Source organism: Kordiimonas gwangyangensis DSM 19435 = JCM 12864 (assembly GCF_000375545.1).
GTDB lineage: Bacteria > Pseudomonadota > Alphaproteobacteria > Sphingomonadales > Kordiimonadaceae > Kordiimonas > Kordiimonas gwangyangensis.
Genome location: NZ_AQXF01000004.1, coordinates 402603 through 517945 on the forward strand (window position 1 = coordinate 402603; position 115343 = coordinate 517945).

The window sequence follows — 115343 nt, forward strand, 5'->3', positions numbered from 1 at the left end:
TTGTGCCATGATCGGCCAAAGCATGATCAATATCGAATCCGGTGGTCGTACGCGTATTGCGGGCACGGCGGCTGCACTTCTGCTGTTGTGTTTCATCCTGTTTGCTTCAAGCGCGATTGAACAGATCCCGCTCGCGGCCCTTGTGGGTGTGATGTTCATGGTGGTGATCGCCACCTTCGCCTGGTCCAGCTTCCGCATTATGCACAAGATTCCGCGCTCGGATGCCTTTGTGCTGGTGCTTGTCTCCGCTGTCACAGTGATCAGCGACCTTGCGGTTGCGGTGATTGTGGGCGTGATTGTCTCGGCCCTTGTGTTTGCATGGAAAGCCTCGCGCCGCATCTCCGCCAAGACCGAGATGGACGGCGCCGCGCGCAAAATCTATATCCTTAATGGCCCGCTTTTCTTCGGCTCGATCGAGAGCTTCAACGCGCTCTTTGACCCCAAAAGCGACCCCGAGGAAGTGATTGTGGATTTTGCCGGCTCCCGCGTGCTGGACCATTCCGGCCTTCAAGCCATCGACAGCCTGGCCGAGAAATACGAGCGCGCAGGCAAGAGTGTGCAGCTCCGTCACCTCAGTGCGGATTGCCGTAAGCTGCTCAAGAAAGCGGGTACGATGGTTCGCGCATCCGAGGTCGAGGATCCGAAATACGGTGTTGCGGTTGACTACGGCCACACCTTCGACGACGAGATGCCAAAGGGCGCGTAAGACTCAATAACTTGAACGGCTGGCAGCCCGGCGTAGTGGGAAGCGGGTGAGGCGCAAAGCGTCGCCCCCCGCTTCAAGGTTGCGCTGTGCGTCATAATAGGCTGGCATCAACTTGAGGGCTGCCTGCCATGCGGCCCTTGCATCGTCCTGGTCTCCCATCTGCCATTTGGCAACACCAAGATTATTGAGAATATCGGTAGAGCGGTTGTCGTTCAGCAGTTCGAGGTGATGCATTGCCGAGCGAGGCTGACCTCGATCGAGCGCTGCGGTGGCGCTGAGGAAGCCGGCGAGCCAGGCGCCTGTGCGCCCATAGGGCGGCAGGGTGCCGTCATCACGGGCGAGCGCTGTAACTTGCTCATCAAATGTCGGCCAGTTCTGTTGCCGAAGCGCAAACGCGGCAAGCGTATAATGCCTTGCAGTGGCAGGCATGCTGCTCTCTTCAAGTCGGTCAATGACCTGCGCGAGGGTATGTTTCATCAGCGCCTGTTCGGTGAAGGCGACCGAGACATCAAGGTTGCGCGACAGTGATGCGGGGGAGTGTGCGTAGCGGTAGCCGCAGTCATCAAGGATGTGCATCCGTGCGCCAGCCATCAGGGCGCGTAGCAGGAAGTCATAGTCCTCCGCCGCGCGGAACCTGCGGTCGATGCCGACGCGTGAGGCCAAGTCGGTGCGAAAGCCACCCGCCAGCATGGGAATCCAGTTGCGTTCAAACGAGCGCCAGATGCCACCCGGCGCCCGGATGAAGTCGGGAATATTGAGCAAGCCCATATCCTTGCCGCTTGCGCTATCGAACAGCATGACAGGGTCAACCACCAGGTCCGCCCCTGCCTTAAGCGCATCAAGCATGGTGTGGCCGCGGTGGGGCAGCAGTTCGTCGTCCGCATCCAGCCACATGCCAAAAGGTGTATCGATATGCTCCAGCGCCGTCTGGCGGGCATTGCCGACACCAAGCGCTTCGGTTGTGCGCACGACCGTTAGTCGCCCGCACAGTATATCTTGCGCAAGGTTAACTGTTTCGTCCCCGGAATGATCGTCAACCAGTAGGACAGGATAGTCGCCACAGGCAAGTGCAGAGCGTGCCGCACGCTCAATGGTGCTGGCCGCATCCTTGGCGACAATGGCAATGGTTAGCTCACGTGACACGGCCCGTCTGTCCTCCCCTTTGTTGGATTGTTAGCATCATCTGCAAGTCGGGCCTATATGCATTTGTCCGATCATGATAAAAGCGGCGCGAAACCAATAAGGACAAAGGAAGGGCAACATGGCAATCGGTGTTGGCGGCTCGACAGCTGAACAGGAACTCGCAAAACTCAAGGACATGACGGCGGATGTGAAGCCGATCACGGAGGCGGAGTTTGCGGCCCGTATCAAGCGCGCGCAGGAACGCATGGCAGAGGAGGGTGTGGCTGCAACCTATGTGAACGCGGGCACGAGTCTCTATTATTTCACCGGCACCCGCTGGTGGCCAAGCGAACGCATGGTGGGCGCGCTGATCCCCGCGGAAGGGGACATCCACTATATCGCGCCGGCGTTCGAGATCAGCACACTCCGGGACTTCATGTGCATTGAAGGCACCGTCCACGGCTGGGAAGAGCACGAGAGCCCCTATGCGCTGTTCGCCAGCCTGCTTACGGAGCTTGGCCTTGAGGGCAAGGTCGCGCTTGATGAAGCTTGCCCGTTTTTCCTCTCAAACGGTGTGGCGAAGGCATCGCCCAGTACCGAATTTGTTGACGCGAAAGACATTGTTGCTGCCTGCCGCATGCGCAAGTCCGCGGCGGAACTTGCCATCATGCAGCGCGCCAAGGATATGACCCTTGAAGTACACAAGGCCGCGGCCGCCATGCTGCATGAAGGGGTGACGACGACGGAAGTCACCGCGTTTATTCATGAAGCGCACAAGCGCGTGGGCGCAAGCGGGTCTTATTTCTGTATCGTTCTGTTCGGTGAAGCGACAGCCTACCCGCACGGGGTGAAGAACCCGCAAACCCTGAAATCGGGCGACATGGTGCTGATTGATACCGGCTGTGACCTTCTTGGCTACAAGTCGGATATCACCCGGTCTTATGTATTTGGTGAGGCGAGCGCGAAACAGCGTGAAGTCTGGAACCATGAGAAGGCGGCGCAGGCCCGCGCGTTTGAAGCAGCCAAACTTGGCACCCGCTGCGGCGATGTGGATATCGCGGCGCGCAGTCTGCTGGAAGAGTTCGGTTATGGCCCCGGCTATAATGTGCCCGGCCTGCCGCACCGTACCGGCCACGGCATTGGCCTTGATATCCACGAATGGCCTTACCTCGTAGCGTCAGACGATACGCCACTTGCGCCCGGCATGTGTTTCTCGAACGAGCCGATGCTCTGCCTTTACGGTGAATTTGGTGTGCGGCTTGAGGACCATTTTTACATGACCGAAGACGGCCCCAAATGGTTCACCGAACCAAGCCACAGCATTGATGACCCATTTGGGCTGGCGGCCTAGTCGCACGCTTCAGGGTTAAGGCCTGCGGTCGCGACCGACCATACGTCGGGTGTGACCGCATTTGGCCTATAGAGCGCGGCGCAGCTTTCAAGAAGCGGCGCCGCTGCTTTGAGGGCGGTCAGGAATTCAGCGGTAAGGTCGTTGATCAGCGGCCTGATCTCGCCGGCGAGGTCAGGTGCTTGACCCTCAGGCACGTCCTCGCCCTGTTCCCATGCGGCAATCAATTTGCGCTGCACCGCTTTTGCGGCCTCCATCTGTGCGGTCACCGCGCGCGTGGCGAGCTGTTCATCAAGCCCAAGCTCGGTTGCCCGCGTAACGGTGGCCTTGATGACTGCTGCCTCGCGCTCCGGCGCTTCAACGGGAATATGATGTTCCCACTTATAGTGCGCCACGCCGCGCATGACTTTGAGCCGCGCTTCAATGCTGTGTGCAAGTGCGTCCAGCCGCGCGTCGGCGGCAAATGCGCCGGGCGCGCTGAAGACGAGGACAAAAATAAGAGCAGCGTGGCGGAACATTTGGGTTATTCGCCCTCCGGCAGCGCGGTGCGTGGTTCGCTATAATCGACACGCAGGCTGTAGCCGCCTTTGCCGGGTGTCAGCACGTAAATGTGGTCATAGACGCGCTCATCCAGCTCTTCCATCGGGTCCTTGAGCAGGATACCGGCGAGGACCGGTGTGGTGTTGCTGTGGCCCAGCACCAGCACGGGCCCTTCAAGGCCCTTGAGCTGTTTGGCGAGCTCGTTCAGGTCGCTCGGGTCATAGCTTTCTACCTCAAGCCCGAAGCCTGCGGCAGTCGGGGCGGCGGTCTGCTGCGTGCGTTTATAGTCGGTCGACAGGACGGTTTTGATGTCCTTGTCCTCAAAATAGCCCGCCAGCCATTCAGCGCGCTTGAGGCCTTCTGGTGTCAGCGCAGGGTCACGGCTACCGTCGGCTACCTTTTCGGCATGACGCACGAGGTAAAGCACCGGCTCTGCTGATGCAGGCAGCGCGAGGAAGATGAAAGACAACAGGGCAAGGGTCAGTTTGCGCATCGAGGGCATCCTTATTGGCAGTTTTTCTGCATCCAGTTGGTGACTTTCTCCATAAAGGCGATACGACCCCAGGAGAAGCTGTGGTCAGCGTCCATCACCACATGGGAGAAGGGTTTGGCGTCGGCCATCTGTGCGGCTTCGGCAAGCGGGATCTGAATATCCAGCGGCACGACGGTGTCGAGCCCGCCGGAGACAATCATCAGCGCCCGGCCTTCAAACGCCGCCATTTTGCCCTTGAGGGAATAGTCATCCACATTGGCTTTGGTCTCGGTCACCAGATCAGCGAAGGAATAGCCGTCAAGGCCCGGCACGGGCGCTTGCGCTGCTGTGCTCACAACTGCTTCGCTGCTGGCCGCGCCAACAAAAGGCGCGAGGTCTGCGGGGGCTGCGGCGACGGTGCAGAGCACACCCTTATCCGCAGCACCAGTATAAATGGCGTTGAAGCCGCCAAGGCTGTGGCCAAACAGGCTGACGCGTGTGGGGTCAATGCGCATCTCGCCCGCCTTGCCTTTTTCGCGCACATAAGCGAGCGCCGCTGCAGCATCCTCCGTCACGTGGCGCACGCTATAGTCTCCGCCGCTGCCCCATGCGCCGCGATAATGGAAATAGAGCGTGTTGAAGCCCGCGCGCCTCAGCGACTGCGCGAGATCAAGGTTCTTCTCATTGCCCGGAAAGCCGTGCAGCATCACCACGGTCGGGTGCGGGCCGGGGCCGTTCGCGGTATACATGTGGCCAACCATCTCGGTGCCGCCGCTTGGTACCGTCAGCTCAATCAGGCCGGGCGGGAAATCGCGGTTCACGTCCGCTGGGTCCTCAAGCACCGGATTCGCGGCATGCGCTGCGACGCTGATGGTGGTTGCAAGCAAGGCAATGAGTGTATGTTTCATGATATCCCCCAAGGCTGGTTTCGTCCCTGAGCTTGAGCATATTGGCGCGACTGTCAATCCCGCTTGAGCCAGTGCAGCATGCCATTGGCTGCTTGCCGTCCTTCGGCCATGCAGGCGGTTAGCAGGTAACCGCCGGTGGGGGCTTCCCAGTCCAGCATTTCACCAGCCACAAACTGGCCGGGCACGGCTTTGAGCATCAGGTGTTCATCAACCGCGTCAAAACACACACCGCCCGCAACGCTGATTGCCTCAGCAACCGGGCGGGTGGTGGTAAGCTCAAGCGGCAGGGTCTTGATGCCCGCGGCGACTTTTTCGGGCACATCGAAGGTGGCGGGTGGCAACAGCTCCCGCAGCAGCGCGGCTTTGATGCCTGTCAGGCCGGTCGCGCGCTTGAGGTGGGTCGCGAATGATTTTTTACCACGTGGGCGCGCGAGCGCGTCCGACAACTGCTTGACTGTGCGGTCCGGTGTCAGGTCGATCGTCAGAACAGCTTTGCCCTCGGCCTCGATCGTGTCCCTGAGGCTTGCGGAAAGCGCATAGACCGAACTGCCCTCGATGCCGTGGTGGGTGACGATAAAATCGCCCTGTACCGTTTGCCCCTTGTGGCCAAGCAGCACATTCTTGACCGGCTCACCCGCGAAACGCCCGGAGAGGAATTCGCTCCAGCCATGGTTGAAGCCGCAGTTGGCGGGCCTGAAGGGGGCAAGCGGAATGCCCGCAGCTTCAAAAGCGCTTGTCCAGTTACCGTTGCCACCAAGCCGCGGCCAGCTTGTGCCGCCGAAGGCGAATAGGGTCGTGCGAGCCTTTACCGTGCGGGGGCCGCCCGGGGTTTCAAACAGGTGCGCATCGTCCTGCCAGCCCACCCAGCGGTGGCGGGTGTGAAGGGTTGCATCACCTTCCCCCAGTTGCGCCAGCCACGCGCGGAGGAGCGGAGAGCCCTTGAATACTTCTGGGAACACACGGCCCGAACTGCCGACAAAAGTGGGGGTGCCAAGGCCATCCGCCCAAGCGCGGATATCGTCCGGTGTGAAATGACGAACGGCTGCGCTGACCCTGTCTGTTGCCGCGCCATAGCGGGTGAGGAACTGCTCCAGCGGTTCCGAGTGGGTGATGTTGAGGCCCGATTTTCCCGCCATCAGGAACTTGCGCGCCGGTGTCGGCATGGCCTCGAAGATATGAACAGCATGCCCGGCACGTGTTAGCACTTCGGCCGCCATCAGCCCAGCCGGGCCGCCACCCATGATGGCAATATCCACCTCTAATATAGGCTGTGTCACTGGCGCTGATGCTCCGTCCTCATGTTGCGCGCACCGTAGCTTTTTCACGCATCAGCGGCAAGTATGACCCACACGGTGCTGGTGATTTTGGGCAGAATCTGCACGGCAAAACCGCCGATTTGGAACGCCGGTTCCAGATTTTCGCTTTAGATATATATTATTAACACTTGGCATATAGCATGCATGGTGGCATGCACTGTTTGGGTGCAGCCGGGGCTTGGGGAACAAATGGGTTCCTGTCCCGATACGGTTGGGAGAGTACTTTGACGCGGGCGTCAATCATCATTGAATGTGGCAGGAAGTCGGGTCTAGGGCGCGTCAGGCGTACGCTTACGCTCGCACGGGCCCTCAAGGCGCAAGGTTTTGCCTGCGACGTCTATGTCACGAGCGGCGAAGGCAGCGACCTGATAGAAGCCATGGGCTTCTCGGCATTGCCGGTCGCAAACCTGCCAAAACAGTTTGATTTCCTCGTTATGGACACCTGCAGCCAGACGGCTGATGAGGTGACGGCGCTTTGTGCCCGTGCGCGGCTCAGCTGTGTGATTGATGACCTGGCGGAACGCCCGGTCACCTGTGATTTTGTCATCAACCCCAATCTTTATGCGCCGGGCCTTGATTACTCCGCCTACAAGGCGCAGGAAATCTTCCGTGGGCCATCCTGCGCGCTGGTGGATGATGTGTTTTTCTCGAACGCGCAGCCTTACGCGGCACGTACTGGTTTTGTGGTCAGCTTTGGTGGCACCGATGATGGCAGCCTTGCCGCACCTGTCGCGGCAGAACTCCATGCCCGCACGGGTGAGCCGGTTTACGTGCCCATCCCATCCTATCAGGAACCATGTGCCGCGCTCCTCGCACTTGACGGGGACCAGATCACCATCCTGCGTGGCGCTGATATGCCTGCGCTTCTGGGCCGCGCGCGCACCTATGTGGGGGCGGCGGGGGCAACGGTGCTTGAAGCGCTCGCTGCAGGCTGCAAGGTTTGCGCAACTGCGACACAGGCGGACCAGCACAAAAATGTGGGTTTCCTGCCCGAGATTGGCGTGGCCACGCTTGATGCTTACGACCCGCATAATGTCTCTGTTCTCGCGCTATTGCAGCACCGGGAACCGGCGGGCGAGGCAGCTATTCGCGCTGGCGCGGCGGACAATATTGCGGCCAAAATGGCTGAGGTTGCCTTCGCCTGAGGGTGCGCAAATCCCGCTCACATGTTGCACAGGTGTCCGCACACACGATCAAGGCTTGCATTTACCAATATTTCCAATGAATTATGGTGCTGACGGGTCGGTCGTCGTGCATTTTGAAACAGGGTCTTATGTTCAACCGCACCTTCGACATTGAAGGCAGAAAAATTGGTGACGGCGCACCGCCCCTTGTGGTGGCGGAAATCTCCGGCAACCATGGCGGAACCCTTGAGGGCGCACTTGAGCTGATCACTGCCTGCGCCGAGGCGGGCGCCGAAGCGGTGAAGTTCCAGACCTACACCCCTGATACCATTACACTAAAAAGCGATGCCCCGGCCTTCCGTGTGGAAGGTCAGCTCTGGGCAGGACGAACACTCCATGATCTTTATCAGGAAGCGCACACGCCGTTCGAGTGGCACGAGGCCATGTTCAAGCATGCCCGTAAACTGGGATTGATTGCGTTCAGTGCGCCCTTCGACCCGAGCGCGGTTGATCTTCTGAGCAAGCTCGACGCGCCAGCCTACAAGATCGCGTCCTGCGAGCTGGTGGATATCGGGCTTATTGAGAAGGTGGCTGCCACAGGGAAACCCGTGATGGTCTCCACCGGTGCTGCGACAGATGAAGAACTGGCGGAAGCACTTTCGGTTCTCAAGGCCCACAATGTGGACGAGGTGTGCGTGCTGCACTGTATCAGCGCCTATCCCACAGATATGGCAGATGCGAACCTCGCCTCCATTCCTCACATCAGTGGTAAGTACGGTGTCACAACCGGCTTTTCTGACCATACACTGGGCCTGAACGCGGCGCTGGCAGCGGTGGCGCTCGGTGCTTCCGTGATTGAGAAACACGTGTGCCTCACGCGCGATGACGGTGCGATCGACAGCGCCTTTTCGCTGGAGCCGCAGGAACTTAAGGCACTCATTGAACAGTCGAACGCTGTTCATGCCGCCATCGGTAGCCCAAAGACAGCGCCGCTTGAGGTGGAAAAAGAGAGCCTTCGATTCCGGCGCTCGCTTTATGTTACGAAAGACCTTAAGAAGGGGGAGAGGCTGGACAGCGGATGTGTTCGCAGCGTGCGGCCAAGTGGGGGATTGCACACAAGGCACCTGCCTGATGTATTGGGGCGGACCCTCAACCGGGATGTGCCACAAGGTAGCCCGTTAAGCTGGGATATGCTGGAAGAATGACAGGGACGGACACCATAAACTGCCTGATCACGAGCGCGTCTGCGAAGGTGTTGCTTGTTGAGGCATTTGGTGCTGTCCTGCATCCCATGGGCGGGAAGGTTGTGGCGTCGGACATGGACAAGGACTGCTGCGCCGGGCAGTTTGCCGACGCTTTTGAGGTTCTGCCAAAGGACGGTGATACTTCCTATGAGGCACAGGTCCTCGATATCTGCGCGCGGCATGATATCTCCCTCCTGATCCCGACGCGGGACGGTGAACTGCAGCAGCTCGCACGCATGAAGCCGAAACTTGAGGCCATGGGTGTTGCCGTGCCACTACCGGATGCTGATGTGCTGGCGCTGGCGCAGGACAAAAAAGACTTTCAGAAATACTGTGCGGACCGTGGTTTCCCCGTGCTGCCCATCGCAGATGTGCATGAGGAAAACGCTTTCCCCATTTTCATGCGCCACCGGAACGGCACGTTTACGGGCGGCGGCGTTATGGTGGAAAGCCTTTCTGCCTTCCAGCGCCTCGGTGTTGATGTAAATGACTATGTCATGCAGCCCTATGTGACCGACCGGGAGCTGAGCTGCGATATCCTGATGGATTTTGACGGCAAGCCCATCCAGGCCGCGGTGCGGGAACGCCTGAAGCTGGTGAATGGGGAGAGCTGGCGGTCCCGGATTGTGGACCTGCCTGCGGTGAGCGAGCTGGCACTCAAGATCGCGGCTGACCTTGGCCTCAGGGGCCATAATCTCGCGCAGTTTTTCTATAATGAGGAAGACGGCCCGCGGGTGATTGAAGTGAACGCGCGCTTTGGCGGCTGTTCGAACCTCAGCATCCAAGGTGGCCTTGCCTCGCCCGAGCGTATCGTCGGCTTGATGCGGGGCGACGAGACCGTGCGCGACCCGCGCGACATTAAAACCGGCCTGATGTCCATGCGCTATGCCACCGACCGGCTGGTGATGCCTGGCGAATGACTGTCTATGGCTGATCTCAACTGCATATGTGTGATACAGGCGCGGCGCACCTCCAGCCGCCTGCCTGACAAGGTTCTCAAGACCCTTGGCGGGGTGCCGGTGCTTCAGCGTGTGGTGGACCGGGCAACGGCAATTGAAGGTGTGGATAAGGTCATCGTCGCGATCCCGGAAGGGGATTATAACCTACCACTCAAGGAAGCTGCGGAAGCCGTTGGCGCCGCTGTTGTTACGGGTAGCGAGACTGACGTCCTAGCCCGTTATCTTTCAGCGCTTGAGGCGCATCCGGCGAAATATGTGATGCGCATTACGTCTGATTGCCCGTTCCTTGATCCGGAAGTTTCGGGAGGCATGCTGGCCGGTATGATTGAAAGCGGAGCGGATTATGCCGTCACCTCACTTTGGCCTCATGGCCTTGATAGTGAAAGCATGACGGCAGAGGCTCTGAGGCTGGCAGGCGTCCAGGCCAAAAATCCGCTCGACCGGGAACACGTAACCTTGTGGTTGAAACGGTCAGAGCAGATATCCCGCTACAACCACCGGGCAGAATATAACTACTCAGGTGAGCAGCGATGGGTGCTGGATTACCCTGAAGACTATGCTTTCCTTGAAGCGCTATGCGCAGTGCTGCCGCCATACCCGGCCATGCCGGGCTGGCGCGAGGTGCTGAAGGCCTGTGAAGACAATCCCGAAATCGGCAGCATCAACCGTGGCCGCGCGGAAGAGTGGGCGGCACTTACCCGGCAGATATACAAGGATGCGGCCAGCTAGCCGCACCCGCGTTATTTACCCGTAACAGCGACCATCGTTTCCGAATAGAAGCCGTTGAAACGCGCTTGCATGGAAATGCCGTAAGCGCCGAGGTGTTCGAACACCACCCAGTCGCCTTCGCGAACGTCAGCGGGCAGCGGGAACGGGCCAGCCATCTTGTCACAGCTGTCACACGTCGGGCCGTAGGCACGGTAGCCAATCACCTCTTGGCTCATTGCGCGGTCATCCGATGCGATAAGGTCAAGCGGGAAGGGCCACTCAGGTACGCCAGCGTCAAAGAGGGCACCGTAGGTACCGTCATTGAGGTACAGCTCTTCGCCTTTACGGAGTTCAATGCGTGCAGCCACAGCACCGGCTTCAGCCACGAGGGCGCGGCCGGGTTCACAGAGCGTTGCAGTGTCCGCAAAACCGTTCGCATCGAGTGCTGCGTGGATCACACGGAAATATTCCTCAAGCGCCGGCGGCTCCATGCCCGGGTAGGCAACCGGGAAACCACCACCAACATCGATCACGTCAAGCGTCACGCCAGCCGCTTTCGCAGCCGCAGCGGCCTGGCCGATGGCATCAGCAAAAGCTTCCGGGCGCATGCACTGCGAACCCACGTGGAAGCACACACCAAGGCGCTGCGCGGACAGGCGCGCGCGCTGCAGCATCAGGGGCGCGAGGTCAAGCGGTGCACCAAATTTACCGGTCAGCTCGTAGGCTGCACCCTTCACGGACACGCCAAGACGCAGGAACAGCTTGAGGTCAGTCGCGTAGCTCGTTTCTTCCTCGATCTTGATCAGCTCATCAAGGCTATCGAAGGAGAAAGCGCGCACGCCCATGGCGTAAGCATAACGAATGGCCTGACGGCTTTTCACCGGGTGCATGAAATAGAGGTTCGCGCCCGGCAGCGTGTTCGCGACCAGTTCCACTTCACGAAGGGAAGCCACGTCAAAGTCGCGCACGCCAGCGTTCCACAGGCTCTTGAGGATCACAGGGTGCGGGTTTGCTTTCACAGCATAAAGGTTCGTGCCGCGGAAACCGTTGAGGAACCGCGCAGCTTTGTCCGCCAGTTTCTCGGGATAGAAAACATGGACGCTGTCGTTGCACTCTTCCGCGTGCACGGCATCAGCCACGCTTGCGTAGATGTTGAGGCCGTCGAGAGCCCAGTCGTTACCGGTTGTACCGTGGCGGAGAAGTTCAAATACCTGCATTGCCCTAAATCCTGTCATAAGAGGATGAAGTGGTGCGCCCGGACCCCCATGGTCAGAGCGTTTGGGCCGTCAGCAAAACGCTGGCGTTTGGCGCATCAAGCCTGATGCGCGGCGGTATAGGTAAGTTCGATCACGCTTGAGAAATAATCATAGATCTCAGGCGGGAGAAATTGCCGGTTGGCTTCGAATTCGTGGGAGGCCGCAAGCAGCGAAAGCGCCCCATATTTGGTCGTACGGATCATCAGGCAAACCCCTTCAATCAACCTGGGTGCGGCCAAGGCCATACCCCAATCAACAAAGGACGATTTGCGTCGTTACCCGTACGTGTCTGCCGGACTGCGGTCTACGAGGACCCGGGAGTCGTGGCACGTGCGCTTTTTACGTCTGAAAGCGCATATGTGCCCATTTGACCTCCAATGCAAGCATTTTCTGACCAAAAAGATTTTTGCGTTTTAAAATGGCGGTTTAGCGCCAGCAAAAGTTAAAATTCGCGTGGCCGATCAGTCCCTTAAAAGGGCACTGGCGCCGTAAATGTGAGTGACTCACCACTCTCCGGGTGTGTCACCGTCAGCTCACGCGCATGCAAGCACAGGCGGTCGGCGAGTGTGAAGGCTTCGCCCTCGGCATAGAGGTTATCACCAATGATGGCGTGGCCGAGGGAGAGCATATGGACCCTGAGCTGATGTGAGCGCCCGGTGACGGGGTAGAGCGCGACACGGGTGGTCTTCTCTGTGCGCTCAATCACCTTGTAGCGGGTGAAAGCCGGTTTGCCGTTCTCAAAATCCACCCTGTGTTTGGGTCGGTTGGGCCAGTCCACGAGCAGCGGCAGGTCTACCTCACCCTCATCGCGGGCGAGATTGCCATAGATAAGCGCTTCATAGACCTTGTCGGTCTTCCTGTCCTCGAACTGGCGGCCAAGGTGCCTGAGCGCATCCATATGCCGCGCCATGATGATCACGCCCGAGGTTTCCATATCCAGCCGATGCACAATGCGCACGCCGGTGAACTCAGCCTCGGCCCGGGTGGCGAGGCAATCGAACTTTTCTTCTGTGCGACCCGGCACGGACAAGAGCCCGTTCGGCTTATTCAGTACAAGGATATCGTCGTCGACATGAATGATGTCGAGCGGCACATTGGGCGGATCATAGTCTTTCAGGACCGGGGCAGACATTAGTCGCGGTGTTTTTCCATCTTGATCAGCGGCACGGTCACCCCGTTCGAGGTGGGTACATCTTCATGTTGTACAGGCGTGTAGCCGCAGGTGCGATAGAGCGGCTCGCCCGACAGGGTTGCCATCAGCTCATAACGCTTGAAGCCTTCTTCCGCAGCCTTTTTCTCACACAAGTTCATGATCAGGCGACCAATACCGCGCCGCGCGTGGCCGGGGTGCGTGTACATGGCGCGGATGCGGGCAGCGTCAACCGCCGGGTCCAGCAAGCGGGCATCACGGCCTTTCGTATGGTTGGCGCCGTATAAGGTCGCGCGGCGGGACCAGCCACCACAGCCGACAATCTCATCCCCGTCCATAATGGCGTAATAGGTGCCGTCTTCAATGAGCTGGGTGTCCATGCCCATCAGTTCAAAGGAAGCTTTCACCTGCTCGTCGTTCAGGAAGCCTTTTTGCAACTCTGCGATGGAGGCATGCATGATTTCCGTCAGCGCCGGGATATCGTCGCGCGTTGCAACACGGTGGGTAAAGGGGGAGGGTGTCTCAGCCATGATGGTGTCCGTATCTGTTGACTATCTCCTTGATAGCTTGGCCTGTGCTGGCGCGCAATCGATTGAGTGTTTGACTTGGGCGCATCCGCTCACCACACTGGCGCCGAAGGGACAACAGGGCGCCGCCAATGAGCGCCCGATTACCGCAGGGAGCAGGCACGATGGCAAACACATCGGCGAACCAGCACGCACAACCAAAATCCGACATTGAAATCGCACAAGCCGCCACGATGAGGCCCATCGCCGATGTGGCGCGGGACAAGCTTGGGCTCGACGCCATCGAGCTTGAACCATACGGCCACTACAAGGCCAAGCTTTCGCTTGAGGGCATAAAGGCGCGGGAAGGTAACAAGGACGGCAGGCTGATCCTCGTGACCGCCGTAACACCGACACCTGCGGGCGAAGGCAAGACCACGACGACGGTGGGCCTGGGTGACGGGCTGAACCGGATTGGCAAGAAGGCGATGATCTGCCTGCGTGAGCCAAGCCTTGGTCCCTGCTTTGGTATGAAAGGCGGCGCAGCCGGTGGTGGCTACGCGCAAGTGGTGCCGATGGAAGACATCAACCTGCATTTCACTGGTGATTTCCACGCCATTGGCGCCGCCAACAACCTGCTGGCCGCCATGATCGACAACCACGTGTACTGGCGCGAGAATGACAAGACCGGCCTTGATAACCGACGCATCACCTGGCGCCGTGCGGTGGACATGAATGACCGCTCGCTTCGCCAGATCACCACGTCGCTCGGAGGTGTGGCAAACGGCGCGCCGCGCGAAGCGGGTTTTGATATTACCGTGGCGTCCGAAGTGATGGCCATCCTGTGCCTTGCGACTGATTTCAAGGACCTTGAACGCCGCCTCGGCAACATCATCATCGGCTACACGCGGGAGCGTAAGCCCGTGTTCGCACGCGACATCAATGCACACGGTGCTATGACCGCGCTTCTGAAGGACGCGATCAAACCGAACCTTGTGCAAACGCTGGAGGGCAACCCGGCCTTCATCCACGGCGGCCCATTCGCCAACATCGCGCACGGCTGCAACACGCTGATCGCGACCAAAAGTGCGCTCAAGCTTGCGGACTATGTGGTCACAGAAGCGGGCTTTGGTGCTGATTTGGGCGCGGAGAAATTCTTCGATATCAAATGCCGCAAGGGTGGCCTCAAGCCAGACGCGGCCGTGCTCGTCGCCACCATCCGCGCGCTCAAGATGCATGGCGGGGTGGAGAAAGACAAACTCGGCGAAGAGAATTTGGACGCGCTCAAGCGCGGCTGCGTGAACCTTGAACGCCACATCAAGAACCTCAAGCGTTTCGGCATGAAGCTTGTGGTCGCCATCAACCGCTTCTCGGCAGATACCGACGCCGAACGTCAGCTCGTGAAAGACATCTGCAAGGGCCTGCATGTGGACGCGGTAGACGCTGACCACTGGGCGAACGGCGGTGCGGGGGCGGAAGAGCTCGCGCGTAAAGTTGTTGAGATTGTAGAGGCCGGCGGCAGCGACTTTGCGCCGCTCTACAAAGATGAAGAGCATCTGTGGGACAAGATCCGCACTGTTGCGACCGAGCTTTATGGTGCCAGCGATATCATTGCTGACAAGAAAGTGCGTGACCAGATCCGCGCTCTCGAGGAAGACTATGGCCACTTCCCGGTCTGTATCGCCAAAACCCAGTATAGCTTCTCGACTGACCCAAGCCTCAAGGGCGCGCCCACCGGCCATGTGGTGCCGATCCGTGAGGTTCGTTTGTCGGCAGGCGCAGAATTCATGGTGGTCGTCTGCGGCGACATCATGACCATGCCGGGCCTGCCCAAGGTGCCAGCGGCCAACAATATCCGCGTGGGCGACGACGGCCGGGTTGTGGGCTTATTTTAGTGCGGTGCAGGGGCGTCTCGTGCAATAGTTTCCGAACCACATTCAGGGAATGACAAGTCTTTGACTGGAAACGCAAAACACAAGGCACTGATCGTATCACCGCTGCGTCCCTATCCGCCGCATGCGGGTAATCGCAGGCGTATCGAAGCCGTGTGCCGCCAGTTGCGTGCACGCGGGTATGAGCTGCATTTCATCTGGTTCGCACAGGACTTTGCGGGTCGGGTGAGCGACGATGATTTCCGTGAAATGGCGGGCGCGTTTGAGCAATTCCACGTGGTGCCCTATGTGCCGGAGACACAGGGTGCACACGGTACGGGGCTCGACCGCGACTGGCAACCCGCGCTTGAAGCGCAAATCCGCTGGTGCCTGCAGAATAATGATTACCACATCATGTGGGTGAACTATGTGCTGCTTTCGAAAGCCTTCGACTGTATTCAGCACCTGCCCACTGTGGGGATTCTTGATACGCACGACATCTTGTCTGGGCGGGCAGCGCTGCTGGCGCGGAACGGTGTTGGCAATGAATTCTTCTCGCTCTCAGAGGAAGAAGAAGCCCAAGGCATTGCGCGCGCGGACATCGTGCTGGGTATCCAGGAAGAGGAAACCGCGTTTTTCGCCGGGCTTGGGCATACGGACGCCATGACACTTCAGCACAGCGCGGCCGGTAACGTGCTGCAGGCTGGAAGCTCGGGCCGGGACGATGCCGCCCTCACTGTCGGGATCATTGGCAGCGCCAACAATATTGCCATCGAATGCACTAGGCGTTTGTTGGTCTCCCTCGATAATCAGGAAGCGGTCCAGTCAGGCTTGCTCAAGGTCCGGATCGGTGGCGGCATGTCCCGGGCGTTCACCGACTTGTCTGCATCTTGGCTTGAGGTCGTGGGCACATTGGACGATGTGGCAGATTTTTACGCCAGTGTAGATATGATCGCAGTGCCCAACAGTTTCGGCACCGGTCTCAAAATCAAGGCTGTGGAGGCCCTGTCCTATGGCATGCCGGTGGCATCGACAGCCCACGGCTTTTTGGGTTTCAACTCAAACGACCGTGCACACAAGGCGGCAGACGAAAAGGCTTTGGCGGCAGAACTTGGTTTTGTCGCGCAAAATCCAGGGGAACTCAGCCGCCTCGCAGCGCTGACGGCTGAGCTTTTTGCCGCCTACACCAGGAAAGTCGAAACGCAAATGGACGAGGTGCTTGAGCGTGCATCAGCTTTGGCGGATGAGAAAAAGCCGCGGTTCACAAGCATCCGTGCTTTTGATGAGCTGAGCGATTGCGGGTCCGTTATCCTCTATGGGGATGGTGAGTTTGGTAAGACCCTGTTGGCACAGATGCCGAAAGCGCTGCGGCGGCGTGTTGTGGCTATACTTGATGGTTTGAAGCCAGATGACAGGCAGGTGGCGCCGCCACGCTTTCATGTGGATAGTGTGGCTGGCGAATTCAGTGGGGACGAGACCGTTCTCCTGACCATCCACCCAGCGGACTGGTATGATATATGTGTTAAACTTCAATCGCTTGGCTTTGAGGACATCCGTTTGACACATGAATTTGCCGCCGATAGGTTGGCATAATATACGACCATATAACGGCTGCACGTAGGGCTGGCCGCAGGCTTGTTGAAAGGGCGCGAATGATGTCAAAGGTCTTGCTGACTGGCGCGACGGGTTTTCTGGGGCATCACGTTTTGCCGGTGCTGGAGGAAACCTATGGCACGGATGCAGTTATTGCTGTGGGCTCCGCTGCCGGTGACCTGACCGAACCTTCGGTCTGCAGAAAGCTGGTGCAGGAGGTTAAGCCTGAAATCGTTGTGCACCTGGCGGCCTATTCGGGTGGCATCGGGGCCAACAAGGCGTTCCCGGCCGACTTTTATCACATTAACACCCTGCTGACCGCGAACATGTTTCGCGCGGCCGCGGAGGCAGGCGTTAAAAAATTGGTCTATCCAATGGGGGGCTGCGCTTACCCGGCGGATGCCGTGTCGCCTATTGGCGAAGCGCAGCTTTTCCGTGGCTATCCGCAGGCGGAAAGCGCAGGCTATTCCATGGCGAAAGCAATGGGCGTGGTGGCGGCACGCAGTTATCAGCAGCAATACGGTATGCGCTCTGTCGTTATGATCCCCGGCAATATGTACGGCGAGTTTGATAACTTCCGTGAAAACGAAAGCCACGTTGTGCCCGCAATGGTGCGCCGCTTTTATGAAGCGATGAAAGCCGGTGTGGATGAGGTGACCATGTGGGGTACCGGCTCGCCCGAGCGGGATTTTGTCTATGCCGCAGATGTGGCCGCGACATTCCCCTACTTTCTGGAAGAATATGATGGGCAAGGGCCAATCAATATATCAAGCGGCACACGCGTCAGCATCCGCGAGCTGACTGAGATGATCGTGGATATTACCGGCTTCAAGGGCGCGGTGAAATGGGACACCACGAAACCCGATGGTCAGAAGGTGAAGATTTTCGACACACAGCTCATGGCTGCAGAGGGGCTTACTTGCTCCACCAGCTTGCGTCAGGGCCTTGAGAATACCATCGAATGGTTTGCGGCAAATTATGAAGCCGGTCCAGGCATTATCCGACTGTAGGGGCGTGGCATGATTTTCATCCTAGGCGGTGATGGGTTTATCGGATCGGCCTATGCGCGGGCACTTGGGACGCGCGGGGAAGATTATGCCGTCATCAATCGCAGCAATTATGCCTCTTTTGTTGGCCAAGGCTGTGACGTTCTGATCAACGCGAATGGCAACTCTAAAAAATTCCTCTCCGCGCGGGATCCTGTATGGGATTTTGATGCCTCCGTCACGTCGGTGGTTCGGTCGCTCCATGACTTCAAGGTGGGCAAATATGTCTATCTTTCGTCAGGTGATGTGTATGAGCAAACCCATGAACCTGCGCTGTCGCGTGAGGATGTTACCATCGACCCCGCGCGCCTGAGCGTTTATGGCCGTCATAAATTTTTTGCAGAAGCTTATGTGCGGGCAGCAGGTGTGCCGTGGCTGGTGGTGCGGCAAAGCGGCTTTGTTGGCACCGGCCTCAAGAAAAACGCCATCTTCGACATGATGTATAACCAGAAGGTTTGGCTGTCGCGCACCAGTAACCTTCAGTTCAACTCGGTCGACCGGTCGGCGGAGCAGGTGCTGGCACTAATCGCCAAAGGCTATGCAGATGAAACGGTCAATGTCTCGGCGCCGGGCACGGTGAATATCGGCGATATCTACGACCACATAGGCAGCAAGAGCGAATTTGAACCGGGCGCGTCCGAAATCCAATATGAACTGAGTACGGAAAAATTGCGCGCGATGCTTGGCACGGAACTGGCAACCAGTGCGGCATGTGTGCAAGAATTTCTGGATGAACGATCCTGATGGCGGTGGCATCCATCCAATGAGAATTGAAACGAGAAAATGACAAAAGTATTGATCACTGGCGGTGGCGGATACATCGGGGCGCAACTTGTGCCCATCCTGCTGGAACGCGGCTATGATGTGACCGTCATTGATACATTTGCCCACCGGGTAAATTCCCTTGGGCATGTTTGTCACGATGACAGACTTGAGATTGTACGTGGTGACGCGCGGGACGAAGCCTTGGTCAGCGCGCACCTCAAGGACATGGATGTGGTTATTCCACTGGCTGCGCTTGTCGGCGCGCCGCTATGCGACCGTGAACCGCTTTCGGCGCAGTCCATCAATGTGGATGCGGTCAAGATGCTGGTGTCGCGACTTTCAAAGGACCAACAGGTTATTTTCCCTGTGACCAACAGTGGTTATGGTGTGGGGGAACAGGGGGCATTCTGTACGGAAGAAAGTCCGCTTCGGCCGATCAGCCTCTATGGCCGCACAAAAGTGGAAGCCGAGAAAATTGTCATGGCGCACGAGAATGCCATCTCGTTCCGGCTTGCGACCGTGTTTGGCATGTCGTCCCGCATGCGCATCGACCTTCTGGTCAATGACTTCTGCTACAGGGCGTGCCGCGACCGAACCATCGTGATTTTTGAGGGCCACTTCAAACGCAACTACATCCATGTGCGCGACGTGGCGCTTGGCTTCTTGCATGGGCTTGATAACTTCAGCACGATGCGCGGTGAAGTCTACAATATGGGGCTTAGTAGCGCGAACCTGTCCAAGCTTGAGCTGGCCACCAAAATCAAGGAACAGGTGCCGTCACTGGTCTATATCGAGGCCGAGACCGGCGAAGACCCCGACAAGCGCGACTATATCGTTTCCAATGACAAGCTGGAGGCGACCGGCTGGCGGCCCGCCTACTCGCTGGAGCAGGGTATCAAGGAACTGGTGAAGGGCTACCAGATGCTTCGCAACGAGGTCTATTCAAACATTTGATGCCAAACGCGCTCCATACCACTACTGAGGAAGCAATGGCATGGCTGCTGGGGCACGCGTGCCCGCTTTGGTTCGGCGTCGGTATAGATGCCGGGGGCGGCTATCCTCATGACCAACTTGACGTAACATTGCTGCCAGCCACGGATTATGTACGCACCCGCGTTGTAGCGCGGCAGATTTATTCCGTATTGAAATGCCGCATGCTCGCAGGTGATGCAGACAAGTGGCAATCAGTGCTTTCGGGACTGAAGCGATACCTTCTGGAAGAGTGCCGTAATGAAGACGGTACATTCTGTTTTCAGAGCTGGCCTGCGAGCGGCCGCCGCGACACGGTGGTCGACAATTATGATCAGGCCTTTGCGCTCTATGCCCTTGCGCTCCTGAACGCTGCTGAGCCTGACACGGTTCTTAGAAGATATGCGCAGGACCTTCTGCGCCGTCTTCATGAGATCCGCGGCGCCGAGCCGTATGGCTTCCATGAAAATGACGAGCGCAGTGGCAATTTGCTCACGAACCCCCACATGCACATGTTTGAAGCCTTGCTGGCGTGGGCTGAAAGTGATGTGGATGGGATATGGCGCCGTGAGCTAGATGGGTTGGCGGCACTGTTTTTTGAGCGCCTTTACAATGCCGAGAATGGTTTTGTGACTGAGTGTTTCGACACAGGCTGGATGCCTGCAACAGGCATGCGCGGTGACGTGGTGGAGCCTGGACACCAGTTTGAATGGGCGACGCTTATGGGCAGGTATTTCACCTTGACCGGTAGCGCACGGCTGGATCTCGGTGATTTTTACCGACGTGCTCTTAAAGCCGGTGTGCCTGATGGTGGCTCGTTTGTACGCAGCGCGCTGAATACGAAAGGCGACTGTACCGACGCGCGCGCAAGGCTTTGGCCGCATACCGAATGGTTGAAGGCTGCACTGATGATGGCGCGGCGGGATGCAGGCAATCGCGCAGCTTATGAGGCAGATGCCCTAAGGGCTTGGCAGGGGCTGAAATCCTTCCTGAATCATGAAGTAGCGGGGCTTTGGTACGACTGGCGGGCGCCGGATGGTAGTTTTACTCATGAACCCGCGCGGGCCAGCAGCATGTATCACATTGTTGGTGCGATAGAGGCGATGGCGGCCTACCAGAGCCGGGGAGGTGATCGGTGAGTTTGGCGACGCGGACACGGCAGGCAGCAGTCCTGGTCGGCGGCAAAGGTACGAGGCTTGGCGCTTTGACCCGTGCGACGCCGAAACCCTTGATGGAAATTCGCCCCGGGGTGGTTTTCCTGGATATTCTTTTGCAGGAGCTGATACGCCAAGGCTTTGACGATATTATTCTGCTTGCCGGTTACCTCGGCGAGCAGCTGTGTGCGCGCTACGCGCAGAAATTTAGCGATCAGGCGCAAATCCGTGTCGTGATCGAAGACCAGCCGCTTGGCACAGCCGGTGCGGTGCGTAATGCGGCTTCCCTTCTTGGCGAGCATTTCCTGCTCCTGAACGGGGACACGTTTTTCTCCTTCAACTATCGCGCACTGGAACGGCAACTGACACATTCCTCGGACGCAGATATTGCTATGGCACTATGCCATGTCGACGACTGTCGCCGCTATGGCAGCGTTATGCTGGACGGTGAAACGGTATTGGGTTTCCGCGAGAAAGCAGACGTGGGCACCAGCGATACCGTGACTGACGGCTGGATCAACGCTGGGGCTTATTTCTGCAGCCGCCGGGTGCTCGATATGGTGGCTGAAGGTGAGAATGTCTCCCTTGAGACCGCCTTAATGCCGGCGCTGGTGGCCAAGCGTCGTGTGCTCGCAACTGGTGGGCATGGCTATTTCATCGATATCGGCCTGCCCGAAACCCTTGAGCGCTGCCAAAGGGAATATGATGCTATTGTCCGGCGCCCGGCGCTGTTTCTGGACCGTGACGGCACCATCAATATCGATAAGGGTTACACTCATAGGGCCGAAGATTTCGTGACCATACCGGGTGCCATGGCACTTATCCGCTACTTCTGTGATGCAGGGTGGCATGTGTTTATTGTCACCAACCAAGCGGGTATTGCCAAAGGGCACTATCAGCTCACCGATATGGAAAATTTCCATGAACATTTGAAAGACTATAGCGTCTCTAATGCTGGCGCTTTCATTCAGGATGTGCGTCACTGCCCATATCACGCAGATGCCGTGGTGCCTGAGCTCAAGGTTGCTGATCACCCTGACCGCAAACCAAACCCGGGAATGATTGAAAGTCTTATTGCCGATTGGCCGGTGGATTTGGCCCGCTCCTTGCTAATTGGTGATATGCCGTCAGATATTGCTGCCGGTGAAGCTGCGGGTGTCAGGTCGCTGATGTTTGAAGGGGAAGATTTGTGGGTGTTTGCCAAAGAGGCTGGAGTTGTGACGGGGGAACGGCCTGATGTTTCTGACTAGAACACCCGTGCGGGTTAGCCTGTTCGGTGGCGGCACCGACTACCCTGAATATTTTCAACGTCGGCCCGGCGCCGTTATCGGCATGACCATCAACCGCTATATCAATATTGCCGCCATTCGGCTGACCAATATCCAAGAGTATCGCTACCGTCTCAGCTATTCAAAGCTTGAGCTACCTAGTCGGGTGGAGGACATCAAACACCCAGTCGTGCGCGAGGTGTTGAAGTATTTTGGTTACGAGAAACCGCTTGATATCAGCGTGATGTCTGACTTGCCGGGCTCCGGTAGTGGCCTTGGTTCCTCGTCCGCATTTACCGTAGGCTTTCTCAAGCTTGTGCATGCGCTGACAGATACACCTTCCACCAAGATCGATCTCGCGCGCACCGCAATCATGGTTGAGCGTGAGCTCCTAAAGGAAAATGTAGGGGTGCAGGACCAGTTGCACGCCTCCTTTGGCGGGATCAACCGGTTCGATTTTGGCGCGGACAGTATCCAGATCACCCCAATCCAGCTATCGGCAGACACTTTGATTGCTCTCAACCAGTCGATGCTTCTGATCCACACCGGTATCGTTCGCCGAGCCACCGATGTGATTGAGGAGCAGATAGAACTTACCAAAACCGAGAAGCTAGACCGTGACCTGCATCATCTTTTCGAGATGGTAGAGGCGGGTACGAACTGTCTTCAGTCAGGCACTTCCGTTTGCCTGCGTGAGGTCGGCAGCATGCTCAATGAAAGCTGGAAGATCAAACGTTCGCTCTCGGGCGCGATCTCAAACGCGCGGATTGATGAACTGTACGCTGTGTTGATGGAAGAAGGCGCGTACGGTGCCAAGCTCTGCGGCGCAGGTGGCGGCGGCTTCATGCTCGCGCTGGGTGATCCGTCTGCCCTCATCCGCATTCAGGAGCGGCTTAAAGGCAAGGCCGAAACCTTACCCATCAGTCTTGATACCGAAGGCTCTCGGGTGCTGTTGCACGATTGATCCGGAGCGAGGCTATTACTTGCCCCTTAAGCTTTCGGTGAAGGTGTCAAAACGCTCCACAAACCCCTTCCGGCCCTGACAATTGACGAGCAGGGGTGCCAGTTTGGGATGTGAACGGAAAGCGGGCACATCAAATACGGTATGCTTGCCTGCCAGGATATCGCGGTAAGCTTGCACCATCTCAGGCGCGCCGGGCCTGCCCATGAGGTCGCGGAGCGTATCATCGGGCGTGATCTGATGCCCTTCTATCCACGCAAGCAACAGCCTGTTCATCTGGAACACGGTACCGTCAAGCTCTACATAAGGCCCGACACACGGAGCTGTGTCGCCTTCGCGGCTCGCGGATATGGGCGGTAACATTTTGGCCATCACGGCATCATAGTGCGCGGGGTTACAAAGCGTGTCGAAGTTCTGCGCGGAGGTTTCCGCCGCCTCTTCGCGCCGGTCGCGACTGGCGAGCAGGTCTTTGATATGCGTCGCCAATGCCTCACCTGTCTCGGCAATCCTTAAGCTCGTGTCCGTGGTTCCGATACCGCGCAATGCGGTGCTGGTCATGACCACAGGGATGCCGTGCGCGAGGGCCTCAAAGGCTTTCACGGCTGCGCCTGCGCCATCCCAAATGGGCAAAATGGCAATACGAGCAGCAGCGTACAGAGGTTCAAGGTTTTCGACCGGGCCGATGTAATGAACATGCGGCAGATCGCCAAGGTCTTGCGCGAGGGCAGCAAAATCGATGGTGCCGGCCACAACAAGATTAACTTTTTTAGCCATCAGGAACGGGATGTAACTTTCGCGTAGGAACCGGCGCAGCCCGTCCGCGTTTGGCTTGTGGTTTGAGCTGACAAACAGCAGGTCGATCTTTGATGTCTCGAGCAGCAGTTCGCTCGGGCAGCGGTTGTCGAGCACATTATGCCAGCGCAGAGCAGGGTTCGCGGGCTCGGCCGCAGCGATCAGCTCGGCAGCGTTCCTTACGCCGACAAGATCAAGATAATCGCGGGTTACGCGGCTCGGGAAACAGCCCGTTTTGTGTACGGGGATGTCAGGCAAAGCGTCGCGCAGGGTTTTGGCCTCACTTTCGCTCAGGGAGATGAGCGCGTCGCAGCGTGCCAGCTCCTCACATTCCATTTGCCAGTCGCGTGAACCAAGCTGGCGGTTGCCATATATGGCGCGTTGCTGGCTCTGGATATCGTGTGTCTCGCAGATGACCGGGATGCCATCAAGGCCAAGCGCGTCAATCACCGGCCGTCGCGTAATGTAGTTCAACAGGATTTTATCGGGGCGGTGGTTTCTCAGGTATTTGAGCGTTTCGCTTGAATAATCAAACCGCTCGGACTGGCGCAGGTCAAATTTGATGGAGAATTTGACGCCCTGCCACACTTCGCCAAGGCGCGCGTCGGGCGTGTCAGACAGTGCGCTGCTCTGGAAGGCGTACATAACTTTCTCGACACCATAGGGCGCGAGCGATTTGTTGAGCGCGTGAATGGTGGCCTGCTTTTCCTTGTAGCCCGCAAGCTGGGGTACAAGGAACAGTACCGATATCCGGTATCCTTGCCGTGCGAGGTAGGACAGTTGCGCGTTGACAATACGCCGCGCCCCGTTCGGAAAAGCAGCAGCTCCGCCTTCAGCAATAACCAGTACATGGTTGTTGGCACTGTGCTCTCGTGACGTGGGCGCGGCAGGTTCACGCGTGAGCAGCTCTTGCAGGAAATAAGAAGCCGTGGCCTTCGCCTGTACCGCCGCCTTGATGGCTTCAGCGCCGGCTTTCAGGCGCGGGTAGTCGAGCACCGCCTTTTTGATCGCCTCAGACAGTTGATCCATGTCCTCAACGATGATCGCATGGTCCGGTGTAACCTGGCCTGCCATCCATGTACCTGCAGTGACAATGACCGGCTTGCCTGCCGCCATGGCCTCAATCAGGATGCCTGAGCTGCGGCGCACATAATTGCGCTGGGCATAGGAAATCAGCACCACGTCGGCGCGTGCAATATGGTCATAGTAGGCATCTGAATCGAGTTTTTCGAACAGAAGGGATACTTTGTCTGACGGCATGGCCTTCAGGGCCTGGCGCGCCGCGTCAATGCCTTCCTCGCCGTTGCCGAAATTGAAGTTTGACTGCAAGGTGAAGCGCACCCTGCCGTCAAGCGCGGGGTCGGAGAGGCATTTGCCCACTGCGTCTGGCAGGAACTGGTAATTTTTCTCCCGCCGCGCGTCACCTACATACGCCACATTGAGGGGACGACTGGTGTCGCCCGCTGTCGGTTCATTTTTATCCAGCTGTTCAAGCAGGCAGGACAGGTTGAACGGAATGGGCGCTGTATGGAACGGCAGTCCAGTCAGTGCATGGAAGCGGGCGGACAATTCTTCGGTGTCGCTATGGAAAATGACACGTTTTTTCAGCCAGTGGCTTGCGCGGATATGCTCAAAAAACGGGCGGAAAACCGAAAAGTCGCGTGCCAGACTTTCAGGGTCGTAGCGCAGGAGAACATGGAAAATGATCCCCTCGGACGCCGGTGCAAGCTCGCAGACATATTTGAGGAATGTCTTGAGCTCCTCGTCACCGATGGTGTGGATGAACACACGGTCACCTGCCTTGGCCCCCGTTTCATAAAGGGTGTTGCACAGGTCGAAGGAAAACATGCCGGAGCGCCAGAACTGCGGAGGCTGCCACTGGGCCTGAAGCCAGGTGAAGTGGAACGACGGCACAACCTCAACGCCGGGAATATCGAAACCGTCCTTGAATCGGATGTTGGACAGGATGGTCACGTCGTGCCCTGCCTCCGTAGCGGCCTCGGCAATTTCCTTGGTGTAGTTATAGTAGTGGCCGCCCACATCCAGGGCGTTTTGCTCGACGATGTAAAATCTACTCATGCTGTCTGGCGCCTTTTGTTTCTAATCTGCGTGAAGACAGTGTCTATCTTGCTGGCAATTTCCTGCCTGATCAGGCGGTAAACCTCTTCCGACAGCGCGGTAAGGGGCTGCAATTTTTCGCGATTGTCGGCGAGGGCTACAAGCCCGTCAAGCACGGCGCGCTGACTGTCGCACTGATGCAGTGCGCCATTCACGGGTAGGCCATCGGCGGCGTCGCGGGTCATGATCACCGGTGTCGAGAATGACATGGCTTCAATCGCCTTGATCTTGATGCCGGTGCTGAATTCGAACGGGATGAAAACAACATCGACCTGATTGTAGAAATCAGCCAACTCACCGACGCGGCCAAGCAGCTTCACATTGGTTAGTTCAGATGACCAGCGGTCGCATATTTTGCCGGCAATAATGAATTCCCAGTCGCTGCGTGCCGCGACTTCATCGCCAAAACGGTTGAAAAACCGGTCGATATTCGTGCAGTTGACAGCGTTTTCGCTGCCGATGAAGCCAATACGCAATTTGCCGTCAGTGGCGGCTATTAAATCCCGCTTTGTCGGTACACCTGCATGGCCGATGGTCACCACTTCTGTGCTGGTTAATTTGCGAAAGTCCTCCGCCTCGTTTTCCTTTACCGCGACAACGAGGTCTGCACGGTCAAACGCCTTCCCTTCGCCTTCCGGCGTGGTGTAAAAATAGTCGGGCTTAAGTGACTGCGCAGTAAGCATTTTATGCCGATCAGAAAATTTGTCATGGGTATAGAGGATCTTGAAGGTGCTCTCAGGCACAATTTCCAGAACCTTGGATAGAAAGACATAGTGACAGACGACAGCGTCCATGCGCACACCCTTGCACCACCAACGCACAGCCGTTTCAATGTCGTCATACCAGATGCAGTCAATGTCCATACCATCAGGGTTGGGGGTGAACCCCAGCTTTTCCTTCGGTGGGATGACATGAAAAATATCCCAGCAATCTGACATCGCCATATGCTCGCGCGGACTGAAGCCGCCATACCATTCAGTCGGCACATAAAGGAAATGGATGCGCGCGCCGCGGTCCGCAAACTCTTTGGTGAATGCGTAAACCCCTTTTCTGTTCCCTTGATCCTGAGGATGCGAAGGTGTCGGGGTTAGCACAAGGATTTCCAAGTCAGTCTCCAATGAAAAAGGATGCCCGGCGGGTAATTGCCAAGATAGTATAGATGTTTAACTATTGCAGCAAGCAACGCGCGGCGACAGGGGAACCGACGTTGGCTCCGCCTCGCTGGCGCACTATTTGCTTCAATGTCACATCGGCAATATGTGGCTTTGCGGTTGTCATCCTTGCCGCTAGAGTAAAAAAGCGTTCACGCGCGAACAGAAGGGTTTCTTGGACGTTGACATCTCTCATCTGCATCAGTCACGGCAAATCAGGCACCACGTTCCTCGATACCGTTTTCCGGTACCGCACCAATGTGGCCGTGTCGAAAGGCGAGAAGGAAATCAAATATTTCAACCAGCCGGATGTCTCGCTCGCGGGATATGCAGAGAAATTTGGCCTGGCTGAAGCGGATTTCTACAAGGAAGGCTTTCTGTCGTTTGAAGCCAGCCCGCCTTATGTCACCAACCAGGGCAAGGAACATATTCGCCGCGTTTTGAACCGGATAAAGGACACAGTGCCAGATCCACGTATCCTGATTGCTGTCAGGAACCCGGCGGAGCGCGCTGTGTCGCACTATGCGCACACGCTTTATGAGGTAAGCCAGCGGGGCTACCCGCCGCGCTATCATGGCCTTGATATCAATCATGCGGGATATCCGCAGAATGCTGAACTGAAGCGCCAGATTGTCGAAAATCCGTTTTCCTTGAATTTCGAAGAGGCGCTACAAGACCAGCGCTTGTGCTACAGTAGCTATGCGGACGCCTATGAGTTGGCGCTTGAGACATTTGGCGACGAGCGCATCAGTTTTTTTGCGATGGAGCGGGACTGTGCCGACTTCACGGTTTTCCTCGATCAGCTGCAGCGCGAGCTCGCGATAGAATTCGATTATGACAGCAGCGTGCTGCCAGTGGCGCTGCCCGGCCGCGGGGTGCCATACTACCTTTATGGTGGCCTTGAGGGCCTCGCCTTTGAGCTGGACGGTGTGCAGGGCCGCCTATTGCCGCGCCAGCTTTTGATTGTGCGCAGCGACCCTGCGCTGCTGCTTGATGACGTCTCTGCGGAGGAATATGAACGCCTCGAAGCTGCCCGCGCAAGCTGGACAACATCGCTAAGCCATGATCAGGTAGCCAGTGCATATGACACCTTCCTCAGGGACGACTTTGAACGCTTTCTGGACCTTTATCGTGCTCATCACCGAGAACAGTCGCTGCTGGAGCTATATGGGAATATGGCGTTCAGGGAAAAGCGCATTAAACCTGCCCGGTTTGAGGGCGAGCTTGTGAACACATACCGGGAGAGGGGTGTCGTCGGTGCCTAGTGACGTGCAGGAAAAGTGGCTGATGCCTGTGGATGAAGAATCCTTTGTTGCGGTACGGCAGGCGTTTTCCAAACGCTGCCCCGAAAAAGTGCCGGGGGCACTTGGACCGAAAGAGCGGGTTTACCTCTACTATGCAGCAAAAGAACTGTTTGAAGGTCGTGGCGCGATGGTGGAGCTGGGGGCTTTTCTTGGCGCGTCCAGCCAGGCACTGATGGGTGGCCTGACCGATAACCCGTGCGCCGCAGCTTCAAGCAGCAAACTCCACACCTTTGATATTTTCTATTATGACGACAGCTGGGGACAGCAGGAGATCACCAAGCTCTATAATATCGTCAGCGGGCAGCCGTTCCTCGATAAATATCGCGAAAACCTGGCGCCTTTCATCGACCGTATCGTCATTCACCAGACCGATATCCTGAAGGTAAGCGGCTTCGATGAAGGGATAGAGTTGCTGTTTGTCGATGTCGCGAAAACAGAAGAAATACTGGTGCATATCTCCGATGTTTTTCTGCCACAGCTTCAGGTGGGTGGCTATTGCCTCAATCAGGATTTCTTCATGACGGGGCTATCCTACATCAAATCCTTCACCGAATTTTTCGCCGACTATTTCGAGTTTTTTGATCCCGGCTGCGATGCCACACTGGTGATGCGGCTGGTCAAGAAGTGGGATGTCTCGCCTGACAGAATGCGGGACTATATCGCGTTGTCCCTGGAAGATAAAATGTCCCTTCACAAGCGCCTGAATACACGCTTTGGCGGGGACCGACAGCAAGTGCTGGGCGAAAGCCTCAAGAATATGTCGGCACCGTTTGTAACAGAGAAGATGATCAACCATGGTCGCTGAATGCCTGAGGGCCCTTTATATTGCCCGCAATCGTGACATGGGTGCGATAGGTCGCGCCTTTGAAGATGCGATTGAAGTGGCCTATCGCGCCGTCCTAAAGCCCGGCGACCACGCGGTTGACCTTGGCTCACATTGGGGCCGGCACACATGGCCGATGGTGGAATGTGTTGGGCCAGAAGGGCGTGTGCACGCGTTTGAAGCCATCAACCGGCTTTATGTGCGAACCATTCTGGAAGGTCGCCGACGGGGTGCGGAGAATGTTGATTTCTACAATATTGCTGTTGCCCATGAGGAGAGACGAATTACGTTTTCCGAGTTTCGAGAGAATGAAGCCTACAGTGGCATTGTCGCCCGGCAGGATCTGGCGGATGATGTCGCCGCCAAGCGTCAGGATATCGAGCTGCTTGCATGCCGGTTGGATGATATTCTAGCGAATGATTTGCCGGTGCGTTTTGTCAAAGCGGATATCGAAGGCGGCGAATTTGATGCTTTCCGCGGCGCTTCTCGCCTGATTGCTACCCAGCGCCCCATTATTGCGTTCGAGAGCGGGCGTGAAAAATCGGCGCAACTTTACGGCTATTCCGCAGACGACTTCTTCGGCTTCTTCGAAGCGCTTGGCTACAGGATTTTTGATATCGGCGGCGAGTTGATGGACAGGGAATATTGGTCCAAGCCGAACCTAACGTGGAGCTATTATGCTGTGCCAGAGGAAGACGAGGCTTTCCCCGCACAGCTTCCGGACTTTGTGGCGGCAATTACCTGATCACATCTGGGCGTGGACCGCAGCGCTGCAGTGATCGAAGCCTGGCACCTGTTCCGGTTTGATGGCACCGAAGGCGCGCAGGTTCTCGTAAGAACGGCTTACAAAATCATGCAAATCAAGGGTTTCGTGACCAGCTGTGATGGCTGTTGTCCAGTGCATGGAGCCCTCCACGCCCAGCTGTGCCGCAATCTCCGGATAGACCGGCCAACTGGCAGGCTTGGGGAAGATGCACTCAGCCCTGCTTGCGAGTTCTTGTTTCTCGGGTGTGCCTGCCGGTAGTAGTCCGTGCGATGACAGTAGCGCCCAGACGATGTCAAAATACACGTGCTTCATGCCGTGATTGGGCAGGAACAGAAATGGCCCTTCCTGCTTCCACTCTTCAATCATGTCACTGATGTTGATGCCTGTGCCGTCGAAGTCAGCCGCAACAGTTTTCAGTTCCTGATCATAGGCGTTGAAATAACCGGTTGCCGCATAGACATCCTCATGGAAACACGCTTCAGCCTGCTGCTCATCAAGCCCCTCTATGAAGGCGGTCGCGATAATGCGCGAATAGATCACACCTTCTTTGCCAAGGACTGATGGTGGGCCGCCAAAAAGCTGAATAACGTCCGGCTGCAGGCCGCGAAACAAAAAGGGCGGGATAGACAAAACCTGCGTGTGTGGGCCGACCTCAAGGAAAGTGTGCTCGGTCGGTGTTGCCCCAACCAGAAAATCGGCTTCCTTCATGAAGTCTGCAAACGCCTCTTTGCGTTCGGTCGTCAGCCATTTTTCGGCGACATCAAGGCGCGCGCCGCGGATATCTGCATCGGGAAAGACCAGCTTGAGGTTGTTGACATACGCAAGTGTCGCGCAGTTTGAGACAACAAGGATTTTCATGCTCAGAACCCGATACTTTCCATGGACTGCTCGTCATCGCAAATCACATTGCGGTCGTCGGCGGCGAACAGGCTTCCGGCGTCTTGCGGTGCGGTTTTGAAATAGCCTGCCTCGAATGTGCGCATCACGTGGGCAATGCCCACCTCGCTTACGGTGCGCCGGTTGGCGTCATAGTAGCTTTCTGGCCAGTAAGGTGCAGTGATGATCTCGTATGAGGGGAAATAGCTGACGTCTTCAAGCTTCGACGCCAGTTCCCCCGCTACCGCCCGCAGCACTGACTTGCTGTAGGTGGTGGCCGCGAGAACATGGTCGTCCGTATAGGTCGCGGTCAGCGGCACGGGCGAGACTGTCAGCATGATCTTGAGAGCAGGGTTGAGGCCTCGTATCAGCGCAATGGCATCGGCCATGGCTTCATATGTTGCTGCAAAATCCTGATTGTCGAACATGGTGGCAGGCAAGCTGCCGTCTTCCACGACCGTCGCGGGTGCCACAGGGTAAGCGGCGCCCGTTGCGGCCGCGCGCCAGCATTCTGTCAGGCCCAGTGTGAATACAAAGACGGTTGCGTCACGGAACATGCGCATCACGGCGTCAAGGTGTGCTTTGCGGGCGTTTACCAGATCTTCGAGGCTCACATATCCTGCGGGCTCGATATACGGCCGGTAGAGGTCGATGTATCTTGCCTTTGCAACAGCGTAGGTGTCACCGTGATCCTCGGGTATATCTGACTGGCCGTTGGCGCGTTCGATAAGCTGCTTGAGCTGCAGCGGGGTATAGATATTGCCGTAGTTGGCTGAGAACAACGGCTGGTCCTCACGTTGCTCTTCAACCTGCAGGAAGTGCATCAGGCCAGCGCGTTTGATGTGTTTGGCAACATTCTGCGCGAAACAACTTCCGGCCGTTGCAACCCGGTCGTCGGCGCTGAGTGCAAAAGCGTTTTGAGGAGCGAGTGTCAGTGCATCGTGCGCGCATTTGCCCACCGATGGTTTCCAGAAGCTCGTCTCAGGTTTGGCTTTGTAGGGGTTGCTCATGGTTCGCTCGTGCTTTCAGTTCGCAATGTGCAGAAATCCTAGCAATTCTGATGCCAGTGTAGGCTAGCGGGCTTTCCGGGCGACCAGATGAAAACCGCGCATGGGGTTGAGCTTGACGTCCCAGTCGCCTTTACGGCCAACACCCCGTACGAAGTCGTCGGTCTCAAACCTATGTGTGCTCAAGGGTTCAAGGCCATGGGTGCGCATACAGTCGAACCACCAGTCGCGGGACCGCAGGGTCACATGCCAGCGGTGGCCGGTAGCAGCATCATAGTCCGGGAACTGGGCGACGGATGCAACGAAGTACCCATCGGCATTCAGGTGGTCGCGGATATTGCCCAACAGGCAGGGCAGCAGCGGCTCATCAATATGCTCCAGCACTTCCCAGGCGGTGATGAAATCAAAGCGCGCATCGCCACCATTCGCTGATTTTACCCTGAACGGTTTGGTAATATCGCAGGTGCGCAAGTTGTTGGGGATAACCCGCCAGAAGCCCAGCTGTTCCTTGAGGGCAAAGTCGCTGCCTTCAAGCCCGACAGAGGTGTGGCCCCGCGTGATGAAATCATGCACCAGCCCACCTCCGGCGCAGCCGAGATCCATGTGTGAGAGCCGCCCGGGCTTTTGCCGCTCACAGGCCGCTACAAAACGGGGCGAGCGTGAATTGTCGCTGGCCGCCCCTCTGGGGGCAATGGCATCGTCACTATAGGTCGCGACAGGGTGTTCGGTTTCAACCACATAGCCCTCGTCCGCAGGGCGTGCAGCGGCAGCATGAACCAGCAGGTCCAACAGCAGATTTTGTTCCGCATCACTCGCCGCCGGCCCAGCACTTGATGAGCCTGCACCAGTGTCAATGGCGCCTAGTAATGACTGGAAGGCCGGGAGCATGGCCGCAATCAACGTTTGGCCGTCCGCTGCCTGCGCTGGATTCTGATTCATGCGCGTGAGGAGATTGACCAGCATCTGCGCGGCGGGGCGGAAGAAAATATCTTCCCGTAGCAACTGGCACGCGCCCTTGAGCGCGGCGCCATATTGTTCGGTGGCAATATACCCATGGCAGCGCCAGAATTGCAGCCACTGCGAACTGTGACCACCGGCCTCTGCGCGGTTCAGAAGGTCGATGGCTCTCTCATAGTCCTGCTGTGTCCGGATCAGGCTGACACCGAGGAAATATTGTTCTTCCGCAGACAGGCGGGCTGTCTGAGTACTGCTCAACTTATCAATCACCGCGGCAAAATCGGACGCGTGAAATTTTTCGATCAGGTCTCCAAGCGCGGAGTTCTCAGCCATGATAGTTTTCCAGAAGTTTACACATGTCGCCAAGTAGCCGCTCGTAAGACGCGCCGCCAAATAGATAATGGCTCAGGTCAAAAAAGCGGCTGCCGTCGGCGTAGAAAGGCGGCATGTCTTTACTGCCAAACAGCGTCCATGGCGCTCCCAGGTTCACGAGCCAGACGGGTGCACCGCATGCTGCTGCAAAGCTTTGCGTGGCGGTGGCAGGACCAATCACAAGATCCATGCGCGACATGGTCGCGAGGTTGAAGTCGATATCCTTTTTGAGATCATAGCCCTCAAAGATATGCACGTTCGTAAATTCAGCGAGGCTCGCCAGTTCTTCGTCGCTGGCTGCATACTGCAGCACAAAGAAGTCCGCATCGACCGCCTTGACAAGGTCTTTGATGAAGTCGAGCGACAGGTAATAAAAACCGCGCGCATTCTCCATTTTGCCGCTGCGCCACGAAATGCCGATCTTCAGACGGCCTGCGCTTCCGAGCGCGGGGAACTGGCCGGTGACCGCTTTGGCAAGCGTGGTGTCATGCGCAAGATAGGCCTGCGAGAAACGCGTCAGGTTTTCATAGGTCTGAACATAGTAGGCGAACAGGTCACCGATGTAGATTGCGATATCGAAGCCCTTGGCTTGAGTGTCGTCGAGGCCGGTAATATTACGGCTACGCCCCTTATAGCCACGTTCATCGCTGTAGCCATATATTGTGGCTGAGGGGAAGGATTGCTTGAAAATACCAATCAGTCGTGGCTCGCAGCAGATACTGACGTCTGCTGCCTCCTCAAGAAGTTGCGGCACCGCAGACGCAAACAGCACCTCGTCCCCAATGCCCTGCTCGGCACAAACAAGCACCCTTTTGCCAGCCAGCGACTGGCCTTCTTTCCAGAAGGGAATGCCGTGAGTGTATTGTGCCACCTTGCTGTAGCCAAATGAAGGATCATTCCGGAACCGGTATTTTTTCCAGCCCTCTTCAAGCCGCCCGTCGGCGAGTAACATCAGGCCTAAGGTTAGATTGATCTGCGGGTTTCTGGGTGCAAGCCGGAGTGCCTCGCGCAGGTTGGTTTCCGTGAACTCGGGGTGATGGGCAATGGCAGTAGCATAATTGTAGCGAAAGACCGCGTTCTTGGGTTCAATCTGCACGGCGCATTCAAAGAAATGCCGTGCATCGTCAATTTTATTCAGGTGATTGAGGCTGAGGACACCAAGGCTGTTCCAAAGCCGTGCAGCTTGCGGGAATTGCTCAATTGCGGCGAGCGCGATTTCCAGCGCCTGGTTAGCTTCGCCGCTTTGGCGTAGGCATTCAATCAGCGCGGCGTAATGGTCCGCTTTGTCGGGCACCAGTTGTACGAGACGCGAGTAAAACTTTGCGCCCATGTCGTACATTTGCAGCCGTTCGGCGATTTCCCCCGCGAGCAACAGAAGCTCGCTGCTTTCGCCCGCTATTTTAAACGCGTCGATAAGGATTTGCAGGGCGGTCTCATTTTCGCCGATATCAATCAGGGAGCCTGCGCATACCATCAACACACGGGTGCTTTTCGGGCAGGTGTGCCAAGCCGCTACCAGTTGCTGCTTGCCGTCTTCAAGGTGGCCGCGCTGAATAACGGCAAGCGCTTGCTTACTGAGCTTCAGGGCCTTGGCTTCTTCCGGGGCAGTGCGCGGCATAAGAGACTGAACTTTCCTCTAAAATAGGGTCAGCACGCCGCAGGTATTTGCTGGCAGTACATCGACTTCGAGGTAAGAGAATGGACTGTAGAGTCTGACCGTGTCAAGATAACCTCCGTCGCTTGCCGGGGGGGAGTGGCGCCCAAATCAATGAAATTTCTTCGCCGGGTATATTGGGTGAGCTATTGAAAAATATACTCTTTTTGTCGCCGACGCCATCGCATCCGCAAACGCAGGGAAACCGCAGGCGCACCTATGAAGTGTGCCAGCGGTTCAAGCAGCAGGGCTATGCTGTGCACTTTGTATGGCTCGCGAGTGAATGGCGCGGTGTCATAAGTCATGATGCGCTCAACGCGATGCGGGATGCGTGGGACCATGTGCATGTGGTGCCGCATAGCGGGCCAAATGGCGGGTTTGAGGGCACGCTTGACGCGCTTTGGACCAAGGGGCTCGAAGATATGGTCGGCTGGCTGCGCCTCAACTTTGAGTTTGAGGTTGTATGGGCCCACTATGTATTGCTGTCCAAAGTATGTGAGCTTTTTAAGGGTGAGGCGACGGTCACGGTTGTGGATACCCATGACGTGCTGGGTGATCGTGACGCCATCTTCAAGCCGTTTGGCCGGAAAAGCGATTTTGCCTCCCTGACGCGTGAGGAAGAAAAGCGCGGTCTCGCGCGGGCGGATTTTGCCGTCGCCTGCCAGCCTGAGGATGAAGAATATTTCAAGCGTGAGTATGGGCTTCAAAACACGCTGACAATTGGCCAAATCCAGCATGCGACCGTGATCCCCGAACGCAAAGGCCCAGGCAAGACCGTCGGTTTTATTGGCAGCCAGAATGCGGTCAATGTCGAAAGCCTGAAGCAGTTGGTGGCGGAACTCGTAGCGCTCCGCCAGATGTTGCCGAATGATTTTCGCTTGCGGCTTGCGGGGAGCATGACCCGCGGAACCGATATTCACTTGCCCGGCTTTGTTGAGAACTGCGGCTATGTTGACGACTTGGCGGGGTTTTATGCCTCGGCTGACCTTATGGTCTTGCCGCTTGAATTTGGAACCGGACTGAAGGTCAAATCCGTCGAAGCGGTGTCGTTCGGGGTGCCGGTGTTGGGCACCGAACATGCGTTTATCGGCCTCGTCACGGATGAACCGTTGCATCAGTTTCAGACTGTGAAAGCTTTGGTGCGAGCGATACCCGCTGTTCTTGCAGATGTTGATGAAAGAGTGCGCCTTGCCGCTATCTCGAGTGCAGTTTTTAAGGAATATCAAACGCGTACGGAAGAGCAGTTCCGCGCCTTTGAGCGCCTCAAGGAGGAAAGGCTTGCAAGCACCGCAGGCATTACGCATCAGTTTGACCGCGCGAGTGCCGCGGCCGGTACCCCGTTCTATATCTACGGCGCCGGTATAGGTGGCAAGATTGTCTTTGATGCGCTCGCTGACGAGCAACGCGCCATGTGCCTGGGGTTTCTTGACCTACATAAAGCGGGATCCAGCTTCTGTGACTTGCCGGTCTTGGCGCCAGAACAGGTCCCGGCACCAGCGCGGGCAGAAACCGGCGTGATAATTGCTATCATGACACTTGAGTGGAAAAGTGTTGCCCAGTCCCTCATGGATGCCGGGTTCAGGTCGCTGGTCTCGGCGCAGCGCTTCATTGTGGATAAGATGGTCTAGCCGGTCCGTCCGGAACGAAAGCAAGGGTGATGTATGGCGTTGATACTTGGGGTGAACTATCTGACCCACGATGGTTGTTTTTCGCTGGTGAAAGATGGCGAGCTATTGGCCGTCTATGAGGTGGAGCGCTTCAACCAGACTAAATTGGGCCGGGAACTCAAGCCGCAGGCGCTGGAGGCTATTCTGTCCGATTTTGGCTATACCCCAGACGATATTGACCACGTTAGTTTTTCCTACCACCCCGCCTATATGGAAGTGCGCAAGGAACAGACGCGCCAGCTATGGCGCGACAAGCCGTGGCAGGCCCGATCAGATATTGACGCCATTGAATGGATGATGGACACGAGCCGTGTCGCGCTGGGTCGCTTAGTGGGCGGCGAGGAAAAAATCATCCCTGTTCGCCATCACCTGGCCCACCTCGCGGGTGTATATTACCCGTCAGGCTGTGAAAGCGCGGCGATCATCAGTATTGACGGGATTGGTGAAGCCGAATCGACCGTTATCGCCCTTGGACAGCGAGATGAAATCAACATCCTGCGGCACAATCAGTTCCCCAATTCGCTTGGACTTATCTACTACTGCGTAACGGAATGGCTTGGCTGGTATACCGGCGAAGAGGGTAAAACCATGGCGCTTGCGAGCTACGGTGAGCCTACCTATCTATCCACGTTCCTCGACGAGTTTATTGATCTCTCGGACGATGGCTTTTTCACCTGCAAGAACTATCCCACACCAAAGGCATTTCTCAACACTGTGTTTGGTCCTGCGCGCCAGCCGCACGAAGCATTAACCCAGCGTCACAAGGATATGGCTGCAACGGTGCAGCATCTCACCAATGAAATTCTGATACGCCTTGCCCGCTATACCAAAAAGATTGCACCCGCAGATACGCTGATCATCACGGGCGGGGTTGCCCTCAATAGTGTTGCAAACGGCAAGGTGTTGCGGGAGGGCATCTTCAAGAATTTGCTTGCCTACCCGCACGCCAACGATACCGGTGTGGCCATAGGCGGGGCCATGTGGCTCGAGCGGCATGTGGTCGGCAACCGCAGTATGCACAAAATAAAGCCGTTCACTGGAGCCTATTGGGGGCGAGAGATGGACCTGGAAAACCTGCCTGGTCTCGCGGAAAAATTTGGCTTGAGTTATCAAACGATCGATACGCCGGAGGCGTGGGCGGCAGAGCGTATTGCAGACGGTAAAATTGTTGGATGGATCCAGGGACGTGCCGAGCTTGGGCCCCGTGCACTTGGGAACCGGAGCATCCTTGCGAACGCATGCAGCGCGGAAACCAAAGACACTATCAACGCCAAGATCAAAAATCGGGAGATGTGGCGCCCATTCGCGCCCTCGGTGCTTGCGGAGGACACGTCAGTCTATTTCGAGACAGAGCAGGTTCTGCCCTATATGATCATCGTCGCGGATGTAAGAGCCGAGTGGCGCGAGAAATTAGCAGCTGTGACACATGTGGACGGCACGGCCCGCGTGCAGTCTGTCGAACAGCGGGTCAATCCGCGTTATCATGCCCTGCTTTCGGCACTGAAGGACCGCACGGGTGTTGGCATGGTGCTCAATACCTCCTTCAATGATCGGGGCGAGCCGATTGTCAATACTGTCGAACAAGCGCTGCGGCTTTTCCTGCGGTCGGACATGGACGCGCTGGTAATTGGTAATCATGTTTTTGAGACCAAGCCGACAAGTGGCCGCGACCGGACACCTTTCTCGGCATTTTTGTATTCCCTGCCGCCCCATGCTTGCCCTCATGCGCATGTCCTGATGGGGGACTTTGGTGTACCGCTCAGTCGCTATAAATCCTTTTTCGAACAAGCGGCGCGGTATTTTACAAAGCTGAGCTTCGATCCTTCTGTGCCGCGAGCCGACATCGCCGCCCTCATCGGTGACATTCCGGATGGCTGGTTGTGGGAGGAAATTGCAGCACCTTGTGACCGCGTCCTGTTGCTTGGTGCCGAATACGGTGCCTTTTGGTTGCTGCGGAAATCGGTATGCCAGTCACCGGTTCTGCAACAGGCGCAGGACATGGCTGCGTCCGTCGGGGCTGTTGCCTATGGTGTTGATTGCAATGGCGGCTTTACAGATCTGGCGTTTGTACAGGAGATCGCTGGCGCCGTTACAGGCGTCGAAATATAGCTCAAGCCTGATTTTCGCACTGCTCTATAGCAGCCTCAATGATCGACATTTCCTCTGGTAGCAGGATTTGTCGCATCTGCGCGAGCAGGCTGGCTTTTGCAATGTCCTGCCCATAAAGCGAAAGCAGGAGCAAGACCGAGAAATACTCACGCGCAGTTGAGAGCAGGGAGAAGTTTTTTACGAAAACGAAATCATGCTCGGTCGGGCAATGCGGCTTATAATTGCAGGTCAAAAGGTGAAAGCCTTGTGTGGCGAGGAATGCCTGTGTTTCATAGGCAAGTGGCTGCTTAGCATACTGCCGTATGGACGAGAGTTCAGCAATTATGACGCTGGCGTGTTGCAGGCAGCGCGGTGCCCCTGTGAGGATTTCATGCTCTGCGCCTTGAGTGTCGAGCTTCAGCCAATCAGGCATGGGCAGGCCCTCGGCAGCAACGCTATCCAGGTTCCGCACCTCCACAGCCGTTTTCCGTACCACGGAGAATTTCTGAGCAATGTCGGGCGAGAATATTTCAGCGACCACGGCCATGTCTGGCGGGAAAAGCGAACTGCAGGTGGGTTCCTGCAGAACGAATAGGGTGCGCGTTCCATCTGTGCCGGCCAAGGCGTATGGCAGGGCCGTTTCGTATTGGCCGCTGGCGAGCAGTTTTGTGCATTCAGCCTCATCAGGTTCGAATGCCACTTTCCTCATATACCGGGTATATGCGGATGCGGGGCGCATATGATTGAACCATTCCGGGAGCATATAATTGGCGCCAAGCCGGGCACCAATGTCATAGAAAACGATATCCGCTGGTTGCCGATCCATCACCGGTTTAGTCTCGCTCTTGTTCCTTCGTATAAAGCAACTATCCACCAAATTGGCACTGACGCCAACCATCGCTTCCGATCTCTGTATGTAGGAAGATTTGCAATCGATTGCAATGTCGGTATGATCCCAGCCTTGCTTGGTGCGATTTCGGGAGGGAAATATGGTCACGCGCTTTTTGGGTAAACTGAGTATTGGTGCGATGTTCCTTGCAGCAGCTTGCGCTGCCGAGCCTTATAATCCAACTAGTTCCGCGCCCGAGCTGCATTTTTCTGTCACCGAAGGCAATATCTATAACGAGTTTTACCGCGACGGCCCAGTGGCCGCACATACAGTGCTCACATCTGGCACCAAACCGCGACTGATTGTGGCTTATCCCGCAGGTAATAGCGGTGTCAGCCTGTGGTTTCGCGAGGCTGGTGCAGCCGTAAAGTGGGCAAAGCCGCAGGCGATGAAGCCGGTCACGGAAAGTAGTGAGACTGGGCCACTTCATGGTGTCGAGATGATGCTCTCGCTCCACGCGTCTGAGCTTACTCTTGAAAAAGCTGTGCTTGGCAATATTCGCACTATCCGCACCTATCTGCATGAGCGCACTGTCGACCCCCGCGTAGCGACACCCCTCACGCGCGACGGTGACAGCCTTATCTGGCAGCGTCGTCGGCTTGACGGCAAGGGCGGCTATAAAATCCGCTTGGACCCAATGGGCGGTACCACTGCTATCGTCGATGGTGGGGCTGTTACCTTGAAGGCAGGCATGGATGACCGTATCAGCTTTCATCTCACCGCACTCTCGGGTGACGAGCCGCTGACCCCCATCGGCAAAGATGAAATGCTGCGCCCAAGGGCTGCGAAAGACGAGCTCTCCCGAAATATCCTTGCGTTTCTGTCTTACAAAGAAAAGCTGCTCGCGGGCTCATGGCGCTTCAATACTTATTTTGGCCGGGATACCCTGCTCACGACAGCCCTACTGATGCCGGTCTTGGAGGATCAAGTGACCGAAGCGGCGCTCGGCTCTGTCATGCAGAGGCTGGCGCCAAGTGGGGAAGTCGCGCACGAAGAAGACATTGGCGAGTTTGCCGTGCTGAGGCAGCTGGATGGTGGCGGCAATGCTGAAGCCAAACCAGTCTACGACTACGCCATGGTTGACGAAGATTATATGCTCGCGCCTGTACTGGCGCAGTATGCGCGGTCGCAGGGTGGGGTGACGAAGGTTAAACTGTTGCTCACCCAGAAGACAAGTGCAGGTGAGACCTATGGCGCGGCACTGATGCGCAACATTGCGCTGGTGATAGCGAGCGCAACCCCTTTTGCCGAGGCGCCCACGGCATCAAATCTCATTGCTATTGAAGACGGTATGCGTGTGGGGGAGTGGCGCGACAGCCAGGAAGGCTTGGGCAATGGCCGCTATGCCTACAATGTCAATGCGGTGTTGGTACCAGCGGCGCTCGAAGCCATCGCCACGCTTGACGCGGCTGGCGTGCTCACGCCGTTTACCGGTGGCACCGACCTGAGCAAGGCCAAGGCATACGCCGACACATGGGTGGCCGAGGCTCCCAAGCTGTTTGATGTAAGCATATCCGCTGATATCGCCCGCAAGGAAATCAATGCATATGCTGATACGCAGGGTGTGCCTGCGGCGGATGCGCTTGAGTTTGTTCACGAGGCTGGTGTTACCTTTCCCGCCCTTTCGCTCGATGCCGACGGCAGGCCCATCCCGGTGTTGCAGTCAGACCCGGGCTTTATGCTGTTCCTTCGCGACCCGGCACCGGAAGTGCTTGAGCGCTCGCTTGAGGAGATCATGCATCCCTTCCCCGCAGGCCTCATGACCCCTGTGGGCATGGTGGTTGCGAACCCTGTGTATGCGGATGATGCGCTGGAGGCGATTTTCACCAAAGGGCACTATCACGGCCCGGTGGTCTGGCCGTGGCAGCAGGCGATGATGGCAGCGGGACTCAAGAGGCAGCTCGAGCGTGAGGATCTGCCGGTAAACCTGCGGGAGAAACTCAAAGCCTACCAAAAAGAACTCTGGAAGGTCATCGGGGCGGGCCATGATGTCAAAACTGCCGAGCTGTGGTCGTGGGAATTCCGTGATGGCGCTTACCATGCTGCTGCATACGGTCAGGGCAAAGGTCACCTGACAGAATCAAATGCAGCCCAGCTCTGGAGCACGGTTTACTTGGCCGTGCAGCACCAAACTGCAGCGCAGAAGGAAGACTAGTTTTTGCGGCTCAGGCGCTCCAGCAGTACGCCGGGCATATCTTTGCTGGCCGCAAGGTATGATGTCTTCTCGCCAATCTTGTGCAGCTGGATAAGCTCGTCGCTTGCGAGGCTCTGACGCACCGTCAGGTCGGCGAATACCTCGGGGTCGAATACGGTATAATAGTTCCGTTCGGCCACCATGAGGGTCAGACGCCGCCTGATCGAAGCGCCCTCAATGCGCATGATCTTGTCATCGGGCACGCCGTTTTGCAGCAAGATCTCACACTGGATGGAATTCAGGGTACAGCTCACAAGCGCGCCACTTTCAATGACGTCTGCTATCGTGGTGTTCGGGTCAACCGTGCCTTTTAGACCGTATAAATAATAGTTGGTGGTGACGAGCGGTTCGAGCCAGTGGAACTGCTCTTCGCGCACCGGTGTCCGGTCAACGGGGAACAGGAGCGAGTTGGGCGTCGCAATGGTGCGCCTGAAAGCGGCGGACCATGGCAGCAATGACATGTTTGCCTTGAAGCCGCGATCCTCAAGATACTTGTTCACCACGGGCACGAGCGAGCCCACCAGCACACCATTTTCCCGCGTAATATACGGCGGGATCGCCGCAGTGTAGACGTCAATCTCGATTGCGTCGTCCGCCGCCGAAGGCGCGGCGGCAAGCAGCGCGCTAAGAAGCGCTGCGAGTGTTTTGCGGACGATCAGGGAATATACGCTCATTACACCGGTTCTCAGGGCAGATCATTGCGCGCACAGAGTATTCACTTTGTCGCCAAAAGAAAACCCTGGGCTTACGCTTGATGGGTGGTTTTGCCGCCCATGATAGTCTCCACAACCTTGATGTCTTTGAGAGCGTCAGGGTCGGCTTTGGCAGGGTCGCGTTCCAGCAGCACAATATCCGCGAGCTTACCAGGCGTGAGGGAGCCTTTGATGTCCTCTTCAATCGATGCATAGGCGCCGTTTACGGTGCAGATTTGCATGGCTTCCATCACGCTCACGCGTTGGCTGGCGCCCCAAACATGGCCCGATGGGTCCTTACGGGTGACCATGCTTTGTAGCGCCATCATCGGCTCATAAGGGCCGGGGGTATAGTCGGACGCGGGCGCCACGGGCACACCCGCATCAAGGAAGGCCTTGTGCGCGAACATCCATTCCATCTTCTCGTCCCCATACTCATGCCACTTCTCACCGTGATAATGGGCATATGTATAGAAAGGAGCGGGGATGGTGCCGGTCGCCTTGATACGTTTGATAAGCTCAGGGTTTACAAGTGAACAGTGCTCGATGCGCAGGCGCGGGTTCGGGCCTTGCCAGCCTTTGAGCGCTTTCTCGTATGCGGTTAGCACCATATCGATCGCCACATCACCGTTCGCGTGAATGCCAATGCGCCAGCCGTGTGCGAGGGCGTCGTCGGTTGCGGCCTGCACCTCTTCGGCATTCATCATCAGGATGCCGAAATCCTCCGGGCGGCCTTTATACGGCGTGCTCATGCGCATGGTGCGTTCGGACGCAGAGCCATCGACCGCGTATTTCACTGCGCCAAGCCTCAGCATCTCGTCTCCGTCACCAGACTTCAGGCCTTGTTCGCGTAGCACGTGGTAAGCGGGGGCGTCTTCACCCGGCAAGGCAACGCCGCCTGGCATGAAGGAAATGCGGCAGGAAAGCTCGCCGGCCGCGTGTGCGTCACCATAAGTTTCCCATTCGGTGAGGGAACCAAAGGCATCGGTCGTGGACGTCAGGCCGCTCGCCGCCATGCGTTTGGTGATCAGGCGCGCGTTTTCCTGTCGCGTTTCGCGCGTGACCTCGGGCCATGTGCCGACGGTATGGAATATCTTGAGCGCAGTTTCGGCGATACGGCCTGTCAGCTCGCCACCCTCGCGGTAATATTTCCCGCCCTGTGGGTCGGGGGTGCTCGCGTCAATACCAGCAAGAGCAAAAGCAGCCGAGTTCACAACAGCCGTATGACCGCCCCGGTGCTGGATGAAAATGGGGTGCTCATCCCCAAGTTTGTCGAGGTCGGCACGGGTGACGGGGCGGCCCTCTTCAAACTTGGTGTCGTCATACATGACCCCGAGGACCCAGTGGCCGGGCGGTGTGAGCTTTTTACGTTCCGCCAGTGCTTCCAGCACGCCGGGGATGGTGCGCACCCCTACGTTGGCGCTCACTGCCTCGTTGGCGAAAAGTGGGTGGCTGTGGGCATCAATGAAGCCCGGCGTGATCGTGAGCGTGCGGCCATCAATCACCCGTGTGCCGGGACCGATGAGCGCGTCAATCTCCGCCACGCTGCCCACGGCAAGAATGCGCCCGTTCGCGACCGCCAGCGCTTCCGGTGCCACAAAAGCAGCGTCCATCGTATGAAAGGTCCCGCCCTTGATGACAAGGTCTGCCTTGCCTGAGCTGTTGGCGAAAAGCCTTGGTGTTGCGGTGAATAAGCCAGCAGCTGCGGTGGCTTGCAGAAAATGGCGGCGTGACAGGCGCATGATGATTCCCCGTTGATGTCTCCCTTGCGGAAAACGGTACGGGAAGGTGCGGGTTTTGTAAATGACAGGCGGGTTGCCTAGGCCGCACAACAAAAAAGCCACCCTGAAGGGTGGCCTTTTTAAGTGGTGCCCGGGGGCGGATTCGAACCACCGACACGCGGATTTTCAATCCGCTGCTCTACCAACTGAGCTACCCGGGCAGGGTGTGATATACATTCAAAAGCAATATCATATTGCTCTGTTTGCGAAGGGGCTTATAGGCAATAATTCGGGGCCTGTCCAGCGCTGAATGTTATTTTTTTTACAAAGCCTCACATAGGCGCGGAGGCGCTGAAAACTGTGCAAAACCTGTGCGGAATGTGTGCGGGAAGTGTGCGGATTTTGACCCGATTTGTGCGGAAAGTGTGCGGGGTTTGTGCGGCGCTTCAGTCGCGCTCGTCAGCGATGCCCACATCGTCCGGGATTTCGCTGTCACCGGGGAGAGTATACTCCTCATTGAACCAGCGGCCAAGGTCTACATCGGCGCAGCGCTTGGAGCAGAAGGGACGAAATTCCTGGACTGTTGTTTTACCGCATTCGGGGCATTTCTGGGTGCTTGCCAAGTCGGCCTCCTACTTGAGGGTTACATCCGCCGCGCCGCGCTCAAACGTGATGCCGCGCTGGGTCTGGAGTTTGAGGTCTTCCACATAGGACGGGTTGGCGTCAAACCATGCGATCACACTGTCGGATGCGGTGATCACCAGATTGCCGCGTTCTGCCGTCCGGCCAAGGCGGCGGGCGCGGCGGATAAGATCAAGCGCCACGCTGTCGGCGCGGGGTGCTGGCGCGCGCGCCACCGTCATACGGTCGCGGAGCGACAGGCCATGGCGGCGGCGGTTGATCTCCACCAGCCCAAATTGCGAGATGCCGGTATGCTGGACCGGCACGGGGTCACCCTCAAATGCGGCATCCAGCGCTGACATCAGGTCCCGCGCCGCGCCTTTGGCCGACATATCGATAAAATCAACAACCACAAGGCCGCCGATCTCCTGGAAACGCAGGTGATAGCCGACGGCCATCGCGGCTTCCATATTCACAACGAGCTTGGCGTCCCCCGCCGAGCGGCCCTGAAGCGCGCTGCCCATGTTCACATCCACCACCGTGAGCGCACGGGTCTCGGTGATCGAAATCCAGCCACCGGAGGGCAGCTCGATCTTGTCCGCGAGAGCCTCCTCAATCGCTTCCTCAACACCATAAAACTCGAATGCGGCGCCTTCACCGTCATAAAGTTTGAGGCGGTCCTCAAGGTCCGGCCAGTTGGATTTGGCGAGCGACCGCGCGTTGGCGAAATTACCGCCACCCTCAACCATCACCGGTCCCACCCCTTCGGGTACCGCGACAAGCGCTTGCTCAGCCGGTGCGAACGCGAACATCAGGCCGGGTGCGTCGGGCGTGGTATTGATCGCATCAAGGAAACGTTTCGCTTCCGCGGCCACAAACTCAGGCGCGACCTCACCGGAGCGGGAGCGCACAATGATGGCACCACCAGCGGTGAGCGGCTGCAGCGCGGCCTCAAGCGCCTTCTTAGCCTTGGGCGCGATGTCCTTGGAGAAATTGAGCCGCGCGGCACCGGCTTCCACCACCACATAGCGGCCCATCAGGCGCGGGCGCGGGGTGACGACAAAAGCCTTGTTTTCAACAACCGGCGGTTCGGCAACCACTTGCACGGGGAGCATCTGTCCCTCGGTCAGGCAGTCGCTGATGCTGTCGGCGCGGCCTTTGACAAGGAGCTTGGCGCGGCGCAGGTTCATCGCACCCATGCGGCCATCGCCCATATCAAGGAACGCCATGTCGAGCGTGCTGTCAACGCGGGTCACGCGGGCATAAAAGACCGCGTCCGTCGGGCTCAGCGCCACATCGTCATGGAAATGGAGGCTGAGGGGCAGGCCGTCTTCGTCGATTGTCGCGCTGCGCCACTGGCCGATGCCGGGCTCGATGATGGTCTCGAAACTCATGATGGTTTTTTCTCGTAAAAAGCTTCAAGCCAGCCGCCAACTTCAAAAAGTGGCAGGCCGACGACGCTACTGTAGGAACCCTGAATGAAGCGTACATAAGTGGCGGCGAGGCCCTGAACGGCATAACCGCCCGCCTTGCCGTGCCATTCGCCGCTTGCGATATAACGTTCGATATCCTCGTGCGATAGCACCTTGAAGCCGACCGTGGTGGTGACCGACTTGGTAAGCTGGCTGCCGTCAGCGCGCACGAGCGAGATGCCGGTGATCACCCGGTGACGACGACCGGAGAGAAGCGCGAGGCAGTCCCGCGCGGTCTGCTCGTCCTCGGCCTTGGGCAGAATGCGCCGCCCGCAGGCCACCACGGTATCGGCAGCGAGGATCAGCGCACCTTTGTGCGCGGTCGCGACTGCTGAGGCTTTCTCCGCCGCCAGCCGTTCGGCATAAGGCTTCGGGGCCTCGGCCACGTGCGGTGTCTCGTCAAGGTCCGCGGGGGCAATCACATCCGGTGTGATGCCGATTTGTGCCAGAAGGTCGCGCCGCCGAGGGGACGCGGACGCCAGCACAAGTGTATCAGCCTTGGGGGAGTGGGGCGCGGGGCCGGGCTTGCCTGTCATCACCCCGTCCGGGGATTTCATGGACGGTCCATGAGCCATCAAGCCACCCTGCGCCTTACTTGAAGCGGTAGGTGATGCGACCTTTGGTCAGATCGTACGGCGTCAGCTCAACGAGCACTTCATCGCCCGCGAGAACGCGAATGCGGTTCTTGCGCATTTTACCGGCCGTGTGGCCGAGAATTTCGTGGCCGTTTTCCAGCTCCACGCGGAACATTGCGTTCGGCAGCAGTTCTGTAACCGTGCCGCGCATTTCCAATACTTCTTCTTTAGCCATTATATCTCCTTGGGATGGCCTTCAATTCGCGCACATACATGAAGCGCTTGTCGCCGAAATGCAACAATTTTGGCGGAAATCCCACGATATTTGTGCGATTTGGGCTCATTTTGCCACAAGGGCCTGATTTTGGGTGTGGCTGTAACGCAGCTAGAACGGGAAACGGTCAGCGATACGGACCTCGAGATGGTCACGCACAAGGCGGTAGCTGTCCATCACCTGATTGCGGTTGCCTTCGCTGTCTGTCGGGTCTGGCGTGGGCCAAAACTCAAGCGACTCGGGTGATTTGAGCTTCTGCTTTTTGAGATGCGCGTGTGATTCGGCGGTCAGCGCGATCACCGCGTCAAACGCCGTAAGGTCCACGTCCGCGAGCGTCAGCGCTTTGTGGGTGGACAGGTCAATCTTCTCTTCCGCCATTGCGGAGACGGTGAAGGGGTCAAGCGCGCCCGCGATCAGCCCGGCTGATTCTACAAATAGCCGCCGTTTGCTGTGGCGTTTCGCCAGTGCTTCCGCCATCGGGCTACGGACCGCATTCTGGTTGCAGACAAAAAGCACACTTTTGGCCGGGGCCTTGCCCGGCGCTGGGGTGTTTGCTGTCTCGCTCATCGTGGGCCCCGTCCGTCCTTCAGGTGCAAAACGCATACAAGGGTGAACAGCCGCCTGGCGGTTGGCATGTCCACCTTGATCTTGCCGTCCAGTCGTTCCATCAGAAGTTCGCTGCCCTGGTTATGAAGCCCGCGCCGGCCCATATCGATGGCTTCGATCTGGCTGGGGCTCGCGGTTTTGATCGCTTCATAATAGCTGTCACAGATGGCGAAATAGTCACGGATGATGCGGCGAAACGGTGTGACGGCGAGGCGAAAGCTCATCAGCACATCGTCGCCCGTGCTTTTCACATCAAAGGCCAGCCGCCCTTCGGTGATCGAGAGATGCAGCTTGTAAGGGCCAACATAACGTTCGTCCGCCGACTTCAGAAGCTCGAAGCTGTTTTCCTCGAGAAGGTCAAAAATCGCGATGCGACGCTCATGCTCCACATCCGCGCTCCAGCGCGTCATGGTGCTTTCATCCAGCGTCACATCTACAAGCTTGTGTTTGGCCATGATGCTATTTTTGAAGGTCTTTCAAGCGAATAGCAACAGAAAGCGCGTGCGCGTCCAGCCCTTCTTCTTCCGCGAGGCGAACGGCAGAAGGGCCGATCACCTGTAGGCTTTCCGCCGTGCAGCCCACGAAAGTCGTGCGTTTCATGAAGTCATAAACGCTGAGGCCCGAGGAGAAACGCGCTGCGCGTGCCGTGGGCAAAACGTGGTTCGGACCCGCGACATAATCCCCGATGGCTTCGGGCGTATAACGGCCAAGGAAGATGGCACCAGCGTTCCGTACCTTCACGCGCATGGCTTCCGCGTCCGCGACTGCGAGCTCAAGGTGCTCGGGCGCGAGGCGATTGATGAGCGGGATAGCGTCCTCAAGCGTTTCCACCACGATGATGGCACCATAGGTGTTCCAGCTTTCAAGCGCGATCTCGGCGCGGGGCAGGGTGGCGAGGTGATCTTCAACAGCCTTGGCGACCATCTCACCGTATTTGGCGTCATCGGTGATCAGGATGCTTTGTGCCGCTGTGTCATGCTCAGCTTGCGAGAGAAGGTCCGCGGCGATCCAGCGCGGGTCGTTCTGATTATCAGCGACCACAAGGATTTCGCTGGGGCCTGCGATGGTATCAATGCCCACCTTGCCGAAGACCTGCCGCTTGGCCTCCGCCACAAATGCGTTGCCGGGGCCGACGATCTTGTCGACTGGGGCAATTGTTTCGGTTCCGAAAGCAAGTGCGGCCACAGCCTGTGCGCCGCCAATGCGGTAAATCTCGGTCACGCCCGCGAGCTTGGCAGCCGCGAGCACAAGCGGGTTCAAAACATCATCCGGCGTCGGCACCACCATGACCACACGGTCCACACCCGCGACACTAGCGGGGATAGCGTTCATCAGAACGCTTGAGGGGTAACTTGCGGTGCCGCCGGGCACATAAAGGCCCGCCGCCTCAACCGCCTGCCAGTTCTGGCCAAGGCGCACGCCGGCGTCGTCGGTGTAATCCAGCGCGTCTGGCACCTGCCGCTCGTGGAAGGCGCGGATACGGTCCGCCGCAACACGTAGGGCGTCCATGGTTGCGGCGTCCACCTGCGCGCAAGCGGCGTCCACTTCTTCCGCAGTGACCACAAGGCCGCGCGTGCGGGCATCGAAGCGGTCGAACTTGGTGGTGAGGTCATAAAGCGCGTCGTCACCGCGCGCCTTCACGTCCTCAATGATGCCCGTTACCACGTCGCGCACGTCGGTCGTGGTTTCGCGCTTGGCGGTCAGCAGTTTTTCAAAGTCTGCCGCAAAGTCTGCGGCGGTCGATTTAAGACGCAGAACCATTTTTCACGGCCTCCCTGAAACGTTCAATCCAGTAGCTGACCTCCCGCGGGCGGGTCTTGAAGGCGGCTCGATGAACCACAAGGCGGGAGGTAATATGCGTCAGCACCTCCACCTCCTTCAGTTTGTTGGCTTTAAGCGTGCCACCGGTTGACACAAGGTCCACAATGCGGCGCGACAGGCCAAGCTGCGGCGCCAGTTCCATCGCACCGTTCAGCTTGATACATTCGGCCTGCACGCCGCGTTCGGCATAGTAGCGGCGGGTGAGGTTCGGGTATTTGGTCGCCACCCGAATGTGGGACCATTCGCGCGGGTCTTCGTCCGCCTCATCCTCGGGCATCGCTAGCGAGAGGCGGCAGTGGCCGATATCAAGGTCCAGCGGGGAATAGAGGTCCGAATAGCCAAATTCCTGCAGCACGTCATTGCCGACAACGGCGAGATGCGCCGCTCCGAAAGCCGCGAAAGTGGCAGCGTCGAACGCACGCACGCGGATGATCGACAGGTTCTTCACGTTGGTGTCGAATTGCAGCGCGCGGGATTTGGGGTCATCAAACGCCGGTTCCGGATGGATGCCCGCCGCATGCACGAGAGGCATCACTTCTTCAAGGATGCGGCCTTTCGGGAGGGCGAGTACCAGTTTTTCACTGAGTTCCATGATGTTGGTCCGGTCGTTTGTTTTAAGGGAAATATTCCATAGGCTGTTTATATGTCGGTTTGGCGTTCCGACAATGATGTGACCCTCACGCTTTAGTCTAGCGTGTGGCCTAATTGGTATGATGCGGGCGGGCGAGGGCTTCCCAGCCTTCGGTGAGGTCCGCCATCGCAGCGTCCACACATTCGGCCGTGAGCTTGAGGGTCGCGCCACCGGCAAAATTCAACAGGATATCGAAGGCCTCGCCATTCTCGTGCGCTTCCATGCTCAGGAGATCCAGCACTTCGTCCTTATTGCCGAGGTCAAGGCCTTGGGCCTGCACCTTCAGGATGCCGTTCATGTGAAGGCCAGTGCGCACACGCTCGCCTTTCGGGCGGAAGAACTTGCGTTTCTTCTCCCAGCGGAAGCGGTTGGCGACGAAGGTGAGGCGGTGCGCGCTTGGGGTGAAATCAATATCACCCGTGCGCACGGTGGCGTCCTGCATCAGGCTCGACATCACCGTGAGGTCTTCCGCGCTTTGCGCCAATAGTTTCAAACTGTCGCTCATTACCCTGGGCCTTGAATTCATATTCGTGCGCAATGTACGGGCGCACGCCTTCCGCTTCAAGTGCTTAAACGCCTGTATGGGCGCAGAAAATCTGTTGAAGGCGGAAAATTATGCTGCGGGTCAGTCGGTCACGCGGTCAATCTGTGCGCCCACGGCCTTCAGCTTCTCTTCCAGACGCTCATAGCCCCGGTCAAGGTGGTAGAGGCGGTTGACGGTGGTCTCACCTTCCGCGACAAGCCCCGCGAGCGCGAGACCCATACTGGCGCGAAGGTCTGTCGCCATGACGGGCGCACCTTTGAGCGGCTTGCCGCCGCGCACCGTGGCGGTTGAGCCTTTGACCGTGATATTGGCACCAAGGCGCATCAGTTCCGACACGTGCATGAAACGGTTCTCGAAGATGGCTTCGGTGATCACGCTCGCACCCTCAGCCACACACGCCAGCGCCATGAACTGGGCCTGCATGTCGGTCGCGAAACCGGGGAAGGGCTGGGTCACTACGTTGAAACCCTGCACATGGCCGTTCGCCTTCACGCGCACGCCACCCTCTTCGACCGTGATGATGCCGCCGGCTTCCGTAAGCGTGTCGAGCGTCGCCTGCATGTCGTCACCCTTCGCGCCCTCAAGGAACAGGTCCCCGCGCGTCATCAGCGCCGCGACGGCATAAGAGCCAGCCTCGATCCGGTCCGGCATCACCGCGTGGGTGCAGCCGTGCAGCTTCTCGACACCTTCAATGGTAATGGTCTCATGCCCCGCGCCGGTGATCTTGGCGCCCATGGCATTGAGGCATTTGGCGAGATCGACAATCTCCGGCTCGCGCGCGGCATTCTCGATGGTGGTGGTACCTTTGGCGAGCGCTGCTGCCATCAGCGCATTCTCGGTCGCGCCGACGGAGACAAACGGGAAACGGATACGCCCACCCTTGAGGCCATCGGGTGCAGACGCGCGCACATATCCCTGTTCCATCTCGATCGTTGCACCAAGCGCCGCAATGGCCTTGAGGTGCAGGTCAATGGGGCGCGTGCCGATGGCGCAGCCGCCGGGCAGGGATACGGTCGCTTCGCCTGCGCGGGCGACCAAGGGGCCGAGCACGAGGATGGAGGCGCGCATTTTCCGCACGATGTCATAGGGCGCCACGGTGTCGTGGATGGTGTGGGCATCAAAGGTGAGGCTACGGCCCGTCATCATGCCGCCGCGCCCACCCTCGATCGTGACCGTCACCCCGAGGTGGTTCAGGAGGTCCGTGAGCGTGGTGATATCCGCGAGCCGCGGCAGGTTCTCAAGCGTGACCGGCTCGTCCGTCAGCAGGCAGGTACACATCAGCGGCAGGGCAGCATTCTTTGCGCCCGAGATGGGAATGGTGCCGTGAAGCGCAGTGCCGCCGGTGATGACGAGTTTTTCCATGGGTGGTGTAACCTCAGAAATGAGTTAATGAATGCCCGCACCATGGCGGCCAAAAAAGGCATCAAGGCGGCATGATTGCCGCCTTTTTGAAAATTTCCGCCCTAGAGCTTTGGAAGCGTTACGCCGCGCTGGCCCTGGTATTTGCCCTGCCGGTCGGAGTAGGCCACTTCGCACGGCTCATTGCCCTGCAGGAACAGGAACTGGCACGCGCCTTCGTTGGCGTAAATCTTGGCCGGCAGCGGCGTGGTGTTCGAGAACTCGAGCGTCACATGGCCTTCCCAGCCGGGCTCCAAGGGCGTCACATTCACGATGATGCCGCAGCGCGCGTAGGTGGATTTACCAAGGCAGATAACGAGCACGTCTTTCGGGATACGGAAATATTCCACCGTGCGTGCGAGCGCGAAACTGTTCGGCGGGATGATGCATACGTCGGTGTCGCGGTCGACAAAGCTTTTTGGCGAGAAGTCTTTGGGGTCCACAATCGCCGAATCGACATTGGTGAAAATCTTGAACTCGGGCGCCACCCGCGCGTCATAGCCATAGGACGAGAGGCCGTAGGAGATATTGTCTTTCCTCACCTGGCCATCCACAAACGGTTCGATCATGCCGTGTTCCTTCGACATTTCGCGAATCCATTTATCAGACATGATGGACATGGTCGGTGCTCCCCTGAATAGTCTTGCATTGGCTGCCCGGTGGCGGACTTTCCCGCATTAGTACGGCAATCCTTGGGGGCGAACAAGCACCAATCTACAAGATGTGGGGTGGTGGGCCTACTTGCCGTCAGCGTCGTCGGATTTGCGGTCCCGCGCCTGTTCCTTGCGCCGCCTGAGGTTCGCGCGCAGGGCTTCTGCAAGCCGCGCCTGCTTGTCGGCGTCGTGCAGCTTGCCCACGTCCTGCGTGATGCGGTCCGAATCTTTTGTGCTCTTGCTCATGGGAGAATTAAATGCCGCAAAAGGCGGCGCTTTTTCAAGCGCGAAATGTTAGGCTTGCGCGCGGGCAAGCGTGAGGCTTTCAAAATTATTACGCTTTTGGCTTGCATCGACCGCGTGGCTGTGGCAATAGCCCCGGCGTGCCACGAAACACCGTGGACCCCGCATATGGTTACGCTGCTGTAGCTCAGGGGTAGAGCACTCCCTTGGTAAGGGAGAGGCCGGGAGTTCAAATCTCCCCAGCAGCACCATTTTCCAAAGAAAAACTCTACCTTGATCAGCCGTGCGAAGATTACTCCGCGCCACCGAAATGCTGTTCGGCGAGTTTGCTGCCGATTTTGAGCATATTCTCATAGCCTGCGGTGTTGTTGTTGAGCACGACGACCACGCCGTCCACTTCCGGCAGCAGCAGGATGAGGCTGAGGTGCCCGATCAGGCGGCCATTATAATAGTGCACATCAAGCGCGCGGCTCTCGGATACCGGGAGCTTGCCCACGCTCCATGCCATCGGGGTTGCCTCATTGAAGGCTTCACGGGCAGCCGCCGTGGAATAGACTTTCCCGTCCAGCACCGCGTGTCCCCAGGCGTTCAGGTCGGCGGCGGTGGAGTACATCGAGGCGGTGCCCCGGAACAGCGCCGGGTTGGTGACCGGGATTTCTTCAAAGCTGCCGTCGTCACCGCGCAGGTAATTGGGCGCGAGTGTGCCTGTCCCAGCTTCATATATCTGCCCGGTCGAACGCATGCCGAAAGGCTCAAGGATCTCTGTTTTCAGGTAATCCTCATAAGGCATGCCCGCATAACGGTCGATGATGCGGGCGAGCAGGTAATAATTCACGTTGGAATACAGATAGTCGCTGCCGGGTTCGAACTTCAACTCAAGTGTTTTGAGCGTATCCATGAAGCTCTCGGCCGTGAAGGTGCGCTTGATGTCGTTATCGAACCAGCCGGGGATATCGATATAGTGCGGAATGCCGGAGCGGTTCTGCAGCATCTGCCGCAAGGTGACCTTGGCGGCATAGGGCGCGTCAAAGTCCGGCAACAGGCTGCTCAGTGTATCGTCGAGCGAGAGTTTGCCTTCATCCACCAGCTTGAGCACAAGCGCCGCTGTGAAGCTTTTGCTCATGGACGCGATGATGAAAGGCGTGTCAGTTGTGATTAGTTCCGCGTCTGCCTGTGGTGATTTGTTGACTGCTTGATGCAGTAGTATATCGCCGCCTTTCGAGACCAGGAGTGTGCCCGAAAACCCGACCGTATCCAGAATGCCGGGGAGATGATCCTGCGTTGGTACGGCCGTCTCGTCAGCGGCATAGGCTGTATGAACGCCGCAGCCAAAGGAGAGGGCTGTCGCCACAAGCGCCGCAGAAATTGTATTTTTCATTGATGTCCTCGCATGTTTATTTGCCCTATGTAGGTGAAACATGCAGTGCGTTCAATGCACTAGGCACAATTCTCTCTTGCACTGGAGACCTTAGCTTTCCGGGTGGTTAAGCTTGCCGCACCCTGTGTTTCGTGCAACACTCACACTCGCGATAACGTTTTGCACGAGCGTCGCACCGCCCGGTCCGGGCGGCATACGGGGGTTGTATATTTCTACTTTCTTCTTCGGTCCGACCGGAGAGGCCCTTCCTTGTATGCGCTGCAACTTTGTGTGCCTTTCAGGGGAAGTGACCATGACCACCTTTACCGTTGATACCATCTCCGGCAGTTCAACCGACGCGTACGGCGGCGGTAACCTTGCCTCCGAAGAGGCGGACGGCCTCGGCCTGTCGCTCCTTGAGGCCATCGGCCTCGCGCGGGACGGTGATACCATCATCTTTGATCCGTTCCTGAGCGGCTCCAGCATCACCGAGGCAGTCACCTATGAAATTCAATATGACATCACCATCAACGGCGATATCGACGGTGACGGTGCGCCCGATATAACGATTGATGGCAACGGCTATGGCAGCTTTTTGTTTGACGTTTTCTCGTCGGGCACTGATGCCACGCTGAATGGCCTGGTCATTACCGGTGTCGACGGTGGCATGGCGGTTCATGCGGGTACTGGCACCGACCTGACGATCAGCGACAGCATCATCACCGGGAATAGCGCCATCTCCCCCGGCATTGTCTCGAACGGTGCCGATGTCACGCTTGATGGCGTACGCGTTGAGGGCAACACAGCAGCGAGCGCGGTGGTGGATATCCGCAACGGCACGGTCTCGATCACCAACAGCAGCATCAGTGGCAATACGGGTGATGGCATACTCTTTGACGCCAATACCGTGACATCCTTTGACGCGGTAACCATTGCAGGCAACACCGGTAATGGTTTGCGCGTCGAGGATATGAGCCTGACCATCAGCGACAGTGTGCTGACCGGTAACGGCAACAATGAGCTTGTGCTGAGGACTGATGCCTTTGTTACGCTTCAGAACAGCATTGTCGCTGGTGCAAATACTGCAGTCTCCTTCGTTGGTGACGGCCAGATCCTGACCTTCAGCGGCACCAACGTGCTGGACGACTTTTCCCAGCTCTATGCGGGTGACAACCCGACGATCGAGAGCGACCTTAGCGAGATATTCAACTCGCTGTCGGGTGATGGCGGCGCACTGACCTTGCGCACCCTGCCGTCTGGCGCGCAGGTCTATGTGGCGCTTGCGAACCCGGACGGTGTGGCCTCGGGCCTCGGCCCAGCCTTCGCCCCCACAATCGGCGGCGACACGGCTGACAGCATCAGCGAAGACGGCCCTTCGGTTTCCGGCAACCTGACCATCAGCGACCTCAATGGCGCCGCGCATGAGCAGTTCAACTCGGACACGATTGACGGGACATACGGTGAGCTCGAGATCGCTGCGAACGGCGACTGGATCTATACGGTCGATAGCGCAAACGCGACCGTTGACGCCATGAATGTTGGCGACGACCTGACGGACACCATCACGGTATCTTCAGCCGACGGCACCACGCAGGACATCACCATCACCATTGACGGCGCGAATGATGACGCGGCCTTCACCGGTACCGTCACCGGTAACGTGGACGAAGGCGACATAGGCGACAGCGCGGTCACCGCCAGTGGTTCCGTGGCCGTTGTGGATGTGGACGACGACCCCGACCCAACTGTGCCGGACGTTGCCAGCACAGCGGGTGACAATGGTTACGGCAGTTTTGTACTGAGCGCGGGGACCTGGACCTACACCTTGGATCAGTCAGCCGTGCAGGACCTCGATGACGGCGACATGGTCACCGACACCATCACCTACACAGCATCTGATGGCACGACGACACAGCAAATTACGGTGACGATTACCGGCACCGCGGACGCATCTGTCATCTCCGGTACCTTTGCGGGCGTAGTGACAGAGGGTGACGTGGGCGATGCGGCGGTAACGGCCACGGGCAGCATTACAATTAACGACGCCGACGCTGACGACGCACCAACCTTCTCCGACGTGGCGTCAACCGCGGGGGATAATGCCTACGGCAGCTTCGTGCTCACCTCCGGCACCTGGACCTACACGCTTGATGAAAGCGCGGTACAGGACCTTGATGATGGTGACACGGTGACAGACACCATCACCTTCACCGCAAGCGACAGCAGCACACAGCAAATTACGGTAACCATCACCGGTACGGATGATGCGTCTGTGGTCAGCGGTACCTTCACCAGCACCATCGTTGAAGGCAGCGGCACCAGCACGTCTGGTACACTCAGCATTTCTGATGTGGATGCGGATGACAGCCCAAGTTTCGCCGATGTGGCGTCAGTCGCAGGCGATAATGCTTACGGCCAATTTGTGCTGACGTCGGGCACTTGGACCTATGTAGCAGACAGCGATATATTGGCGACGCTGGGTGACGGTGCAGCCCTCACCGACAGCCACACCTTTACCGCCACGGACGGCAGCACACAGGTTGTCACTGTGACCCTGAGCGGCGGCGAAAACCCGCCTTCCGCCCCGCGCCTCGCCAGCGACGGCGTGCGCGAGAATGAAGCGGGCGCTTTTGTTGGCCAGCTTATAGCGACCGACCCCGATGGCGGCGATGTCAGCTTCTCTGTTGCCGATGAACGCTTCAGGGTGGAAGGCGACAGCCTTTATTTGAACGACGATGTCACACTTGATTTTGAGAGCGGCGACGAGATCACGGTGCGGGTCTACGCTGAGGACAGCCACGGCCTGCGTACAAGCGCCTTCCTTCGGTTTGATGTGATCGATGTGCGCGAGAGCGTCATGCTACCGGGCACAGCGGCGGATGAAACCCTGACCGGCAGTGACGAGGCTGACGGCATATGGGCACGTGGTGGCAATGACCAAGTGTTCGCGCTGGGCGGCGATGACCACGTTGGCGGCGGCACGGGGGACGACACCCTGGACGGCGGCGCGGGCAATGACATTCTTTGCGGCAGCGACGGCAGCGACAGCCTGCTTGGCGGTGCGGGCGATGACACGCTCTATGGCGGTGCGGGCGATGATGTTGTTATCGCCGGTGCGGGTAATGATGTGCTGTGGGCAGGCGGAGGTGATGACATGCTCACGGGCGGCGCGGGCGCTGACCAGTTCATCTTCGGGGCCTTGAGCGGCAATGACACAGTGACCGATTTTGACGTGGATGAAGATACCCTCAACCTCGCAGCGCGCGGTTTTGCAAACCTTGCTGCTTTAGAAGCCGCCGCCAGCAACAGCGCCCAGGGCGGCGAAGCGGGCCTTCTAATCGACCTCGGTGACGGCGAAAGTGTTTTCCTCGCGGGTCTGGCGGTGACAGACTTGAGCGGAATGAATGTCGTGATCTAACTTTTGACGACCATCAGGTCTGTCTTGAGTTCATGCACACATTTCTCCGCCGTGTTGCCAAGAAGGGCGGCGCGCAGGCCGGTGCGCCCCGCACTGCCCATCACCACAAGGTCGGCTTTCCGCTTGCGTGCCAGTTTGGCAACCACAAGGCCGGGTGAGCCCGCAAGGATATGGGTGGCGGAAGCGTGGATGCTGCGGGCAGCCAGAAGCTCGTCCAGCGCTTTCTGGGCGGCAGGGCCTTTCTCGTAGAGCACGGTTTCAGGGTCCACGGCGTCAATCTCCGCCAGCGCGCGGTTGACAGCAAGCACATGCACCACTTCAAGCGTTGCGTCCTGCGCCCGGGCCAGCTTCGCCGCTTGTGTCAGCACCGCGTCTGTCATCGCGGCTTCGGCGGAAGCGGTATCAAGGTCCACAGCGGCGAGGATGATGGGGCGGCTTTTCAGCTTCATGGGGGAGGCGATACAGAAGGGTACTTCAAGCCCGCGCATGAGCGCCCAGTCCGACGGGGTGTGGAGGAAGCTTTCGCTCCGGTGGCCGGTCTTGACGACCAGCGCAAAACCACCGTCATGCGCTTTATGGAGCGCCCAGTCCGCGATGTCGTCGGTGTCGTCACTTTCCACCGTCACAGTCACGTTCGGCCCAAGCGCTTCTGCCGCTTGCGCGCGAATATCGGCCATCAGGTCACACGGTGTGATATCGCCCCAACCCGCGCGGGAAGCCTTGTTGAACAGCACGGCAATGGTGACTTTGGCTCCGTCCTCCGGCGTAAGTGATCGCACGCGCGCGAGCAAGCCCGGCGCCTTGATTTCCATGCCCCAAATGACGAGAATTTTCATCGCAACCTCCCAAACCGTGTGTCAGGCAGCCATGCTAGCGTAAATGGGGCGTGCAATGAAGGGGAAGGCGGGGGCCACAGTGTCGCAGCCCCGCTTACTGGGCATGGCTTTGAGGGGTTGGCGAGATAGAGTGGCTGTCATGCCAACATAGTTTTTGCCGTACATCTTGAGCGAGGTACATGCGGTGTGTGCAGCGCCCATCAACAGAGTGTGCGCCCTGCTGTTCTGGCCTCGTGTTCGAGAAGGAAGGCCTTGGCTTCAAACCCGCCACCAAAGCCGGTAAGCGCACCCTTTTTGCCCACAACACGGTGGCAGGGCATGATGATGGAAATAGGGTTCATGCCGTTTGCGGTACCAATGGCGCGGGTCTTCTCCCGCCCGCCAAGGCGGATGGCCTGCGCCTCATAGCTTGTGGTTTCGCCGTAAGGAATATCCATGAGCGCAAACCAGGCGGCGCGCTGGAAGTCTGTGCCCATGGGGGCGAGTGGTAGGTCGAACGTGTGCCGCGTACCGTTAAAATACTCGTCCAGTTGCTCCTCAGCAGTGTCCAGTACCCCATGCGGCCTGGTGGCGCGAGGTAACGCCGCGATGGTGGCCGCGGTCACCGGCTTCTCAAGGTCACATTCCCAGATGATGGCATGGAGTGCGTTGTTTCCCGCAACCAGATGCAAGGGCCCCACCGGGCTTGTGGTCGCGCGGTACTGGCTCCCCTCGGGCAGCTTCCGGAAAATACGCGTTTTCATGCCTTTTCTCCTGACGCAAGACTGCACCTAATCTCGCCCACACGCGGGGCGAAATCTACCTATATCCGGGCATGACTATTGATTTGTTTTTGGCTTACAAAAATTCGGTCTGGATGTAGGCGAGGAAGTCGCCCATGTCGTCGGGGAAATGCACACGCCCGGTGCGGATGATCTTCACGTCGGACGGCAGGCCTTGCAGGCCGGGGTGGTCAAGCGGGAAGCTCGTGAGCACGCCGATGGGCTTGTCCGCCGTTGTGCTCATGGCCTTGAAGGCGCGGGCGAGGTCGGCGCCGGAGAGCTCGTCAAGCGTTTGCGCGAACACCATGGCGTCCGGCTGGGAGCGCACGGCAAGCTGGAAAGCTTCCATGGCACCCGTCGCGCGCACCACGCGGAAGCCGCACTGCATCAGTTCGTTACGCACGATTTTCGAGATCATCTTGGACGGCGATACCAGCAGCACTTCCACATCCAGAACGTCGATCTGGAAATCGCTGCTTTGGTAGCTCATGGGCAGCGACCGCAGGAGCGTGGCGGTTTCCTGTGGTGCCGGTTCCTTGCCGGTGGTGATGATATCCCTGATCTTGTCGGCATATTTGCCGATGCCGCCAATCAGCACCTCATTCAGGTCCTTGGCGCCTTCAAGGTAATCTTCAAGCCGGTGGGCGATGGTGCTGGTGATGGGGTAGCCAACGCTGGCTGCGGTACCCTTGATCGAGTGAATGCGCCGCCGGATTTCCTCGAACGCCTGTTCAGGCGCGATGGCACCCTCCAGGCTCTGGTTCGAGATATCTTCGATAAAGTCGAGATTATCTTCGGTGGCTTCAAGAAACTCGGTTCTGAGTTTCTCGATCAGGGTTTCTTCCATCATCTTACACGGGGCCTAAACACAAATCTTTCTGGCGGGATAAAAAGGCGGTCCGGCTTCTCAGTCGTCAAAGAAGTCGTCCTCCATTGCATTGTCGGTTTCGTCTTCTTTTTCGAGGATCGCGGTCACGAGTTCCGGGAATTCGTTCGTAAGCGGTTTGGGAATAAAATCATCGCAGCCGGCAACAACGGCATTGGCGAGGTCGCGCACCCGCTCACTGCCCGTCAGCGCCGCAATGAGGCCTTTATAGCCCTTGCCGCGCAGTTGCTGGGTGGCGGCATAACCGTCCAGCACCGGCATATCAATATCCATCAGGATGAGGTCGGGCGACATCTGTTCGGCCATTTTCATGCCTTCCAGCCCATTTTCTGCGGAGACGACTTCATGCCCAAGGTCGGTCAGATAGCCTGCGACCAGTTTGCGCATTACTTCATCATCATCAACATGCAGGATTACACTCATTCAGGCGCGCCCTAAAAAATGTTATGCAGACACCAGTCTATATTATAGGCTGTGCCTGCGCACGGGTTTTCCGTTTCTACGCGCGAATGTTTGAATTTTTTATTAACTCGGTCAAGGGTTTAGCGTTTGGTGGCTGGAGCGGGTGAAAATGCGGATGGCGGGGCAGGCGCAGCGAGCGCACACGGTGCCATCATTTGCACCGAGCCGGAGCATCTTTTGCACCCCACGGCCGTGAACCTCGCGACCCGCATCCTGAAGCCGTGGCTTGAACACCAGAAATTGACGACGCTTGAGCTCCTGACCAACAAGGAAGCGATGGCTGACCTGCGCAATAGCGTTGCGGTTTATAATGCAGCGATCAGCACCGGCGCCCAGCGTCAGGCTGAGATGGCAGGCGGTGAGCCGGGCGAGCGCGCGAAGGAGCTGCGCAGCTATCTGGACCGCTTTTTCCAGTTTGCGAGTGACGAACAGGTTGAGCTGATGCCCATCGGCCCCTCGGGGCTTGAGGCGCATTACCGCGCGCGGGAACGCAGTGTCGGCAAGGTAACGGCGCGGCGGCATCTTATTATGTCGGTCATGCGGTATCTGGAAAACTCACCCAGCTGGGGCACGAAGGCCGAACGCCTTGTCGTGGTGCTTGAAAAACACGAGGATGAAGCCATCCAGAGAGTGGCGGACGAGATGCTGGCTGGGCTCTTTGCGCTTGACCAGGCCATTGCCGATATTTTTGTCGAGGAAAGCAATCCCTTCGCGCTCCTGCATGACTTCATGGGCCTCATATCAGCACAGCCACAGCCACGGCGCGGCAGCACCAAACTGATCCAGCGCCTGACCACGCTCATGAGCAAATACGACCTGCGCTACACAAGGAACGCCATCCAGAACGCGTTTGAGCGCATCATCACCAACACCAAACATTTTACGCCGCCGCGTGCGCTTGACGCGATCCCGCTGGCCATGTGGGAGCTGACCGAGTTCTCGAAACTCAACAAAAAAATGGTGGCGGCGGGCGGCTGGTTTGCGACCAAGGACCTGCTGACCGCAATGGACACACAGGTAGCGCGGCGTACCGGGCAATTGCAGCTGGATGAATATACTGCCGAGCATCACGGCGTGTTCGCGAAAACGGTGGAATTGCTCAAAATCTACCCGCTGGTGTTTGGTGAGCGCAATCTCGCCCGCATTGAGACCCGCATCATGGACTATATGATGCAGCGAGACCTCTCGCGCTTGCTGGAAAGTGGTGCACGCTCCCCGATGGATCAGTTAGCGCTATACGGCATTTTGGAGCAGAAAATCCGCAAGGCGAACATGCCGCTTGGCATGACGAACGAGATGATCACCCATCTCTCCCGCCTGCAGGAAGCGTTCATCCGTGAGCGGCAGGTGTTCCAGAAATTCCGCTACCTGCGCACAGGAACGGGCGAGAAGGGCATCTATGTGCTTGAGATGCTGATCCTCGGCGCCTTCACAAATGGCCGCTGCCGCAAGGCTGCCATCCGCCTGATGTTGCATTTCCTTGAAAGCAAACAACAGCTCATGGAAGCGCTCAATGACGCGACCGGGGTCGAGACCGACGATGACCGCACCGAAGAACTGTGCGCCATGTACGACTATTTCATCGAGAGCATGTAGGCGCTCCGCGCTACCTGTTTGCTAAGTGTTTGAAATATAGTCGCTATGCCTTATAGTTCGCGGAAGAAGGCCCTGTGGGGTCGTGCGGGAGGGGTCAGGTGATCCGACTGTTGGGCATTTCAGAACCAGACGTGCGCAGCCTATCTTCAGCGGGCGGAGGCAGCCATGCTTGCGGCCATTGAAGCGGGTGGCACCAAATTTGTGTGCGCGGTTGGCGGCTCCTATAATGATATCTGGGCGCAGGAAACCATCGCCACACGCACGCCTGATGAAACGCTGGCCGCATGTGCGCGCTTCTTCCAGGATGCGCAGGTGCGTTTCGGCGTCATCACCGGCCTTGGGATCGCCAGTTTCGGCCCCGTTGACCTCGGCCGCAGCGCGACCCACGGCACGTTGCTCTCCACGCCCAAATCCGGCTGGGCCGGTACCAACCTCGCCCATTATTTTGGCCATCAGGTGGGTGTGCGGGTCAGCCTTGATACAGATGTGAATGCAGCTGTGCTGGCGGAGGCACACATCGGTGCCGCGCGCGGGCTTGATAACGCTGTATATGTCACGGTTGGTACTGGTATCGGTGTTGGCGTGCTCAGCCAAGGCAAGCTTTTGCACGGCACCCTGCATCCGGAACTGGGGCACATGCCCGTGCCGCGTGCGCATGGCGATGAAAAATTTCAAAGCCAATGCCCTTTCCATACGGATTGCCTTGAAGGTCTTGCAGCTGGCCCTGCGATTGCGGCGCGGGCGTCCATGCCGGCGTCCATCCTGCCGGCGGACAATATGGCGTGGCAGACAGAGGCTTATTACCTTGGCCAGCTTTGCCGCACCCTTGTGCTTGCCTATGCGCCTGAACGCATCATCCTTGGCGGCGGTGTGATGGCGCAGAAAAGCCTGATCGCCAAAGTCCGTCGTGAGACAGAACGGCTGCTTGGCGGCTACGTGCCCGTTATTACCCGCGCGGGTGGCGTTGAGCGCTATATTACAGAGCCCGCGCTTGGCAAGATATCGGGCCTTGTGGGCGCCTTCCTGCTCGCACGCCAGCATAAGGCAACCGGCGGTCGCTAGGTTTCACCAATGGCGCGGCATGTGAAATTTCCGCACACCCCTTGCAAAACGTGGGCTAATCGCTTTCTCTTACGCAACTTTTCAAGGTGAGCGGATCATGGGCGAACGTGCAGTCATTATCAGGAACCCGATATCGGGCGGCGGCAAGGAGCCTTTCGTCAATGAAGTGGCGGAGCGGCTGCGCCGTGGCGGGCAGGACGTGCGCATCGTGCCGACAGAAGCCGCTGGCCACGCGACCCAACTGGTCGACGATATCATCAGTGCCAAAAGCGCCGACGTGATCATTGCAGCAGGGGGCGACGGCACCATCCGCGACGTTGCGGAAGGGGTTTTTGGCCGCGGTATGCCGGTTGGCATTATCCCGGCGGGTACTGCGAATGTGCTGGCGCGTGAGCTTGGTTATATGCCGCGCGGGCGCATCAGTGCGACCCATGTCTCCGATGTCATCCTGTCCCGCTCTCTTCGCGATGTTTACCCGTTTGATGTGCAGTTTGCGGGCGCCAGCCGCATGGGTGTGTGCTGGCTTGGTGCAGGGTTTGATGCCCGTGTACTCAAATATGTTTCGCCGTGGCTCAAGGCCAAGATCGGTCGGCCCTCTTTTGTGCCAGCTACCTTCAAGGCACTGTGGCAGGACGGCAAGGAACCGCTGATCCGCTGGAGCGAGGAAGGCAGCGGGTCAGGTGAAGCCGCCTGGATTGTGGCGGCCAATATCCAGCGTTATGCGGGCCCCTTTGTGCTGACGCGCCAGACGGCAGCCAACAAGGCTGGCCTCGCATGTCTGATGATGCCGCGGGCAGGGGCTTGGCCTCGCATGGTGGACCAAGTCATCCTCGCTATCGGGCATATGGACCGGCGGGCGAACTGCCGCATGCTTGGCAATGGCAGCCTGTCGCTTGGTGATGAAGGTACCCCTATCCAGCTGGACGGTGACTTTATCGGCCACGGCAAGGCCACCGTTACACCCCGCCTTGTGCCCATTCCCTTTCGCGCGCACGTCTAGACTGTCACGGTTTCCGCACGCAGTTGTTCCCAGTGCGCCACCACAGATTCTGCGTGTGCGAGGTTTGTGCGGTAAGCGAGCGAACCTGCCGCCTTTCGGATGCCCGCACGCCTGAGTTTGACGATGATGCGCGGTTGAAGCCCGACGAGCACAAGCGCAATACCCTTGCGCTGCATCTCCGAAATCATCGACTGAAGGGCGACGATCGCGGTGGCATCGATGCTCGGTACGTCGCTCATGTCGATGACAAGTGTCCTGATACGACTGTCGACCTGATTGAGCGACGTGAGGGCCCGTTCGGCTGCACCAAAGAAAAGCGGGCCGTTAATGTCATAGACAGCAGTGCCGCCGGGGAAAGCGCTGTCCTTCGCATGCCCTGCAGTGCTTACAAGTTTGGTCTCGGTCAGCAAGGCCATGCGGCGGATAAAAAGCATGCCAGCGAGGCCGATGCCGACGGCGACCGCAATGACCATATCGAAGACCACCGTCAGGCCGAAACAGGTGATAAGAACCGCCACGTCGCCTGCGGGCGCGGTGCACAGGATATAGAGGAAGCGCCGGGCTTCGCTCATATTCCATGCCACGATCAGCAGCAGTGCCGCAAGGGACGCCATGGGCACGCGGCCCAGAAGGTCGGTCAGCAGAAGCACGCTCAGAAGTACGATGCCAGCGTGTGCAATGGCCGCGATGGGGGAGCGCGCGCCACTGCGGATGCTGGTGGCGGTGCGCGCAATGGCTGCCGTGGCTGTGATGCCACCGAACAGGGGCGCCACAAGGTTGCCAAGGCCTTGGCCGATCAGCTCCGCATTCGGGTCATGCCGGGTTTTGGTCTGCCCGTCCGATATGACGGCACAAAGCAGGCTCTCAATAGCGCCCAGCATGGCGATGGCGAAGGCGGGGCCCATCAGCGCCTGTATCAGCGCGAAGTCGAGCGTGATGGGCTGACCGTCAGGGCCCGGTAGATGCCACGGTACGTTGAAGTCGGGCGCGATGGGCGGAATGCCGCTACCGCTTATACCGCCAGCCTCCCATGTGAAACGTGAGGCGATGGTCTCAATGCCTGCAGCGGTATCGGGCCCGCTGAACGCCATATCAAGGCCCCATGCAGCAAGCGCCCCGGCAATAAGGCCTACAAGGGGTGCAGGAACCGGCGTGCGCAATTTGGGCCACACAAGCATGACCGCGAGGGTGAAAGCGCCAACGGCAAATTCAAGCGGTCTGAGCGTTGGTATCGCAGTAGCGATATGGCCGACATTGCCAAGAAAGTGTTCGCCTAGCTTGTCTGTCTCCAGCCCGAGGAAGTCGGGGATTTGCAGGACAGCGATCACCACGGCGATGCCTGCTGTGAAACCAAGCACGACGGGATAGGGCACAAATTCAATCAAGCGCCCCATACGGGTGATACCAAGCGCGATGAGGATCAGCCCTGCCATCATTGAAGCAATGAGAAGTCCGCCCAAACCATATTGTTTGACGATGGGCAGCAGGATGACAACGAAGGCCGCTGTAGGCCCCGACACACTGAAGCGTGCGCCGCCCATAAGCGCAATGATCGCGCCCGCAACAATCGCGGTATAGAGGCCGTGTTGCGGCGGCACGCCGGTGGCAATCGCCAGCGCCATCGAAAGCGGCACGGCCACAGTGCCGACTGTCAGCCCCGCGAGAATATCTTTCCGTAGATCAGCGAGGCCATAGCCATCACGCCAGGCGGCACGCAGGCCGGTGGCAAGGGCGGGCAGGGAAGGCAAAAAGCGGTGGTCGGCCATGGGGTGACCTCTGTTGCAGCGTGTTGGGCACGGCCGGTCGTGGCGGCCCTTACAGCGAATTTATGTTAATAACATTAACATATGGTTATAATCATGTGCAAGAAGTGCGCATGAGGTTTGAAGCTGCAACAAACCTGGGCATTGCATGCGGGAGGCGGCGCTATTAACATTCAATGTTAATGATATGGGAGATCTTCAATGGAAAAGAAAACAGCGCGTTTGACGTTGCTGATTGACCCCCACAAGAAGCAGGCGTTTGAGCAATTATGTACCTTGCAGGACCTGACACCATCGCAGGTGGTGCGCCAGTTGATCCGGGATTATCTGCGCGCTCACGGCGTCAGCTATGAAACGCAGGCCTCGCCTGACAGCATAGCAGACTGACCCTCACTAGGGCGACGCTGAACAAGAGCCGGACGGGTAATACCGCCCGGCTCTGTATATTTCAGGACATGCGTGCAGCTATAGATGCTGCATCGTCAGGTGGCAGTCGCGCGCGCCGTAAACGTTCACGGACGTACCGCTTGCGTCAATGCTCATGCGTACCCGCTGGCGGTGGAAGCGCAGGTTGGGCCCCGGCCCCACCTCGACCGGTTGGTCGAAGTGCAGTTTCACGCGCCAAACGCCAGCACTGCTGGCTGTTTCAAGCCCCAGGATAACGCCTGTGTAGGTGCTGCCGTGATACGTGCCTGTGACACGGTCCCCGATTTTGAACGGGAGCGTCGAAGCCGGGTTGTTATCCTCGCTTGTGGCTCGGGCCGGTTCACTCTCGGCCGCTAGAAGCGCGGCAAGCGTGTTCCAGTCCCGGTGACCATCTTCTTGTGCAATGGCTTCGAGGCTCTGGGCGTGTGTGATGGCAATGTCTTGCGTGGCCAAATAGGATCGGAGCCGTTTGGCGCGGCTCTTTGTTCGTGACAGATTGTCAGTCATGATGGTTCGCCTTTTGCTGCGAACGGCACAGTTGCTCTAGCGGGGCCCGCATTGCCACCGGCATGCCGCTCATGGGCAATTGGGCGAACAAAAAGTGTTCCGGGACCTTCACCAAACGTTTCCGCGCGGGCGGCAGGCGGCCCCAAGCCGGTGGGCTTTCTGTCACGTGCGTGGCCCTGCGTCAAGTTTTCATCTGCATGCTTGGCGCGTTCCCTTGCCGGTGATACGCTCCCGCGCAACGAGTAGGGGAGGACATCTTGCAAAAATCATCCTTGGGCTGGCTGCGCCAGCTTGGGCCCGGCCTTTTGTTTGCCGGTATGGCCATCGGTACATCGCACCTTGTGCAGTCAACCCGCGCGGGGGCTGTCTTTGGGCTGGGGCTTGCCGGAGTTATCCTCCTCGCCAATATCGCGAAATATCCGGCGTACCGCTTCGGCGCAGCCTATGCCGCCGCGACCGGCGAAACCCTGATTGCGGGCTACCGGCGCATCGGGCTTCTACCGCTCCTGTTCCTGATGGCGGTATTTGTGTTTGCGCACGGCTTCGCGGTGGCGGCGATTGGTGTGGTGACCGCAGGCATGTTCAAGGCGGTGCTCGGTGTGAACCTGCCGCTTCTGGGCACCATCGCTATTGTGCTCGGTGCATGCGCACTTTTCCTCGCGCTCGGGCGTTACAAGCTGCTGGAAAGCGTGAACCGGTTCTTCATGGCGGTCCTCACCCTTTCCACCCTCGTGGCGACGGTGCTTGTGCTCCCCAATGTGGACTGGTCGCTTTACCCAGACAGCGCACCACCTTTTGACCTTACCGCTTTCCTGTTTGTTGTGGCGCTCGCCGGGTGGATGCCTACCCCGATCGAAGCCTCCGTCTTCTCAAGCCTGTGGACGCTCGCGCGCAAGCAAGCGGGTGGTGATGCGGTGCCCGCGACCGATGCGGCGCGGGACGCGGCGGTGGGTGAAGCGGTCACCGATTTCAATGTGGGCTATGTGTGGACCACCTTGCTGGCGCTTTGTTTCATGCTGCTGGGCGCGGGTGTCATGCATGCCTCCGGTGTGGTGCCGGAAGACAGCGCACCGGGCTTCGCGGCTCAGCTTGTGGCGCTTTATTCCCATACGCTTGGCCCATGGTCCGCGCCCGTGGTGGGTGTGGCGGCCTTTACCGTGATGTTCACCACGGCGATCACTGTGCTTGATGGGCTGACCCGCGCGCTTGTCGTAAGTTTCGCGACCCTGCGCGGGGAGCGGGAAGAGGATGTGAAAGCAGGCTCGGGCCGGGGTTATATCTTCGTGTTGGCGGGCCTTTGTGTAGCAGCGCTCTTGCTTGTTGCCTTCTTCATGCAAGGCTTCCGCGCGTTTATCGACCTCGTAACCTCCATCGCCTTCCTAACAGCGCCCGTGTTCGCATGGCTTAATCACCGCACCATGATGCAGCCGCATGTGCCGGAAGCACACCGCCCGCGCGGCGGCATTCTGGTCTGGAGTTACCTGAGTATTACAGTGCTGGGGGCGTTTGCGTTTGTGTACCTGTGGTTGCTCGTGAGCTAGGTCAGTCGACCGCGCGCAGAAGCTGGCGGTCGAAATAGCGTAGCAGGTGGTCAAGGTCACGGCCGCGCTTCAGGATCTGGCCGTCCATCCCCATGATGCGCCACATGCCTTGCTCGCGCGCGAGTGCAGGTTCCTTGATGATGCGGTAAAGCGGCATTTCGCTCGTGCGGCGGAAGACCGAGAAGATGGCCTCATTACGCAGGTGGTCAATCGCATAGTCGCGCCAGTTGCCGGATGAGACCATGCGGCCATAAACATTAAGGATTTTGGTGAGCTCTGGGCGGATGAAATACACCGCGCGGGGCGCCTGCTTGCCGCTGGTGCGGCCCAGGTTTTCAGCCCCAAATGGAATATAAGACGTGTCGTCCATGCACTCCTCACAGGCCAAACCCTTGGCCTTCAGGGCATTGTGCGGCTTTTCAGCTTCCTTGGCAAGCGCGAGATAGCAGCCCTTGAAACGCCTTGACGAGTGATTACATGAATGAGACTATAACGAGCCGATATATAAAAAATCACGGCAAAAGAAAAATATAGCGAGGAATATCCCATGAAAAAGTTTCTTTCACTCCGTCACGGCGTGGTTGCATTGGCTATGGCTGGTGCTGTTACGACAGTTGCAAGCGCCCATGAAGAACATGGCAGCCGCATCAGCCAGACCCGCGACGTTGAGACCTTCACCCGCGTTCAAGTCAAGGGCGGTATCGAGCTGGACCTGACGGCAGGCAAAAGCCAGTCGGTCGAGATTGAAGCCCACGAAGGCTATATCGCCGACATCAAGACCTACGTTCGCGGCGACACCCTTGTGATCGACATGGATACCGACGACAGCGACGACGGCATCCAAATTCACGGCCACAATGTGCACGTGAAGATCACCATGGAAATGCTGGCCGAACTTGAAGTGCTTGGCGCAGTGGACGCTGATCTTCGCGGCATCGACAGCAAAGACCTGAAGATTGATATCAAGGGCGCTGGCGACGTGGAGATTGAAGGCAAGTGCGGTTCGCTCGAGCTTGAGCTTAAAGGCGCAGGTGACGTGGACGCCGAAGATCTCAAGTGTGAAGACGTTGAAGTGGCTGTAAAAGGCGTTGGCGAAGCTGTGGTGTTTGCCAGCAAAAGCGTGGACGCAGACGTGAGCGGTATCGGCTCCATCACTGTTTATGGTGAGCCAAGCCGCGTGCGCCAAAGCGACGGCTTCCTCGGCAGCATTCGCATTAAATAAGCAATATAATATAATCACTTACGGAGGATAGGGTGATGAATAAACTGCAGACGACAGCGGCTGTGGCTGCGATGATGCTTGGTTTCGGCATGACAGCGAACGCGGCAGATACATCGGAAGAAATGCGCGACGTTGATGCGTTCAAATCCATCAAACTGATGGGGTCCATGGACGTGGAAGTCACGGTGGGTGAGCGCCAGTCGGTGAAGGTGATCGCAGATAGTGACATCATCGACCACCTTGAGACATCGGTGAGCGGCGATACCCTGCGTGTGAAACTTGAGAACGGCCACTACGGCCACATCAAGGTGATGCGCGTTATCGTGACCATGCCGGAGATGACGGGCGCCAGCATTCAGGGTTCGGGCGATATGATCGTGACCGGCGCTGCTGCGGACGACTTTGAACTTGAACTTCAGGGTTCGGGCGATGCGACCTTCAAAAAGGCCAAGTTCGGCAAGATTGACATTGAGCTTCAAGGCTCTGGCGACATTGAACTGGACGGCAGCTGTGACGACATCAAGATCGAGCTTCAGGGCTCGGGCGATGTGGACGCAGGCGACCTCAAGTGCAAGACCGCTGACGTTGACCTGCGCGGCTCCGGCGATATCGAGTTTTTCGCCAGCGAAAGTGCAGGCGTGGGCGTGCACGGTTCCGGTGATGTGGTCGTGAAAGGTTCGCCGGACAAGATCAACTCCCGCGTACGCGGTTCTGGTGACATTATCATGCGCTGAGCGTGAAAAAATATCTGATGAGAAACCCCGGTTTTGCCGGGGTTTTTTATTGAACCAAGTGCAAAAATGAAGGTGCCCTATTTTGGCCTTATTTGAGCCGCGCGAGAGCCCCAATGCGGGAGCAATTTATCAATGTTGGCCTCGTCTGGCCCGACTGCACGCGGAGCTCTGAACCCCTAGCCCCCTCATCTTCGCACCCTGACGCAGTCGGGCCAGTTTTATTTCGGGGCCAGCCTCCCCCTCACATTTCAATCATTTAGCCTAGTTTCCCCTCGACAAGCGGCACCTCGCGCTGCACGCTGAGCGCACAAAACCTCGGATCGAATCCTCAGGCAAAGTCACGCGGTAGAAGGAGAGGGACCATGCGGCAGCTTTACGAATTATGCGGTGAAAACCGGGATGTGCGTTTCAGCCCCTATTGCTGGCGTACCCGTTTGATGCTGCAGCACAAGGGGCTGGAGTTCGACCCCGTCGCCATCACCTTCCTCGAGAAACAGCCGCTTGAAAGCGCGGGCTCCAGAACTGTACCGGTCCTCAACGATAATGGCACTTGGGTGAAAGACAGTTTCGATATCGCGCTCTATCTCGATGACACCTACACGGACAAGCCGCTTTTTGGTAACGCCACGGCGCGGGCGCAGGCAGTCGTCCTGAATGACTGGCTGAACCGCACCTTGGTGCTGGGCATTTTCCCCATGATCGTCGCGGACCTGCACGGGCACCTTGATGCCAAAAACGCCGCCTATTTCCGCGAAACGCGGGAGAAGTTCCTTGGCTGCACGCTTGAGGATGCGCAGGGCACCCGCGCTGAAAAGCTCGCGCCTTTCCGCGCGTCGCTTGCGCCGCTTCGGGCTGCTCTCAAGCAGGACGACTGGCTTGCGGGCGATGCGCCCGGCTGGCTCGACTATGCCACCTTCGGTCCTTTCGTCTGGGCGCACCTCACCAGCGACATTGACCTTCTGGACAAGGATGACAGCCTTCACGCATGGCGCGAGCGCATGTTCGACCTCTTTGACGGCTCAACCCGCGCCATGCCTAGGGCTGTATAGGGAAATAGCATGCGCGGGCCTTGCAACGGTCCCGATCTGGGTCTATCAAGCGGAACAACGCGTGCCCGCGCGTATCAGGTGACGGATTACTATTCTCGCAAGCAAACTGCCGCACGGCAGTGGGGGACATGTTGATGGATATATTGCTGGAGGCGAAGGAGCTTACCAAACGCTTTGGCGCTTTCACGGCTGTGGACGGGATTTCACTTTCCGTTCGCAAAGGCGAAGTGTTGGGCTTCCTGGGGCCGAACGGCGCCGGGAAAAGCACCACCATGAAAATGTTGACCGGTTTTCTCGCGCCCTCAAGTGGCAGCGCGGTCATCTGCGGCGAAACGGTCACAACGGGCAATGTGAAAGCGCGCGCACGCATTGGTTACCTGCCGGAGGGCGCGCCGCTGTATGGCGACATGACTACGCGGGAGTTTCTCGCTTTCATCGCCGCGTCGCACGACATCCCCAAGGCAGATATCCCTGACGTTGTGGAAAGTGCCGCGGGCGCTGTGCACCTGCACGGCGTGATGGAACAGCGGATTGAGACACTGTCAAAAGGCTTCAAGCGGCGGGTGGGTCTCGCGGCGGCTATCCTGCATGCGCCTGACGTGCTCATTCTTGACGAGCCGACAGACGGGCTGGACCCGAACCAGAAATTTGAAGTGCGGCGGCTGATTGAAGCCATGTCGCTTGACCGCGCGATCATTATCTCGACCCATATTCTTGAGGAAGTGGACGCGCTTTGTCACCGCGCGGTGATCATCAACAAGGGCCGCATCGTTGCTGACGGCACACCGTCTGAGTTGCGCGCCCGGTCCAAATATCGGAATGCCGTGACCATGCTCGTGCCAGCCGCCAATGCCGAACGCACGGCAAGTGCGCTCAAGCGTGTCGGTGGTGTGCTGCGTATCGAGGCCGCGAGCGAGGGCGACTTTATGCGCCTCACCGTCGTGCCGCAGGGCAACGCAGATATTGCTGAAGCCATTGGTGATATCGCGGCGGTCAGCAACTGGCAGGTTAGCCAGTTCTCGGTCGACCCCGGCAGGCTTGATGACGTGTTCCGGCAGGTCACCGAAGGTGACGGTGTATCGACAGCGTCCTTCACGGCGGAGGCGCAATCATGAAATCAGTGATGACTATTTTCCGCCGCGAGTTTGGCAGCTATTTCGCGACACCTGTGGCCTATGTTTTCCTCGTCATCTTTCTGGTGATGCAGGGCATGTTCACCTTCTATATCGGCCAGTTCTATAATCATGAACAGGCTGACCTTGCGGCGTTTTTCACTTACCAGCCCTGGCTTTACCTGTTCCTGATGCCGGCAGTTGCCATGCGCCTGTGGGCTGAGGAACGCAAAAGCGGCACGTTTGAGTTGCTCCTTACCCTGCCTGTGCCTGTGGGTGCGGTGGTGACGGGCAAGTTCCTCGCCGCCATGGCGTTCGCAGCGCTCGCGCTGTTCCTCACTTTCCCCATCTGGATTACCGTCAATTGGCTGGGCACACCCGATAACGGCGTGATCGCGACCGGTTACCTCGGTTCACTCCTGATGGCGTCGGCTTATCTTGCCATTGGCAGTGCGCTTTCTGCCACGACCAAGAACCAGGTGGTGGCCTTCATCCTCGCGGTGACGGTCTGTTTCCTGTTCCTTGTCTCAGGGCTGCCGATGGTGCTTGACCTCTTCTCCGGCTGGGCACCTGACCCGGTGGTTGAGGCTGTTGCGAACCTCTCATTCCTCACGCATTTCAACAACCTGCAAAAGGGTGTGGTGGTGCTGTCGGACGTATTCTATTTCATCGCGGTGATTGCGCTTTGGCTCTGGATCGGGCGCATCGTGATTGAAAGCAAGCGGGAGGCCGGATAATGGCTGCGCCTGTGAATAAACTGATGCAGAAAACCTCGGTACAGATTGTGCTCGCCGTGCTCCTGTTCCTGTCGCTGACGGTGCTGGCAGACCGTTACCTGCGCTCCGCCAAAATCGACCTGACGGACGAAGGGCTCTATACGCTTTCGGAAGGCACTGAAGGGGTGCTTTCGAACCTCGATGAGCCGGTCAGCCTGACCTATTACTTCTCTCGCTCGCTCGCGACGCCTTACCCTCAGCTCCTGAGCTACGGCAAACGGGTTGAGGATATGCTGCGCGCCTTTGTGGCGGAGAATCCGGGCAAGGTGCACCTGTCGGTCGTGGACCCGGAACCCTTCTCCGAAGCTGAGGATGAAGCGGTGGCCGCGGGCCTCAAGGGTGTACCGCTCATGGACCGGTCCACGCTTTATATGGGGCTTGTGGCGTCCAACACCTTGGACGGTGAAGGCGCTATCCCGTTCTTCACCGAAGAGCGTGAGAAGTTCCTTGAGTATGACCTCGTCAAACTGGTCACAAGCCTCGATACCGAACCGCGCCCGCGCCTGTCGCTGCTGACACAACTGCCGCTGCAGTTTGGCCCCGGTGGCCCGCAAGCCATGATGCAGGGCCGCTCGCAGCCTTATGTGATTTATGAGCAGTTGCAGGAGTTTTTCACCGTCGAGGACATGGCGCCTGATTTCACCGAGATCCCGGCAGAAACCGAAGTGCTGATGCTTGTGCATCCGCCAGCCCTCAGTGACGACCAGCTTTTTGCCATCGACCAATATGTGCTGAAGGGTGGCCGTGCGCTCATCTTCCTTGACCCGCATTCGGAAGCGCTGGACCCGCGTGGCACGGCACCCAGTGCCTCAACGCTTGGCCCGCTTCTCGCGGCCTGGGGTGTTGAGATGCCCGAAGGCAAAGTGGTGGGTGACGGCGCGCAGGCGCAGCGTGTGCAGATGGGCGGCTATGGGCCGGAATCGGTGAAGGACTATATCTTCTGGCTCAATGTCAGCGGTGATTTCCTCAATGGCGATGATATCGTTACCGGTGCGCTTGATAATATCAATGTGGCGAGCGCCGGTGTGCTGGAACCGCTTGAAGGTGCCACCACAAAGCTGACGCCCCTGATGACCACAAGCTCAGTCGCCATGCTCTATGACGCGGACCGCGCCGTTGGCATGCCGGACCCTGACGCACTGCTCCGTGACCTCGAGCCCACGGGCAAAAGCTATATCCTCGCAACCCGTATTTCGGGCACCGCCAAGACCGCTTATCCGGACCGTGTCGCCAATGCAGGCACGCCGACCGCGGACCCTGCGGCAGCAGAGGGTGAACTGAACATCGTGCTCGCAAGCGACAGTGACCTGTTCGACGACCGTTTCTGGGTGCAGCTGCAGGAACTTCTCGGTCAGCGTATTGTGGTGCCGATTGCTGGCAATGGCAGCTTTGTACTGAACCTTGCGGACCATATCTCAGGCTCTGACGCGCTGCTCGCGCTTCGTGGACGCGGTATCTCCAAGCGCCCGTTTGAGGTGGTGGACCGGCTGCGCCGCGAGGCTGAGGCCAAATACCTGACCGAGGAACAGCGCCTGCAGGACGATCTCGCGAATATGGAAGACCGCCTTGCGCAGCTTGAAAGTGCGGAAGCTGACGGCACCAGCGTGCTATCGCCGGAAATGGAAGAAGAGAAGGAGCGTTTCCGCGCCCAACTTCTTGAAACCCGCCGCGCGCTCCGTGAAGTGAACCGCAGCCTGCGGGCCGAGATCGAAAGCCTTGGCAACTGGCTTGCGGTTATCAATATCGTGCTGGTGCCGTTTCTTCTTATCGTTTTTGCGCTGGTGCGTGTATATGTGCGCCGCCGGCGCGCTGCATCGCGCTGACGGCAGGGCACACAGGGAAATAAAAGGTTAGGGCATGTCTGAAAGACTGACCAACATATTGGGTTATCTGACACTCGTCGCCATTCTGGCAGCGATATGGGTGATGTTCGGGGAAGACCCGAGCCGCGAACAGGGCGGCCGTGGCGAAGCGACATTTGAAGGCCTGTCTGAGCGCATCAACGATGCAGCGGGTATTGCAATCACGCAAGGCAAGGCAACCACGCATCTCAACAGGGTCGGTAACGACTGGTTCGTGATCGAGCGTGACGGCTACAAGGCCGACCGCATGGCGGTGACCGACTTCCTGCGTGGCCTCGCGCTTTCCGAACGGCGTGAACCCAAAACCGCAAACGAAGAACGCTTCGACAAGCTGGGCCTTGGTGATGGTGAAGCGCTGGTGATCAAGGTGCTGGACGGTGACGACCGCACCCTCGCTGAATTCCTGATGGGCACCCGCAAGGACAGTCCGAACGGCCGCTCGCTGACTTATATTTTCCAGGACCATGACACCCGCGCATGGCTGGTGTCGGGCCTCGCTGACACGTCCGCCAAACCGGCGTGGTGGCTTGATAACAGCGTGCTGGATATCGCCGAGAACCGTTTTGCCCGTATCGCCTTCCCTAAGGTCGCGATTGTGCGCGAACTGGGCGAAAGCAAATACACGCTTGAAGGCCTCAAGGATGGCGAAGCGGCGGAAGCCGACTGGCAGTTGCGTGACCCGGCGCGCGTGCTGTCGAACCTGAGTGCGGATGATGTGCGCCGGTTAGCGAACCCGATCACCGACCCGGTGGCAACTGTGACGGCAGACACCTATGACGGCCTGCGCCTCACCGCCACGCTTTATCAGTTTGATGGCGCCACTTGGGCGCAGCTCAAGGCTGATTACAGCTCCGAACGCGCGGGCGAGGGCAAGGGCGGCATGCTGCCTGACGCGCCGATGGACGGAGAAGGCGAAGCCGCGTCCATCAGCGAACGCACACACGGTTGGCTCTTCAAGTTGAGCGACTATGACGCCAAGGTTCTGATGCGCAAGCGCGCCGACTTCCTCAAATCTGGCAAGACAGAAGACTAGCTGCCCCTTGACGTGGGCGACGGCGTCCCTAAATGAGGGGCAGCATTTGCTGCATGCCCGGCGCGAGAACCTTTGAAGGGGCCGGTGGTGCGACACTCAACAAACACAAAAACTGAGGGTAAAAATGTCTGACGTAAAGACGGAGAAAATGGGCTTTGAGGCCGAGGTATCACGCCTCCTCCATATGATGGTGCATTCGGTATATTCCGAACGTGAGATATTCCTGCGTGAGCTGATCTCGAACGCGTCCGACGCGTGTGACAAGCTCCGCTACGAAGCGCTGACCAACCCCGCGCTCAAGGCGGGTGACTTTGGCATCGCCATCACCGTGGACCCGGACGCCAAGACCATGACCGTGGCCGATAACGGCATCGGCATGAACCGCGAGGACCTGATTGATAACCTCGGCACCATCGCGCGCTCCGGCACGTCCAACTTCATGGACAAGCTGACGGGTGACAGCAAGAAAGACGTGCAGCTTATCGGTCAGTTTGGTGTGGGTTTCTATTCCGTCTTCATGGTTGCGGATAAAGTGACGGTCACTACCAAAAAGGCAGGTGAAGAGCACGCTTGGCTCTGGACCAGCGATGGCCTTGGTACCTATGAGATCGCGGAAGCGCAGAAGGAAAATGTGGGCACTGAAATCGTGCTGCACATCAAGGATGACGCCACCGAGTTTCTCGAGCGTCACCGCCTGCAAAATATCGTCAGCACCTATAGCGACCATATCGCTGTGCCGATCACACTTGCCATCAAGGGTGGCGACGCGGAAGCGGCTGAACCCAAGATTGTCAACGAAGGTTCGGCCATCTGGACACGCGCCAAGTCTGACATCACGGACGAGCAGTATACCGAGTTTTATCGCCACGTTGGCCATGCGTTTGACGAACCCGCGCACACCCTGCATTACCGTGCCGAGGGCATGCAGGAATATACTGTGCTGCTGTTTGTGCCCACGCAGCAACCGATGGACCTGTTTGACCCCGCGCGCAAGAACCGTGTGAAGCTTTATGTGAAACGTGTGTTCATCACCGACGACAGCGACGACCTGCTGCCGGGCTGGCTGCGCTTCCTGCGCGGCGTGGTGGACAGCCAGGACCTGCCGCTCAACGTCAGCCGTGAGATGTTGCAAAACAACCCGACACTCAGCCGCATGTCGAAAGCCATCACCAAGAAGGTGCTGGGCGAATTCGAGAAGCTGGCCGAGAAGGACACCGACAAGTTCCTCAAAATCTGGGACGAGTTTGGCGCGGTCATCAAGGAAGGCTTGTATGAGGACTTCGAACGCCGGGACGCGATCCTGAAGCTTTCACGCTTCAAATCGACCGGTGTGGACGGCTGGACAACGCTTGCCGACTATGTCTCGCGCATGAAAGACAAGCAGACCAGCATTTATTACGTTACCGGAACAGATGCGGCCGCAGTTGCGAAAAGCCCGCAGCTTGAAGGTTTCCGTGCCAAGGGTATCGAAGTGCTGCTGCTGTCTGACGCCGTGGATGACTTCTGGCTGCAGATGGTGACGGAGTTTGAAGGCAAGCCGTTCAAGTCCATCACGCGCGGCGCGAGTGAACTGAAGGATATCGCGGGCGAAGAGAAGGCTGACGAGAAGAAGGAAGCTGCGTCTGAGGGCGCCATGGCAACACTCGCCACACTCATGAAAGAAGTGCTGGGCGAGAAGGTCAAGGATGTGCGGGCATCTGACCGCCTGACGGAAACAGCAGCCTGCCTCGTGGCTGACGATAGCGGCATGGACCTGCACCTTGAGCGTATCCTCAAGGCGCACAAGAAGCTTGACGCAGTGTCGGCGAAAATTCTTGAAGTGAACCCGTCGCACCCGATGATCCGCAAGCTGGCAGAGAAAGCGGGCGACAAGGGCGCGATCGACAGTCTCTCGGACGCAGTGCTCTTGATCCTCGATCAGGCCAAAATCCTTGAAGGCGATCCGCTTGACGACACCGCAGCTTTCGCGCGCCGTATGTCGAGCGTGCTGGAGCGCGGGCTGGCTTAAACACGCCTATACGCAGAAAAGCAGAAAGGCTCCGACATGCCGTTCGGAGCCTTTCCTTTTTGTGTTGGGCTGATGCCTGATGCTTGTGCTACAGCCTCAGGCGGGGGCGTCTCTCAACTCATTTACACAAGGAGGCGCTGGCCCATTTCAGTCCATCAGCAAAATGCCTTTATTTTTTGCCGCCCTTGCCAGCCGGCGTACCTTTGCCAGCGGGTGCGCCAGCTTTTTTGACGTTCGACGGGGTAGCGGTTTTAGACATTTTACCAGTGTTGGACATTTGATGTTGTCTCCAAAAGTGACCCAACCATTTGGGTCACGAGAGAAGATGTGGGAGTGCTCAAGCGGCCTTCAAGCCACATTAGTTTATTTCATCTGATTTGGTTCCGGGCTCCCCTTGAAGCCCGAAATCAGGACTGGATCTTGCGAATTTTGATGCCGGTGATCTGGTTGCGTTTGCGCGCCGTGATCTCGAACTGGAAGCCGTGGAACTTGTACTTCTTGCCGACAATCGGAATGGTCTCCGCCTCGTGGATCACAAGACCCGCGATCGTGGTTGCCTCGTCATCCGGCAGGTGCCAGTCCATCATGCGGTTGAGTTCGCGAAGCGACACCGTGCCTTCCACTTGCACGGCCCCATCCGGCAGCGGGCGTACGCCGGGCACTTCAAAGTCATGCTCGTCCGCGATGTCGCCCACGATTTCCTCAAGGATGTCCTCAAGGGTCACAAGGCCCTGAATGGCACCGTATTCGTCCACCACCAGGGCGAAGTGTGTCTTGCGTTCAAGGAAGGCGTTCAGCTGTTCCTTGAGGGTCGTGGTCTCTGGTACGAACCAAGGTTTGACCATGATGCGGCGGATGTTGAAGCGGTGCATTTGCCCACCCGCACGGCGGAGCGCACGCAACACATCCTTGGCATGAAGCACGCCCACGATATTTTCCTGGTCGCCATCATAGACCGGCAGGCGTGTGTAGGGGCTACGCACCACTTGTGTGATGATCACATCCGGGCTGGTTTTGATATCGATCGCGTGCATCGAAGACCGGTGCACCATCACATCTTCAATGGTGATTTCGTCAAGATCGAGGATCGAACCCAGCATGTGGGTGTCTTCCTTGATGAGGCCGCCTTCCTTGCGGTGCAGGTCGATTGTGCCGCGAAGCTCTTCATGCGCTGTGAGCGCGCTTTCGATGTTCGAAATATCGACGCCAAAAATGCGCAGGGTAAAGCGCACAATCACGCGTACCAGATGCACGATGGGCGCAAAGAGCGCGACGATAATCTGGATGAAAAAGGCAACCTTGAGCGCCATTTTATCCGGGTTCGCGATGGCGTAGGATTTTGGCAGCACTTCCGAGAAGATGAGCACAAGCGCGGTCATCACCAAGGTGGCGTAAACTACGCCTTCTTCACCCACCAGACGCATGAGAAGGCTGGTCGCCAGCGCGGAGGCCAGAATATTCACGAGGTTGTTGCCAAGGAGGATAGCGCCGATCAGTCGCTCAGGGTCCTCAATCAGCTTGGCGACACGCTTGGCACCCTTGTTGCCGTCCTTGGCCATGTGGTGAATGCGTGCGCGGCTGGCGGCCGTGAGCGCTGTCTCCGAGCCCGAGAAAAAGCCCGAAAGGAACAGCAGCACAAAGATGATGCCTGCGGTAATCCAGAAATCAGAATTCAGTAGCGATGCGGCGTCTGTAGCCACGTCCATGGTGTTTGCTCCGTCTGGCGGCGTTCCCTGGCAGGGTTTTCCTAACCCTTTATGGAAGAATGGAGAACCTGCCGCACAAGATCAAGGTCAATGCCCTTATGGGTGGCTGCGCCCCCGATGGGCCCGAGGATGAAAACAATCTCGCCTGCGTCGACCTTTTTGTCCTGCGCCATGTGGGCAAGCAGGCGGTCTGCGTCAAGATCGCGGCTAATTTCAGCCGCTTTTGTTTTCATGCCGACAGTTTCAAGGTGCGCGGTCAGGCGTGTGAGGTCGGCAAGGTTTGCAAGCTCCATACGCATGCTCACTTCAAGCGCCATCACCATACCGACGGCAACCGCTTCGCCGTGAAGGAGCGTGCCGTCATAGCGGCATTCAGCCTCAAGCGCATGCCCGAAGGTGTGGCCAAGGTTGAGGAGTGCGCGTTTGCCGGCCTCAAACTCATCTTCGGCCACAATGCGGGCCTTTGCCTTGCAGCTTGTTGCCACGGCATAGGCTTGCGCCTCGCGGTCGCCGTCAATTACCGCTTCGCCGTTTTCCTCAAGCCAGGAGAAAAAGTCCGGGTCGTCAATAAGGCCGTATTTCACCACTTCAGCGTAGCCTGCTTGCAGCTCGCGGTGCGGCAGGGTGGCGAGAAGCGCGATATCAATCACCACGCGGCGCGGCTGGTAGAAGGCACCAACGAGGTTTTTGCCAAAAGATGTGTTGATGCCGGTTTTCCCGCCGACCGAGCTGTCCACTTGCGCCAAGAGGCTTGTGGGCACCTGAATGAAATCAACACCGCGGCGCAGCACGGCGGCTGCAAAGCCCGTTATGTCGCCAATCACGCCGCCACCCAGGGCGAGCAGCGTGTCCTTGCGCTCAACGCCCAGCTCCAGAAGCTGGTCCAGCAGCTTGCCGAACTGGTCGAACGATTTGGTTGCTTCGCCAGCGGGCAGCACAATGTCGTTCACCTTGATACCCGCCTTCTCGAGCGCAGTGCGTGCGGTCTCAAGGTGCAGAGTAGCCACATTGGCGTCGGTGATGATGGTCACGCGCTTCTGACGCAACACCGGGGCCACGTGGGCACCCAGGTTTTCAAGCAGGCCATCGCCGATCAGGATATCATAGGAGCGCTCGCCAAGATTAACCGGCACGGTGTGCAGGATGTTTGTGTCGTCGCTCATGACGTTTTCTCTGCTCTTTCCTTGAGGGCATCCACGATACGGTCCACCACATCCTCGTGCGGGCCATCGCTTGAGGCGATGCGCAGGTCAGCTTCTGCATAGAAGGGCGCTCGCTCGGCCGCGAGGCGGGCGAGGATTTCCTTAGGGTCACCGGTCTTCAGAAGCGGGCGGGTATCGCGTCTGGCTGTGCGTTCCACCAGCACTTCGATATCGGCATCAAGCCAGATGGATGTGCCTTTTTCTTTAATAAGCGCGCGGGTTTCATTGTTGATGAACGCGCCACCGCCCGTGGCCACTACTTGTGGCTTGCCGTCGAGCAAGCGGCCGATCACGCGGCGCTCGCCGGAACGGAAGTCCGCCTCGCCAAAACACTCAAAAATTTCAGCGACAGACATACCCGCCGCTTTTTCAATTTCATGGTCGGAATCAACAAAGGGCAAACCAAGCTTTTTCGCGAGCCTGCGGCCCACCGTTGTCTTGCCCGCGCCCATCAGCCCGACAAGCACAACAGTACGCTCCGCGCCCGGTACAGGGCGGCGCCGTCTGGGGGCTTTTGCAGCCCGGACTGTGGTTTTTCTTGCCATGCAACGCTGTTTACACGCGGGGCCGGGCTTCGCCAATGGTTTTTATGGAAACCAGTTCCATATTTCCGCCGCAAAAAAGGCCCAAGGAAGAAGCACTTGACCCACTTCACCTTTTCCTGCCCAATTCACACGCATTCGCCTGACGCGTGGCTGGACTTGGTGAATTTGGCGTCCTATAACACGGTTCAGGATAGTTGGCCGCACAGGTTGCGGCAAAACGGGTAAAAAGGGTGGTTCATGTCGAAGTTTACCAAAATTCTGCTGATTGTCGGCGTCGTTGCAGTTGCCGGTGGTGCGGTTTTTCTCATGACATGGGACATTCCTGCGCCCTCGGAAAAAGTGACGAAAACGCTTAGCAATGACCGCTTCCCGTCCTGATAGGCTGTTGCGCCTCAAGGCAACACTGAAAGCATCCCTTCTGGGCGCCGCTGCCCTGTGCGCGCTGGCGACCATGAGCCCTGCTCACGCGTGGCAGGAAGAGGAACAGGAAACCACCGAGGCTGAGGCAGAAGCCGCTACACTTGAAGCGCAGGCAGAGGCCGCGCGCCAGGCGGAAGCAAACCGCCGCTACTATCTCGGTCGCGCGCCGAAGCTGAAACGCCAGATGGGCCCCGCTGTCGGCAGCCCGCGTTCCATCCTGCCCCAACCCTATTTGCCCAAGGGCACCGTCGATATTCCGCCCGCCCCGGAAGGTGGCGCAGGTGACGGCGTGCCGGACATGAGCGCCGGTGCGGCTGACACCGCCACGGGCGCGGTACCGCAAACCGCCACTGGTGAGCCTTATGCCATCGAGCGTGTAGGCGCAGAAGAGCCGCAACTTTACCCTGACGGCACTCCCATCACCGAGGGTGAGCTTGATATGCTTGACCCGTCCGGCACGGCTGTGCTGGCAGCGGACGAGGGTTTCCCTCGTGATTTCTGGGCCGGGCGCGACCGGGCCTATGTGCTGCGTGCGCTTGAGCGGCTGGCGACACCGTCCACCTCAGCCGCGCTCAATGATGCCGCGCGCAAGATTGCGCTTTCTGGCATGGTGCTGCCGGCACCGGCGACCGACGCGGAGGTCGACAGCTTTGTTGACGCGCGCCTGAACCTGCTGGCGGCTTACGGCGACCAGCAAGGCTATAAGGCACTGCTTGACCGCCTGCCGCAGGACCGTGACTGGAGCGGCATTTCCCGCCACACTGCCAATGGTTACCTGCTTTCGGGCCGCATTGAAGATACCTGCACGCTGGCCAGTGAAGAGCGTAGCGATGACAGTGACCCTTACTGGCTCCGTATTGCCGCCTTCTGTCGTGCTGTGAAAGCCGACCGCCGCGGCGTTGATTTCCAGCTTGGTATTCTTGAGGAAGCGACGGAGGTGAAGCCCACTTTCTATGCGCTGCTTGACCAGATTTTGATTGAAGCCGAACAGCAGGCGAGTGGTGTGATGACCGAAGCGCCCACGCTTTCGGCCCCGCTGCAGGTGGATGTGCTTGAAGCCACCATGGCACGTCTCGCCAAGGTAACTGTGCCGACACTGTCGGTCGAGAATGTCAACCCGCTCGCGGTTGACGCCATGCTCAGCCTGCCGGGTGTGTCGCAGCAGGCTAAAATTACGCTCATGGGTGAGGCACTTAAACACGGCTGGGTGTCGGGTGAGCGTTTTGCAGCATTTGTGCAAACCCTGCAGATCAGCGCTGACGAGGGCATGGCCGCGTTCGAGACCGCTGAAACCGATGACCGGTTCGAACTGGATGTGGTGTTTGCAGGCCTCGCCGCCACCAGCCCGGACGCGGACCAGCGCGAAGCGGCGGCCCGCACGCTGTGGCAACGGTCGCTCGTACGCGGCACGGCACCCGGTGTTGCTGGCGCACTACCGCGCCTGATCGACCGGCCGTATGATCTTGTCATCCGTGCGGCGCTTCTGTCTGGCGACACGTCTATGGCGGCGGATACCTTCACAGCGATCCGGTCAAATGTTGCAGGCGCTAACGAGGCGGCGGATGCAGCGCTGATGTCCAGCTGGCCGCTGATGAGCGCGCGGGACATTGTCTCCGCTCCTGTTGTAACGCCTGAGCGGTTGCAGGCATGGTGGACGCTGCAGGCGGACAAGGAAGAACGTTTCGCGCATGCAGGTCTTCTCTATGCTGTGCTTGAAGCCCTCGGGCATCAAGTGCCGGATGAGCTTTGGTTCGCGCTTGACGCTGGCCCGGTGCGCATGGACGGCGCGCAGGTTTCCATCGGCCCATGGCGCAGCTTCCTACGCGCGGCGCGTAGTGATGACAAAGCGGGCGCACTCGTTGCCGCTTTCCGCCTGATGGAACGTGGCGATATTCCTGCCACCCTCGCAGGCTCGCTTGTCGGCACCATGAAGGACTTGGGCTTTACCGTTGAAGCCAACCAGCTGGCTGCTGAAATCCTTGTTCTTCAGGGCCTGTAGGGAAAGAGGCCCATGGCGGACGCGGGCCTGATTGACGCTTTCCTTGAAATGCTGGCCGCAGAAAAGGGTCGCGCTGCCAATAGCCTGATGGCGTACCGGCGCGACCTTGAAGACTTTCTTGAGCATTCAAGTGCACGCCTTGAGACCGCTGAAGCGGAAGACCTGCGCGACTATCTTGCAGGCCTCCATAAACGCGGTATGAAGGCCGGGACTGTGGCGCGGCGGCTGTCGGCGCTCAGGCAGTTCTATCTCTTTCTTTATACGGACGGTGTGCGCGGCGATAACCCTGCGGCGAATATCGAGAGCCCGCGTCAGGCTCAGTCCCTGCCCAAGGTGCTGTCGGAAAATGACGTCGATCGGCTACTGGATACTGCGGAAGCTCAAGCCAGTGGCGGTAAACCTGAGGCGATGCGGCTGCATGCGCTTGTGGAAACGCTTTACGCCACTGGGCTGCGTATCAGTGAGCTTGTGGCGTTGCCGCGCCGCGCGGTTGGCCCGGATAGCGCCATGATAATGGTGCGCGGCAAAGGCGGGCGCGAACGTATGGTGCCGCTTGGCTCCAAGGCGCGGCAGGCCTTGATGGCTTATCAACATGTGCTGGACGCCAGCATGAAGAAGGGCGAGGAACGGTCGCCATACCTGTTTCCGTCATCGGGCGCGGAAGGCCATCTGACCCGTCGCCGTGTGGGACAGCTCCTGAAGGATCTTGCGGTTGCGGCTGGTGTGCTGCCGTCGACCGTCAGCCCACACAAGCTGAGGCATGCGTTCGCGACGCACCTTCTGGCTCACGGTGCCGACCTGCGGGCCGTGCAGCAGATGCTCGGTCACGCCGATATTTCAACGACACAGATATACACACATGTACTTGAAGAGCGGCTCAAAAGCCTTGTGCTTGAAAAACATCCGCTGAGCGGGAGTTGAAGGGGGAAAGATGAACACGGCCAAAGGCTTGGAATCCGTAGCGTCCGTGCTTATGTTTAAGCGTAGAGGACAAAACTTGACATTGGAGGCCGCATCAAGGATTTTGCGCGCCTCGATAAATCATGGTTTACTGTAACCATGGAACAGTCGCCAAAACATACGGGTGCTAAAGATATGATGACGTTTCTCGAGTTTGAAAAACCGATTGCTGAACTTGAAGGCAAGATACGCGAACTCAGGAGCTTCAAGGGCGGTGCCGGTGACGTTGACCTCAGTGCAGAGGTTGGTCAGCTTGAAAGCAAACTCGGCAAGCTTCTCAAGGAAACCTATGCGGGCCTCACGCCCACGCAGAAGATGCAAGTGGCCCGGCACCCGGAGCGCCCGCACTTCGGCGATATCGTGAACCATCTGTTTGAAGATTTTACCCCGCTCGCCGGTGACCGCGCGTTTGGTGAAGATCAGGCGCTGCTCGCCGGTCTCGCGCGCTTCCGCGGTGAAGCTTGTGTGGTCATGGGCCACGAGAAGGGCTGGGACACCGAAAGCCGTATCAAGCATAACTTCGGCATGGCGCGCCCTGAGGGTTACCGTAAAGCCATCCGCCTGATGGAAATGGCGGACCGTTTTGGCCTGCCGGTGCTGACGCTTGTTGATACCTCGGGCGCATACCCGGGTGTGGGTGCGGAAGAACGCGGCCAGGCGGAAGCCATCGCACGCTCGACCGACTGCTGCCTTGATGTGGAAGTGCCGCTTGTCACCTGTATCGTCGGAGAAGGTGGTTCGGGCGGTGCTGTCGCCATTGCTGCTGCCAACCGCGTGCTGATGATGGAACATGCCATCTACTCCGTTATCTCGCCTGAAGGCTGTGCCTCCATCCTGTGGCGCACCAATGAAAAAGCATCTGACGCTGCAACCGCGCTCAAGATCACCGCGCAGGACCTCCTGAAGCTTGGCGTGATTGACGAGATCGTACCCGAGCCGCTTGGCGGCGCGCACCGCGACAGCGAACGCGCGATGAATATGCTCGGCGACGCGCTTGAGCGTTCGCTCCGCGATATGGCCGGTGTTGATGGTGCGCGGCTCAAGGAACTGCGCCGCGCAAAATTCCTCGAAATGGGATCAAAGAGCCTTTAACTCACGCGAATCGTGGTGTAGCCTAGGCTCCAGACGAATAAAGCAAAGGCCCGGCCCCACATATGGTGGGGCGGGCCTTTGTGTTGTCTGGGGCAAATCACTAGATTTAGTGGGGTTAAACTTTCTTCCCACTTTATCTTGACGAAAACCTCGTTTCGACCTTATCCTACACACCTTGCTTCGCGGTTGCGACTCGGACGGGGGACTTCGGCCGAGGCTTCCAAGTAAGTTACTGATATATTTGCGCAAAGTTGATACGTTCGACTTTTGTTCTGTAATCGGGCACAATGGGCGTGTTCTCGATGCGGAAAAGGAGTCAGCGCCGCGTGGCTAGGGCGGACACAGGGAGAATGGGCACAATGTTTGAAGTCACACAGTTTGGGCGCGGTGGCGCGGTTGAAGTAGACCGCAGCCGGGACGCACTCCTCACCGAATTCGGCAAAGCAACGCTGGAAGACCGGTACCTGATGCCGGGCGAGAGCTACCAGGATTTGTTCGCGCGCGTCGCCTCCTTCTATGGGGATGACAAAGAGCACGCGCAGCGGCTTTATGACTATATCTCCAACCTCTGGTTCATGCCGGCGACGCCTGTTCTCTCGAACGGTGGCACCAACCGCGGCCTGCCGATCAGCTGCTTCCTCAACGAAGCGCAGGACAAGCTCGACAGCATCGTGGGCCTGTGGACCGAGAATGTGTGGCTGGCGTCCAAGGGCGGTGGCATTGGTTCCTATTGGGGTAACCTGCGCTCGATCGGTGAGACCGTCGGCGGTGTTGGCAAAACGAGCGGGATTGTGCCCTTCGTTCGTGTGATGGACAGCCTCACCCTCGCAATCTCCCAAGGTTCCCTGCGTCGTGGTTCTGCTGCGATCTACCTGCCGGTCAGCCACCCGGAAATCGAAGAATTTATCGAACTGCGCCGCCCGACAGGTGGTGACCCGAACCGCAAGACGCCGAACCTGCACCATGGTGTGCTGGTGTCTGACGCCTTCATGCGCGCGGTTGAAGCCGATGAAGAATGGGCGCTTACAAGCCCGAAAGACGGTCACGTCGTTCGTACCGTTTCCGCCCGCAGCATCTGGATCCGTATCCTGACTGCGCGTGTTGAAACCGGTGAGCCCTATATTATTTATAACGACACCGTAAACCGCCAGATCCCTGAGCATCACAAGCTTGCGGGCCTCACGGTCAAGACCTCGAACCTCTGTGCCGAGATCACACTCCCGACCGGGATCGACCATCTTGGCAACGAGCGTACGGCTGTTTGCTGCCTCTCGTCCCTCAACCTTGAATATTACAAGGAGTGGAAGGACCACGAGCACTTCATCCCTGACGTGATGCGTTTCCTTGATAACGTACTGCAGGACTTCATCGACCGCGCGCCGGACGAAATGGCCAAAGCACGCTACAGCGCGATGCGCGAACGCTCGGTTGGCCTTGGAGTGATGGGCTTCCACAGCTTCCTGCAGGACAATATGATCCCGTTTGAAAGCGCGATGGCGAAGGCCTGGAACAAGAAGATCTTCAAGCATATCCAGACGCAGGTTGACGCGGCTTCGGAAGCGCTTGCTTACGAGCGCGGCCCGTGCCCGGATGCGGCTGATTACGGCATCATGCAGCGCTTCTCCAATAAGACGGCGATTGCACCGACTGCATCCATCTCCACCATCTGTGGCGGCGCAAGCCCGGGGATCGAGCCGATTGCAGCCAACAGCTATAACCAGAAGACGCTTTCCGGCAACTTCATCGTTCATAACCGCGCGCTTCGCAAACTGCTTGAGGAAAAAGGCCAGAACACCGAAGAAATCTGGACGTCGATCACCATCCGTGAGGGCTCGGTCCAGCATCTCGACTTCCTGACGCAGGACGAGAAGGACGTGTTCAAGACCGCGTTTGAACTGGACCAGCGCTGGGTGGTTGAACTGGCAGCGGACCGTGCGGAATATATTTCGCAGGCTCAGTCGGTGAACATCTTCCTGCCGGCGAACGTGCACAAGCGTGACCTGCACCAGATCCACTATCAGGCTTGGAAGCGTGGCCTCAAGAGCCTCTACTACTGCCGCTCGAAGTCGATCAAGCGTGCGGAAGTGGTGGCAACCGGTTCGCACAAGAAACGCGAAAAGCCGGAAGTGCAGCTTCAGCTTGGTGGCGGCTCGACCGACTATGAGGAATGCCTCGCCTGTCAATAAGGCGGTTAGCCTGACGAATAAAAAAACACCCCCGGCCGTCTGGTCGGGGGTGTTTGTTTTGGTGGGCTAAGCCGTTGCTTTGACCGCCTTGGGGCGTAGGCCCTTGATATCCTCAAGCGTCATATAGAGGCAGGGCACGAGGATCAGGATGATGGCGGTGGCGAACACGATACCGAAGCCAAGCGAGATGGCCATGGGGATCAGGTGCTGCGCCTGCAGGGTGGTCTCAAGAAGGATTGGTGTCAGCCCACCGAAGGTGGTGAGCGTGGTCAGGATAATCGGCCTGAAACGCCTTAATCCCGCCATATGGATGGCGTCATGGGCTGATCGTCCTTCCCGGTTCTTATTGGCATAATCGGTCATGATCAGGCTGTCGTTCACCACGACGCCCGAAAGCGCGACGATACCCATAAGACTGATGAGCGACAGGTCAAAGCCCATGATAATGTGGCCGATGACCGCGCCGATGATGCCGAACGGGATGGCACAAAGCACAATGAACGGCTGCGCGTAGCTTTTGAACGCGATGGCCAGCAGCGCGTAGATGACGAAAATGGCGAGGCCAAAGCCGCCCCACAGCGCCTGTGTCGAGCGCCGCATCTCCGCCTGGCTGCCCTGGAAGCTCCAGGTCAGGCCGGGAAAGTCGGCCTGCAGCTTGGGCATGACATCTTCCGTCAGGGCCGTTACCACCTGCACTACACGGCGTTTGGGCTCTATGTCGGCCGAGACCGTCACCACACGCCGCCCGTTCCGGCGGGTGATGGAGCTGAAGGCTTCCGTATATTCAAACTCGGTCACGTCCAGAATGGGCACTTCAATGCCGTCCGGCGTGCGGATGACGAAGTTCTCCAAGCTGGCGAGATCAGACCGTTCGCTCTCGGGCAACTTTACCCGCACTTCGGTCTCGTTGGTGCCGCGGAGCTGGCGGATGGCGAGTGCGCCAAAGAAGGCACCGCGCAGCTGGTCACCCACATCCTCAGGCGTCAAGCCAAGGGCGCGGCCCTCGGGGCGCAGGCGGAAGTCGATGCGTTTGTTGCCGGCGTCGTAATTATCATTCACATCCGCCGCGCCTTCAAAGCTGCGCATGGTTGCCATCAGGGCTTGGCTAGCCTCGGCCAACACATCGATATCCGTGTGGCTGAGGTCGATGCTGATATCCTGTTGCCAGCCACCGGGGCCGCGCTCGGCCTCGAAGGTAATCTGGTCGACACCCTGAATATCGCCAAGCTCATCCCGCCATAGCTGGATCAGCTCCTTGGCAGTCATGCTGCGCTCATTGGGTGGGCGCATGACAATCTCGATATCGAGGAAGTTCTGCCCGCGTACATTGGTCTTGATGCCCTCTGCTGCGAGGTGGAGGTCATGTTCCTCATACATCTGCCGGGTGGCCTCGGTGATGGCGAGTGCCATTTTGCCGGCCTGCTCCGGCGTGGTGCCAACCGGCAGGCGCACGCCAGCCTCGATCTCGTCCGCTGATACTTCGGGCATCATGACCATGCCCATATGGTCGCTGCGCGCGTAACTGCCGGCAACGGCAAGCAGCGCGATAGCTGCGGTGATGGTTACATAGCGGTTGCGCAAGCACATATCGAGCACGCGGCTGTAGTGCGTGCGCACAAAGCGGTCGAAGTGGTTAGCAAACGCGGTTTGCCGGTCCTTGATCCAGCGGAACACTGGGTTGCCTCCTTCGCCGCGTTCAACGTGGGCGAGGTGGGACGGCAGGATAAACAGCGCTTCAAGGAGCGAGATGATCAGCACGGTCATCACCACCACCGGCAACGGCCACCAGAATTTGCCAGTCTCGCCCGGGATGAATAGAAGCGGGATGAAGGCGATTACGTTACTGAGGATGGAGAAGGTGACGGGGGCCGCAATACTGCGCGCGCCCACAATCGCTGCGGTCAGCGGGTTCTGGTATTTCTTGCGTGCCTCAAAGGTGTTTTCACCGACCACGATGGCGTCATCCACCACGATGCCGAGGGCGACGAGAAAGCCAAACATCGAGATCATATTGATGCTGACCCCAAGGGGCCCAAGGAACAGGATGCCGCCGATGAAGGAAACAGCCATGCCCATCATCACCCAGAAGGCGAGGCGGATGGCGAGGAACAGCGACAGGATCGCCAGTACGATAACAACGGATAGTGCACCGTTTTCAAGCAGCAGGTAAAGCCTGTCGCGGTATTCCTCAGCGTTGTTGCTGTCGATGCGCCACACCACGCCGGGCGGTAATGAGCGCTCATACTCCGCCATCACGCGGTATACCGCTTCTTCAATCTCAAGCGGGGACTGTGTACCGGTGCGGAACACCTCAAGCTCGACCGAGGGCACACCATTGAAGCGGCTATGGAAGTTGCCTTCCTCGAACCCGTCAGTGATGGTGGCGATGTCAGAGAGGCGCACCGTCGCGCCGCTTGCGTTCGCGACAATCTCGATATTCGCGAACTCTTCCGCCCATACCTTACGTTCCTGCAGGCGCAGAAGGATCACCCCGTCATGGCTGTTGATGGCGCCCGCCGGAATATCCTGGCTTGATGCTTCAATGATGTTTGCGACCTCGGGGAGCGTCAGGCCATAGGTGCGCAGCACCTCGGTCGGAATTTCCACATGGGTGATATAGTCCGGCACGTTGCCAAGCTCGACCTGCGTGATGTTCGGGTCGCTCAGCAGGTGGTCGCGCAGCTGTTCAGACAGTTTCCTCAGGGTCCAGGTATCCACCGGGCCATAAAGGCCAAGCTGCATGGCTTCCTGCTGTCGGCCCTGCAATTCCACCTCTGGCCGGTCGGCTTCCTCAGGGAAGGTGCGGATGCGGGCGATGGCCTGATCCACATCCTGGAAGGCCTTCATGCGGTCAGTGCCCGCGACAAACTCAATCTCGACACTGGCGCTGCCTTCACGCGCCTCAGAGGTAATCTCGCGGATGCCTTCCACTTGCCGCACCGCTTCCTCAATGGGCTGCAGGATACCGCTTTCCACCTCGCTCGGCGCGGCCCCAGGGTAGGACACGTCCACATTGACGATATCAAGCTCGAACTGTGGGAAGACTTCCTTCTGAATATTGAGGGCAGACCATATGCCGCCAATGAAAAGCACCATCATCGCAAGGTTTGCGGCGATGGCATTATTGGCCATCCAGGCTATCGGGCCCTTCTCCAGGGCAGGGTCGCGTTCAAAATCTGCCATGTTTGCGCCCTAACCGTCGTTCGCGACTGCGCCTGTGCGCAGCGGCGCACCGTCGGCCACGGTTGCGAGGGTGCTGGTAACGATCATTTCGCCATGTGCAAGCCCGTCTGAGATATAGGCGAACTCGCTATCGCCGAAGGCAACCGTCACGTCGCGGATATCCAGCTTATCGCCCTGCATAACCCATACGGTGTCGCCCTGGCGCAGGTGTTCGCGCCGGATGCGTATAATATTTTCAAGCGCGCGGCCCTCTATTTCACCAAACAGGATGGAGCCGACAAGAAGTACAGGCGTGCCCTCCGGCTGTTCCAATGCCAAAGGGTCCTTCACACTAACCAGAACGCGGGCAAGACGAGTATCGCCGTCGATTGCTCCAATGAGGCTCAGGATATTGCCCGTGCGGTGAGTGCCTTCAGGCCAACCTGCGCGGTCCCGCAGTTTCACTGCAGCGCCCGGTTCCCCTGGACGGGGAATGGCTATTTGGGAAAGTTTTGCGAGCGGAACGCTCATCACAACATGGTATTCATCTACGCCGATGAGGCGAGCAAGGGTGGTGCTGGTACTTACCTCTGAGCCTATATTGGCGTTGCGCGAGAGGACCTGCGCATGAAAGGGGGCAGTAACCTTCGTGCGAGCGAGATCCAGCTTGGCTTGGGAAAGCATGGCCTCAGCTGACTTGAGTGCTGCTTTTGCCGCTTCGAACTGCGGTTTTCTGAGTGCGAGCGAGGGATTTTTGTCGTCCATATCCTTGCCAAGGATTTCAAAATCGCGCCGGGCGACATCGCGCCTGCCGCGCTCAACCGCCAGATCGCTCTCCGCTTGCTCGACCATGCTTTCGCGCTGGGCTACCATATTTTCATAGTCTGCGGGATCGAGGGTGAGCAGTGTCTCGCCAGCCTGCACAAAGCCGCCGGGGATGAAATGCTCTGATATGCTGGAAACACGCCCTGCAACACGCGGCATGAGTGCGATGTCCTGCGCGGCTTCAACGGTGCCGAGCCCGCTGATGATGGGGCGGTGGGTAGCTTGGGTTACCGCTGTGACGTCCACAAGCATGGCTGTTTCGCGGGTTGCGGCCTCACGTTCCGCTTTGGGTTCGGTACTATTGATGAGCACAATGAGAAAAGCGGCACCCACCAGAATGAGCACGCTGAAGAGGAGGGTGGTCACGCGCCCCAATGTCCTGACTTTGCTTTTCGACCCTTCATGGGTCTCCACTTCGGTCGTTTGCACCGCGTACCCCCTGTTATGCTGGCTAGTTAAGAATGCTTATCATATTACGTTGGAAATTCAAAAATGGGTCAGATCACGTTCTCGTCACAAAAAAAAACGTGGTATGAGCGAAGCTGGCGATTCACGCGAACGGGCATTCTATGGAAATTCTTGGCAAGCGCTTTTTATACTAAATCTAGTACATTCTGAGTTTGCTCCTACAAGCTGAAGGGTTATACTGCCGCTTCGCCGGCGGGCTTGGGCGCCGGAAATCAGCAATATTTACGCGTGGGAGACAGGGGCAAAATGGCCGACACCGGTGAAAAGCAGCTTTCGGGCCTGATGGAAGAACGTCATGTTTACAAACCCTTCCGTTATCCGTGGGCCTATGAGGCTTGGCTGACGCAGCAACAGATTCACTGGCTGCCGGAAGAGGTGCCCCTCGCGGAAGACGTGCGCGACTGGGCGCGCAAACTGACGGACGGTGAGAAAAACCTGCTGACGCAGATTTTCCGCTTCTTCACCCAGTCGGACATTGAGGTGAACAACTGCTACATGAAGCATTACACCAAGGTGTTCAAACCCACTGAGGTGCAGATGATGCTGGCAGCCTTCTCGAACATCGAGACGGTTCACATTGCCGCCTATAGCCACTTGCTTGACACGCTCGGCATGCCGGAAGCTGAATATTCCGCCTTCCTCCACTATAAGGAGATGAAGGACAAATATGATTATATGCAGCAGTTCAATGTGAACGACCACAAGGCTATCGCGCTGACGCTGGCCGTATTTGGCGCGTTTACCGAAGGCCTGCAACTGTTCGCTTCTTTCGCCATGCTGCTCAACTTCCCGCGCTTCAACAAAATGAAGGGCATGGGCCAGATCATCAGCTGGTCGGTGCGCGATGAGACGCTGCACTGTGAGAGCATCATCAAGCTCTTTAAAACCTTCGTAAGCGAAAACTCGGAAATCTGGGATGACGACCTCAAGTCGCAGATTACCGAAGCGTGCCGTACAATTGTGGAGCATGAAGACGCGTTCATCGACCTTGCCTTCGGCATGGGGGCGGTTGAAGGCCTCACAGCTGCGGAAGTGAAACAATATATTCGCTATATCGCGAACCGCCGCCTTGACCAGCTTGACCTTGATGAGCTTTACGACATCGACAAGAACCCGCTGCCGTGGCTCGACAGCATGCTGAACGCTGTTGAGCACACCAACTTTTTCGAGAACCGTGCAACGGAATACTCGAAAGCGGCGACACAGGGTTCGTGGGACGAAGCGTTCAACTAACGCAGTTCCCAAAGGTTCAGATCGGCACAGGGAGCCGAATAGGAAGGCCCCGCACCAGCAAATGGTGCGGGGCCTTTTTCATAAGAAAAGCACCCGAGAGGGAGGCTCGGGTGCTTGAGGTGGAACACCGCCAGGCCGGTTAGCTAGCGAGGAGGAGTAACCGGCCTGGTGTCTGCGCCCAGGGTCTCAGGGGCAAGGGCGCGGACCTGGTGTTCACTAGTCCCACCGGCCGTGGGACATCTTGTGCTTGCCGTGGCCTTTGCCCGGGTTGCCATAGTGGCCACCATGGGCGTAACGCACGGCCAGAGAAGCGTAATAGTCGTCAACATTGCTGCGGATCTCACCGGCGAGCTTGCGGCCAAGGTCGGCGGCGGTTTCGCGGCGGATCTGGTTCGTGACACGATTGAAACCTGCACCAGAAGCATTCTCAAACAGGGCAGCCACGTGCTGGTTCGGGAACCGGTTCGTTGGCTCGGCACCGCAGCGGTTGTGCGCACGAAGATCTTCACCGTATGTCAGGTAGCTATCGGCACGGGCAGTGATACGTTCGCGCTCGCGGCCAACACCTTCGGTGGTCACATGCACCGTATAGCGTGCTTTGGTGTCGAGGCGCTCCTTGACCACGGTGTAGGACGCTTTGTAAGCCGGACCACAGTGGTTGATCGCGTGCATATTGATGCGGTTATAACGGTCGCCTTCACGGTCACGGTCGACAATGCGGCGGTCGAGGTCATAGTCCTCCTCACGCACATCAATCACGATGTCGGCGTAGCGTGGATTATCCACGATACGGATATAGTTTGGCATATTCGCGCGCATCGATTGTTCGGTCACCGTTTCAAACCGGTCTTCCCGGCGGCTGCTGCGGTCGCGGATGTCTACGTTCACAAAGATCTTTACCGGATTGTCGAAACGAAATTCGGTCGAGCGTACGTAGCTGCCACCCTTGTAGCCGTTGCCGTAGTAGGACGGGTCGGCCAGTGCGGTACCAGTCGCAAGCAGCGCCAAGGTTGCCCCAGTGGCCAAAGTGCGCAGTTTGGTGTTGAACGTTTTCATTTCTCATTCCTCCGCTGTTGATGATGCAACATTAGCTGAGGAAGGCTGACGCAAAGCTGAGGCCGCCGTTCACATGGCGTTCATGAAGGGGCGTGCTGAAAATGGCAGAAATCTGCCATTCTGTTCCGTCTTGATGGTGTGATGGCCACCGTCTTTGTACCTATTACACAGAAATGTGGACGATTTTCCCAACAAAAAAGCCCGCGAAAAGGATCGCGGGCTTTCGTGATTCGCCAGCCAGTCGCCTAAAGCTGGCCGTGGCAGTGTTTGAACTTCTTGCCAGACCCGCAAGGGCAGGCGTCATTGCGGCCGACACCCTCAAGCGGATTGCGGGCGGGCTGGGCCGCTGCTGCCGCAGCCGGCATGCCGGATGAACGCACGTCGCCGTGGCAATGCTTGAACTTCTCGCCAGAGCCACAAGGGCAGGGCGCGTTGCGCGGTACTTCACCCCATGTGCTGGTGTCGTTGGGGTCAAAACCACCCTGGCTGCTGCCGCCGCCTACAGCACCTTCCGGTGCCGGGTGGCTTTCATGGAAGATCTTTGGGCTTTTGGGTTCCAGTTCCGCTGGGTCCAATTGCGGTGCGAGCTCAATGCGGCACAGAAGCTGCGTCACGTGCTCGCGCATGTGGTAAAGCATGGACTCGAAAAGCGAGAAAGCCTCGGTCTTGTATTCATTGAGCGGGTCACGTTGGCCGTAAGCACGCAGGCTCACGCCCTGACGCAGGTGGTCAAGGTTCTGCAGGTGGTCTTTCCATTCCTGGTCAACCACTTGCAGGAGCAGGCTCTTCTCAATACCACGCCAGAATTCCGGGCCGTATTTCGCGACTTTCGCTGCCATCATCTTGTCGGACGCATCTTCAAGGCGTTCGATGATGGCGTTGTCGTCCACACCTTCCTCATTTGCCCATGCATGCACGTCGACACCGAGGCCGAGGTAATTCTGTACGTCAGACTGCAGACCGTCGAGGTCCCACTGTTCAGGGTAGGATTTTGGTGGAATGGCTTTCTCGACAATATGGTGCACAACGTCCGCGCGCATGTCCTTGATGGTCTCGGCGACCTCGTCGGCGTCCATGATCTCGCGGCGTTGTTCGTAGATCACGCGGCGCTGGTCGTTCATCACGTCGTCAAACTTGACGAGGTTTTTCCGGATATCGTAGTTGCGCGCTTCCACCTTCTGCTGGGCTTTTTCAATCGCCTTGTTGATCCAAGGGTGGATGATGGCTTCACCCTCTTCGATGCCGAGGCGGACCAGCATGCTGTCCATGCGCTCGGGGCCGAAGATGCGCATCAGGTCGTCCTGCAGCGACAGGAAGAACTTGGAACGACCCGGGTCACCCTGACGGCCGGAGCGGCCACGCAGCTGGTTATCGATCCGGCGGCTTTCGTGACGCTCGGTCGCGATGATATAAAGGCCACCGGCCTCAATCACCTTTTTCTTCTCTTCCGCGACTTCAGCCTTGATGCGGTCGGTGATCTTCTTGATCTCAGCCGCGTCTTCAAGGCCCGCGGTTTCTTCCTCAATCCGCATCTCAGCGTTACCGCCAAGCTGAATATCAGTACCACGGCCCGCCATGTTGGTGGCGATAGTAACAGCACCAAGGCGACCGGCTTGTGCGACGATCGACGCTTCCTGTTCGTGGAAGCGGGCGTTCAGCACCTGGTGTTTGATCTTCTTGTTTTTGAGGAAAGCGGACAGGGTCTCGGACTTCTCGATCGACACTGTGCCGACAAGAACCGGTTGGCCTTTTTTCTGCGCTTCATCGATATCTTTGACAATGGCGTCGAATTTTTCCTTGGCCGTACGGTAAAACTCATCGTGCTCATCAACGCGTGTCACCGGAACGTTGGTTGGGATTTCCACAACGCCGAGGCCGTAGATGTCGCCAAATTCTTCAGCCTCGGTAGCAGCCGTACCGGTCATGCCCGCAAGCTTGGGGTACATACGGAAATAGTTCTGGAACGTGATGGACGCCAGCGTCTGGTTCTCCGGCTGGATCTCGACGCCTTCCTTGGCTTCAAGCGCCTGGTGCAGGCCACCCGAGTACCGGCGGCCTTCCATCATACGGCCCGTGAACTCGTCAATGATGATAACCTTGCCGCCTTTGACGATATAGTCCGTGTCGCGCTCGAACATGGTGTGCGCCTTAAGCGCCTGGTCCACGTGGTGCACGATAGCGGTGTTCTCATAGTCGTACAGGTCGTCGCCCTGCAACAGGCCCGCATCTTTGAGGATTTGCTCTACCTTCTCGGTGCCGTCTTCGGTGAGGGACACATGGCGGGCTTTTTCATCTTTCTCATAATCTTCGGCGGAGAGCTGCGCGATGATCTGGTCGATCGCGATATAAAGCTCAGACTTGTCGTCGGTTGGGCCGGAGATGATCAGCGGTGTACGTGCTTCGTCGACGAGGATCGAATCCACTTCGTCGACGATGGCATAGTGAAATTCTCGCTGGACCATCTCGTCGCGGTGCGACTTCATGTTGTCGCGCAGGTAATCGAAGCCCAGTTCGTTGTTGGTGCCGTAGGTGATGTCGCAGGCGTAAGCGTCGCGGCGTTCCTGGTCATATTTGCCCGGAACAACCACACCCGTGGTGAGGCCAAGGAAGCCGTACAGCTTGCCCATGGTCGCGGCGTCACGCTCGGCCAGATAGTCGTTTACGGTGACCACATGCACGCCTTTGCCGGGCAGCGCGTTGAGGTATGCCGACAGGGTCGCCACGAGGGTTTTACCCTCACCGGTTTTCATCTCTGCAATGCTGTTGTCATGCAGGACCATGCCGCCAATAAGCTGCACGTCATAGTGACGCAGACCAAGCACCCGTTTGGAGGCTTCGCGCACAACAGCAAAGGCTTCGGTCAGCAGGTCGTCAACCGTCGCACCACCTTCTAGGCGGTCGCGGAATTCCTGTGTTTTGGCTTTCAGCTCATCGTCCGAAAGCTTTTCGTACTCGGCCTCAAGCGCATTGATCGCTTCGACCTTCGGCTTCAGCTTGTTGAGGTACCTGTCGTTCGCCGAACCGAAGATTTTTTTGGCGAGTGTATTTAGTCCCAGCATAATGTTTCCCTGGCCTGCCCTTGGTCGTCACGCGGTGTCGTTCTCATGGCAGACCGCAAAAAATGATCCGCAAAACAGCTAATAGGTGACTTTATTAATATATGCAGTTTGTCACTACAGGATTGCAGGCACAGATAAGTATCTGCCCGCCATCTGTCAACTGGGCTGGCCAACTCTGCGTCCAAATGACCAAAATGAGAGGCGAAATCTTGCTCTTGTCACATTATCAAGGCATTATGCCCGCTCATTTTTCATAGGACGGATGACACTTATGGCCGAGTCTAAAATTTCCCCACTGGCACCTGCTAATTTCCCGAATCTCCTGCCCGTACCCGGTGTCGAGATGGGAGCAATGCATGCGGGATTCCGAAAGCGGGAACGACCCGACCTCCTGTTCGCCGTCTTCAAGGAAGGCGCGGTGGCTGCTGGCGTGTTCACGCGCTCCAAAGCGCCGGCCGCTCCTGTGGACTGGTGCCGCGCTGCGCTCAAGAAAACCGGTGGCAAGGCACATGCGCTTGTGGTCAACGCCGGCAACGCAAACGCCTTTACTGGCGACAAAGGCATGAAAGCCGCAACCAAATCGGCGGAAGTTGCATCGAAGATTGTCGGGTGCCAGCCTGAGGAAGTGCTGCTGTGCTCCACCGGCGTGATTGGTGTGCCCCTTAACGGTGATCTGTTTGAGAAGCCGCTCGGCCGCATCTATGACGGCATGTCTGGCGCCATGTGGCGGGAAGCCGCGGGCGCTATCATGACCACCGACACCTACCCCAAGGGCTGCTGCCGTGTGGCAACCGTTGAGGGCCGTCCGGTTGTCATCTCGGGCATCGCCAAGGGTTCGGGCATGATTGCGCCGGACATGGCCACCATGCTCGGCTTCATTTTCACGAATGCGGCTGTGACCCACAACTGCCTGCAGAAAATCCTCAGTGAGACGACCGACCGCAGCTTCAACAGCATTACGGTGGACGGTGACACGTCCACCAACGACACCTGCATCGCCGTTGCGACAGGTGCGGGCGCGACCTATGACCCGATCGATGACCCGGACGACCCGCGTATCGCGGATTTCCGCGCGAAGTTCGAGGAAGTGATGACTGACCTCGCGCAGCAGATTGTGCGCGACGGTGAAGGGGCAACGAAGTTCGTGTCCATCACCATTGAAGGTGCTGAAAGCAATGAAGCCGCGCGCATCATCGGCAAGTCCGTGGCCAACAGCCCGCTGGTGAAAACCGCTATTGCGGGCGAGGACGCCAACTGGGGCCGCCTTGTGGCTGCAGTCGGCAAATCCGGTGAGGCAGCAGAGCGGGACAAGCTACAAATCTGGATTGGCGGCCAACATGTGGCGCACAAGGGTGCAGTGCACCCGCGCTATCATGAGCCGGATGCCGCGGCGCACATGAAAGGCCAGGAAATCGACATCCGCATTGACGTGGGTGTGGGTGAGGGGACAGCAACAGTCTGGACCTGCGACCTGACCTACGATTACATCCGCATCAACGCGGATTACCGCAGCTAGGCGAAAGCTGCCCACCACTAATAAAAAGGCCCGGACAAAGCTGCCGGGCCTTTTTGTTTTTCCATTCAAGTATTTGAAAATAAAGAGATTTATTGTTGGCATGCGCTATGCATGGACGTGACCGGGGTATTGCTGAGTAGCATGTTGCCGGAGAAGAAAGATGCCAACTGTAAACCTGGAACTGCAACTGAAGTTCTTGAACGAGCTTGATAGCGCACTTGCTGAGGCGCTGGGCCGGTATAACGACGAAAGCCCGGAAAAATTGGCCGAGCTTGAGTATATGCAGCGCGAAGTGACGCGCGCACGCCGTGTGATCAACGACCGTCTCGAGCATACGGATGAGAAAAAAGTTCGGGCGCGCCGTCAGCATGCTGACGATCTCTACCGTGAAGCGGCGTTCAGCTAACGCCGCTTAACCTTCGTCGCCCGCTGTATCGACTTCGGTACCAAGTAGATCGAAGATTTCCAGAACCGAATCCGCCAAGGTGCCGATGCCTGCTGCGAGACCTGCCGCAATCAGGGCGCCAATCAGGCAATATTCAACGGCCGTAGCCCCGCTCCGGTCGCCAAAAAGTTTCCCGAGCGCCGGGGGAGAACCCCATGTGCGCCGCCACCAAATACCCAGTTTCATGTGCATTTCTCCGCTCATGCCCAGCTGCCAATGTCCCACCCTGCGCGCGATGCGTAAACAGTCGGTTAAAGCTTGAATTTGACTAAAACTGGCGCTACGCGTTGAGCCATGATGGATTGTCCAGAACCCAATGTGAAAGTTGATGCGGGCCTGCCGACTGTGCTGGTGGCCGCAATCGCGCTTATCGATATCGATGGGCATGTGCTGATTGCCGAACGGCCTCAAGGCAAGTCCATGGCTGGCATGTGGGAATTCCCCGGCGGCAAGGTCGAGGAGGGCGAGATCCCCGAGGCCGCGCTCATCCGCGAATGTAAGGAGGAGCTGGGAATCGACATCACCGCAGCCTGCCTCGCACCCTTTGCTTTTGCTTCCCATTCCTATGAGAAATTTCACCTGCTGATGCCGCTTTTTGTGTGCAGAAAGTGGGAAGGATATGTGCAAGGCCTTGAAGGCCAGCGCACCAAATGGGTGAAAATCCGCGATCTTGGGCAATATGAAATGCCGCCTGCGGATATTCCCCTTGTCGCCATGCTGCGGGACTTCTTTTGAGCACGGACCGCCTGCGGGAAATCCTTCTCGCTGATCCCACTGTTATGCAAATTCTTGAGGTGGTTAGAGACCGAGCACCACAAGGCGCTTACGTTTCGGCGGGGCTTATCCGCAACCTCATCTGGGACCGACATTATGGCCGGACGCCGGACTGTGCTCGCACGGATGTGGATGTGGTATATTTCGACCGTCAGGACCTTCGCCCCGAGACAGAGGCGCGTTTTGAAGGCGTGTTGACGCGCACCATGCCGCGCTATGTGTGGCAGGTGCGCAATCAGGCGCGCATGCACATGAGTGCGGGCGACAGGCGATATGCCGATGTTGCCGAAGCACTATCCCATTGGCCGGAGACAGCAACGGCTGTGGCCGTTCGCCAACACAAAGGCGGCGCGCTTGAAGTGGTGGCCCCGTTCGGCCTTGATGATCTTTTTGACCATGTGCTGAGGCCGACACCGGCAATCCTAAAGCGCGATGTGGGGATTTTTCAAAGACGACTTCAGGAAAAAGGTTGGCTCTCTCGCTGGCCGGAACTGAAGGTCAGATTGTCCTGATCATTCCGCTTTTGGTGGCTTCCCGGCCTTGAGTGCGTCGGCGAGGTTGATCTTTCCGCTGCCGGGACGGAGTGGCTTCTGCTGGCTTTCATGTGGATGCCAGCCGGTCATATACATGACGTGGAACGTGGCAGGTACACGCCCGTCTGGACCGGCGAATTTGGCGGCATAAATATCACAGGCACGCATCAGCACATCGCGGCGCAGGAAGGTGCGGCTGCGCGTGGTCATGGCGTTGGCTTCACCCATACCCCTGAGTTCCTGCATCAGCTTGAGCGGGTGTTCATAGGTCACCGTGATGCTGTCCATATCCGTGACTGGAAGGGCAAACCCGGCGCGCTGCAATAGGCTGCCAAGGTCACGCACGTCCGCGAACGGGATGACGCGGGCGTTGGCGCCACCCGTTACCTCAGCTTCCGCCGCGATCAGGGCATGCCGCAGTTCATGCAAGGTGTCGCCACCAAAAAGCGAGGCCATGAAAAGCCCGTCGGGGCGCAGCGCATGGTTGGCTTGCACCATCAGGCCCGGCAGGTCATTGACCCAGTGCAGGCTGAGGTTGGAGATGACAAGGTCATGGCTCTTGGGCTCAGTGTCGAGCGCCGCATCGTCCGCCGGTAAGCCCACAGCTTTTGCACCCGTCATAAAGCTCCGCCCACCAATATCGAGGATGCTGTCAAATTGCCGGTTGATATCCATAAGCCGGTCGCGCATGCGGTCCGCCACCTCCTCGCGCAGGAAGTCGAATGTGCTACCCATGGCGCGGCCCCGCGCCGTATTGCGGGCAACGGCAGTCATATCAAACAGGGCATCAGGTCTTTGCGGGCTTGTCATGGTGTCTCCATAGGCGAGGCGGGCGGGCCTTGCAACATCTACGCTGCCATATGGCGTTCTCAATCGTCACTTGCTAGGGTCTTTTTCATGCGAATGATTGCGCCTCATATCAAACGTGCTGCGAGTGGCGTGCTGGATTTTGTTCTGCCGCCCCGCTGCCCGCGCTGTGGTGACCGTATCGATGCGGACGGCCACCTATGCGGTGCGTGTTGGGGTAAGCTGCGCATGATCACACCCCCTCATTGCGTACGCTGTGGTATTCCCTTTGAGGTTGGTGAGTTGATGGACGCCGAATGCGGTGCCTGCCTGCGCAGCGAGCCGGCGTTTGATTGGGCGCGCGCCGCGGTGATTTATGAGGATGAGGCAAAATCGCTTATCCTGCATCTCAAATACAGCGGGGAAGGGGCGGGTGTGCCAGCCATTGGTCGCATGATGGCCGGTGCCGTGGCGGCTATGCCGCGCATGGATGTGATTATGCCGGTGCCCCTGCACCCGCGGCGCCTGTTTTCCCGGCGTTTCAATCAGTCCCAACTTCTCGGCAAGGCGATGTCGCGGCACCTTGGTATCCCGCTTGATTGTTTCAGTCTCGAGCGGAAACGTGCGACACCAAGCCAGGGCCAGCTTTCGCGGAAGGGGCGCAAGCGGAATGTAAAGGGCGCGTTTGCGGTGACGGGCGATGTCCACGGCAAGCGTATCCTTCTGGTGGATGATGTGCTGACAACCGGCGCGACAGCGTCTGCCTGTGCCTCCGCACTGAAACAGGCAGGCGCGGGCGAGGTCGGGCTCGCCGCATTTGCGCGCGTCAAAGGTCCGTCAGGCTGAGCTATGCGTATAGTGCAACGCTGCCTTTCCCTTTAACAAAAGGGCAAATTGCACTACATATGGCGCAAATGAATATAGGAGCCCGACCCGTGGCCAATGTTGTTATGTATAGTTCAGGCATGTGCCCTTACTGCTACCGCGCGAAGGCGCTGTTGCAGCAGAAGGGTGTTGCCTTCCGTGAAATCAGTGTGGACATGAACCCGCAGGCCCGCCGCGAGATGCGCGAAAAAGCGGGTGGTGTGAACACCGTGCCGCAAATCTGGGTGGGCGATACCCATGTGGGCGGCTGCGACGACCTTTATGCGCTTGATGCCCGCGGCAAGCTCGACCCCCTCCTCGCGAAATAGACCGTGATGCGCGCCGCCCTCATTCAGCTTAATACCGGTAATGAAGTGCTGCCCGCGGTGGATGCAGCGGAAGCGCTGATCCGTGAGGCCGCATCAGGCGGTGCTGATTTTGTTACCACGCCTGAGACTACCCACCTGATGGAAATGAACCGCAAGGTGGTGATGGATAAGGTCTTCTACCAGGATGAGGACCCCGGCCTTGCCCGCTTTCGCGAGTTGGCGGCGGAGCTTGGCGTCTGGCTGCATATTGGTTCGCTCATCACCAAGGTGGCAGAAGACAGGCTCGCGAACCGCGCGCACCTGATTGCGCCGTCAGGTGAGATTGCTGCGAGCTACGACAAGATGCATATGTTCGATGTGGACCTGGGAGGCGGTGAGGTCTACCGCGAGAGCACGCTTTATAAACCGGGGACGGAAGCCCATGTGGTGAAAACACCCATTGGCACGTTCGGTATCAGTGTGTGTTACGATTTGCGCTTCCCCTACCTGTACCGCGCGATGGCGGATGCGGGCGCGAATATCATGCTGATCCCAGCTGCGTTCACCAAGCCGACGGGCGAGGCGCACTGGCATACGCTTCAGCGCGCGCGGGCGATTGAAACAGGCTCCTTTGTGCTGGCGGCTGCGCAAACCGGTCACCACGCCACCGGCCGCGATACATATGGCCACAGCCTTGGCATCAGCCCATGGGGTGAAGTGCTGGTGGATGGCGGCACAGCGGTTGGGGTTTCCTATTGTGATATCGACCTTGCAAAAGTCGCGGAAGCGCGGCAGAAAATCCCGTCACTTACGCACACCCGCACCTTTGACCTGAAAGTCAGTGAAGTTTCATGATTGTTTTCGACCTCAAGTGCCCTGAAAACCACCGCTTCGAAGCCTGGTTCAAGTCTTCCTCCGCCTACGAGGAGCAACTGAAGGCGGGCATTGTGGAATGTCCTTATTGCGGTGCCACGGATATCACCAAGGCCCCAATGGCACCGAACGTGGCCGCCAAGGGCAACACACGTGTCGAGAGCGCACCCATGGTCAGGGGCAAGGACGATGCCAAGCTGAACGAGCTGGTGGCCGAGGCACAGCAGGTTTTCGCGAAACTCAGGAGCCATGTGGAGAAAAACTGCGACTATGTCGGCGACCAGTTTGCCGAGGAAGCGCGTAAAATCCATTATGGCGAAGCGGATGACCGGGGCATCTACGGCGAAAGCACCCTCGAGGAAACCAAAGCCCTCATCGAGGAAGGCATTGAAATCCTGCCACTCCCCGGCAATGGCCGCAAGGACGCCTAAGCGGATACGAGGCGACGGTAGGCGGCGGGTGTGAGCCCGGTATGCCGCTTGAACTGTTGGGTCATATGGCTTTGCTGGGCAAAACCGGTTTGGGCCGCGATATCGGCCAGCGATTGATCGCTTGAGATCAGGTCCTTCACAGCTTCAACCCGCTTGCGGCAGATGTATTGTGCAGGCGCTTCACCAAAACTTTCCTTGAACTGACGCGCAAAATGAAATGGGCTGAGGCCCACAAGGGACGCCAGCCCTGCAATGCTGAGCGGCGTGGCAAGCTGGTCTTGAATGACCGCACGGATCAATCTTGCATGCTTGAGTGAAAGCCCGCCACGGATCGGGTTAGTGGCAATGTTGAAGCTGTTGTAGTTGGCCAGCAGGTGCGCAAGGATCTGGTAGAACAGCTGCTCACCTAAGAGGCTCGGCCTTCCCGCGCTGTCTTGGCAATTCTGGATATAGCTTTGCATCAGGTGGCGCAGTTCAGGGTCGTCCTGATACGTGAGGTCCATCAATTCAAAAAGCCGCACATCGCGATCAAAATGGTCGCTGGCAAACTGCTTCAGTACCCGGTCAGAGAAATAAAGATGGGCGAAGTCGATGCGCCCGCCAATTTCCCAGCGCGACAGATGTCCCTCCGGCATCAGGGAAAGGATACCCGCACGGCCTTTTCGGTCGCGAAGGTCCTCACGGTAACTTGTGTCACCGCCTGCCAGATAGAGGCTGAGGGTATGGCTGTCTGGTTTCTGGTATGCCACCCGGTTCCGGTCAATAGACCACTGAGCAACGGCAACCTCGCGGCGCAGGTCATACTGCCCGGTCATTTCGGCATTCACGCTGATGAGTGGCGCGCGGTCCATATTGGTGTGCTGTTAGGCCCCGGATATACAAAGTCTTACCACGATACAGGACCTGTGATCATTTCAGCAAGATTTTGATATGCACACAGCATGCAGTGCTGTTAGCTCGCAGCTATAGCCCGCGTACAGACGGGCGTAACAGCGAGAGTGAGCAAATATGATAACTACATTCTTTTCCGATAAAGCCGAAAACAGCCGCAGAACCTGGTTCTGGGCCATTCCCATCCTGTTGCCAGTCTTCCTGATCGGTGGGCAAATTATGGCATTGCTGCCCGCGCGGTGGGCCAACATGCTGAATGCCGAAACAGTCGAGACCTATCCAACCATCCTTTATTTTCTGGTGGCCTCCTTCGCGACCGGATTTGTGCTTTTGGGCCTATGGGTGCGGTATTTTGAACGCCGCGGCCTTGCCAGTATCGGAATCGCATTTGTGCCCACGGCAAAAGGGCATTTCTCAAAGGGGTATGTCTATGGCCTCGCCATGGCCGCCATCTCCGTGCTCGGGGTATGGGCCGTGGGCGGCTACAGAATGGAAAGCCCGCAGGATTTTGCACAGGTCAGCTATATCCCGATCGTGCTTCTGTGCTTCTCATTCATCGTGCAGTCCAGTGTCGAGGAGTTTTTCTTCAGGGGCTGGATGCTGTCCCGGCTTGCAGAGCGTTTCGGCATCTGGGCCGGCATTCTTGGTAACGGGGCGCTGTTCACCTTGATGCATGTGGACTTTGAAGCCGCTTTTGAGCCGTTGCCGTTCGCCATTTTTGCGACGATGACCATGACATTCTCCATTTTCACAAGCCTCCTCGTAGTTCGGCAAAAAACCATCTGGGGTGCAGCTGCGTGGCACGCGGCCTGGAACTGGTCTTTCATCACTTGGTTTGGCCTGCCGACGACGGGCATTGCCCTTGATGTCAAACCGTTGTGGGTTGACCTGATGATGCGGGAAGGTGCCCCCGAATGGCTGACCGGCGGGTCGGATGGGCCCGAGAACAGTATTATTACAAGCGCCGTCCTGATCGCCTGCTGTATGCTGGCGGCGTGGGGTGCGGGCAGGAAAAAAACAGCCTAGCGCGAGCGGCGGCGGCAACCGTACCTGTCAGGGTGCGGTTGCTGTCATGGCGTAGTTGACCGCGACATCCCGGTCGGACAGCCGCCACTTCTGTGTCAGCGGATTGAAGACAAAGCCGGTAGGCGCACTTGCCTCAAGTCCCGCGCGTTTGCACGCGCTGGCCAGTTCTTCGGGCTTCAGGAACTTGTTCCAGTCATGCGCACCTACGGGCAGCCAGCGCAGCACATGCTCAGCACCCACAATTGCAAACAGATAGGCCTTGGCGGTGCGGTTGAGGGTGGAGAGCAGCATCAAGCCACCGGGCTTGAGGAGGCTCGCGCAGGCGCCAAGGTAGGCGTCCACGTCTGCCACATGTTCCACCACTTCCATGTTGATGATGACGTCGAATTTCTCGCCTTCGTCCACCAATGCTTCGGCGGTGGTGTTGCGGAAATCGATCTTAAGCCCGCTCCCGCGCGCATGCAGGCTCGCGGTCTTGATATTTTTCTCGGCGGCGTCGACGGAGACAAGGTCAGCACCCAGCCGCGCGACCGGTTCGCTCACCAGCCCGCCACCACAGCCGATATCCAGGAAACGCAGGCCCGCGTATGGTTTTGCAAGGCCCTTCTCAAGGCCGAAGTGTGCTTCCACTTCCTGCCGAATGAAGCCAAGGCGCGTGGGATTGAGGATATGAAGCGGCTTGAACGGGCCCTTGGGGTCCCACCAGCTGTCGGCGATGCGGGCGAAGAATGCAACTTCATCCTCATTTACCGTTGTGCCTTGGGCCATTTTTTCGCCTTCATTCAGCATATCTTTTGTTTCCCACAAGCTTTTCCTAAGCTTCAACCATTTTGAGCGCTTGCACGAGCGCTGGCCAGCCATTAAACAATATCGCGCTGCACTTCAATACGCACGCCGACGCCTTCCGGGTCAAGGTGCTTGCGTCAAAACGACAGACCTTCTTATTTCGAGCGAGGGCCGAACTATCAAATGGCACGCATAGTTAAAAAGTTTGGCGGTACGTCGGTCGGCGATATCGACCGTATCCGCAATGTCGCGTCGCGGGTCGCAAAAGCGGTGGCTGATGGCCACGAGATCGTGGTGGTGGTTTCCGCCATGTCGGGCACCACGAACCAACTCGTGGAATATTGCCGCGCCGCAGCGCCCCTGCATGACGCACGCGAATATGATACAGTAGTTGCAGCAGGCGAGCAGATTACCGTCGGCCTCCTGTCCATCTGCCTTCAGGAGATGGGCGTGCCCGCACGTTCCTTCCTCGGCTGGCAGGTGCCGATCCGCACAAACGACGTGCATGGCGCAGCCCGTATCGAGGAAATTGACACCACAGCGCTTGATGCTTGCCTTAGGGGTGGCCGCGTTGCGGTGGTGGCCGGTTTCCAGGGTATCGCGGACGATGGTCGTATCACCACGCTTGGCCGTGGTGGCTCGGATACTTCGGCTGTGGCACTAGCAGCAGCTCTCAAGGCTGAGCGCTGCGATATTTATACAGACGTGGACGGCGTGTACACGACCGATCCGCGCATTGTGCCGCGCGCACGTAAACTAGACAAAATTACCTATGAAGAGATGCTTGAAATGGCATCGCTTGGGGCCAAAGTATTGCAAACACGTTCCGTTGCCCTTGCCATGAAGCATGGCGTGCGCACGCAGGTGTTGTCATCTTTCGAAGATAAACCCGGAACGCTTGTTGTTGGTGAGGACGAGATCGTGGAACAGGAAGTAGTCAGCGGGATCGCATATTCCCGCGCAGAAGCAAAAGTAACCGTTGTTGGCCTTGAGGACCGTCCGGGTCAGGTGTCGCACCTTTTCAGCCCGCTTGCGGACGCCAACATCAACGTTGACATGATCGTGCAGAGTGCGTCCGAGGACGGCACCTCCACCGACGTAACCTTTACCGTGCCGGAAGATGACCTCTTGCGTACGGTGAAGCTGCTCGAAGGCAAAAAAGCCGCGCTGAACTACCGGGACCTCGTCTACAACGGCAACGTTGTAAAGGTCTCTGTGGTTGGTGTGGGCATGCGCTCCCACGCTGGTGTGGCATCGAAGATGTTTGATACACTTGCGGACAAGGGCATCAACATTCAGGTTATCTCTACGTCTGAGATCAAGGTCAGCGTGATTATTGACGCTGAATATACCGAGCTTGCCGTGCGTGCGCTTCATAGCGCCTACGGGCTTGATGCGCCGGTAAAGGCATAAGCTTGATGTTTGAAGGGGCAGCGATGTCGGAAGAAGGCCTGGCGCGGCTTGAAGCACTCTGGAAACGGGGTACGGATTTTCTGGGCAGCAAATACGCCATTCTGGGCGGCGCCATGACATGGGTGTCTGAGCGCCACCTGGTGTCGGCTATCTCGAATGCTGGTGGATTTGGTGTTATCGCCTGTGGTGGTATGACGCCAGACCTTCTGGCCGCCGAGATTGACGCGACCCGCGCCCTGACTGATAAGCCGTTTGGCGTCAACCTGATTACCCTGCACCCGGCGCTTGATGAACTCATTGATGTATGCGCGGATAAAAAGGTCAGCCATATGGTGCTGGCGGGCGGCCTGCCATCCGGCAACGCTATTGCCAAGATCAAGGGCTTTGGCGCCAAGCTCATGTGTTTTGCGCCCACGGCTGCGCTTGCTAAGAAACTCGTTCGCTCCGGCGTTGATGCTATCATCATCGAAGGCATGGAAGCAGGCGGTCATATTGGCCCTGTGTCCACCAGCGTGCTCGCACAGGAAATCCTGCCGGTGATCCGCGATGTGCCTGTTTTTGTGGCCGGCGGCATCGGCCGTGGTGAAGCGATTGCAAGCTATCTTGAGATGGGCGCGTCAGGCGCGCAGCTCGGCACCCGATTTGTGGTGGCGGAAGAGTGCATCGCGCATGAGAATTTCAAGAAGGCATTCATTCGTGCCAGCGCGCGTGACGCAATTGCCAGCGTGCAAATTGATTCGCGTTTCCCGGTTATTCCCGTGCGCGCGCTCAGGAACGAAGGCACGGAAAAATTCATGGAAGTGCAGCGTGAAGTCGTGACGCGCTTCCAGGGCGGGGAACTGAGCCAGGAAGAGGCCCAGATGCAGATTGAGCATTTCTGGGGTGGCGCACTTCGCCGCGCGGTGGTTGACGGTGACGTTGAAACCGGTTCTGTTATGGCCGGTCAAAGCGTTGGCATGGTCAAGTCAGTTGAGCCGACCGCCACGATTATTGACGAACTTGTCGCACAAGCCAGCGCGTATCTTGCGGCTTGAGCACAATGCTCGGGGGTGCTGCTGGCGCGCTGTATTGCGGTGGCGGATACCTGTAAGTAAAGGGGGATACCTTGCCTGACCATGTCAGTCAGCCAAGACTGCTCTTAAGGCGGCTGCACAGTGTGATGGCCGGCAGCGGCAAGCCACAAGACCGGCTTGACCGTGTGGTCCGGGTCATCGCACAGAATATGGTGGCAGAGGTATGCTCCATCTATCTCACTCGCGCGGGTGGGGTTCTGGAACTTTTCGCGACAGAAGGCCTGAAAGAAGAGGCCGTTCACCTCACGCGCCTCAGCGTGGGTGAAGGTCTTGTCGGCCTTGTGGCCGAACGCGGCCTGCCGCTCAATCTTTCTGAAGCGCCGCAGCACCCACGCTTCTCCTACCGTCCTGAGACCGGCGAGGATATCTACCACAGCTTCCTCGGTGTGCCGATCTTGCGCACAGGGCGTGTTGTGGGTGTGCTTGTTGTACAGAACGTAACCCCCCGGCGTTACAAGCCGGAAGAGGTGGAAGCGCTACAGACTATTTCCATGGTGATTGCGGAGCTGGTTGCCTCGGGTGAGCTTGTCGACAAACAGGAATTGACAGAAGACAGCGGCTCCACCGGTGAGCCGATCACGCTGGACGGCCTGGCACTCGCCGGCGGTGTGGGCGCAGGTGTTGCAGTATTCCACCAGCCGCAAATCCAGATTAGCCGCACCGTGGCCGAGGATATTGAGGCTGAAAGCCAGCGGCTCGAGGACGCCATAGCTGAAATGCGTGTGCAGCTTGAGGAACTGGTCGAGCACCCGAACCTCGCACACGGCGGTGAGCACCGTGAAGTGCTTGAGACCTACCGCATGTTCGCATACGACCGTGGCTGGCAGGAAAAGATGCGTGAGGCTGTGCTTTCCGGCCTGACCGCAGAGGCGGCGGTGGACCGGGTGAAGACCGAGAACCGCATGCGCATGGCGAAAATCCGTGATCCGTACCTTCGGGAACGTATCTCGGATTTTGATGACCTCGCTATCCGCCTTATCCGTATCATCCAGGGTGACAAGAACAGCCATCGTGCGGAGCTGACGGAAGATTCCGTCCTGATCGCGCGTTCGCTTGGCCCTGCGGAGCTCATGGACTATGACAGCCGCTACCTCAAAGCCATCGCGCTTGAGGAAGGCTCCACCACGTCGCACGTGACCATCGTGGCCCGGGCCATGGGCATCCCCATGCTGGGCCGTGTACCTGCGTTGCTGTCCCATATCGAGGCGGGCGAACATGTCATCGTTGATGCCGCGTCCGAGCATGTTTATATCCGCCCGGCTGAAGATGTACTCGACAGCTACAAGGCCACACTAAAGCTACAAGAGCAGCTGCATGCTGAATATGCGGCAGAGCGGGAGCTGCCAGCCGAAACCAAGGATGGTGAAAAGGTCACGCTGCTGATGAACGCAGGCCTGCTGGTTGACCTGCCGAGCCTTGATAACACTGGCGCGGAGGGCATTGGCCTGTTCCGTACCGAATTCCAGTTTATGGTCGCGCCCGCGCTCCCGAAAGTGGATGAGCAGACCAAAATTTATTCTGCAGCAATGGATGCAGCAGGCGACAAGCCCGTTGTGTTTCGCACCCTCGATATCGGCGGGGACAAGCAGGTGCCTTTCCTGCCGCGCGACGAGGAAGAAAACCCGGCCATGGGCTGGCGCGCGATCCGTATCGCGCTCGACCGCCCGGCACTCCTGCGGTACCAGTTGCGTGCGCTTCTCTATTCAGCCGCGGGCAAGACGCTACATGTCATGTTCCCGATGATTGCCGAGGTGGCCGAACTGCGGCGCTGCAAGGCAATCCTCAACAAGGAAATTGCCCGCCTCGCAAAATACGAAAAGGAACCGCCAAAGGCCGTCAAGGTCGGCTGCATGCTGGAGGTGCCGTCACTAGCGTGGCAGATCGACCTGCTCGTCAAGGAAGTGGATTTCCTCTCGATCGGGACAAACGACCTGATGCAGTTTTTCTTCGCCTGCGACCGGTCGAGCCCACGCCTCGCCAACCGCTACGACCTGCTAGCTCCGCCGGTGCTCTCTTTCCTGCGGTCCATCTTCAAGGCGTGCCACGATGCAGGTGTACCTGTGACGCTCTGCGGTGAAATGGGCGGGAAACCCATTGAAGCCATGGCCCTTGTGGCGCTTGGACTAAGGCGTCTGTCTATCTCGCCGACGTCTATCGGCCCCGTGAAGCGCATGATTCGTTCTATCAATCTGAAGGTTTTGGAAGATTTTGTGCATTCCAATCTAACGTCGGCGGAACATTCGATTCGCGACTCGCTGGTGCATTTTGCCCGTGATCACGACATAAAAGTCTGATTTTTCCTTATTCCCCCGACATTTGCACGGCGACGTTAAAAAAAAGCTGTTAAAATTTATTTCTATTTGACACATGGCGTTAAATGTTTTTTGACTCATGTGTGGTCCAATAAAATCGTGAAAAAATATTCGCGGGCCGCAACCACAGGCTGTCGCTAGATGCGGGGCGCGTTTGCAGTCTGTTAGTTGTGCTTGAGGGGTCGAGCGGCGTATCGCTACCGACCCGAACTTTACGATATAGCTACGATGGGTAAGGGGCTGCCCAGTAAAGAGTAGCAGGGGACGGTTATAGAGATGTCTGAAGAGCGAAAAACAGTTGGGGAGCTGTTGCACGATGCTCGTGTTGCACGCGGGCTCGATGTCGACACCATTGCAAAAGATATTTGCGTTCGTTCAAGTTACCTCACCGCGATCGAGACGGCGCAGCATGATATGTTGCCGGGCAATACCTTTGCCATAGGCTTTGTACGTGCGTATGCCAAGGCCCTCGGGTTGGAGGCGGACGAGCTTGCGCAAGCATTCAAGGAAGAACTGGGCGTCAAGACCGCACCGACCATGGTTGCGGTGCAGGACAAGCGCCCGGCTGCGCAAAAGACCGCACCGCGTCGCCGCCTGCCTGCATGGCTGTCGCCGCTGGGCGGCATCGTTGGTGCCGCACTGGTTTGGGCGGTTATGGGCAGCAGCGTTGCGCCTTTTACCATCGTTGCCGACAATGACATTGTAGACCCCGCAACCGATACGGCCCAACTGCTTGCGGTTCAGGCCACGATTGAGCAGGCGCCTGCCGCTGTGCAAGAGAGCGCAAGCACAGTTGAGGCTGCCACCGTGTCTGTCGACGATATTCTTGAAAAAGAAAAACCTGCGGAAGCGGCTGTCCTGCGCACAAGTGAGGCGACCTTGCCGCATTCGCTGTTCCTGCCAGCTGCAAACGCGACGGCACCTGAAAGTGCCACGAGAGGCCGTACCGATATCATGCTCTCTGCCAAGGAAGATGCATGGGTGCGCATCGCCAAGGAAGACGGAACCGAGATCTGGTCTGGTGTTCTGCGCGAGGGCCAAAGCTATCGCCCGCTCCTCGATGGTCAGGTATTTCTGTCCACCAGCAATGCAGGCGCTGTAGCACTGACCGTTGGTCAGAAGGAAATCAGCGCGCTTGGTGGCCGCGGCGAAGTGGTTAATGACCTCGCGCTTGACGGTAAAAAGCTGCTCTCCAGCAACGGCATGGCAGCTTACCGGGCGACAGGCTCCCGCTAAAAATTCCGCCTAGCAGCAATTCAGGAAAATCCTTGCTTTTGGCGAGGCGCTTCATCATGTATAACGCCACCAGACAAAGACGGTGGTAAAGGTTATTTGTGCGATGAGCGTACGCCCCTGGAGAGATATTATCAGACGCAAGTCCCGCCAGATCATGGTGGGGAATGTGCCCGTTGGCGGTGATGCACCTATTTCGGTGCAGACCATGACCAACACGCTGACCTCTGACGCGAAGGCGACCCTCGCTCAAATCCATGCCGCCAAGGATGCCGGCGCAGACCTTGTGCGTGTGTCGTGCCCAGATGAAGCGTCCACAGCTGCGATGCCTGAAATTTGCCGGGAAGCTGGCCTGCCGATTATCGCGGACATCCACTTCCACTATAAGCGTGCGCTTGAAGCCGCCGATGCGGGTGCCGCGTGCCTGCGGATCAACCCAGGTAATATCGGTTCGGCTGACCGTGTGCGCGAAGTTGTGCGCGCGGCCAAAGCCAACGGCTGTTCGATGCGCATTGGTGTGAACGGTGGCTCGCTTGAGAAACACCTTCTCGAGAAATACGGTGAGCCTTGCCCGGAAGCGCTCGTGGAAAGTGCGCTCGAGCATGCCCGCATCCTTGAAGACAATGATTTCTTCAATTTCAAAATCAGCGTGAAAGCGTCTGACCTGTTCCTTGCGGTTGCGGCCTATCAAGGCCTTGCTGACGCGTGTGACTATCCGCTCCACCTTGGCATCACCGAAGCGGGTGGCTTGCGTGGAGGTACGGTCAAATCATCGATTGGTATCGGCTCGCTCCTGTGGGCGGGTATTGGTGATACCATCCGTGTCTCGCTGTCGGCCGATCCGGTTGAGGAAGTCAAAGTGGGCTACGAGATGCTCAAGTCGCTCGGGCTTCGCCACCGGGGCGTTCGCATCGTCTCCTGCCCATCCTGTGCGCGGCAGGCTTTCCCGGTGATCAAAACCGTTGAAGTGCTTGAGGAACGTCTCGCGCATATCCATACGCCGCTCAGCCTGTCGATTATTGGCTGCGTTGTGAACGGACCGGGTGAAGCGCGGGAAACCGACATTGGCCTTACGGGCGGCGGGCAGGGGAACCATATGGTCTACCTCTCCGGCGTGACCGACCATAAAATCACCGACGACAAACTTGTCGACCATATCGTTTCGCTTGTGGAACAAAAAGCCGCTGAGATTGAAGCTGCGGCTGCCAACCAAGCGCATTAGCTACTAAAAAAGGAATTTCCCGTGTCCAAACTGCAACCAGCGCGGGGCACGCGCGATATCTATGGCGATGAGGCCCGCCGCATGAATGCGGTGGTTGAAACCTTCCGCACCATTGCGGGCTCCTACGGCTTCGAGGACCTCGCGACGCCTATTTTCGAGTTTACCGAAGTGTTCAAACGCCCGCTCGGTGAAGCGTCTGACGTTGTCTCGAAAGAGATGTATACCTTCGAGGACCGTGGCGGCGAGGAAGTCACCTTGCGCCCGGAATTTACCGCCGGCGTCTGCCGCGCTTTCATCTCGAACGGTATGCAACAGAACCTGCCGTGCCGCCTCATGAGCCATGGCCCGGTGTTCCGCTATGAGCGGCCGCAAAAAGGCCGATACCGTCAGTTCCACCAGATCAACGCAGAACTGCTCGGCCCCGATGCACCGGAATTTGACGTCGAGATGATCGCACTAGCGTGGCGGCTGCTCGTCAAGCTTGGCCTTGGCGACAAGGTGGTGCTGAACCTGAACACGCTCGGTGATGTGGAAAGCCGCATGGCATACCGCGACGCGCTTGTTGCCTATTTCAGCGCGCACAAGGGTCAGCTCTCGGAAGACAGCGTGCGCAGGCTTGAGACCAACCCGCTGCGTAT

104 protein-coding genes and 2 tRNA genes (2 of these 106 cut by a window edge) are annotated in these 115343 nt (G+C 58.1%); 56 read left to right on the forward strand and 50 right to left on the reverse strand.

The window, feature by feature from the left end:
* Positions 1-706 carry the end of a SulP family inorganic anion transporter gene (locus tag B150_RS21075; RefSeq protein WP_020400456.1) on the forward strand. Its footprint begins 848 nt before the window's first position, so only the last 706 of its 1554 coding nucleotides appear in the window; its start codon lies beyond the left edge, outside the window; its stop codon occupies positions 704-706.
* A gap of 3 nt (positions 707-709) precedes the next feature.
* Here the strand turns inward: B150_RS21075 and B150_RS0113435 are convergent, their stop codons facing one another.
* Positions 710-1849, reverse strand: a complete 1140-nt coding sequence (locus B150_RS0113435; protein WP_020400457.1) for a glycosyltransferase — start codon at positions 1847-1849, stop codon at positions 710-712.
* A 118-nt stretch (positions 1850-1967) separates the two neighbouring features.
* On the opposite strand from B150_RS0113435, the gene B150_RS0113440 reads away from it, so the two are divergent.
* Entirely contained in the window at positions 1968-3179 is a 1212-nt protein-coding gene (locus tag B150_RS0113440) for a M24 family metallopeptidase (RefSeq protein WP_020400458.1), read from the forward strand.
* On the opposite strand, the gene aroQ is transcribed toward B150_RS0113440, so the two are convergent.
* The 4 genes from aroQ to B150_RS0113460 are packed head-to-tail and all read right to left on the reverse strand — an operon-like array spanning position 3176 to position 6373.
* Positions 3176-3694: a gamma subclass chorismate mutase AroQ gene (gene aroQ / locus B150_RS22515; protein ID WP_025896725.1), complete on the reverse strand. Its 519-nt coding sequence runs from the start codon at positions 3692-3694 to the stop codon at positions 3176-3178. The genes B150_RS0113440 and aroQ overlap by 4 nt on opposite strands.
* A gap of 5 nt (positions 3695-3699) precedes the next feature.
* A complete protein-coding gene (locus B150_RS21085) occupies positions 3700-4209 on the reverse strand; it encodes a SixA phosphatase family protein (protein WP_020400459.1) in 510 nt (169 codons plus the stop codon).
* Between the two features lie 11 nt (positions 4210-4220).
* A complete protein-coding gene (locus B150_RS22520; protein ID WP_020400460.1) occupies positions 4221-5096 on the reverse strand; it encodes an alpha/beta hydrolase family protein in 876 nt (291 codons plus the stop codon).
* Positions 5097-5149: 53 nt separating this feature from the next.
* Positions 5150-6373: a TIGR03862 family flavoprotein gene (locus B150_RS0113460; RefSeq protein WP_202899631.1), complete on the reverse strand. Its 1224-nt coding sequence runs from the start codon at positions 6371-6373 to the stop codon at positions 5150-5152.
* 263 nt (positions 6374-6636) lie between these two features.
* On the opposite strand from B150_RS0113460, the gene B150_RS0113470 reads away from it, so the two are divergent.
* The 4 genes from B150_RS0113470 to B150_RS21095 all read left to right on the forward strand — a co-directional run bounded on the left by B150_RS0113470 (position 6637) and on the right by B150_RS21095 (position 10468).
* A complete protein-coding gene (locus tag B150_RS0113470) occupies positions 6637-7557 on the forward strand; it encodes a hypothetical protein (protein ID WP_020400463.1) in 921 nt (306 codons plus the stop codon).
* A gap of 128 nt (positions 7558-7685) precedes the next feature.
* Complete coding sequence (pseI, locus tag B150_RS0113475) at positions 7686-8741, forward strand: pseudaminic acid synthase (protein WP_025896729.1); 1056 nt, start codon at positions 7686-7688, stop codon at positions 8739-8741.
* Complete coding sequence (locus B150_RS0113480; RefSeq protein ID WP_020400465.1) at positions 8738-9700, forward strand: ATP-grasp domain-containing protein; 963 nt, start codon at positions 8738-8740, stop codon at positions 9698-9700. The genes pseI and B150_RS0113480 overlap by 4 nt, the downstream gene beginning before the upstream one ends.
* Before the next feature lie 6 nt (positions 9701-9706).
* Complete coding sequence (locus B150_RS21095; protein ID WP_020400466.1) at positions 9707-10468, forward strand: cytidylyltransferase domain-containing protein; 762 nt, start codon at positions 9707-9709, stop codon at positions 10466-10468.
* Between the two features lie 11 nt (positions 10469-10479).
* Here B150_RS21095 and B150_RS0113490 read toward each other — a convergent pair whose 3' ends face one another.
* From B150_RS0113490 to B150_RS0113505, 4 genes are all read right to left on the reverse strand, one after another.
* Positions 10480-11664 (reverse strand): type III PLP-dependent enzyme, encoded by a 1185-nt coding sequence (locus B150_RS0113490; RefSeq protein ID WP_020400467.1) that lies wholly within the window; start codon positions 11662-11664, stop codon positions 10480-10482.
* Between the two features lie 95 nt (positions 11665-11759).
* Positions 11760-11906, reverse strand: a complete 147-nt coding sequence (locus B150_RS23270; RefSeq protein WP_020400468.1) for a hypothetical protein — start codon at positions 11904-11906, stop codon at positions 11760-11762.
* Positions 11907-12172: 266 nt separating this feature from the next.
* On the reverse strand, positions 12173-12835 hold the full coding sequence (locus B150_RS0113500; protein WP_020400469.1) for an RluA family pseudouridine synthase: 663 nt from the start codon (positions 12833-12835) through the stop codon (positions 12173-12175).
* Positions 12835-13383, reverse strand: coding sequence for a GNAT family N-acetyltransferase (locus B150_RS0113505; RefSeq protein WP_020400470.1), 549 nt, complete (start codon positions 13381-13383; stop codon positions 12835-12837). The genes B150_RS0113500 and B150_RS0113505 overlap by 1 nt, the downstream gene beginning before the upstream one ends.
* Before the next feature lie 161 nt (positions 13384-13544).
* On the opposite strand from B150_RS0113505, the gene B150_RS0113510 reads away from it, so the two are divergent.
* The 8 genes from B150_RS0113510 to B150_RS0113545 are packed head-to-tail and all read left to right on the forward strand — an operon-like array spanning position 13545 to position 22989.
* Positions 13545-15254, forward strand: coding sequence for a formate--tetrahydrofolate ligase (locus B150_RS0113510; protein ID WP_020400471.1), 1710 nt, complete (start codon positions 13545-13547; stop codon positions 15252-15254).
* 60 nt (positions 15255-15314) lie between these two features.
* Entirely contained in the window at positions 15315-16823 is a 1509-nt protein-coding gene (locus B150_RS0113515) for a glycosyltransferase (protein WP_020400472.1), read from the forward strand.
* A gap of 59 nt (positions 16824-16882) precedes the next feature.
* The gene (locus tag B150_RS0113520) at positions 16883-17833 is read left to right on the forward strand and encodes an NAD-dependent epimerase/dehydratase family protein (protein WP_020400473.1); all 951 of its coding nucleotides are present in this window, start codon (positions 16883-16885) and stop codon (positions 17831-17833) included.
* A gap of 9 nt (positions 17834-17842) precedes the next feature.
* Positions 17843-18613, forward strand: coding sequence for an NAD-dependent epimerase/dehydratase family protein (locus tag B150_RS0113525; RefSeq protein ID WP_020400474.1), 771 nt, complete (start codon positions 17843-17845; stop codon positions 18611-18613).
* Positions 18614-18652: 39 nt separating this feature from the next.
* Positions 18653-19588, forward strand: a complete 936-nt coding sequence (locus B150_RS0113530) for an NAD-dependent epimerase/dehydratase family protein (protein ID WP_020400475.1) — start codon at positions 18653-18655, stop codon at positions 19586-19588.
* A gap of 35 nt (positions 19589-19623) precedes the next feature.
* Positions 19624-20742, forward strand: a complete 1119-nt coding sequence (locus tag B150_RS21100; protein WP_020400476.1) for an AGE family epimerase/isomerase — start codon at positions 19624-19626, stop codon at positions 20740-20742.
* Positions 20739-22007: an HAD-IIIA family hydrolase gene (locus B150_RS21105; protein WP_020400477.1), complete on the forward strand. Its 1269-nt coding sequence runs from the start codon at positions 20739-20741 to the stop codon at positions 22005-22007. Before B150_RS21100 ends, B150_RS21105 begins: the two co-directional genes overlap by 4 nt.
* Positions 21994-22989, forward strand: coding sequence for a GHMP family kinase ATP-binding protein (locus B150_RS0113545; protein WP_025896731.1), 996 nt, complete (start codon positions 21994-21996; stop codon positions 22987-22989). The genes B150_RS21105 and B150_RS0113545 overlap by 14 nt, the downstream gene beginning before the upstream one ends.
* Before the next feature lie 15 nt (positions 22990-23004).
* On the opposite strand, the gene B150_RS0113550 is transcribed toward B150_RS0113545, so the two are convergent.
* Both B150_RS0113550 and B150_RS21110 read right to left on the reverse strand, forming a co-directional pair.
* Complete coding sequence (locus tag B150_RS0113550; RefSeq protein ID WP_020400479.1) at positions 23005-25857, reverse strand: glycosyltransferase; 2853 nt, start codon at positions 25855-25857, stop codon at positions 23005-23007.
* Entirely contained in the window at positions 25854-27002 is a 1149-nt protein-coding gene (locus B150_RS21110; protein ID WP_020400480.1) for a glycosyltransferase, read from the reverse strand. Before B150_RS21110 ends, B150_RS0113550 begins: the two co-directional genes overlap by 4 nt.
* A gap of 227 nt (positions 27003-27229) precedes the next feature.
* On the opposite strand from B150_RS21110, the gene B150_RS0113560 reads away from it, so the two are divergent.
* From B150_RS0113560 to B150_RS0113570, 3 genes are read left to right on the forward strand one after another with little or no spacing between them, the layout of a single operon-like run.
* Entirely contained in the window at positions 27230-28312 is a 1083-nt protein-coding gene (locus tag B150_RS0113560) for a sulfotransferase domain-containing protein (protein ID WP_020400481.1), read from the forward strand.
* A complete protein-coding gene (locus B150_RS0113565; protein ID WP_020400482.1) occupies positions 28305-29156 on the forward strand; it encodes a hypothetical protein in 852 nt (283 codons plus the stop codon). The genes B150_RS0113560 and B150_RS0113565 overlap by 8 nt, the downstream gene beginning before the upstream one ends.
* A gap of 37 nt (positions 29157-29193) precedes the next feature.
* Positions 29194-29919 (forward strand): FkbM family methyltransferase, encoded by a 726-nt coding sequence (locus tag B150_RS0113570; RefSeq protein WP_162139704.1) that lies wholly within the window; start codon positions 29194-29196, stop codon positions 29917-29919.
* Here the strand turns inward: B150_RS0113570 and B150_RS0113575 are convergent, their stop codons facing one another.
* The 4 genes from B150_RS0113575 to B150_RS0113590 all read right to left on the reverse strand — a co-directional run bounded on the left by B150_RS0113575 (position 29920) and on the right by B150_RS0113590 (position 34770).
* Positions 29920-30798, reverse strand: coding sequence for a WcbI family polysaccharide biosynthesis putative acetyltransferase (locus B150_RS0113575; RefSeq protein ID WP_020400484.1), 879 nt, complete (start codon positions 30796-30798; stop codon positions 29920-29922).
* A gap of 2 nt (positions 30799-30800) precedes the next feature.
* The gene (locus B150_RS0113580) at positions 30801-31826 is read right to left on the reverse strand and encodes a GSCFA domain-containing protein (protein WP_020400485.1); all 1026 of its coding nucleotides are present in this window, start codon (positions 31824-31826) and stop codon (positions 30801-30803) included.
* A 63-nt stretch (positions 31827-31889) separates the two neighbouring features.
* Entirely contained in the window at positions 31890-33113 is a 1224-nt protein-coding gene (locus tag B150_RS0113585; protein WP_020400486.1) for a class I SAM-dependent methyltransferase, read from the reverse strand.
* On the reverse strand, positions 33106-34770 hold the full coding sequence (locus tag B150_RS0113590; protein WP_020400487.1) for a tetratricopeptide repeat protein: 1665 nt from the start codon (positions 34768-34770) through the stop codon (positions 33106-33108). Before B150_RS0113590 ends, B150_RS0113585 begins: the two co-directional genes overlap by 8 nt.
* Before the next feature lie 293 nt (positions 34771-35063).
* On the opposite strand from B150_RS0113590, the gene B150_RS0113595 reads away from it, so the two are divergent.
* The gene (locus B150_RS0113595; protein WP_238322522.1) at positions 35064-36434 is read left to right on the forward strand and encodes a glycosyltransferase; all 1371 of its coding nucleotides are present in this window, start codon (positions 35064-35066) and stop codon (positions 36432-36434) included.
* Positions 36435-36467: 33 nt separating this feature from the next.
* Entirely contained in the window at positions 36468-38582 is a 2115-nt protein-coding gene (locus tag B150_RS21115; RefSeq protein ID WP_020400489.1) for a carbamoyltransferase family protein, read from the forward strand.
* A gap of 1 nt (position 38583) precedes the next feature.
* On the opposite strand, the gene B150_RS22525 is transcribed toward B150_RS21115, so the two are convergent.
* The gene (locus B150_RS22525) at positions 38584-39558 is read right to left on the reverse strand and encodes an FkbM family methyltransferase (RefSeq protein WP_155860066.1); all 975 of its coding nucleotides are present in this window, start codon (positions 39556-39558) and stop codon (positions 38584-38586) included.
* On the opposite strand from B150_RS22525, the gene B150_RS0113610 reads away from it, so the two are divergent.
* Entirely contained in the window at positions 39551-41605 is a 2055-nt protein-coding gene (locus B150_RS0113610) for a hypothetical protein (RefSeq protein WP_020400491.1), read from the forward strand. The genes B150_RS22525 and B150_RS0113610 overlap by 8 nt on opposite strands.
* Here the strand turns inward: B150_RS0113610 and B150_RS0113615 are convergent.
* The 15 genes from B150_RS0113615 to B150_RS23340 form a co-directional block, all read right to left on the reverse strand.
* Positions 41602-42318: a hypothetical protein gene (locus tag B150_RS0113615; RefSeq protein WP_020400492.1), complete on the reverse strand. Its 717-nt coding sequence runs from the start codon at positions 42316-42318 to the stop codon at positions 41602-41604. The two genes, B150_RS0113610 and B150_RS0113615, sit on opposite strands and share 4 nt — an antisense overlap.
* A 71-nt stretch (positions 42319-42389) precedes the next feature.
* Positions 42390-44078: an amidohydrolase gene (locus tag B150_RS0113620; protein WP_020400493.1), complete on the reverse strand. Its 1689-nt coding sequence runs from the start codon at positions 44076-44078 to the stop codon at positions 42390-42392.
* A gap of 124 nt (positions 44079-44202) precedes the next feature.
* Positions 44203-44278: transfer RNA gene (locus B150_RS0113625), tRNA-Phe, on the reverse strand.
* 225 nt (positions 44279-44503) lie between these two features.
* Positions 44504-44680, reverse strand: coding sequence for a DNA gyrase inhibitor YacG (locus tag B150_RS23065; protein ID WP_020400494.1), 177 nt, complete (start codon positions 44678-44680; stop codon positions 44504-44506).
* A 9-nt stretch (positions 44681-44689) separates the two neighbouring features.
* Positions 44690-46072 (reverse strand): ribonuclease E/G, encoded by a 1383-nt coding sequence (locus B150_RS0113635; RefSeq protein WP_020400495.1) that lies wholly within the window; start codon positions 46070-46072, stop codon positions 44690-44692.
* Positions 46069-46686 carry a Maf family protein gene (locus B150_RS0113640; RefSeq protein ID WP_051078167.1) on the reverse strand — a complete coding sequence of 206 codons (618 nt, stop codon included), beginning with the start codon at positions 46684-46686 and terminating at the stop codon, positions 46069-46071. Before B150_RS0113640 ends, B150_RS0113635 begins: the two co-directional genes overlap by 4 nt.
* Positions 46687-46741: 55 nt before the next feature.
* A complete protein-coding gene (infA, locus tag B150_RS0113645; protein ID WP_020400497.1) occupies positions 46742-46960 on the reverse strand; it encodes a translation initiation factor IF-1 in 219 nt (72 codons plus the stop codon).
* A gap of 150 nt (positions 46961-47110) precedes the next feature.
* Entirely contained in the window at positions 47111-47566 is a 456-nt protein-coding gene (locus B150_RS0113650) for an arsenate-mycothiol transferase ArsC (RefSeq protein WP_020400498.1), read from the reverse strand.
* The gene (locus tag B150_RS0113655) at positions 47563-48060 is read right to left on the reverse strand and encodes a UPF0262 family protein (protein WP_020400499.1); all 498 of its coding nucleotides are present in this window, start codon (positions 48058-48060) and stop codon (positions 47563-47565) included. Before B150_RS0113655 ends, B150_RS0113650 begins: the two co-directional genes overlap by 4 nt.
* 4 nt (positions 48061-48064) lie before the next feature.
* A complete protein-coding gene (gene hisD / locus B150_RS0113660) occupies positions 48065-49366 on the reverse strand; it encodes a histidinol dehydrogenase (protein WP_020400500.1) in 1302 nt (433 codons plus the stop codon).
* A complete protein-coding gene (gene hisG, locus B150_RS0113665; RefSeq protein WP_020400501.1) occupies positions 49350-50018 on the reverse strand; it encodes an ATP phosphoribosyltransferase in 669 nt (222 codons plus the stop codon). The genes hisD and hisG overlap by 17 nt, the downstream gene beginning before the upstream one ends.
* 109 nt (positions 50019-50127) lie before the next feature.
* Positions 50128-50562 (reverse strand): DUF2948 family protein, encoded by a 435-nt coding sequence (locus B150_RS0113670; RefSeq protein ID WP_020400502.1) that lies wholly within the window; start codon positions 50560-50562, stop codon positions 50128-50130.
* A gap of 120 nt (positions 50563-50682) precedes the next feature.
* Positions 50683-51963, reverse strand: coding sequence for a UDP-N-acetylglucosamine 1-carboxyvinyltransferase (murA, locus tag B150_RS0113675; RefSeq protein WP_020400503.1), 1281 nt, complete (start codon positions 51961-51963; stop codon positions 50683-50685).
* A 101-nt stretch (positions 51964-52064) separates the two neighbouring features.
* A complete protein-coding gene (gene dcd / locus B150_RS0113680; protein ID WP_020400504.1) occupies positions 52065-52619 on the reverse strand; it encodes a dCTP deaminase in 555 nt (184 codons plus the stop codon).
* A 117-nt stretch (positions 52620-52736) separates the two neighbouring features.
* Complete coding sequence (locus tag B150_RS23340; protein WP_020400505.1) at positions 52737-52898, reverse strand: hypothetical protein; 162 nt, start codon at positions 52896-52898, stop codon at positions 52737-52739.
* A 173-nt stretch (positions 52899-53071) separates the two neighbouring features.
* On the opposite strand from B150_RS23340, the gene B150_RS0113690 reads away from it, so the two are divergent.
* Positions 53072-53146: transfer RNA gene (locus B150_RS0113690), tRNA-Thr, on the forward strand.
* 41 nt (positions 53147-53187) lie between these two features.
* On the opposite strand, the gene B150_RS0113695 is transcribed toward B150_RS0113690, so the two are convergent.
* The gene (locus B150_RS0113695) at positions 53188-54273 is read right to left on the reverse strand and encodes a serine hydrolase domain-containing protein (RefSeq protein WP_020400506.1); all 1086 of its coding nucleotides are present in this window, start codon (positions 54271-54273) and stop codon (positions 53188-53190) included.
* A 292-nt stretch (positions 54274-54565) separates the two neighbouring features.
* Here B150_RS0113695 and B150_RS0113700 point away from each other — a divergent pair, with 292 nt between their 5' ends.
* Positions 54566-57670 carry a beta strand repeat-containing protein gene (locus B150_RS0113700; RefSeq protein ID WP_020400507.1) on the forward strand — a complete coding sequence of 1035 codons (3105 nt, stop codon included), beginning with the start codon at positions 54566-54568 and terminating at the stop codon, positions 57668-57670.
* Here B150_RS0113700 and B150_RS0113705 read toward each other — a convergent pair.
* From B150_RS0113705 to B150_RS21130, 4 genes are all read right to left on the reverse strand, one after another.
* Positions 57667-58506 (reverse strand): universal stress protein, encoded by an 840-nt coding sequence (locus B150_RS0113705; RefSeq protein ID WP_020400508.1) that lies wholly within the window; start codon positions 58504-58506, stop codon positions 57667-57669. The genes B150_RS0113700 and B150_RS0113705 overlap by 4 nt on opposite strands.
* Positions 58507-58706: 200 nt before the next feature.
* Positions 58707-59249 (reverse strand): methylated-DNA--[protein]-cysteine S-methyltransferase, encoded by a 543-nt coding sequence (locus B150_RS0113710; protein WP_020400510.1) that lies wholly within the window; start codon positions 59247-59249, stop codon positions 58707-58709.
* A 94-nt stretch (positions 59250-59343) separates the two neighbouring features.
* On the reverse strand, positions 59344-60117 hold the full coding sequence (locus B150_RS0113715) for an Hpt domain-containing protein (protein ID WP_020400511.1): 774 nt from the start codon (positions 60115-60117) through the stop codon (positions 59344-59346).
* Positions 60118-60174: 57 nt separating this feature from the next.
* Positions 60175-60576 carry a response regulator gene (locus B150_RS21130; protein WP_020400512.1) on the reverse strand — a complete coding sequence of 134 codons (402 nt, stop codon included), beginning with the start codon at positions 60574-60576 and terminating at the stop codon, positions 60175-60177.
* 129 nt (positions 60577-60705) lie between these two features.
* Here B150_RS21130 and B150_RS0113725 point away from each other — a divergent pair, with 129 nt between their 5' ends.
* From B150_RS0113725 to B150_RS22530, 3 genes are all read left to right on the forward strand, one after another.
* Positions 60706-62211 carry a hypothetical protein gene (locus B150_RS0113725; protein ID WP_155860067.1) on the forward strand — a complete coding sequence of 502 codons (1506 nt, stop codon included), beginning with the start codon at positions 60706-60708 and terminating at the stop codon, positions 62209-62211.
* A 165-nt stretch (positions 62212-62376) separates the two neighbouring features.
* Complete coding sequence (locus B150_RS0113730) at positions 62377-63273, forward strand: ROK family protein (protein WP_020400514.1); 897 nt, start codon at positions 62377-62379, stop codon at positions 63271-63273.
* A 97-nt stretch (positions 63274-63370) separates the two neighbouring features.
* Positions 63371-64273, forward strand: coding sequence for a diacylglycerol/lipid kinase family protein (locus B150_RS22530; RefSeq protein ID WP_020400515.1), 903 nt, complete (start codon positions 63371-63373; stop codon positions 64271-64273).
* On the opposite strand, the gene dauA is transcribed toward B150_RS22530, so the two are convergent.
* Positions 64270-66039, reverse strand: a complete 1770-nt coding sequence (gene dauA / locus B150_RS0113740) for a C4-dicarboxylic acid transporter DauA (protein ID WP_020400516.1) — start codon at positions 66037-66039, stop codon at positions 64270-64272. The genes B150_RS22530 and dauA overlap by 4 nt on opposite strands.
* A 198-nt stretch (positions 66040-66237) precedes the next feature.
* Between dauA and B150_RS0113745 the strand changes: the two genes are divergently transcribed.
* On the forward strand, positions 66238-66423 hold the full coding sequence (locus tag B150_RS0113745; RefSeq protein ID WP_020400517.1) for a hypothetical protein: 186 nt from the start codon (positions 66238-66240) through the stop codon (positions 66421-66423).
* Between the two features lie 78 nt (positions 66424-66501).
* On the opposite strand, the gene B150_RS21140 is transcribed toward B150_RS0113745, so the two are convergent.
* Positions 66502-66969 (reverse strand): glyoxalase superfamily protein, encoded by a 468-nt coding sequence (locus B150_RS21140; RefSeq protein WP_020400518.1) that lies wholly within the window; start codon positions 66967-66969, stop codon positions 66502-66504.
* A gap of 257 nt (positions 66970-67226) precedes the next feature.
* Here B150_RS21140 and B150_RS0113755 point away from each other — a divergent pair, with 257 nt between their 5' ends.
* Positions 67227-68510 (forward strand): NRAMP family divalent metal transporter, encoded by a 1284-nt coding sequence (locus B150_RS0113755; protein ID WP_155860068.1) that lies wholly within the window; start codon positions 67227-67229, stop codon positions 68508-68510.
* A gap of 1 nt (position 68511) precedes the next feature.
* Here B150_RS0113755 and B150_RS0113760 read toward each other — a convergent pair whose 3' ends face one another.
* Positions 68512-68880 (reverse strand): DUF2794 domain-containing protein, encoded by a 369-nt coding sequence (locus B150_RS0113760; protein WP_020400520.1) that lies wholly within the window; start codon positions 68878-68880, stop codon positions 68512-68514.
* A gap of 177 nt (positions 68881-69057) precedes the next feature.
* Here B150_RS0113760 and B150_RS0113765 point away from each other — a divergent pair, with 177 nt between their 5' ends.
* From B150_RS0113765 to htpG, 8 genes are all read left to right on the forward strand, one after another.
* Positions 69058-69732 (forward strand): head GIN domain-containing protein, encoded by a 675-nt coding sequence (locus B150_RS0113765; protein ID WP_020400521.1) that lies wholly within the window; start codon positions 69058-69060, stop codon positions 69730-69732.
* Between the two features lie 35 nt (positions 69733-69767).
* Positions 69768-70466: a head GIN domain-containing protein gene (locus B150_RS22535; protein WP_020400522.1), complete on the forward strand. Its 699-nt coding sequence runs from the start codon at positions 69768-69770 to the stop codon at positions 70464-70466.
* 362 nt (positions 70467-70828) lie between these two features.
* Positions 70829-71515 carry a glutathione S-transferase N-terminal domain-containing protein gene (locus tag B150_RS0113775; protein ID WP_020400523.1) on the forward strand — a complete coding sequence of 229 codons (687 nt, stop codon included), beginning with the start codon at positions 70829-70831 and terminating at the stop codon, positions 71513-71515.
* Positions 71516-71658: 143 nt separating this feature from the next.
* On the forward strand, positions 71659-72630 hold the full coding sequence (locus B150_RS21150) for an ABC transporter ATP-binding protein (RefSeq protein ID WP_025896744.1): 972 nt from the start codon (positions 71659-71661) through the stop codon (positions 72628-72630).
* A complete protein-coding gene (locus B150_RS0113785) occupies positions 72627-73364 on the forward strand; it encodes an ABC transporter permease (protein WP_020400525.1) in 738 nt (245 codons plus the stop codon). The genes B150_RS21150 and B150_RS0113785 overlap by 4 nt, the downstream gene beginning before the upstream one ends.
* Complete coding sequence (locus B150_RS0113790; protein WP_020400526.1) at positions 73364-75226, forward strand: Gldg family protein; 1863 nt, start codon at positions 73364-73366, stop codon at positions 75224-75226. Before B150_RS0113785 ends, B150_RS0113790 begins: the two co-directional genes overlap by 1 nt.
* Positions 75227-75260: 34 nt before the next feature.
* Entirely contained in the window at positions 75261-76298 is a 1038-nt protein-coding gene (locus B150_RS0113795) for a DUF4340 domain-containing protein (RefSeq protein ID WP_020400527.1), read from the forward strand.
* 124 nt (positions 76299-76422) lie between these two features.
* The gene (htpG, locus tag B150_RS0113800; RefSeq protein WP_020400528.1) at positions 76423-78306 is read left to right on the forward strand and encodes a molecular chaperone HtpG; all 1884 of its coding nucleotides are present in this window, start codon (positions 76423-76425) and stop codon (positions 78304-78306) included.
* 407 nt (positions 78307-78713) lie between these two features.
* Here htpG and B150_RS0113810 read toward each other — a convergent pair whose 3' ends face one another.
* The 3 genes from B150_RS0113810 to B150_RS0113820 are packed head-to-tail and all read right to left on the reverse strand — an operon-like array spanning position 78714 to position 81759.
* Positions 78714-80012 (reverse strand): HlyC/CorC family transporter, encoded by a 1299-nt coding sequence (locus B150_RS0113810; RefSeq protein WP_020400530.1) that lies wholly within the window; start codon positions 80010-80012, stop codon positions 78714-78716.
* Between the two features lie 41 nt (positions 80013-80053).
* A complete protein-coding gene (gene aroB / locus B150_RS0113815) occupies positions 80054-81175 on the reverse strand; it encodes a 3-dehydroquinate synthase (protein ID WP_020400531.1) in 1122 nt (373 codons plus the stop codon).
* Positions 81172-81759, reverse strand: a complete 588-nt coding sequence (locus tag B150_RS0113820) for a shikimate kinase (protein WP_025896746.1) — start codon at positions 81757-81759, stop codon at positions 81172-81174. Before B150_RS0113820 ends, aroB begins: the two co-directional genes overlap by 4 nt.
* Positions 81760-81996: 237 nt before the next feature.
* Between B150_RS0113820 and B150_RS23345 the strand changes: the two genes are divergently transcribed.
* The 5 genes from B150_RS23345 (at position 81997) to B150_RS0113850 (ending at position 88416) form a co-directional block, all read left to right on the forward strand.
* A complete protein-coding gene (locus tag B150_RS23345) occupies positions 81997-82137 on the forward strand; it encodes a hypothetical protein (RefSeq protein ID WP_020400533.1) in 141 nt (46 codons plus the stop codon).
* The gene (locus B150_RS0113835; RefSeq protein ID WP_026168385.1) at positions 82118-84178 is read left to right on the forward strand and encodes a hypothetical protein; all 2061 of its coding nucleotides are present in this window, start codon (positions 82118-82120) and stop codon (positions 84176-84178) included. The genes B150_RS23345 and B150_RS0113835 overlap by 20 nt, the downstream gene beginning before the upstream one ends.
* Positions 84179-84190: 12 nt before the next feature.
* A complete protein-coding gene (gene xerD / locus B150_RS0113840) occupies positions 84191-85099 on the forward strand; it encodes a site-specific tyrosine recombinase XerD (protein ID WP_020400535.1) in 909 nt (302 codons plus the stop codon).
* 177 nt (positions 85100-85276) lie between these two features.
* Positions 85277-86230: an acetyl-CoA carboxylase carboxyltransferase subunit alpha gene (locus B150_RS0113845; protein WP_369408038.1), complete on the forward strand. Its 954-nt coding sequence runs from the start codon at positions 85277-85279 to the stop codon at positions 86228-86230.
* Between the two features lie 350 nt (positions 86231-86580).
* A complete protein-coding gene (locus B150_RS0113850; protein ID WP_020400537.1) occupies positions 86581-88416 on the forward strand; it encodes a ribonucleoside-diphosphate reductase subunit alpha in 1836 nt (611 codons plus the stop codon).
* A gap of 66 nt (positions 88417-88482) precedes the next feature.
* Here the strand turns inward: B150_RS0113850 and B150_RS0113855 are convergent, their stop codons facing one another.
* Together B150_RS0113855 and B150_RS21155 are read right to left on the reverse strand one after the other, a co-directional pair.
* Complete coding sequence (locus tag B150_RS0113855; protein WP_020400538.1) at positions 88483-91599, reverse strand: efflux RND transporter permease subunit; 3117 nt, start codon at positions 91597-91599, stop codon at positions 88483-88485.
* A 9-nt stretch (positions 91600-91608) separates the two neighbouring features.
* Positions 91609-92832 (reverse strand): efflux RND transporter periplasmic adaptor subunit, encoded by a 1224-nt coding sequence (locus B150_RS21155; RefSeq protein WP_020400539.1) that lies wholly within the window; start codon positions 92830-92832, stop codon positions 91609-91611.
* Between the two features lie 285 nt (positions 92833-93117).
* Here B150_RS21155 and B150_RS0113865 point away from each other — a divergent pair, with 285 nt between their 5' ends.
* Positions 93118-94104 (forward strand): ribonucleotide-diphosphate reductase subunit beta, encoded by a 987-nt coding sequence (locus B150_RS0113865; RefSeq protein ID WP_020400540.1) that lies wholly within the window; start codon positions 93118-93120, stop codon positions 94102-94104.
* A gap of 216 nt (positions 94105-94320) precedes the next feature.
* Here B150_RS0113865 and B150_RS0113870 read toward each other — a convergent pair whose 3' ends face one another.
* Both B150_RS0113870 and secA read right to left on the reverse strand, forming a co-directional pair.
* The gene (locus B150_RS0113870) at positions 94321-95160 is read right to left on the reverse strand and encodes a hypothetical protein (protein ID WP_020400541.1); all 840 of its coding nucleotides are present in this window, start codon (positions 95158-95160) and stop codon (positions 94321-94323) included.
* A 245-nt stretch (positions 95161-95405) separates the two neighbouring features.
* Complete coding sequence (gene secA, locus B150_RS0113875) at positions 95406-98219, reverse strand: preprotein translocase subunit SecA (RefSeq protein WP_020400542.1); 2814 nt, start codon at positions 98217-98219, stop codon at positions 95406-95408.
* A 271-nt stretch (positions 98220-98490) separates the two neighbouring features.
* Here secA and argJ point away from each other — a divergent pair, with 271 nt between their 5' ends.
* Both argJ and B150_RS0113885 read left to right on the forward strand, forming a co-directional pair.
* Positions 98491-99735, forward strand: a complete 1245-nt coding sequence (gene argJ, locus B150_RS0113880) for a bifunctional glutamate N-acetyltransferase/amino-acid acetyltransferase ArgJ (protein ID WP_035921791.1) — start codon at positions 98491-98493, stop codon at positions 99733-99735.
* Positions 99736-99895: 160 nt separating this feature from the next.
* Positions 99896-100141: a hypothetical protein gene (locus tag B150_RS0113885; RefSeq protein ID WP_020400544.1), complete on the forward strand. Its 246-nt coding sequence runs from the start codon at positions 99896-99898 to the stop codon at positions 100139-100141.
* 6 nt (positions 100142-100147) lie between these two features.
* Here B150_RS0113885 and B150_RS23275 read toward each other — a convergent pair whose 3' ends face one another.
* Positions 100148-100366: a Flp family type IVb pilin gene (locus B150_RS23275; protein WP_155860070.1), complete on the reverse strand. Its 219-nt coding sequence runs from the start codon at positions 100364-100366 to the stop codon at positions 100148-100150.
* 108 nt (positions 100367-100474) lie between these two features.
* Here B150_RS23275 and mutT point away from each other — a divergent pair, with 108 nt between their 5' ends.
* Both mutT and B150_RS0113900 read left to right on the forward strand, forming a co-directional pair.
* The gene (gene mutT, locus B150_RS0113895) at positions 100475-100915 is read left to right on the forward strand and encodes an 8-oxo-dGTP diphosphatase MutT (RefSeq protein ID WP_051078160.1); all 441 of its coding nucleotides are present in this window, start codon (positions 100475-100477) and stop codon (positions 100913-100915) included.
* On the forward strand, positions 100912-101466 hold the full coding sequence (locus tag B150_RS0113900) for a nucleotidyltransferase family protein (RefSeq protein ID WP_020400547.1): 555 nt from the start codon (positions 100912-100914) through the stop codon (positions 101464-101466). The genes mutT and B150_RS0113900 overlap by 4 nt, the downstream gene beginning before the upstream one ends.
* Here the strand turns inward: B150_RS0113900 and B150_RS0113905 are convergent, their stop codons facing one another.
* Positions 101467-102297, reverse strand: coding sequence for a methyltransferase domain-containing protein (locus B150_RS0113905; RefSeq protein ID WP_020400548.1), 831 nt, complete (start codon positions 102295-102297; stop codon positions 101467-101469).
* Between the two features lie 87 nt (positions 102298-102384).
* On the opposite strand from B150_RS0113905, the gene B150_RS0113910 reads away from it, so the two are divergent.
* The 4 genes from B150_RS0113910 to B150_RS0113925 all read left to right on the forward strand — a co-directional run bounded on the left by B150_RS0113910 (position 102385) and on the right by B150_RS0113925 (position 104749).
* Positions 102385-103119 carry a ComF family protein gene (locus B150_RS0113910; RefSeq protein ID WP_025896750.1) on the forward strand — a complete coding sequence of 245 codons (735 nt, stop codon included), beginning with the start codon at positions 102385-102387 and terminating at the stop codon, positions 103117-103119.
* Between the two features lie 89 nt (positions 103120-103208).
* Entirely contained in the window at positions 103209-103466 is a 258-nt protein-coding gene (gene grxC, locus B150_RS0113915; RefSeq protein WP_026168387.1) for a glutaredoxin 3, read from the forward strand.
* A gap of 6 nt (positions 103467-103472) precedes the next feature.
* The gene (locus B150_RS0113920; protein ID WP_020400551.1) at positions 103473-104300 is read left to right on the forward strand and encodes a carbon-nitrogen hydrolase family protein; all 828 of its coding nucleotides are present in this window, start codon (positions 103473-103475) and stop codon (positions 104298-104300) included.
* Positions 104297-104749 carry a DUF1178 family protein gene (locus B150_RS0113925; protein ID WP_020400552.1) on the forward strand — a complete coding sequence of 151 codons (453 nt, stop codon included), beginning with the start codon at positions 104297-104299 and terminating at the stop codon, positions 104747-104749. The genes B150_RS0113920 and B150_RS0113925 overlap by 4 nt, the downstream gene beginning before the upstream one ends.
* Here B150_RS0113925 and B150_RS0113930 read toward each other — a convergent pair.
* The gene (locus tag B150_RS0113930) at positions 104746-105600 is read right to left on the reverse strand and encodes an AraC family transcriptional regulator (protein ID WP_020400553.1); all 855 of its coding nucleotides are present in this window, start codon (positions 105598-105600) and stop codon (positions 104746-104748) included. The two genes, B150_RS0113925 and B150_RS0113930, sit on opposite strands and share 4 nt — an antisense overlap.
* Positions 105601-105757: 157 nt before the next feature.
* Between B150_RS0113930 and B150_RS0113935 the strand changes: the two genes are divergently transcribed.
* Complete coding sequence (locus B150_RS0113935; RefSeq protein ID WP_020400554.1) at positions 105758-106666, forward strand: CPBP family intramembrane glutamic endopeptidase; 909 nt, start codon at positions 105758-105760, stop codon at positions 106664-106666.
* 27 nt (positions 106667-106693) lie between these two features.
* Here B150_RS0113935 and ubiG read toward each other — a convergent pair whose 3' ends face one another.
* Positions 106694-107455: a bifunctional 2-polyprenyl-6-hydroxyphenol methylase/3-demethylubiquinol 3-O-methyltransferase UbiG gene (gene ubiG, locus B150_RS0113940; protein WP_202899643.1), complete on the reverse strand. Its 762-nt coding sequence runs from the start codon at positions 107453-107455 to the stop codon at positions 106694-106696.
* Between the two features lie 180 nt (positions 107456-107635).
* On the opposite strand from ubiG, the gene B150_RS0113945 reads away from it, so the two are divergent.
* From B150_RS0113945 to hisS, 6 genes are all read left to right on the forward strand, one after another.
* Positions 107636-108865: an aspartate kinase gene (locus tag B150_RS0113945; RefSeq protein WP_020400556.1), complete on the forward strand. Its 1230-nt coding sequence runs from the start codon at positions 107636-107638 to the stop codon at positions 108863-108865.
* Positions 108866-108888: 23 nt separating this feature from the next.
* Entirely contained in the window at positions 108889-109899 is a 1011-nt protein-coding gene (locus B150_RS0113950; RefSeq protein ID WP_035921794.1) for an NAD(P)H-dependent flavin oxidoreductase, read from the forward strand.
* Between the two features lie 71 nt (positions 109900-109970).
* Complete coding sequence (ptsP, locus tag B150_RS0113955; RefSeq protein ID WP_026168388.1) at positions 109971-112232, forward strand: phosphoenolpyruvate--protein phosphotransferase; 2262 nt, start codon at positions 109971-109973, stop codon at positions 112230-112232.
* Between the two features lie 294 nt (positions 112233-112526).
* Positions 112527-113486: a helix-turn-helix domain-containing protein gene (locus B150_RS0113960; RefSeq protein WP_020400559.1), complete on the forward strand. Its 960-nt coding sequence runs from the start codon at positions 112527-112529 to the stop codon at positions 113484-113486.
* A 103-nt stretch (positions 113487-113589) separates the two neighbouring features.
* On the forward strand, positions 113590-114705 hold the full coding sequence (ispG, locus tag B150_RS0113965) for a flavodoxin-dependent (E)-4-hydroxy-3-methylbut-2-enyl-diphosphate synthase (protein ID WP_025896753.1): 1116 nt from the start codon (positions 113590-113592) through the stop codon (positions 114703-114705).
* Between the two features lie 21 nt (positions 114706-114726).
* Positions 114727-115343, forward strand: partial view of a histidine--tRNA ligase gene (gene hisS, locus B150_RS0113970; RefSeq protein ID WP_020400561.1) — the beginning only. The gene runs 622 nt beyond the window's last position; the window shows 617 of its 1239 coding nt (coding positions 1-617); it begins with the start codon at positions 114727-114729; its stop codon lies beyond the right edge, outside the window.

Coding starts and splice junctions, on each gene's coding strand:
- B150_RS0113440 (WP_020400458.1), top strand. CDS start 1,968: ATGGCAATCGGTGTTGGCGGCTCGACAGCTGAACAGGAACTCGCAAAA.
- aroQ (WP_025896725.1), bottom strand. CDS start 3,694: ATGTTCCGCCACGCTGCTCTTATTTTTGTCCTCGTCTTCAGCGCGCCC.
- B150_RS21085 (WP_020400459.1), bottom strand. CDS start 4,209: ATGCGCAAACTGACCCTTGCCCTGTTGTCTTTCATCTTCCTCGCGCTG.
- B150_RS22520 (WP_020400460.1), bottom strand. CDS start 5,096: ATGAAACATACACTCATTGCCTTGCTTGCAACCACCATCAGCGTCGCA.
- pseI (WP_025896729.1), top strand. CDS start 7,686: ATGTTCAACCGCACCTTCGACATTGAAGGCAGAAAAATTGGTGACGGC.
- B150_RS0113480 (WP_020400465.1), top strand. CDS start 8,738: ATGACAGGGACGGACACCATAAACTGCCTGATCACGAGCGCGTCTGCG.
- B150_RS21095 (WP_020400466.1), top strand. CDS start 9,707: ATGGCTGATCTCAACTGCATATGTGTGATACAGGCGCGGCGCACCTCC.
- B150_RS0113490 (WP_020400467.1), bottom strand. CDS start 11,664: ATGCAGGTATTTGAACTTCTCCGCCACGGTACAACCGGTAACGACTGG.
- B150_RS23270 (WP_020400468.1), bottom strand. CDS start 11,906: ATGATCCGTACGACCAAATATGGGGCGCTTTCGCTGCTTGCGGCCTCC.
- B150_RS0113500 (WP_020400469.1), bottom strand. CDS start 12,835: ATGTCTGCCCCGGTCCTGAAAGACTATGATCCGCCCAATGTGCCGCTC.
- B150_RS0113505 (WP_020400470.1), bottom strand. CDS start 13,383: ATGGCTGAGACACCCTCCCCCTTTACCCACCGTGTTGCAACGCGCGAC.
- B150_RS0113510 (WP_020400471.1), top strand. CDS start 13,545: ATGGCAAACACATCGGCGAACCAGCACGCACAACCAAAATCCGACATT.
- B150_RS0113520 (WP_020400473.1), top strand. CDS start 16,883: ATGATGTCAAAGGTCTTGCTGACTGGCGCGACGGGTTTTCTGGGGCAT.
- B150_RS0113525 (WP_020400474.1), top strand. CDS start 17,843: ATGATTTTCATCCTAGGCGGTGATGGGTTTATCGGATCGGCCTATGCG.
- B150_RS0113530 (WP_020400475.1), top strand. CDS start 18,653: ATGACAAAAGTATTGATCACTGGCGGTGGCGGATACATCGGGGCGCAA.
- B150_RS21100 (WP_020400476.1), top strand. CDS start 19,624: ATGGCATGGCTGCTGGGGCACGCGTGCCCGCTTTGGTTCGGCGTCGGT.
- B150_RS0113545 (WP_025896731.1), top strand. CDS start 21,994: ATGTTTCTGACTAGAACACCCGTGCGGGTTAGCCTGTTCGGTGGCGGC.
- B150_RS0113550 (WP_020400479.1), bottom strand. CDS start 25,857: ATGAGTAGATTTTACATCGTCGAGCAAAACGCCCTGGATGTGGGCGGC.
- B150_RS0113570 (WP_162139704.1), top strand. CDS start 29,194: ATGGGTGCGATAGGTCGCGCCTTTGAAGATGCGATTGAAGTGGCCTAT.
- B150_RS0113575 (WP_020400484.1), bottom strand. CDS start 30,798: ATGAAAATCCTTGTTGTCTCAAACTGCGCGACACTTGCGTATGTCAAC.
- B150_RS0113580 (WP_020400485.1), bottom strand. CDS start 31,826: ATGAGCAACCCCTACAAAGCCAAACCTGAGACGAGCTTCTGGAAACCA.
- B150_RS0113585 (WP_020400486.1), bottom strand. CDS start 33,113: ATGGCTGAGAACTCCGCGCTTGGAGACCTGATCGAAAAATTTCACGCG.
- B150_RS0113590 (WP_020400487.1), bottom strand. CDS start 34,770: ATGCCGCGCACTGCCCCGGAAGAAGCCAAGGCCCTGAAGCTCAGTAAG.
- B150_RS21115 (WP_020400489.1), top strand. CDS start 36,468: ATGGCGTTGATACTTGGGGTGAACTATCTGACCCACGATGGTTGTTTT.
- B150_RS0113610 (WP_020400491.1), top strand. CDS start 39,551: ATGGTCACGCGCTTTTTGGGTAAACTGAGTATTGGTGCGATGTTCCTT.
- B150_RS0113615 (WP_020400492.1), bottom strand. CDS start 42,318: ATGAGCGTATATTCCCTGATCGTCCGCAAAACACTCGCAGCGCTTCTT.
- B150_RS0113620 (WP_020400493.1), bottom strand. CDS start 44,078: ATGCGCCTGTCACGCCGCCATTTTCTGCAAGCCACCGCAGCTGCTGGC.
- B150_RS0113635 (WP_020400495.1), bottom strand. CDS start 46,072: ATGAGTTTCGAGACCATCATCGAGCCCGGCATCGGCCAGTGGCGCAGC.
- B150_RS0113640 (WP_051078167.1), bottom strand. CDS start 46,686: ATGACAGGCAAGCCCGGCCCCGCGCCCCACTCCCCCAAGGCTGATACA.
- infA (WP_020400497.1), bottom strand. CDS start 46,960: ATGGCTAAAGAAGAAGTATTGGAAATGCGCGGCACGGTTACAGAACTG.
- B150_RS0113650 (WP_020400498.1), bottom strand. CDS start 47,566: ATGAGCGAGACAGCAAACACCCCAGCGCCGGGCAAGGCCCCGGCCAAA.
- B150_RS0113655 (WP_020400499.1), bottom strand. CDS start 48,060: ATGGCCAAACACAAGCTTGTAGATGTGACGCTGGATGAAAGCACCATG.
- hisD (WP_020400500.1), bottom strand. CDS start 49,366: ATGGTTCTGCGTCTTAAATCGACCGCCGCAGACTTTGCGGCAGACTTT.
- hisG (WP_020400501.1), bottom strand. CDS start 50,018: ATGGAACTCAGTGAAAAACTGGTACTCGCCCTCCCGAAAGGCCGCATC.
- B150_RS0113670 (WP_020400502.1), bottom strand. CDS start 50,562: ATGAGCGACAGTTTGAAACTATTGGCGCAAAGCGCGGAAGACCTCACG.
- murA (WP_020400503.1), bottom strand. CDS start 51,963: ATGGAAAAACTCGTCATCACCGGCGGCACTGCGCTTCACGGCACCATT.
- dcd (WP_020400504.1), bottom strand. CDS start 52,619: ATGTCCATCATGTCTGATAAATGGATTCGCGAAATGTCGAAGGAACAC.
- B150_RS23340 (WP_020400505.1), bottom strand. CDS start 52,898: ATGAGCAAGAGCACAAAAGATTCGGACCGCATCACGCAGGACGTGGGC.
- B150_RS0113695 (WP_020400506.1), bottom strand. CDS start 54,273: ATGAAAAATACAATTTCTGCGGCGCTTGTGGCGACAGCCCTCTCCTTT.
- B150_RS0113700 (WP_020400507.1), top strand. CDS start 54,566: ATGACCACCTTTACCGTTGATACCATCTCCGGCAGTTCAACCGACGCG.
- B150_RS0113705 (WP_020400508.1), bottom strand. CDS start 58,506: ATGAAAATTCTCGTCATTTGGGGCATGGAAATCAAGGCGCCGGGCTTG.
- B150_RS0113710 (WP_020400510.1), bottom strand. CDS start 59,249: ATGAAAACGCGTATTTTCCGGAAGCTGCCCGAGGGGAGCCAGTACCGC.
- B150_RS0113715 (WP_020400511.1), bottom strand. CDS start 60,117: ATGATGGAAGAAACCCTGATCGAGAAACTCAGAACCGAGTTTCTTGAA.
- B150_RS21130 (WP_020400512.1), bottom strand. CDS start 60,576: ATGAGTGTAATCCTGCATGTTGATGATGATGAAGTAATGCGCAAACTG.
- B150_RS0113730 (WP_020400514.1), top strand. CDS start 62,377: ATGCTTGCGGCCATTGAAGCGGGTGGCACCAAATTTGTGTGCGCGGTT.
- B150_RS22530 (WP_020400515.1), top strand. CDS start 63,371: ATGGGCGAACGTGCAGTCATTATCAGGAACCCGATATCGGGCGGCGGC.
- dauA (WP_020400516.1), bottom strand. CDS start 66,039: ATGGCCGACCACCGCTTTTTGCCTTCCCTGCCCGCCCTTGCCACCGGC.
- B150_RS0113745 (WP_020400517.1), top strand. CDS start 66,238: ATGGAAAAGAAAACAGCGCGTTTGACGTTGCTGATTGACCCCCACAAG.
- B150_RS21140 (WP_020400518.1), bottom strand. CDS start 66,969: ATGACTGACAATCTGTCACGAACAAAGAGCCGCGCCAAACGGCTCCGA.
- B150_RS0113760 (WP_020400520.1), bottom strand. CDS start 68,880: ATGGACGACACGTCTTATATTCCATTTGGGGCTGAAAACCTGGGCCGC.
- B150_RS0113765 (WP_020400521.1), top strand. CDS start 69,058: ATGAAAAAGTTTCTTTCACTCCGTCACGGCGTGGTTGCATTGGCTATG.
- B150_RS22535 (WP_020400522.1), top strand. CDS start 69,768: ATGAATAAACTGCAGACGACAGCGGCTGTGGCTGCGATGATGCTTGGT.
- B150_RS0113775 (WP_020400523.1), top strand. CDS start 70,829: ATGCGGCAGCTTTACGAATTATGCGGTGAAAACCGGGATGTGCGTTTC.
- B150_RS0113785 (WP_020400525.1), top strand. CDS start 72,627: ATGAAATCAGTGATGACTATTTTCCGCCGCGAGTTTGGCAGCTATTTC.
- B150_RS0113790 (WP_020400526.1), top strand. CDS start 73,364: ATGGCTGCGCCTGTGAATAAACTGATGCAGAAAACCTCGGTACAGATT.
- B150_RS0113795 (WP_020400527.1), top strand. CDS start 75,261: ATGTCTGAAAGACTGACCAACATATTGGGTTATCTGACACTCGTCGCC.
- htpG (WP_020400528.1), top strand. CDS start 76,423: ATGTCTGACGTAAAGACGGAGAAAATGGGCTTTGAGGCCGAGGTATCA.
- B150_RS0113810 (WP_020400530.1), bottom strand. CDS start 80,012: ATGGACGTGGCTACAGACGCCGCATCGCTACTGAATTCTGATTTCTGG.
- aroB (WP_020400531.1), bottom strand. CDS start 81,175: ATGAGCGACGACACAAACATCCTGCACACCGTGCCGGTTAATCTTGGC.
- B150_RS0113820 (WP_025896746.1), bottom strand. CDS start 81,759: ATGGCAAGAAAAACCACAGTCCGGGCTGCAAAAGCCCCCAGACGGCGC.
- B150_RS23345 (WP_020400533.1), top strand. CDS start 81,997: ATGTCGAAGTTTACCAAAATTCTGCTGATTGTCGGCGTCGTTGCAGTT.
- B150_RS0113835 (WP_026168385.1), top strand. CDS start 82,118: ATGACCGCTTCCCGTCCTGATAGGCTGTTGCGCCTCAAGGCAACACTG.
- xerD (WP_020400535.1), top strand. CDS start 84,191: ATGGCGGACGCGGGCCTGATTGACGCTTTCCTTGAAATGCTGGCCGCA.
- B150_RS0113845 (WP_369408038.1), top strand. CDS start 85,277: ATGACGTTTCTCGAGTTTGAAAAACCGATTGCTGAACTTGAAGGCAAG.
- B150_RS0113850 (WP_020400537.1), top strand. CDS start 86,581: ATGGGCACAATGTTTGAAGTCACACAGTTTGGGCGCGGTGGCGCGGTT.
- B150_RS0113855 (WP_020400538.1), bottom strand. CDS start 91,599: ATGGCAGATTTTGAACGCGACCCTGCCCTGGAGAAGGGCCCGATAGCC.
- B150_RS0113865 (WP_020400540.1), top strand. CDS start 93,118: ATGGCCGACACCGGTGAAAAGCAGCTTTCGGGCCTGATGGAAGAACGT.
- B150_RS0113870 (WP_020400541.1), bottom strand. CDS start 95,160: ATGAAAACGTTCAACACCAAACTGCGCACTTTGGCCACTGGGGCAACC.
- secA (WP_020400542.1), bottom strand. CDS start 98,219: ATGCTGGGACTAAATACACTCGCCAAAAAAATCTTCGGTTCGGCGAAC.
- argJ (WP_035921791.1), top strand. CDS start 98,491: ATGGCCGAGTCTAAAATTTCCCCACTGGCACCTGCTAATTTCCCGAAT.
- B150_RS0113885 (WP_020400544.1), top strand. CDS start 99,896: ATGCCAACTGTAAACCTGGAACTGCAACTGAAGTTCTTGAACGAGCTT.
- B150_RS23275 (WP_155860070.1), bottom strand. CDS start 100,366: ATGAAACTGGGTATTTGGTGGCGGCGCACATGGGGTTCTCCCCCGGCG.
- mutT (WP_051078160.1), top strand. CDS start 100,475: ATGATGGATTGTCCAGAACCCAATGTGAAAGTTGATGCGGGCCTGCCG.
- B150_RS0113905 (WP_020400548.1), bottom strand. CDS start 102,297: ATGACAAGCCCGCAAAGACCTGATGCCCTGTTTGATATGACTGCCGTT.
- B150_RS0113910 (WP_025896750.1), top strand. CDS start 102,385: ATGCGAATGATTGCGCCTCATATCAAACGTGCTGCGAGTGGCGTGCTG.
- B150_RS0113920 (WP_020400551.1), top strand. CDS start 103,473: ATGCGCGCCGCCCTCATTCAGCTTAATACCGGTAATGAAGTGCTGCCC.
- B150_RS0113925 (WP_020400552.1), top strand. CDS start 104,297: ATGATTGTTTTCGACCTCAAGTGCCCTGAAAACCACCGCTTCGAAGCC.
- B150_RS0113930 (WP_020400553.1), bottom strand. CDS start 105,600: ATGGACCGCGCGCCACTCATCAGCGTGAATGCCGAAATGACCGGGCAG.
- B150_RS0113935 (WP_020400554.1), top strand. CDS start 105,758: ATGATAACTACATTCTTTTCCGATAAAGCCGAAAACAGCCGCAGAACC.
- ubiG (WP_202899643.1), bottom strand. CDS start 107,455: ATGCTGAATGAAGGCGAAAAAATGGCCCAAGGCACAACGGTAAATGAG.
- B150_RS0113945 (WP_020400556.1), top strand. CDS start 107,636: ATGGCACGCATAGTTAAAAAGTTTGGCGGTACGTCGGTCGGCGATATC.
- B150_RS0113950 (WP_035921794.1), top strand. CDS start 108,889: ATGTCGGAAGAAGGCCTGGCGCGGCTTGAAGCACTCTGGAAACGGGGT.
- B150_RS0113960 (WP_020400559.1), top strand. CDS start 112,527: ATGTCTGAAGAGCGAAAAACAGTTGGGGAGCTGTTGCACGATGCTCGT.
- ispG (WP_025896753.1), top strand. CDS start 113,590: ATGAGCGTACGCCCCTGGAGAGATATTATCAGACGCAAGTCCCGCCAG.